Genomic DNA, 112627 nt, shown 5'->3' on the forward strand with positions numbered 1-112627 from the left:
CAGAGCGACGACCAGCCAGTGCAGGATGCGTTGGGAAACAGAATAGGAAACAGTGTTGGAAGCCATTGTCTTGCCTTTCGTCAAAACGTTGCGCGGCAATTGCTTCCGGATGTTAAAGGCCGCAGCCTGCGTGGCAAGCTGCGGCCTCCAAGATGAAGAAGATTTAATCCTTGTCTTGCGTTTCTACATGTGGAGCGGCTTGAAGAAGGTGGCGAGGGCTGCCTCCTTCACCGCTTCCGACATGGTCGGATGCGCATGGCACGTCCGGCCGAGATCTTCCGACGATCCACCGAACTCCATCAGCACGGCGATCTCGTGGATCATCTCGCCGGCGCCGAAGCCGACGATGTGACCACCGAGCACGCGGTCCGTCTCCTTGTCGGCGAGGATCTTCACGAAGCCGTCCGTCACCTGCATCGCGCGGGCACGGCCGTTCGCCGTGAAGGGGAACTTTCCGACCTTGTAGGCCACTCCAGCCGCCTTCAGCTCTTCCTCTGTCTTGCCGACCGAAGCGACTTCCGGCTGCGTATAGACGACCCCAGGAATGACGTCGTAGTTCACATGGCCATGCTGACCGGCAAGGATTTCCGCGAGCGCCACGCCTTCGTCTTCTGCCTTGTGAGCAAGCATCGGACCCTTCACCACGTCGCCAATCGCATAGATGCCATCGACATTCGTCTTGTAGTGCCCGTCAATCTCGACCCGGCCGCGATTGTCGAGCGCCACGCCCGCCTCTTCGAGGCCAAGGCCTGCCGTATAGGGCTTGCGCCCGGTGGAAATCAGCACGACATCCGCCTCGATCGTCTGCGCCTCGCCGCCCTTCACAGGCTCGAACGTGACCTTGGCACCGGCGCCGGACTTTTCGACCCCGGTCACCTTTGCTCCCAGGTTGAAGGTCATTCCCTGCTTGGCCAGCATGCGCTGGAACTGCTTGGAGACCTCGCCGTCCATCCCGCCGAGGATGTTGTCCAGGTATTCGACGACCGTTACCTTGGCACCGAGGCGCATCCAGACCGAGCCGAGTTCGAGGCCGATGACGCCCCCGCCGACCACGACCAGATGCTGCGGCACCTTGTCCAGCGCGATCGCGCCGGTGGAGGAAACGATCACCTTCTCATCGATCTCGACATTGACGCCGGGAATGCCGGCAACGTCGGAACCAGTGGCGATGACGATGTTCTTCGTCTCCAGTTCCTGGGTGCTGCCGTCCTCGGCAGTCACCGCGACCTTGCCGGCCGCAACGATCTTGCCGGTTCCGATCAAGCCGTCGATCTTGTTCTTCTTGAACAGGAACGCGACGCCGTCGACGTTCGACTTCACGGTCGCATCCTTGTGCGCCATCATCTTCTCGAGGTTGAGCTTCGGAGCCGGTATCTCGACGCCAAGCGAATCCATGCCGTGGGCGGCATGATGGAACATCTCCGAAGCGTGAAGCAGGGCCTTGGAGGGAATGCAGCCGACATTCAGGCAGGTGCCGCCATAGGTGGCACGCTTCTCGACCACGGCAACCTTCAGCCCGAGTTGGGCCGCCTTGATGGCGCAGACATAACCACCGGGTCCGCTTCCGATTACGACGACATCATAAGCCATGTTCTAAATCCTGGTTCTGTTTCTGGCGGCGTCACCGCCGATCTTTCGAGAATGGCCCTCAGGCCGCTTTTTCAGTCGCAAGCTTGATACCGAGCGCGATGAACACCACGCCACTGGTCCGGTCGATCCATTTGCTGGCGCGCGAGAACGCCGAGCGCATGCGCGGCGTGGTCATGAACGCGCTCACGCCCACGAACCACAGAATGAGGCAGGTTGCCATCACCATGCCGTAGCCGAACTTGATCGCCATCGGCGTGTGGGCGCTGACGACGGTCGAGAAGATCGACAGGAAGAAGAAGACCGCCTTCGGATTGAGTGCGTTGGCGGCGAAGCCAAGCATGAACGCCTTGGAAGCAGTCTGACGTCGAACAGCGCCGAATTCGGTCTCCGCCGAGATGGTGATCTCGGTCCTGCCCGCCCTCAGTGCCTTCACGCCGATATAGATCAGATAGGCAACCCCCAGCCATTTGACGATATTGAACAGGTAAACCGACTGGGACACGATCAGCCCGAGCCCGAGGATGGTGTAGGTGACGTGGAGCATCAGCGACGCTCCTATGCCGAAGCTCGTGATGATCGCCTGCCGCCGGCCGTGCACCACCGCCTGCCGCATCACCATGGCGAGGTCAGCGCCGGGCGAAACGATGGCGAAGGAGAAAATGGCCATCAGCGAGATCAGTTCGATGAAGTAGGCGTGCATGACGCGATCTCTCAGAACAAAAGCGTTGCCATCATGACGACGAGACCAACAACGCTCATCAGCCATGCGAGCGAGCGGATGTAAGGCACGCCTGCCAGGTAGAGCGGGATGTAGACGATGCGGGCGAGGAGCCAGGTCCATGCGCCGGCGACGCCGATACCCGACGGATCACCCATGAATGCAAGCGCGAGGAGAAGCCCGATGAATGCAGGATAGGTTTCCTGGAAGTTCTTCGACGCGCGGGCGGCCCGCCCGGGAAGAACACCCTGCGGCTGCCGCTCCTCGTCGCGCGGTCCGGCATTCCAGGCCGATCCAAGCTCCCGCGTCGCCAGCATGCCCTGCAGCAGGACATGGAAGAACAACAGGGCAACGCTCAGGCAAAGCAAGATCACCAGATGGGTGGCGTTTGCCGAGGCGGGGTCCATGCTGCTCTTCCCTCTTCTTCAGACCTTACAGGTCGAGAACCAGGCGCTCCGGATCTTCCAGGCTTTCCTTGACGCGCACAAGGAAGGTCACGGCCTCCTTGCCGTCGACGATCCGGTGGTCATAGGAGAGCGCGAGATACATCATCGGACGGATGACGACCTGGCCGCCGATGGCGACCGGACGCTCCTGGATCTTGTGCATGCCGAGAATGCCGGACTGCGGCGCGTTGAGGATTGGCGAGGACATAAGTGAACCGTAGACGCCACCGTTCGAGATGGTGAACGTACCCCCCTGCATGTCGGCCATGCCAAGCTGTCCGTCACGCGCCGCCTTGCCGAGGCGGCCGATTTCCTTCTCGATCTCTGCGATCGACATCTGGTCCGCATCCCGCACGACCGGGACGACAAGGCCCTTGTCGGTTCCGACGGCGACGCCGATGTGGCAGTAATTCTTGTAGATGATGTCGGTGCCGTCGATCTCTGCATTGACCGCCGGCAGCTCCTTCAGCGCGTGCGTGACGGCCTTGGTGAAGAAGCCCATGAAGCCGAGCTTCACGCCGTGCTTCTTCTCGAAGATGTCCTTGTAGCGGTTGCGCAGGTCCATCACCGCCTTCATGTCCACCTCGTTATAGGTGGTCAGCATGGCAGCAGTGTTCTGTGCGTCCTTGAGGCGGCGTGCGATCGTCTGGCGCAGGCGCGTCATTTTCACACGCTCCTCGCGTCCCGCATCTTCGGTCGTCGACGGCGCGCGTGCGGCCTTCGGAGCCTCGGTGGATGCGGCGGGAGCCGAAACGCCCTTGGCGACGGCGGCGATCACATCGCCCTTCAGAACCTGCCCGCGCTTGCCGGATCCTTCCACCTGATCGGCAGACAGATTGTTTTCGGAAAGCATCTTGGCGGCGGCGGGTGCTGCCGGCATGTCGGAGCTGCCCTTGGCGGCTGGTGCCGGCTCGGCGGTCTTGGCAGGAGCCGCTTCGGCGGCCTTGGCAGGAGCTTCGGCCTTGGCAGGAGCAGCAGGTGCCGCACCGGCGGCACCTTCGGCGATCTGGCCGAGAAGTGCGTCGAGCCCGACGGTCTCGCCGTTCTGTGCGACAATTTCCGTGAGCACGCCCGAAGCCGGTGCCGGAACCTCGACGGTAACCTTGTCCGTCTCGAGCTCGACCAGCGGCTCGTCCGCTTTCACGGTATCGCCGACTTTCTTGAACCAGGTGCCGACTGTTGCCTCACTGACGGACTCGCCGAGGGTAGGGACGCGGATTTCGGTGGCCATGGAGTGTTTCCGTTTCTCTAGAATGTCGATCTTGTCGCTGGCGGCCAGATCAGCCGCCAAGCGCGTCTTCGAGGAATGCTTCGAGCTGGGCGAGGTGCTTCGACATCAGGCCCGTCGCGGGCGATGCCGCGGCAGGGCGGCCGGTGTAGCGGACGCGCTGGTACTTGGCATCGATATGCGCCAGCACCCACTCCAGATAGGGGTCGATGAACGCCCAGGCGCCCATGTTCTTGGGTTCTTCCTGGCACCAGACCATCTCCGCATTGCGGAAGCGGGACAGCTCGTTGATCAGCGCCTTCGCGGGGAACGGGTAAAGCTGCTCGATGCGAAGCAGGTAGACGTCGTCGATGCCACGCTTCTCGCGCTCTTCCAGCAGATCGTAGTAGACCTTGCCGGTGCACATGACGACACGACGGATCTTGGCATCCTTCTGCAGCTTGATCGGACCGTCCTTGATGACCTCCGCATCGTCCCATAGCAGGCGATGGAAGGCAGATTCACCGGCCATCTCCGCGAGGGTTGACGTCGCCCGCTTGTGACGCAGCAGCGACTTCGGCGTCATCAGGATCAGCGGCTTGCGGAAGTCGCGCTTCACCTGCCGGCGCAGGATGTGGAAGTAGTTCGCCGGCGTCGTGCAGTTGGCGACCTGCATGTTGTCCTCGGCGCACATCTGCAGCCAGCGCTCTAGGCGGGCAGACGAATGCTCGGGGCCCTGACCTTCGTAACCGTGCGGCAGCAGGCAGACGAGGCCCGACATGCGCAGCCATTTGCGCTCACCCGACGAGATGAACTGGTCGAAGACGACCTGCGCGCCGTTGGCGAAGTCGCCGAACTGCGCTTCCCAGAGCGTCAGCGCGTTCGGGCGCGCCAGCGAATAGCCATACTCGAATCCGAGCACCGCCTCTTCGGAGAGCATCGAGTTGATGACCTCGTAGCGCGCCTGTGTCGGCGCGAGGTTGGAAAGCGGGATGTAACGCTCTTCCGTCTCCTGATCATAGAGCACGGAGTGACGCTGCGAGAAGGTACCGCGCTCGCAGTCCTGGCCCGAGAGGCGGATCTTGGTGCCCTCCACGGCCAGCGAGCCGAAGGCCAGCGCTTCCGCCATCGCCCAGTCGATCCCCTCGCCCGTTTCAACCATCTGGGCGCGGTTTTCCATGAAGCGCTTGATCGTGCGGTGCGCGTTGAAGCCGTCCGGGATTGTCGACAGCTTGCGGCCGATCTCCTTTAGCTGCTTCATCGGCACGGAGGTCTTGCCGCGGCGCTGCTCGTCGGCATTGTCGGCAGAGCGCAGCCCGGACCAGACGCCATCGAGCCAATCAGCCTTGTTCGGCTTGTAGGTCTGGCCGGCCTCGAATTCCTGTTCCAGGTGAGCGCGCCAGTCGGCCTTCATCTTCTCGAATTCGCCATCGGTGATCAGCCCTTCGGCGATCAGTCGTTCGGCGTAGAGCTGGGCTACGGTCTTGTGCGCGCGGATGACCTTGTACATCTTCGGCTGCGTGAACGCCGGCTCGTCGCCTTCGTTGTGGCCGAAGCGGCGGTAGCAGAACATGTCCACGACAACCGGCTTGTGGAACTTCATCCGGTATTCGGTAGCCACCTTGGCGGCATAGACGACGGACTCCGGATCGTCGCCGTTGACGTGGAAGATCGGCGCTTCGATCATCTTGGCCACGTCGGACGGATAAGGCGACGAGCGCGAGAACGCGGGGTTCGTCGTAAAGCCGATCTGGTTGTTGATGATGAAGTGGATCATCCCCGCGACGCGGTGACCGCGCAGACCGGACAAGCCGAGGATTTCGGCCACGACGCCCTGGCCCGCAAAGGCAGCATCGCCATGCAGCAGCAGCGGCAGAACCTTGGCCCGTTCGTTGAGCGGGATGATGCCGTCCTTGTCGAAGGTCTTGGCCAGCATGTCCTGCTTGGCTCGCGCCTTGCCCATGACGACCGGGTTGACGATCTCCAGGTGCGAGGGGTTCGCGGTCAGCGACAGGTGCACCTTGTTGCCGTCGAACTCGCGGTCGGAGGAAGCGCCGAGGTGATACTTGACGTCGCCCGAGCCTTCGACGTCGTCCGGCTTGAACGATCCGCCCTTGAACTCGTGGAACACCGCGCGATGCGGCTTGCCCATGACGTTCGTCAGCACGTTCAGGCGGCCACGGTGGGCCATGCCCAGCACGATCTCCTCCAGCCCTTCCTGACCGCCGCGCTTGATGATCTGCTCGAGCGCCGGGATGAGCGATTCACCGCCATCGAGACCGAAGCGCTTGGTGCCCTTGAAGCGCACGTCGAGGAACTGCTCGTAGCCCTCGGCCTCGACCAGTTTCTGAAGGATCGCCTTCTTGCCGTTCGGCGTGAACTCGACGCCCTTGTCGGGCCCTTCGATCCGCTCCTGGATCCACTGCTTCTCCTCGGGATTGGAGATGTGCATGAACTCGACGCCCATGGTCGAACAGTAGGTCCGCTTCAGGATGTCGAGCATTTCCGGGATGGTCGCGTATTCCAGCCCGAGCACGTTGTCGATGAAGATCCTGCGATCATAGTCGGCTTCCGTGAAACCGTAGGAGGTCGGCGAAAGCTCGTTGTAATCTTCGACCGGGATGGCCAACCCGAGCGGATCGAGCTTGGCGTGCAGGTGGCCGCGCATGCGATAGGCGCGGATCATCATGATGGCACGTACGGAATCGCGGGTGGCCTGCAGCACTTCGGCCTCATTGACGACCGTGCCGGATGCGGCAGCGGCGGCCTCGGCTTTCGCCTTGACCTTGCCCTCGACCGCCTTCTCCACCATCGGCCAGTTGCCGTCCAGCGCGGCAACCAGGTCACCACCCGGGGTGACCGGCCAGTTCCGGCGCTGCCAGGACGCACCGGCTGCGGCCTTCTTCACGTCCTCCGGGTTGTCGGCGAGCGCCTTGAAGAAAGACTGCCATTCCGGCCCAACCGAATTGGGGTTCTCCTCGTACCGGGCATAGAGCTGCTCGATATAGGAGGCATTGGCGCCGTCCAGGAAGGAGGTGATGAGAAACTGCTCGTTGGCTTCTTGCCGTGCCATGGTTCTACTGCGGACGCCGCGTCCGCCTCCTGACATAATTGAAGGCCGGAGACTGGGCGCCGGCCACCGCCATCAAACTGCAATCGCCGGCGCAAGGCCGGCATACCGCGTCTACCGACGCTGAACCCGGGCCGGCGACGCATGTTCCTCGTCGCCGGCCCGAAGCGTTATCCGATGCGGTCAACGCATCGCTATGTGGCCTCAGCCCTTGAGAACTTCAACCAGCGTCTTGCCGAGGCGCGCCGGGGATGGCGAAACCTTGATGCCGGCCGCTTCCATGGCGGCGATCTTCGATTCCGCGTCACCCTTGCCGCCGGAAACGACAGCGCCGGCGTGACCCATCGTGCGGCCCTTCGGAGCCGTACGGCCGGCAATGAAGCCTGCCATCGGCTTCTTGCGGCCCTTCTTGGCTTCATCAATCAGGAACTGGGCCGCGTCTTCCTCAGCCGAGCCTCCGATCTCGCCGATCATGATGATCGACTGCGTCGCTTCGTCGGCAAGGAACATTTCCAGCACGTCGATGAACTCGGTGCCCTTGACCGGATCGCCGCCGATGCCGACGGCCGTCGTCTGGCCGAGGCCTTCGTTGGAGGTCTGGAACACGGCCTCATAGGTCAGCGTGCCGGAGCGGGACACGATGCCGACGGAACCCTTGCGGAAGATCGAGCCCGGCATGATGCCGATCTTGCATTCTTCCGGCGTCAGGATGCCCGGGCAGTTCGGGCCGAGCAGGCGCGACTCCGACTTGTCGAGCTTGGCCTTCACCCGCACCATGTCCATGACCGGGATGCCCTCGGTGATGCAGGTGATGAACGGGACTTCAGCCTCGATCGCCTCGATGATCGCGTCCGCGGCACCCGCCGGCGGAACGTAGATCACGGTCGCGTCGGCGCCGGTCCGCTCCTTGGCTTCGGCAACGGAGGTGAAGATCGGCAGCGAAGTGCCATCGACGCCCGACGACCAGGATTCGCCACCCTTCTTCGGGTGCACGCCACCAACCATCTTGGTGCCGTAGTAGGCGAGCGCCTGCTCCGTGTGGAAGGTACCGGTCTTGCCGGTCAGGCCCTGGACGATGACCTTGGTGTCTTTGTTGACGAGAATAGACATTTTGCGGTCCTTCCAGGTTAGGCTTCGATCGCCGCGACGATCTTCTTCGCCGCATCGTCAAGGTCGTCAGCCGCAGTAATCGCGAGGCCGGATTCGTTCAGGATCTTCTTGCCGAGCTCGACATTGGTGCCCTCGAGACGCACGACGAGCGGAACCTTCAGGCCGACTTCCTGCACCGCAGCAACCACGCCTTCCGCAATCACGTCGCAGCGCATGATGCCGCCGAAGATGTTGACGAGGATGCCCTCGACCTTCGGGTCGGCCGTGATGATCTTGAAGGCGGCCGCCACCTTCTCCTTGCCGGCGCCACCGCCAACGTCGCAGAAGTTTGCCGGCTCCTTGCCGTAGAGCTTGATGATGTCCATCGTCGCCATGGCGAGACCGGCGCCGTTGACCATGCAGCCGATGTTGCCGTCGAGGGCCACATAGGCGAGGTCCCACTTGGACGCTTCGATCTCCTTGGCGTCTTCCTCGGTCTCGTCACGCAGCGCCCGCACATCGTCGTGACGGAAAAGCGCATTGCCGTCGAAGGAAACCTTGGCATCGAGAACGCGCAGATGACCGTTCTGCATGACGATCAGCGGGTTGATCTCGAGCAGTGACATGTCCTTCTCGGAGAAGGCCTTGTAGAGGATCGGGAAGAGGGTCTTCGCATCTTCGGCAGCAGCGCCCGTCAGTTCGAGCGCCTTGGAGATCTTCGACACGTCGTCCGCCGTCACGCCCGTTTCCGGATCGATGGCGATCGTGTAGATCTTCTCCGGCGTGTCATGCGCGACCGCCTCGATGTCCATGCCACCCTCGGTAGAAACGACGAAGGCGACGCGGCCAACGGAGCGATCGACCAGCAGCGAGCAGTAGAGTTCGCGAGCGATGTCCGCACCATCCTCGATGTAGAGGCGGTTGACCTGCTTGCCGGCGTCGCCGGTCTGGGCGGTCACCAGCGTGTTGCCGAGCATGTCCTTGACGTTGGCTATGACTTCGTCGACCGACTTGGCGAGACGGACGCCGCCCTTCGCGTCTGGACCCAGTTCCTTGAACTTGCCCTTGCCGCGGCCGCCGGCATGGATCTGGCTCTTGACCACGTAGAGCGGGCCGGGCAGCGACTTCGCTGCAGCTTCCGCCTCTTCGGCCTTCATAATGGCCACGCCTTCCGCGACCGGCGCACCGTAGCTCTTCAGGAGAGCCTTGGCCTGATATTCATGGATGTTCATCAGCTTGTCCTTGGATGGTTGGCTGGTGCGATTACTTGAGTGCCGGAGCGATGTTGATGCAGGCCTCGCAGAGGCCGGCGACCGCGCCGACGGACTTCTGGAAGGCCGCTTCTTCGTCCTTGTTGAATTCGACTTCGATGACGCGTTCGACGCCGCCGGCACCGATCACGGTCGGCACGCCGACATACATGTCCTTGACGCCGTATTGGCCGGTCAGGTGAGCAGCGACAGGCAGGACGCGCTTCTTGTCCTTGAGGTAGGATTCAGCCATCTCGATTGCCGAGGCAGCCGGGGCATAATAGGCGGAACCGGTCTTCAGCAGGCCGACGATCTCGGCGCCTCCGTCGCGGGTGCGCTGGATGATCTGCTCGAGACGCTCCTGCGTCGTCCAGCCCATCTTCACGAGATCCGTCAGCGGAATGCCGGCGACGGTCGAGTAACGGGCGAGCGGCACCATGGTGTCGCCATGGCCGCCCAGCACGAATGCGGTAACGTCCTGGACCGAGACGTTGAATTCTTCGGCGATGAACAGGCGGAAGCGCGCGGAGTCGAGGACGCCCGCCATGCCGACCACCATGTTCTTCGGCAGGCCGGAGAACTTCTGCAGCGCCCAGACCATGGCGTCGAGGGGGTTGGTAATGCAGATCACGAAGGCGTTCGGTGCATACTTCTTGATGCCCGCGCCGACCTGTTCCATGACCTTGAGATTGATGCCGAGAAGATCGTCGCGGCTCATGCCTGGCTTGCGGGCCACACCGGCTGTGACGATGCAGACATCAGCGCCTTCGATGGCGGCATAGTCACTGGCACCGGTCAGCTTGGCATTGAAACCGTCGACCGGCGATGACTGCGCGATGTCCAGCCCCTTACCCTGCGGGATACCGTCGGCAATATCGAACAGGACGATGTCGCCCAGTTCCTTGAGGCCGGCCAGATGCGCCAGCGTACCGCCGATCATGCCGGAACCAATAAGTGCGATCTTCTTGCGCGCCATAAATAGCTTCCTCTCGCGATCAAAACCTGTTGGCTGAGACGGCTCGCGGCCCGCCAATATGCCCACCGCCATACCGACAACCGCTGAAATTGGCAACCGGTTCTTTTGGCTGCAGCATTTTCAATCGGTTAGATCATCATTATCTTACGTAAACGTAAGAATTTAAGGCTGTCCAGTGGCGTGGTTGCGGTGCCGCCGGCGATGAAGCGCGGCGTAATCGGCACTGCGCATCTCGAAGAGACGGGAAACTGTCCGGTCGAACTCAAAACCCTCCGTGCCGCGTTTCTCCGCGAGCAGCTGTTCCGGTTGGGCGGCCGCGGAGACGTAGAGACGTATGGCATTGTCGTAGAGCGTATCGACGAGATTGATGAAGCGCTTCGTCTCGTTGCGCTTTTCCGGGCCGAGCTGCGGCACGCGCTCAAGGAAAACGGAGTCGTAGCGCTCAGCAATGGCGAGATAGTCGGCAGCACCCAGCGGGCGTTCACAGAGGTCCGCAAAGGAAAACCGGGCGGTCCGTCCGGCTGCCGCGGGGACCGGGATGGAGCGCCCCTTGCGTGGCACTTCGGACGGCGCCGTCTTCGCCCCGTCCGTTACCTGGTGCCAGGTCGCCTCCATCGTCGCATCCGCCTGGGGACCAAGCGGCGTGACATAGACGGGCAGGTTTGCCAGCTTCTGCATCCGGTAGTCGGTCTCGGAGTCCAGCGTCGTGACCTCGACATGCCTGCGAAGGAGATCGATGAAGGGCAGGAACAACCCTCGGTTCAAACCATCCTTGTAGAGGTTTTCGGGCGCGACATTGGATGTGGCAACCAGCACGCAGCCGAGCGAGAAAAGCTCCGTGAACAGACGCGCGAGGATCATCGCGTCGGTAATGTCGGTGACGGAGAACTCGTCAAAGCAGAGCAGCTCCGCTTCCGCATAGATCGACGCGGCGACGGGCGGGATGGGATCAGGATCCCGCACCTCGCCGTTCTTCACCTTCATGCGATGCTCATGGACCCGGCCATGCACATCCGCCATGAACTCGTGGAAATGGGCGCGCCGCTTCCGGTCCGTCGCTGCCTGCTTGAAGAACATTTCCATAAGCATGGTCTTGCCGCGGCCGACGCTGCCGTGGATGTAGAGCCCGCGGATCGGCTTGGGCCGTCCGCTGCCCTTGGCAAACAACCAGCCGAGCGCACTCTTCTTCTTGGCAGGCCGAGCATCACGGAGGTCGCCCAGAACCCGGTCCAGCTTGGCCGCCACGTCCAGCTGGGCACGGTCCGGCGTCAGCTTCCCGGCCTCCGACAGGGCCTTCAGCTCCTCTACGACGCTGTGCGTGTAGTCGGGGATTACGTCCATGAAGTGCTGCGGCGTTCCCTGCGCCGCTTAGCGGCTCAGGCTGACCGGTTGGCCCGAATTGGTGGTGCCGTCGAAGCGGTTCTCGGCCGACTTGTAGACGCGACCGATCGTATTGCCGGAACGATCCTTGAACTGCACCATCTTGCCCGACACTTCCCAGGATCCCATGGTCGTGAGCTCTCCCGCACAACCGCGAGTGCCGCCGCGCGAACCGCTGCCGAGATTGGTGAGCGTCAGGAACATGTCGCAGGAGGAACCGGCATAGGAGACGCGCCAGTTGCCGACCATCTGCTCCTTGGTGACATCGAGCGCGGTCGCCGGAGCGGCCGAGGCATTCGGGTCAAGCGCGGCGGTTTCCTGCTGCGGAGCCGTCGGGAACTGGCTTGCACCACCCGGCGGCGGCAGCTGGTTGGACTGTACCGAGGGGACGGGCTGCGCCTGCAGGGGAGCGGGCTGTGACGGCAGATTATCGTAAGGGCTATAGGAAGTACGCTGGCAACCCGCCAGGGCGACGGCGACTACCAAGCCGGTTGCGACATATCTGAACTTCATCATTCACTCCGATCTTTGCCTGCTGCCGTTGCTATGGATGAAAGACGGCGGAATTATCGCGAAGAGCTGTCTCAAATCAAGACAGGGCGGAACTCTCCGCCCTGAGATGCCCTTGATGCGGAACATGGGCCAGCGCTGCTCAACATCAAGCAATGACCCCGCATTTCCCTAGAGGCGGCGCTCGACCATCATCTTCTTGATCTCTGCGATCGCCTTGGCCGGGTTCAATCCCTTCGGACAGGTCTGTGCGCAGTTCATGATCGTATGGCAGCGGTAGAGCCGGAACGGATCCTCGAGGTTGTCCAGACGCTCGCCCTTCGCCTCATCGCGCGAGTCGATGAGCCAGCGATAGGCCTGCAGCAGGACAGCCGGGCCGAGATAGCGGTCGCCGTTCCACCAGTAGCTCGGACAGGAGGTGGAGCAGCAGGCGCAGAGAATGCACTCGTAGAGCCCGTCGAGCTTCAGCCGGTCCTCATGGCTTTGCTTCCACTCCTTTGCCGGCGGCGGCGAAACCGTCTTCAGCCAAGGCTCGATCGAGCGGTGCTGGGCGTAGAAGTTCGTCAGGTCCGGCACGAGGTCTTTTACCACCGGCATGTGCGGCAGCGGGTAGACCTTCACCGTGCCGTTGATGTCGTCCATGCCCTTGGTGCAGGCCAGCGTGTTCGAGCCGTCGATGTTCATCGCGCAGGAACCACAGATACCCTCACGGCAGGAGCGGCGGAGCGTCAGGGTCGGATCAATGTTGTTCTTGATGTAGAGAAGGCCATCGAGCACCATCGGCCCGCAGTCGTCGATGTCGACATAGTAGGTGTCGATCCGCGGGTTCTGGCCGTCGTCCGGATTCCAGCGATAGATCCGGTACTCGCGAAGATTGGTGGCGCCGTCCGGCTTCGGCCAGACCTTGCCTTCGGTCATCTGCGAGTTCTTCGGTAGAGCGAGTTCAACCATGTCCGGGTCCTCTCGGGATCAGTAGACGCGGGCCTTGGGCTCGATCTTCGCAGGATCGATGCCATCGGCAATGAGTTCCGTATGAACAGGGCGATAGTCCAGCTTCACGTCGCCGGCTTCGTTGACCCAGGCAAGCGTATGCTTGCGCCAGTTCACGTCGTCGCGACCGCCGAACGGGCCCTCCGTAAAGTCCTCGCGGGCGTGGCTGCCACGGCTTTCCTTGCGCGCTTCGGCGCCGTAGACTGTGGTGATGGCGTTCGCCATCAGATTCTCCAGTTCCAGCGTCTCCACGAGGTCGGAATTCCAGATCATCGAGCGGTCGGTGACCTTGACGTCCTTCAGCTCTCCCCAGATCGCCGACATGCGGCGGCAGCCTGATTCCAGCGACTCCTGCGTGCGGAAGACGGCAGCGTCTTCCTGCATGGTTCGCTGCATCTTGTCGCGCAGCACCGCCGTCGGCGTCCCGCCATTGGCGTTCCGCAGCCGGTCGAAGCGGTCCATGATCTTGTCGCAGGCGGCAGTGTTGAGCGCCGGCACGGGTGCTGCCCGGTCGATCACCTCGCCTGCCCGGATTGCTGCGGCACGGCCGAAGACGACAAGGTCGATCAGCGAGTTCGAGCCAAGACGGTTCGCGCCATGGACCGACGCGCAGCCGGCCTCGCCGACAGCCATCAGGCCGGGAGCGATCCGCTCCGGATTGGCGCTGTCCGCGTTCAGGACCTCGCCCCAGAAGTTCGTCGGGATGCCGCCCATGTTGTAGTGCACGGTCGGCAGGACGGGGATGGGCTCGCGGGTGACGTCGACGCCGGCGAAGATCTTGGCGCTCTCGGAGATGCCCGGCAGGCGTTCGTGCAGAACGGCCGGATCCAGGTGATCGAGATGCAGGAAGATGTGGTCCTTGTTCTTGCCGACGCCGCGCCCCTCGCGGATCTCCAGCGTCATGCAGCGGGACACGACGTCGCGCGAGGCCAGGTCCTTGGCGGAGGGCGCATAGCGCTCCATGAAACGCTCGCCTTCGGAGTTGACGAGGTATCCACCCTCGCCGCGCGCGCCCTCGGTGATCAGACAGCCGGAACCGTAGATGCCCGTCGGGTGGAACTGGACGAACTCCATGTCCTGCAGCGGCAGCCCGGCGCGCGCGATCATGCCGCCGCCGTCGCCAGTGCAGGTATGCGCGGAAGTCGCCGAGAAGTAGGCGCGGCCATAACCACCGGTTGCCAGCACCACCATCTTGGCGGCGAAGCGATGGATCGTGCCGTCGTCCAGATTCCAGGCGACGACCCCTGTGCAGCGGCCGTCGTCCGACATGATCAGGTCGAGCGCGAAGTACTCGATAAAGAATTCGGCATTGTTGCGCAGCGACTGGCCGTAGAGCGTGTGCAGGATCGCGTGTCCTGTACGGTCTGCGGCAGCGCAGGTGCGCTGCACCGGCGGACCGGCACCGTAGTTCTGCATGTGGCCGCCGAATGGCCGCTGATAGATCTTGCCTTCCTCGTTCCGAGAGAAGGGAACGCCGTAGTGTTCCAACTCATAGACGGCCTTGGGCGCTTCCATGGCGAGATATTGCATGGCATCGACATCGCCCAGCCAGTCGGAGCCCTTGACGGTATCGTAGAGGTGCCACTGCCAGCAGTCCGGCGTCATGTTGGTCAGCGAGGCGGCGATGCCACCCTGTGCAGCCACGGTGTGGGAACGCGTCGGGAAGACCTTGGTGATGCAGGCCGTTTTAAAGCCCTGCTCGGCCATGCCGAGCGTCGCCCTGAGGCCCGCGCCGCCGGCGCCCACGACAATCACGTCATAGGAGTGGTCGACATAGGTATAGGCCTTGCCGGTCTGGGATGTCCCCTGCGCAATGGGAGTGATCGATGCCATGGCGGATTATCCTGCAAATGCGATTTTCAGGACGGCGATAAGACAGAGACCGCCGATCAGAAGCGAGAACGAAGCGTTGAGGATGAGAAGCATGACCTTCATACCCTCGTTATGGACATAGTCCTGAATCACCTCTTCCATGCCGAGACGCATGTGGATCACCGTCGCCAGCACCGTCAGCGCGTTGATCGCGGCAACGAAGGGGTTGGCCAGAGCGCCCACGACCTCTGCATAGGGACGACCCACATACATGATCAAGAAGACGATGTAGAAAAGGACGAGCGGAACAAGCGCGACCGATGTGGTGCGAACTTTCCAGAAGTGATCAGTGCCGCTTTTGGCAGAGCCAAGGCCGCGGACCTTGCCGAGGGGCGTACGCATATCCATGAACTTCTCCTCAGCGAACCATGACGACGACGATCCAGACGAGGATCGTGAGCGCGATCGAAGCGGCGAGATTGGCCTTGGCGAGCTTCGTGGAGAATTCCTTCTCGAAACCGTAGCCGAGATCCCACATGATGTGGCGCAGGCCGCCGAGCAGGTGGTGCAGCAAGGCCCATGTAAAGCCGAAGAGGATGATCTGGCCGACCAGCGATCCAAACAGCGCGTTCGCCTGGTTGAAGCTCTCCTCACCGGAAGCAGCGGCGACGAGCCAGGCTGCGATGAGTATCATGCCGAAGTAGAGAGCAGCACCGGTGATGCGGTGCATGATCGACATCGCCATGGTTGGAATGAACCTGTAAACCTGCAGATGCGGCGACAGGGGCCGGTTTTTCGTCACATTCGCCATCAGGACCTCGCGGCGTTGAAGCGGCATGCGGGCGTTGCACCCGCCAATGCACCATGCCGAAGAAATGTGCATTGCATCATTGAGCGTGGTTTAATGCCCGATATACCCTACGACAAGCGAATTCAAACGGATTTCAAATTTAAATCGATTGGGGTCGAAACCCTTCAATCCCCGCCTCTTCCGCCCCGCGGATTAACCAAATCCGGCAATAGCCCCACAGCCATGGCGACTTCCCTAGGACAACTGTGTTAACCTTCCGTTAACGCTTGAACCGGAGGTCATGATGACCGGAAAACCTTTCACGGTGGCCGCGCTCGCATGCGCCCTCGCCATATCCGCGACCTATCCCGCTTTTGCCGGAAACGGCTGGAACAGCTCCTCGCGCGGCTTCGGCCATCACCACTATCACAAGGCCGGTCCGTCCGTAGGCTATTCCAGCCCTGTTACGGATCTTCGACGCATCGGGACGTTCAGCCGATCCGTCTGGGTCATCAATCGCAACGGGTCAGCAACGCCCGCACCGATTCTCGCACCCAAGGCAACTATCATCCACATCGACAGCGGCCTGAGGCTCGGTGGATCGGCGAATGCATGTTCCTACGAAGCCGGCGTCTGCGTCATCCGCGGCAACTAGGTGAACCGCCAGACCGTTGTCTTCTTCACCTCGCTGTCTTCCAGCGCCCGCGTGACCGACACCTCATAGGTCGCAAGCCCCTCGAGGCAGTCCTTCGGCAGGTAGCTCCGGCCCGGATCGCCGACCAGCACGACAACACCCTGCCCGGCCAGCCGCTTGAACCAGGGCAGGAGGCGATCCGCAAAGCTCTTGTCGTAGAACACGTCGCCTGCCAGAACCACGTCGGCATCGACAGCGCAGCCGACCACGTCTTCACCGGTAAAGTTCAGGGCCACCCCGTTAGCCGCGGCATTCAACGCAACGGCGCCAGAGCTCCACGGGTCAATGTCGGCTGCGAGGACGTCCGCCGCCCCCGCAAGGCCGGCCGCTATGGCGACGAGACCGGAGCCCGTCGCAACATCCAGCACGCGTTTTCCCCTCACAGTCTCCGGATGATCGAGGATGTAGCGCGCCAGTCCCTGACCGCCGGCCCAGGCAAAGGCCCAGAAGGGAGGAGGAAGGCCGATCTCTTCCAGTTCTTCCTCCGTCTTCTGCCAGAGGTCATGCGCTTCGTCCGCAAGATGCAGCCGGATCTCCGGCACATGCGGCGGCGCCTGCAGCGCCGTGTTGGCAAGAATGAAGCTGCGCGGATCGGTCTTCACGCCAAGGTCATTCCGGCGAGCGAGGCGGATTCTCCAACCCGCCGAGGCGGCAAATCTCCAAGTATTCTTCATTCGTCACGGGCTGCACGGATAGCCGCATGGAGGTCACCAGCGACATCGTCTCGAACTTCGGGTTCGCCTTGATGTCCTTCAGCGTCACCGGCTTCGGCATGTCGCACACGGCACGGATGTCGACGCAGTCCCAGCGCGCGTCATCCCCTGCCGTGGAATCGGGATGGCTGAGTGCACAGACCTCGACGACCCCGACGATCTCCAGCCCCTCGTTGGAATGATAGAAGAAGCCCTTATCACCGAGCTTCATCGCCCGCATGTTGTTGCGGGCCTGGTAGTTGCGGACGCCTGTCCATTCCTCGCCGGCCTGTCCCTTGGCCTTCTGCATTTCCCAGGACCAGACATTCGGCTCGGACTTGAAAAGCCAGTACGCCATTGTCTCAGGCCTCCGGCTTGTTGAAGACCCAGTTATAGGGCTTCACCTCGACCTTCTCAAAGAGGCCCGCCTGGTAATACGGATCGGCTTCGGCAAGCGCTCTCGCTGCCGCCATGTCTTCCGCCTCGACGATCACGAGGCTGCCGTTCGGCTTGCCGTCGTCGTCAAGGAAAGGACCTGCCATCTTCAGCGTGCCGTCGGCATTCAGCTTGTTGAGGTGCTCGAGATGCGCCGGGCGGGTGTCCATCCGCACATTGAGGTGGCCGGGCTTGTCGGTGCAGAGGAAGGCGAAAAGCATCAGGAATTCTCTCCGTTGGTCATTCGGTGGTGATCGGACGGGTCATCAGCCGCTCGACCGCTTCGGGTATGGCAAGTTTTTCGGCGATGATGTCGGCAACGGCATTGGTGATAGGCAGGTCTACGCCTTGCCTTCTGCCCAGGTCAGCGGCGACGGCCGCCGCGAACGCACCTTCGACCAGTTCGCTGCTCCCGCCATTATGCGTCTGCTGGCCGAGCGCGATTCCGTAGCGAAGGTTGCGGGACTGGTGGCTGGTCCCCGTCAGGACGAGATCGCCCAATCCCGACAGTCCACGCACCGTCTCCGCTTTCCCGCCCATGCGGTCCACCAGACGCGACATCTCGGCAAGTCCGCGGGAGATGAGGGCGGCACGCGCGGATTCACCGAGCCCCGCGCCTTCCACGATCCCGCAGGCAATCGCCAGGACATTCTTGAGCGCACCGCCCAACTGGACACCGACACGGTCTGCCGACGCATAGAGCCGGAATGTCGGGGTTGAAAGGGACTGGGCAAGCCTTTCGGCAAGATCGTTATCACGCGCCGCGATGGTCATCGCCGTCGGCAGGCCGCGGACGATATCCGCCGCGAAGCCGGGCCCACTCAGGGCAGCGGCTTGCCTTCCACTCAATTCCCGTTCCAGCACATCGGTCAGCAGCGCTCCGGATGCGCGCTCCAGCCCCTTCGCACAGGTGACAACGGCAGCATCATGTTTGAGATAGGGAGCATAATGGCAAGCGGCATCGGCCTGTGTCTGCGACGGCATTGCAAAGAGGACGATGTCCGCCTCTGAAATCGCGTCCGGCTCCGCCGAAAACTCCAGCGCATCCGGAAGCGGAACACCCGGCAAGGCACCGTCATGGATCCGCAAGTCGCGCAGGTCAATCATCAGGGCCGGATTGCGGCCGACCAGCGTCACCTTGAGGCGGTCCTGCAGGGCCATGACCGCGGCGAGCGCCGTACCGAAGGCTCCGGCTCCAATGACGACCACGTTCTCGGATGGCGTCATGCCTTTGCTCCCCGCTTGCCGGACCCGAGCACCGACTGTGCGCTCATGTCGAGTGGCCAGCGCGACCGCGGCTGGACATCGAGCGGATCGGAGGGAAGGTCCACTGCCATACGCTCCAGACCCGCCCAGGCGATCATCGCGGCATTGTCGGTGCAAAGTCGCATCGGCGGCGCCACGAAGCGAAAGCCGTGTTCGATGCAGAGAGCCTGCAAGGTACGCCGGATCTCCTGGTTAGCAGCCACCCCGCCTGCGACCACCAAGGCCGGCTGAATGCGGTTGTCGGCATATTCGGTGCGGAATCGCGCGAGGCCACGGCCGATACGGTCCTGCAGCGTCCGCGAGATCGCCTTCTGGAACGAGGCGCAGATATCGGCGACATCCTTGTCGCTGAGCGGGGCGATCGCTGTCGCTGCCTGCCGGACCGCAGTCTTCAACCCGGAGAACGAGAAGTCGAGCCGCGCTTCCCCGACCAGCGGCCGCGGCAGCTTGAAGCGATCCGGATCCCCTTCCTGCGCCGCCCGCTCGACGGCCGGTCCGCCGGGATAGGGTAGGCCCAGGAGCTTGGCGGTCTTGTCGAACGCTTCGCCCAGCGCATCGTCGATCGTCGTGCCCCAGCGTTCATACTCTCCGACACCGCGCACCAGGACGAGCTGCGTGTGGCCTCCGGAGACGAGCAGCATCAGGTAGGGAAATGCGAGGCCGTCCGTCAGTCGGGCGGTCAGCGCATGGCCCTCGAGATGGTTGATCGCGAAGAGAGGCTTGCCGGTGACCCGGGCGATCGCCTTGCCGGTCATCAGCCCGACGATCAGCCCGCCGATCAGGCCGGGCCCGGCCGTGGCGGCCACGGCATCGATCTCCGAGAGGGAAACCTTCGCCTGCACCAGCGCCTCTTCGACCAGCCCATCCAGCGCCTCGACATGGGCACGGGCGGCAATCTCCGGCACCACGCCGCCATAGGCACTATGCTCGTCGAGCTGCGACAAAACGACATCTGAGAGTATCTCGCCCCGCCCGTCTTCATGCCGGCACACCACGGCGGCCGCGGTTTCGTCGCAGCTTGTTTCGATGCCGAGGATGCGCAGAAAGGGCGTCATGGGCCTATCGTTGATTGCGGGACAAGGCGAAGCCGGGTACCAAGGCCTCCGGTTAACAACGGACGATAGCGGATGCAAACAAAACCTTTCCGGATCGGCACGCGCGGCAGCCCGCTCGCGCTGGCGCAGGCAGCGGAAACACGGGCCCGGCTGATGGCCGCGCATGACCTGCCCGAGGAGATGTTCGAGATCGTGGTCCTGTCCACCACGGGCGACCGCGTCACCGACCGGCCGCTGAGCGAGATCGGCGGCAAGGGCCTGTTCACGCTGGAATTGGAAGAGCAGCTTTCCTCCGGCGAGCTCGATTTCGCCGTTCATTCCTCCAAGGACATGCCGACCGTCCTGCCGGACGGGCTGCATATCTCGGCCTACCTGCCGCGCGAGGATATTCGTGATGCATTGATCGGCCGCACGGCCCCGAGCCTGACTGCTCTGCCCGATGGCGCAACCGTCGGCACGGCCTCACTTCGCCGGCAGGCCCTCGTCCGCCGCACCCGGCCGGACATACAGGTCACCATCTTCCGGGGCTCCGTCGGCACGCGGCTGCGCAAGCTCGATGAGGGCCATGTCGATGCCACCCTGCTTGCGTTCGCCGGTCTGAAACGGCTGGCAAGGGAGGAGGTCGTCACGGAACTGCTGGATCCGGAACGCTTCCCCCCGGCGCCGGCCCAAGGCGCGATCTGCATCGAAAGCCGCATCGGCGACAAGCGGGTGGATACACTGCTGGAAGCCGTCAACGACCGGCCCACCTATGATGCCGTCAGCTGCGAGCGCGCCTTCCTGATGGCGCTCGACGGCTCATGTCGCACGCCGATCGCCGGCTATGCCCTCTGCGACGGCGATCACCTTCGCTTCTCCGGCCTCATCCTGACGCCGGACGGCCAGAAGGAGTATTCCGTGGAGGTCGACGGGACGCGGGCGGAGGCCGAAGCGCTTGGCCGAAGAGCGGGCGAGACCGTACGGACCGCCGCAGGGCCCGGTTTCTTCGAGACCTGGAGCTAGCATCTTGCGCGTCCTCGTCACACGTCCCGAACGAGCCGCGGCCAGGACCCTGGAGCGGCTGAGGGCTCTGGGGCACGATCCCGTCCCCTTCCCGGTCACTGCGGCCGAGCAGCATCCGGAGCCGGTACGCGAGGCACTCGAGAAGCCGCACAGTGCGATCCTGTTGACCAGCGCCGAGGCCGTTCGCGTCCTGTCGTCTCTTGGCGATGCGATCTCCGGCCACCTCGGCGAAACCGTCTTTGCGGTCGGGGAAGCCACGGCCACGGCGCTGCGTGATACCGGTTTTTCCGATCTCCGCATTGCCGAGGGGACCGGTGCCAGCATGATACGCCTTTTCGGCGGAGAGTTCGCTCAACTGGCTGCGATCTCGCCGCTGCTTTATCTCGCGGGCTACCCTCGCTCGCCCGCCCTGGAAGCAGGACTGGCCGATCTCGGGGCGGCCGTAAACGTGGTAGAAGCCTATCGAATGCACCGACTCCCGCTAGCGTCCGGGGCGGTGGAAGCAGTTCTCTGCCATCGGCCGGTCCACGCCGTCCTGTTCTACTCGCGGGAGACCGCCAGGCAGTTTTTCAAGGTGACGAACGGTGACGCCCTCGGCGCCCTCCTTGGGGTGCCCCTGCTGTGCCTGAGCGCGAATGTCAGCGAGGCCATTCCGGATAGCCTGCACTCCAACATTCGGGTTGCGGCGGGTCCGGACGAGGAGAGCCTCCTCGCCCTCCTTTAGTCTGTCACACGGCCCAAAATCGGCTTGGCCCCTTTCCTTCGCACGCCCTCCTTACTAGTTTCAGAAGGAAGTTGCAGAACGAGGTCTTGATGGAACCGGAAAAGCCGAACCGCCGCCCGAAGGCTAAGAAAGAACCGACCACGATCGACCTGACGGCGGAGGAGGCATCGGTCGCCGAGCCCGTGCGCAGCAACGATTCGGACAACGGCACAGACACTTCACCTGAGACTTCCTTCGAGGAGAAGCAGGCGGCAGAAACCGCAGCGAGCTCCCCTCCACCAACGCCGGAGAGTGCTGACGCTGAGACCTCGCCTGAGCCAATGCCGACGGAACCCCAGCCGGAGCCGATAGCGGCGCCGGAGGATACAGGGGCCCAGGAGGAAGAGCCCGCACCGCAGGCGCGATCCTCAGGCCCATCGGCTTCAACCCTCGTCGCAGCCGGTATTTTCGGTGGCATCGTCGCGCTCGCCCTCGCCGGCAGCATGCAGTATGCCGGCTACCTTCCCGCGGCTGCACCGTCGCAGGATTCGAGCGCGGATATTCAGGCACTGCGGCAGGAAGTCGAAGCCCTTCGTCAGGCGCCGGCTTCAGCTCCTGCTCCCGATCCGGAAATTACTTCTCGTCTGGACGCCCTCGAAACCGCAGTCGCGCAACGCGCCGACGACAGCGGAATTGAGGAAAGACTTGCCTCGCTGGAGCAGCAGTTGCAGTCGGTCCAGAGCGCTTCCCAGGGGACTGCATCGGAGAATTCCGCGCGGCTGGATGAGTTGCAGGGTCGTCTCGACACAGCCGAGGCAAAGCTGAATGAACCGGGAGCGGAGGAAGCCGCGGCACGCGCCATTGCTGCTGCCGCCCTCAAGGCTGCGATCGACCGCGGCGGCGCGTTCGCGGGCGAACTCGAAACCTTCGCCGCCGTCTCGCCCGATCCCCAGGTCGCAGACCAACTCCGCCCCTATGCCGAGGATGGCGTTCCCACCCACGCTCAGTTGGTGGAACGGTTCGCCTCGGCAAGAGAGGCGATCCTTGATGCGGTTTCCACGCCACAGGAAGACCAGGGCATAACCAGCCGGCTGATGTCGAGTGCGCTGTCCGTCGTCAAGGTCCGCCGGACGGGCGATACACAGGGTGACAGCCCGGAGGCTATCGTCTCCAGGATGGAAAATGCGCTTCAGTCGGGTGACCTTTCCGCTGCGGCAACCGAATGGAATGCCCTGCCGCAAGAGGCCAAGGATGCGTCGGGCGACTTCAAGCAGGCGCTGGATGCACGCATTGCCGTGAACGGGCTTATTGGCGATGCTCTGACCCGCGCCGTCAGCGAAACCGGCGCACAGAACTGAGGAATGGCAGAATGATCAGATTGTTAGCGTTCATCATTGTCGTCCTCGCCCTCGGCTGGGGCTTCGCCTGGCTCGCGGACCGCCCTGGCCTGATTGCGATCACCTGGCAGGATTACCTGATCGAAACGAGCCTGATGGTCGCCGCGACCGCCGTCGCCGCCTTGATTGCGGCCGTCATGATTCTCTGGTGGCTGGTTCAACTCATCTGGACTTCTCCCCATTCCGTGCGTCGTTTTTTCCGCGCCCGCAAGCGTGACCGCGGCTACCAGGCCCTCTCCACCGGCCTGATCGCCGCCGGCGCCGGCAATGCCATCCTCGCCCGCAAGATGAGCCTGCGGGCCCAGGGCTTGCTGCGCGCCGACCAGGAGCCGCTGCTCCACCTCCTCGATGCCCAGGCAGCCCTGATCGAGGGGCGCCATGACGATGCGCGCCGGCGCTTCGAACGTATGGCCGAAGACCCCGAGACGCGCGAGCTCGGCCTCCGGGGACTGTACGTCGAAGCGCGCCGAGACGGAGCCGACGAAGCGGCAAGGCAATATGCTGAACGCGCCGCCGAACACGCGCCCTATCTCCCATGGGCGGCAGAGGCCACTCTGGAAGCCCGCTGTCGGGAAGGTCGCTGGGATGAAGCCATACGCCTGCTGGAACAGCAGCGCATCGCCAATGTGATTGACCGGAAGCAGGCGGATCGCTGGAAGGCCGTTCTCCTGACGGCAAAGGCCGGCGAGCGGCTGGAAGCCGACCCCAAGGGCGCCCGCGACGACGCTCTGGCGGCGCTGAAACTGGCCAAGGATCTGGTCCCCGCCGCCATCATCGCGGCCAAGGCCTATCTGCGCGAAGACAATATCCGTCGCGCCGCATCCGTGCTTGAAGGGGTGTGGAAGGTATCGCCGCATCCGGAGATTGCCAGGACCTATGTCCGGGCCAGAAGCGGTGACAGCGCGGTCGACCGCCTGAAGCGGGCCGAGAAGCTGGAAGCGGCGCGTCCCAACAATGTCGAATCCCTGGTCGCCGTCGCCGAAGCGGCCCTCGATGCGCGGGAGCTGAAGCGGGCCCGGGAGAAAGCCGAAGCGGCTTCCCGCATGAGCCCCCGGGAAAGCATCTATCTGCTGCTGGCCGACATCGAGGAAGCCGACACCGGAGACCAGGGCCGCATCCGCCACTGGATGGCACAGGCGCTCCGGGCCCCGCGCGATCCAGCCTGGGTGGCCGACGGTCTCGTTTCCGAGCACTGGCTGCCGATGTCGCCCGTTTCCGGCCGCATCGACGCTTTCGAATGGAAAGTGCCCTTTGGGCAACTCGAGGGTCCTGTCGAGGAAGGCGACCTCGCGGGCAAGGCAATTGCGGAACTGCCGCCGGTGACCTCGGAGCCCGAGCCGGAACCCGAGCAGAAGCAATCGGACACGATGCTGGACGTGACACCCGCAGCGCCTGCAGAGCCTGAAACGGCGCCCGCGCCTGCCAATACCGCGACGGACAACAGGCGCGACGAGAACCGCGTCATCCCGCTTGCTGCAGGCGCGGAACAGAAGGCGCCGCCGGCAAGGAAGGAAGAGGCGGAGCCCGACCCGTTCTTCGGCCGACCGCCGGATGATCCGGGCGTCAAGGATCCGTCCGCATCATCCCACCCCGCCAATCGCCTCCGGCTGTTCTGAGAGGCTGGCCGATGTTCGAACGCTTCCAGGCCTTCATCCAGAATCTTGCCGCCCGTGAACCGGAGCGCGCATTCGCGCCGGGGGACCCGCGCGTCGCGTTTGCGGGCCTCTGTTTCCAGGTCATGGAAGCAGACGGAACCGTCTCAGACGAGGAGCAACGGCACCTCCGCGACCTGCTCCGGGAGCGCTACGACCTCACCGAAGAGCAACTGACCGAACTGATGCATGCCGGGCGTGACGCAGGGCAGGAGGCGGTGGACTACTACCGCTTCACCTCCGACCTCGGCCGGCACCTCGACCCCGACCAGCGCGTCGAGCTCCTGGGTGTGCTTTGGGACCTCGTTCACGCCGATGGCAAGCGAAGCGAGATGGAGGACCACGTGATCTGGCGGATTGCCGACCTGCTCGGCGTCTCCCCCCGCGATCGCGTTCTGCAGCGCCAGGGGGCCGAGGCGCGATCCGAGCCTGAGGCATGATGCCCAAGAGCAGGCCGTCCATCCCCAGCGAGCCACCCGGTGCGCAGCGGAAGCTTCCCGTACTGGTCGTGTTGCACCAGGAGAATTCCTCGTCAGGTCGCGTGGGGCAGATGCTGGTCGAGAAGGGCTTTCCGCTCGACATCCGCCGGCCCGTCCTCGGTGATCCGCTGCCGGAGACACTTGCCGGGCATTCCGGCGCCGTCATCTTCGGCGGCCCGATGAGTGCCAATGATCCCGAACCATACATCCGCAAGGAAACGGACTGGATCGGAGTGCCGCTGAAGGAAAACAAGCCTTTCCTCGGCATCTGCCTCGGCGCGCAGATGATGGTTCGCCATCTCGGGGGAACGGTCGCGGCACACAAGGACGACTTGGCCGAAATCGGCTGGTATCCTCTCCGGGCAACGGAGCATGGCAGGCTGCTCATGCCGCACTGGCCGCAGATGGTCTATCATTTCCATAGGGAAGGTTTCAGCCTGCCCCACGGTGCCCAGCGCCTTGCGGAAGGCGATGCCTATCCCAACCAGGCGATCCGCTATGGCGACAATGCATGGGGCGTGCAGTTCCACGCCGAGCTGACGCGCGCCATGATGCAGCGCTGGGTGGTGCGCGGCGAGCACCGCTTCATCATGCCGAATGCGCAGAAAGGAAGCGAGCATCTCGAGGGGCGGATGATCTTTGATGCGCCGCTCAGGCAGTGGCTCTGGCACTTCCTCGATCTGATCTTTGAACGCGATGCAGCGTCGACCTCCGGAGCGAGGCCGGTTTCGGATGGTCCTCGAGCCGCCTCATAGCAGAATGAACAGCTGAAGCCCTAGCGATCCGGTGCGTCCAGGCTGTCGATCCGGCGCAACTGGGGGAACTTCATAGCCCAGATCCACGCCACGGCAAGCGTACCGGCACCGCCGATGACGACGGCGGGCACGGCCCCGATGATGGACGCCATGGTGCCGGCACGGAACTCGCCGAGTTCGTTCGATGCGCCGACGAACACCATGTTCACGGCATTGACCCGCCCTCGGACCTCGTCCGGCGTCCAGAGCACGATCAGCGTTTCGCGGACGTAGACCGAGATCATGTCGGACGCGCCCATCAGCATGAGTGCCGCGATTGACAGCCATGCCGTCTGCGACAGGCCGAACACGATCGTCCCGGCACCGAACAGGGCAACGCCGATGAACATTGCCGTGCCGGCATGGCTCCGGATGGGGTAGAAGGCAAGCCAGAGGGCGACGGCGACGGCTCCGATACCCGGTGCCGCACGCAGCAGTCCCAGCCCCCAGGGACCGAGCACCAGGATGTCACGCGCGAAGATCGGCATCAGTGCCACGGCCCCCCCGAGCAGCACCGCGAAGAGGTCGAGCGAGATGGCGCCGAGTACCACCTTCTCGCGGCTGATGAAGTGGAAGCCGGCGAGGATCTCGCTCCAGCTCACCGTCTTCGATCCCGTCCGCTGCGCCGGCTTCGGGATCAGGATCACGAGGATCACCGCCAGAACCATCATTCCGAATGCGATAGAATAGGCGACGGTCGCACTGAGACCGTAGAGCAGACCACCGGCCACCGGCCCGACGATCGAGGCGGTCTGCCAGGAGGACGAGTTCCAGGCGATGGCGTTGGCGAGATCACGCTCCGGCACAAGGTTAGGCGCCAGCGACTGCACCGCCGGACCCATGAAGGCGCGCTCGATGCCGAAGACCGTAAGGATCAGGAAGACCACCCACGGGATGAAGAGACCGGCATTGGTGAGAAAGAGAAGGGCAAGGGCACAGGCAGCTCCCACCGCGAGACAGATGGCGACAATGGCGCGTCGGTTGTAACGATCTGCGACGGAGCCCGTCACCAGGATCAACAGCAGCGAAGGCAGGAACTGGAACAGGCCGATCAGGCCGAGGTAGAGTGCACTGCCGGTCTCGTCATACATTTGCCAGCCGACCGAGACACTGATGATCTGGATCGCGAAGGCAGCAAGGAAACGGGCGGTGAAGAAGCGGGCATAGGATGCATGCCGAAAGGCTGCGAACCGGTCACCAGGTATTGAAGCGGACATTGCGATGAGGCTTTCCAGAGGTGAGCACTGTCCGGACACCCGTTAAACATGATTCGGATGCCCCGCCGGCGCGGCACTTGCTCGTTAGTCCCCCAATGTCTACATGTCTGTCAACTCGAAATGGAGACCTGAATGCTCGCGCTGTTTCAGACGATTGACCTGGCCTTGAACCTCTATACCTGGATCTTGATTGGCAGCGCCATCTTCTCCTGGCTCTATGCCTTCAACGTCATCAATTCCAGCAACCAGTTCGTCAACGCCATCGGCACCTTCCTTTATAACGTGACGGAACCGGTGCTGCGTCCGATCCGCCGCGTCATGCCGGATTTGGGTGGTATAGACATCTCGCCGATCATCGTCCTGCTGCTCATCTTCTTCCTGCGTTCGCTGCTATGGACGAGCATCTACCCAATGGTGGCTTGAACCTGCCCTACAGCCGGCGTGGCGACCATCTCCGCCTCTCGGTCAGGCTGACGCCGGCCGGTGGACGCAACAGCATAGACGGCGCAGAAACAGCCGATGACGGAACGGTCTTCCTCAAGGCTCGCGTATCCGCTGTTGCCGAAGGCGGCAAGGCCAACAGGGCGCTGGTCGAACTGCTCGCCAAATCGCTTCGTCTGCCGAAAAGTTCCTTCTCAATCCTCAGTGGCGAAACCGCCCGAAAGAAAATCCTCCGGATCGATGGCGACCCGGAGGATTTGGCATCACGGTTGAAGACCCTGATCGGGTCCTGATTATTTCTTGGCCTGGTAGCGCTCGATCGCCTCTACGATCAGCTGCTTGGCGACCGAAACGTCATGCCAGCCACCGATCTTGACCCACTTGCCGGGCTCCAGATCCTTGTAGTGTTCGAAGAAGTGTTCGATCTGCTTGAGGGTGATGTCCGGCAGGTCGCTGTAGTTTTCGATCTTGTCGTAGCGGCGGGTCAGCTTCGGCACGGGGACGGCGATGATCTTCTCGTCCTTGCCGCCATCGTCTTCCATGATCATCACGCCGACGGGGCGAACGTTGATGACGCACCCGGGAACGAGCGGACGCGTGTTGCAGATGAGAACGTCGATCGGGTCACCGTCTTCGGACAGCGTATGGGGCACGAAGCCGTAGTTCCCCGGATAGGTCATCGGGGTATAGAGGAAGCGATCGACGACCAGTGCGCCGGCGTCCTTGTCCATTTCATACTTGATGGGATGGCCGCCCACTGGCACTTCGACGATGACATTGACGTCATCAGGCGGGTTCTTCCCTACGGAAATTGCATCGATACGCATTCTTCTCCCCGGGTGAGGTATGACGATGCGCCTCGATACTGGGTATTATGTTGCAAGGCAACAAGGCTTTGGTCGTGAGGAAACGCTTGCGCGCGCCTCGTCAGCGCGGCCAGACGAACCCGATCTTGCGCAATGAGGTCCCACCGAAGTCCTCCATGCCCTCCACCATGTCGAGCCCACCATGACGGCGGAAGAAGCGCGCGGCGTGTTCGCTGTCTTCAAGGCACCAGACCACCAGACCGTCGCAGCCCAGCGATTTGAGGAGCCGCCGGCTTTCACCGAACAGGCGGCGACCGAGGCCTATTCCCTGGAATTCCGGGCGCAGGTAGATCTCGTAGACCTCGCCGTCGTAGGGGAGCGCTTTTGCTCGGTTCAGCCCGATTGTAGCGTACCCCGCGATGGTTCCGGCGACTTCGAGCACGAGAAGTGTCGCAGGCCCGCGTGTCGCCTTGCGCCACCAGGCCTCGCCCCGGCGCTCCAGCATCTGGATCAGCGGCTTGTGCGGAATGAGGCCAGCATAGGCCTGGTTCCACGAGACGCGGTGCGTGTCCGCTATCGCGCACGCATCTTGCGGCTCCGCTCGCCGCACATCGATCGACAACGTCTTCATAACGCCACTCTGGACCCGATCATCGGGCTTCGCGAGATATGATAAAGCGTCAGCACGGCTGTCCCCAGCATTGGTTCTGGCGCCTTCGAGACGAAGTTAACGCTTTTTTTACGATGGGAACAAGGGTGTGCGGGATTAAGACACAAAAAGAAAACCCGGCGGATCGCCGGGTTCTCGAAGGTCGATGTCTTAGCCGGCCAGTTTGGCCTTCTCGAAACGCTTGCGATCGTTCGGATCGAGATAGAGCTTGCGAAGCCGGATGGACTTCGGCGTCACCTCCACCAACTCGTCGTCCTGAATCCACGAAAGAGCGCGCTCCAGCGTGAACTTGATCGGCGGCGTGAGCTTCACCGCGTCGTCCTTGCCGGCGGCGCGGATGTTGGTGAGCTTCTTGCCCTTCAGCACGTTCACGTCGAGATCATTATCACGGCTGTGGATGCCGATGATCATGCCTTCGTAGACCTTCTCGCCGGCATCGATGATCATCGGGCCGCGGTCCTCGAGGTTGAACAGCGCATAGGCAACGGCTTCGCCGGATTCATTGGAGAGCAGCACGCCGTTCACACGACCACCGATCTCGCCCTTGTACGGCTGGTACTCGTGGAACAGCCGGTTCATGACGGCGGTGCCACGGGTGTCGGTCAGGAGTTCCGACTGGTAGCCGATCAGGCCGCGGGTCGGGGCATAGAAGCGCAGGCGAACGCGGTTGCCGCCCGACGGACGAAGCTCGACCATCTCGGCCTTGCGCTCCGACATTTTCTGGACGACGACGCCGGAATGCTCCTCGTCCACGTCGATGACGACTTCCTCGACCGGCTCCATCATCTGGCCAGTCGCTTCGTCCTTGTGCATGACGACGCGCGGACGCGACACGGCAAGCTCGAAGCCCTCGCGGCGCATGTTTTCGATCAGCACCGCAAGCTGAAGCTCACCACGTCCGGAGACATAGAAGGAGTCCTTATCGGCCGACTCCTCGATCTTCAGCGCGACATTGCCTTCCGCTTCCTTGTACAGGCGATCACGGATGACGCGGCTCGTCACCTTGTCGCCTTCGGTGCCAGCAAGCGGGCTGTCGTTCACGATGAAGGACATCGTCACGGTCGGCGGGTCGATCGGCTGTGCAGCCATCGGCTCCGTAACGGACGGATCGCAGAAGGTATCGGCGACGGTGCCCTTGGAGAGGCCAGCGATCGCGACGATATCGCCGGCATGGGCTTCCTCGATCGGCTGGCGCTCGATGCCGCGGAAGGCCAGGATTTTTGAGATACGGCCGCTTTCGATCAGCCTGCCGTCCTGGCCGAGAACCTTCACCGCCTGGTTCGGCTTGATGGAACCGGAAGCGATACGGCCGGTAATGATGCGGCCCAGGAAGTTGTTGGCTTCCAGGATGGTACCGATCATCCGGAACGGGCCTTCCTCGACGGTCGGCTCGGGAACATGCTTCAACACGAGGTCGAGCAGCGGCGCCATGCCTTCGTCCTGCGGACCTTCCGGATTGACGTTCATCCAGCCGTTGCGGCCCGAGCCGTAGAGGATCGGGAAGTCGAGTTGCTCGTCAGTCGCGTCAAGATTGGCGAAGAGATCGAAGACTTCGTTCAGCACTTCCTCGTGACGACCATCCGGGCGGTCGATCTTGTTGATGGCCACGATCGGCTTCAGGCCGACCTTGAGCGCCTTGCCGACGACGAACTTCGTCTGCGGCATCGGGCCTTCGGACGCGTCGACGAGAACGATCGCGCCATCCACCATCGAAAGGATACGCTCGACCTCCCCGCCAAAGTCGGCGTGGCCGGGGGTGTCGACGATGTTGATGCGGTGACCCTTCCAGTCGATGGAAGTTGCCTTCGCAAGGATCGTGATACCGCGCTCTTTCTCGATGTCGTTGGAATCCATGACGCGTTCCATGACGCGCTGGTTCTCTCGGAAGGTGCCCGACTGCTTCAGGAGCTCGTCAACAAGCGTCGTCTTTCCATGGTCAACGTGCGCGATAATCGCGATGTTGCGGATTGCCATATAGTATATCTCTGAGTTGGGGGGCGCTACTTATGGGAGGAGAGCGCCAATTTCGTTGGCGCCTCATACCTCGTTTTTCGCAAATGCGAAAGAGGGGAGCCCCTATTCTTCCGGAACAGCAGTCATGCACTTGCGTCAGGCGTCGCTGCCGGAGAGTTCCTCCACCATCGCCAGCCCTTTCTTGCGAAGCATGGCTTGCGGGTCCGGCAGCTTGCCGCGGAAGGCCTTGTAGGCATCTTCGGGATCGACGGATCCGCCGACCGAGTAGATGTTGTTCTTCAGCTTGCGCGCCATGACCGGATCGAAGGCATCGCCCGCTTCCTCGAACGCGGCAAACGCATCAGCATCAAGCACTTCCGACCACATGTAGGAATAGTATCCGGCCGAATAGCCGTCCCCCGAGAAGACGTGCTGGAAATGCGGCGTGGCATGGCGCATCACGATGGACTGCGGCATGCCGATCTTGTCCAGAACCTCGGCCTGGACCTGCATGGGATCGCCTACATCGCCGCGCGTGTGGAAGGCCATGTCGACCAGCGCCGAAGACGTGAATTCGACAGTCGCAAAACCGGCATTGAAGGTGCGCGCCGCCAGAACCTTCTCGAGCAGTTCCTTCGGCATCGGTTCGCCGGTCTCGTAGTGGACCGCATACTTCTCCAGAATTTCCGGCACCGTCAGCCAGTGCTCGTAGAGCTGTGACGGCAGTTCAACAAAGTCTCGGGCCACGCCGGTTCCGGCGACCGAAGGATAGGTCACGTTCGAAAGCATGCCGTGCAGCGCATGGCCGAACTCGTGGAACAGCGTGCGCGCGTCGTCCAGCGACAGGAGCGCCGGCCTGCCGGCTGCGGGCTTCGCAAAGTTGCAGACATTGTAGATGATCGGGATCTCGCCCTTCTTGCCATTCTTCAGCGGCAGCCTGTGCTGCGACTGGAAGGAGCTCATCCAGGCGCCGGACCGCTTGGACGACCGGGCAAAGTAGTCGCCGAGGAACAGAGCCTTCAGCGCACCCTCCTCGTCTCGGATCTCGAACACACGCACGTCCGGATGATAGGCCGGCACGCCCTTCACCTCGGCTGCGAGAATGCCGAACAGCCGCTCGGCCACATCGAAGCAGGCCTCAATGATCTGTTCGAGCTGGAGGTAGGGTTTGAGCTCGGATTCGGAGAAATTAAACGTGCGGTGGCGCAGCTTCTCGGCGTAAAACCGCCAGTCCCAGGGCATCACCTCGTGGTTGCCGCCCTCTTCCGCGATAAGACCGGCAAGGCTCGCTTCCTCTTCCAGTGCACGGTTCCGGGCCTTTTCCCAGACAGCCATCAGCAGGTCGTTCACCGCCTCCGGCGTCTTCGCCATGGTATTGTCGAGCTTGAACGCGGCGAAGCTGTCATAGCCCAACAGCTTGGCGCGCTCGACCCGCAGGGCAAGCGTCTCCTTGACGATCGCAAGGTTGTCCGTCTCACCGCCATTCGCACCGCGCGCGGTCCATGCCTTGAACGCCTGCTCACGCAGATCCCTGCATTCCGAAAAGGTCAGGAAGGGCTCGATGATCGAGCGCGACAGCGTCACGACGTAGCCGTCCTCGTGGCCACGGTCACGCGCAGCCGAGGCCATGGCATCGCGGAGGAAGGCCGGAAGGCCGGCGAATTCGGCTTCGCCGGAAAGATGAAGTTGCCAGCTCTTCTCATCCGCCAGCACGTTCTGCCCGAACCTCGCTCCAAGACCCGCGAGCTTCTCGTTGATCGCCGCAAGCCGCTCCTGTTCCGGCTTGGGCAACCTGGCACCCGTACGGACAAAACCCTTCCAGTGCCGCTCGAGAACCCGCTCCTCCTCGACAGTCAGGCCGAGGCTTTCCCGCTTCTCCCAAAGGGTATCAACGCGTTTGAACAGCGCCTCATTCATCGCGATCTTCGAATAATGCCGCGACATCTTCGGCGCGATCTCCCGCTCCAGCGCCTGGATCACATCGTTGGTATGGGCGCCGGCCTTGTTCCAGAACAGCGCCGAGATACGCGACAACTCATCACCGGCGATCTCAAGCGCAACGATGGTATTCTCCATCGTCGGCTCACGCGGATCGGAAGCGATGTCGTTGATTTCGGCATCATGCTTCGCCATCGCCGCATTGAACGCGCCTGCGAAATCCTCGTCCTTCACAAGGTCGAAGCGCGGCAGGCCTTCGTGCCCGGTCCAGTCGATCAGGGCGGGATTGATGTGAAGCTGCGGCATGCGGAATTCCTTCATGATGATCTTCGGTCGCCTGGCGATAAGGCCGTCACCGATCTATCTGGGAAGCTAGACGATCCATGCAAGCTGCCAAGCGCAATTCTCACGCTAACTAATTTGCCCCTGCTCTTGCCTGAAGGGGGAAAGGGAGTATCTCTGCCCCCTTCCCCGGATGCCGCCCATGCGGCGGACCCTGGACCACATCACCCACCGGCAGCAACCTGTCTTGCCGAAACTGGCCCGCGATGAAAGCCGACAATCCCCAACCCGCCTCCACCATGACGCCGCGCCGGACTGCATTGCTCGGTGCCCTGCTGACAGCCCTTGGACCGGTTTCGATGGCGATCTACACCCCGGCCATGCCGGAACTGGTCGACGCTTTCTCCACCACGGAAGGCGCGATCAAGATGTCGCTCTCGCTCTATTTCGCGGGTTTTGCGGTGGCCCAACTGCTGGCAGGCCCGGCATCCGATGCATTCGGCCGCAAGGCGTCGACCATCAGTTTCCTGCTGATCTATCTGGCCGGGTCAGTACTTGCCGCCATGGCGCCAAGCATCGACCTGATCCTTGCAGGTCGCCTGATCCAGGGCATCGGCGCCTCTGTCGGCATTACGGTGGCCCGGGCAGTAGTGCGCGACCAGTTCGTCGGCAAGGAAGCGGCGAGCATCATGAACCTCATCGCCATCATGCTGACGGTGGCTCCGGCGCTCGGCCCGACGCTGGGCGGCCTGTCGCTCGCCGCCTTCGGCTGGAAATCGGTCTTCCTGCTGATGCTCGGCTTCGGGGTGATCTCGATCGGCAGCGTCGTTCTGTTCCTGCGCGAAACCACGATCCCCGATCGCACGCGACTCCGCCCCGCGCGGCTGTTCAAAGGCTACGCCGAGGTACTTTCGAACCCTCGTTTCACGCTCGCCTCCCTCGTCATCGGCGGCTCCATCGGTGCACTCTATGCGCAATCCACCATGCTGCCCTTCGTGCTGATCGGTGATGTCGGCCTGACGCCGACAGAGTTCGGGCTCGGCATGCTGGTGCAGACGGGCTCCTACCTCGCCGGCTCGATTGCGCTGCGCAAGGGGTCGCACCGCATCTCGGGCCATCGCGCCGTCGTCATCGGACTCTGCTTCTCGGCCATGGGCGGAATTGTCATGACCCTCTCTGTCGCGCTGCTCCCGCCGAGCTTCCTGTCCATAATGGTCCCGGTCGGCATCTGCACCTTCGGCATCGCCTTCGTCAGCCCGCATATCATCACCGTCGGCATGGCGCCCTTCCCGCATATTGCAGGCTCCGCCTCGGCAATGATGGGCTTCATTCAGATGAGCTGCGGATTCCTCGGCGGCCTGGCTGCGGCCATGATTGGCGCGCCTCTGCTTGCCTTTGGTACGGTCATCCCGTTCATGGAGTTCATGGCCGTCGGCAGCTATCTCGCATACCTGGCGCTCGACCGGCGGACGTGAAGAAACCGCCCTCGCGTCAGCGGGAGCGGCTTCAGCAAGCGGCGGTCTGAGATCTTAGCCCTCGAGGTTGCGCTTTGCGAGCGTGCGCAGGCGAAGCGCATTCAGCTTGATGAAGCCTGCCGCGTCCTTCTGGTCATAGGCGCCCTGGTCGTCCTCGAAGGTGACCAGCTTGTCGGAGTAGAGCGACTTGGGGGACTCGCGGCCGATGACCATGACATTGCCCTTGTAGAGCTTCAGCGTCACTTCGCCCTCGACATGCTCCTGGCTCTTGTCGATGGCTGCCTGCAGCATCTCGCGCTCCGGCGAGAACCAGAAGCCGTAATAGATCAGCTCCGCATAGCGCGGCATCAGCTCGTCCTTGAGGTGGGCAGCACCTCGGTCAAGCGTGATCGATTCGATTGCCCGGTGCGCGGCGAGCAGGATGGTGCCGCCGGGAGTTTCGTAGACGCCACGGCTCTTCATGCCTACAAATCGGTTCTCGACCAGGTCGAGGCGACCGATACCGTTGTCGCGGCCATAGTCGTTGAGTTTCGCGAGCAGCGTCGCGGGGGACAGGCGTTCGCCGTTGATCGAAACGGCATCGCCGCGCTCGAAGCCGATCTTGATGGTCGTCGCCTTGTCCGGTGCGGCTTCCGGCGAGATCGTGCGCATGTGCACGTATTCGGGCGCTTCCTGGCTTGGATCCTCCAGCACCTTACCCTCGGACGAGGAGTGCAGCAGGTTCGCGTCGACGGAGAAGGGTGCTTCTCCCTTCTTGTCCTTGGCGACCGGGATCTGGTTCTTCTCGGCGAAATCGAGCAGATCCGTCCGGCTCTTGAACGCCCAGTCGCGCCAGGGCGCGATGATCTTGATATCGGGGTTCAGCGCATAGGCCGAAAGCTCGAACCGAACCTGGTCGTTGCCCTTGCCGGTCGCACCGTGGGCGATCGCGTCGGCACCGGTCTTCCTGGCAATCTCGATGAGGTGCTTGGAAATCAGCGGACGGGCGATCGAGGTGCCGAGCAGGTAGACGCCTTCATAGACTGCATTGGCACGGAACATCGGGAAGACGAAGTCGCGGACGAATTCTTCGCGCACGTCCTCGATGAAGATCTCCTTGATCCCCAGCATCTCTGCCTTCTTGCGTGCGGGCTCGAGCTCCTCGCCTTGGCCAAGGTCGGCGGTGAAGGTGACGACTTCGGCGCCGAGTTCGGTCTGCAGCCACTTGAGGATGATGGAGGTATCAAGTCCGCCGGAATAGGCGAGAACGACTTTCTTCACGTCTTTGGGGAGTGCCATGATGTCCTGGTCCACTTAGGATGAGCGCGTGCGCCCGGGGGCGCTGGATGGCCGGCACTTTTAGCGAGTTTGCCTTCTGGTGCAAGATGTGACGGGTCCGACATGTTGACCGCGTAGTGTATGGCCCCAGATTAGCCGCCTGCATGACATTTCGAAGGAGCAAGCCATGGCCGACATTCATCCCGCCATAAAAAAGGGCAATGTTGCCGTTGTCACCGGAGCTGCCTCCGGCATCGGCCTTGCGACCGCCAAGCGCTTCGCCGAACTCGGGCTGTGCGTCGTGCTCGCAGATCTGGAGGGGGACACGCTCGCCAGTGCCTGCCGCGAAGTCGCAGCCCTGGCGGAAGGTGGCGAGGCTGACGTGACCGCCATCGGCACCGACGTCTCACAGCCCGCCGAACTGGAGTCCCTGGAGCGCGCCGTCATCCAGAAGTACGGTCGCGTGCACATCCTCATGAACAATGCGGGCATCCAGCCCGGAAGTTCGCTGTTCGGCCCGCAGGCCAACTGGGACAGGGTGCTTGCGGTCAACCTGATGGGTGTCGTCAACGGCAGCCGCATCTTCGGGCCCGGCATGATCGGTCACGGCGAGCCGGCGCTGATCATCAATACCGGCTCCAAGCAGGGCATTACCACGCCACCGGGCGATCCGGCCTACAACGTCTCGAAGGCGGGCGTGAAGGCATTCACCGAAGCGCTGCAGCACGAGCTGCGCAACACGGAGAACTGCCGTGTCAGCGCTCACCTGCTGATCCCCGGCTTCGTCTTCACTCCACTGACCGCCAACGGCCGTACGGAGAAGCCTGAAGGCGCGTGGACGCCCAATCAGACAGTCGAATACATGCTGGAGAGCCTTGGCCGCGGCGATTTCTACATCCTCTGCCCCGACAACGATGTGGACCGCAGGACGGATGAGCGGCGCATCCTCTGGGCAGCCGGTGACATCATCGAGAACCGACCGCCGTTGTCGCGCTGGCATCCGGATTTTGCGGAGGCGTCGAAGGCATTCATTGCGCAGCGGGAATGATTGGCAGCGGCGGGAAACGGGAGTAAGGAAGCACTGTTCATACTCCGCTTGCCGAGTTACCCATGGATTTCCTGCCGAGCCTGCCGACGTTACTTGCCTTCACAGCGGCCAGCCTCCTGCTGGCGGTGACGCCGGGCCCTGACATGACGCTGTCGATCAGCCGCGCGCTGGCGCAGGGCCGCGGGCCGGCGCTCTTCGTGGTCGTCGGCACGTCGACCGGCATCCTGATCCATACGCTGCTCGTTGCCTTCGGCATTTCGGCGCTGATCACGGCATCTCCCACGGCCTTCTTCATCCTGAAGACAGGCGGAGCCGGCTATCTGCTCTGGCTGGCGATCCAGGCCCTGCGCTCAGGCTCGAACCTGTCGGTCGAGAAGGTCGAAGGCGTAAAAGGATCCGTCCTTGCCAACGTCTCCACCGGGCTCTGGGTCAATCTGCTCAATCCAAAGGTCATCATCTTCTTCATGACCTTCCTGCCGCAGTTCGTCACCGCCAGCGATCCGGATGTTACGCAGAAGCTGATCTTCCTCGGCGTCTTCTTCATCCTCGTCGGCTCGCCGGTCAATGTGATCGTCATCCTGCTGGCGGACAAGCTGGCCGGCTGGCTGCAGGCGAACCCGAAGGTTCTGCGCGGCATCGACTACACCTTTGCCGGCGTCTTCTCCGTCTTCGCGTTCAAGATCTTCATGACGCAGGCACGCTGAGCCTCAGCCGATCAGCAGCGCGTCGTCGTCCAGTGTCTCGCCGCGCATCTTGCGGAACATGGCGATCAAATCCTCGACCTGCAGGTCCTTGCGGCTGTCGCCGCTGACGTCGAGGACAATCTCTCCGCCATGCAGCATGATCGTACGGTGACCGAAGTCCAGCGCCTGGCGCATGGAATGAGTCACCATCAAGGTCGTCAGCTTGCGCTCGGACACGACCCGCTGGGTGAGTTTCATGATGAATTCCGCCATGCCGGGGTCCAGCGCTGCGGTATGTTCGTCGAGAAGCAGGACTTCCGATCCGGCCAGGGTTGCCATTACCAGCGAGACGGCCTGCCGCTGCCCGCCCGACAGAAGGTCCATCCGGTCCTTCATCCGGTTTTCCAGGCCAAGGTTGAGCTCGGCGACGCGATCGCGAAAATGCGCGCGCCGGTTTGGTCCGAGAGCCGCCTTCAGTCCTCGCCGTTCGCCTCGCCGTGCGGCAAGAGCAAGATTCTCCTCGATCGACAAGGCGCCGCAACTGCCGGTCAGCGGATCCTGGAAGACCCGGGCAACGAGACCGGCCCGTGCAGCCGTCGGCTTCCGCGTCACGTCGGTCGTGCCGACCGTGACCTTGCCCTCGTTTGGCAGCACGTCGCCCGCCAGCACGCCGAGCAGCGTCGACTTGCCTGCACCGTTCGAGCCGATGACCGTGACGAAGGAGCCCTGCTGGATCGTCAGGCTCACCCCTTTCAGCGCTTCTTTCTGGAGAGGGGTTCCCTTGCCGAAGGTGACATGGATGTTTTTGAGATCGATCACGATCTGGCTCCTCCGCGACGCAGGTGCGGCAGGATGAGCGCCACTGCCACCAGGACGGCAGTCACCAGATTGAGGTCGGAGGCCTTCAGCCCCAGCGCATCCGTCGACAGCGCAAGCTGGATGGCGATGCGATAGAGGATCGAGCCGACGATGCAGCCGATGAGCGCAAGCAGGATGCCCCGGGCGCCGAACAGCGTCTCGCCGATGATCACCGCCGCCAGACCGACGACGATCGTTCCGACACCGGACGTGACGTCGGCAAATCCATTGGTCTGGGCAAACAGCGCGCCGCCGAGCGCCACGAGCGCATTCGACAGCGCCAGGCCGAGATAGACCTGCCTGCGCGTATCGACGCCCTGTGCGCGCGCCATCCGGGCATTGGCGCCGGTCGCCCGCATGGCCAACCCCGCATCACTCTCCAGGAAGCGCCAGACGAGGATCACCGCGATCACCACCAGCACGCCGACGAACAGCGGCCGCACGTAGACTTCTCGCAGGCCGAGGCCGAAGAAGGGGCTGAGCATGGTGTCGGCATTGATGAGGGCGACGTTCGGCTTGCCCATCACCCGCAGGTTGACCGAGAAGAGCGCGATCATTGTCAGGATGGAGGCAAGCAGATTGAGAATGCGGAAGCGCACGTTGAGGAAGGCGGTCACAAGGCCAGCCAGCGCGCCGGCAACCATGGCAATCGCTGCCGCAAACCAGGGGTTGAACCCGGTCGTGATGAGAACCGCGGCTACCGCTGCGCCCAGCGGGAATGAGCCGTCCACCGTCAGGTCGGGGAAATCGAGCACCCGGAAGGTAAGAAACACACCGATGGCAACGAAGGCAAAGACCAGCCCCAGTTCCACTGCGCCCCAAAAGGCGATCTGACTCAGCACCCTGGTGCTCTCCTGCTTTATCCGCCGCACGGCGGCGGATTGATGTGTCGGGGGTGTCGACGTTCGACGGTCGACACCCCCCGATATGCCGTAGCTTACTCGACGACGCGGGTTGCGCGCGACAGGACGGCGTCGGAGAAGGTGACGCCCATCTTCTCGGCGGCCTTCTTGTTGATCACGAGGTCCGTACCGGCGGCAACCTTTACCGGAATGTCGCCGGGAGCCTCGCCCTTCAGGACGCGGACCACCACTTCGCCCGTCTGCTTGCCGACGTCGAAGTAGTTGAAGCCGAGTGCTGCCAAGGCGCCGCGCGGAACCGAGTCCGTGTCACCGGCAAAGAGCGGCAGCTTTGCTTCCTCGGCGACCCCGACGGCTGCCTCGAATGCGGAAACAATAGTGTTATCGGTCGGGATGTAGAGGACATCTGCCCGCCCGACGAGAGCGCGGGTTGCGCCCTGCACCTCGGCAGACTTCGTCGCGACGGACTCGATCACCTCGAGGCCTGCCTTGGCAGCTTCTTCCTTGAGAGCCGCAAGGGTCGAGACGGAGTTGGCTTCCGCGGTATTGTACACGAAGCCCACCGACTTCGCGTCCGGGGTGATCTCCTTGATCAGGGCGATATGGTCAGCCACGGGTGACATGTCGGAGATACCGGTCACGTTCCCGCCGGGCTTGTCCATGTTCTTGACCAATTGTGCCCCGAGCGGATCGGAAACAGCCGTGAAGACGATGGCGATGTCGCGGGTTGCCGAAACCACGGCCTGCGCGGAAGGCGTCGAGATCGGTACGATGACCGTCGGCTCCTCGCCGACGAACTGGCGGGCGATCTGCGCGGCCGTGCCGGGGTTACCCTGAGCCGACTCGTAGAGGAAGGTCAGGTTCTCGCCTTCCTTGTAGCCGGCCTCGGAAAGTGCCTCCTTGATGCCGTCACGGGCGGCATCAAGGGCGGGATGCTCGACGATCGCGGTCACGGCAACAGTAACGTCCTGAGCCTTCGCAGGCATGACCAGAGCCGTCGCAGCGGCGAGGGCGAGAATGAGATTGCGCATGTTCTCCTCCAGAGATCGCTTCTTTCTGTCACGTCTCTTATGGAGCCATAGAACCGAAATCAACCGGGTGGTGATAACGAGAGCTGCGGATCAGTCATCCTCGCCGTGCCCCGCGATCATCATGGCCTCGAAAGCGAGGCGCTCGGTCTTGCGCATGCGCTCCGATTCCGACTTCAACTGTCCGCAGGCAGCCAGGATGTCGCGCCCGCGCGGCGTGCGGATCGGCGAAGCATAGCCCGCCTGGTTGATGAAGTCGGCGAACTTCTCAATCGTCGCCCAGTCGGAGCACTGGTAGTTGGTGCCTGGCCAGGGGTTAAACGGGATCAGGTTGATCTTTGCCGGAACGCCCTTCAGGAGCTTCACCAGTTCCTTGGCGTCCTCCAGGCTGTCGTTGACGTCCTTCAGCATCACATATTCGAAGGTGATGCGGCGGGCATTCGACAGGCCGGGATAGGCGCGGCAGGCTTCGATCAGTTCCTTCAGCGGATACTTCTTGTTGATCGGCACCAGCATGTCACGCAGCTCGTCGCGCACCGCATGCAGGGAGATCGCCAGCATGACGCCGATCTCCTCGCCGGTGCGGTAGATTTCCGGAACCACGCCGGAGGTCGAGAGAGTAATGCGTCGCTTGGAGAGCGAAAGCCCATCGCCATCGGATGCAATGAGAAGGGCCGTCTTCACCGCCTCGAAATTGTAGAGCGGCTCGCCCATGCCCATCATCACGATATTGGTGATCTTGCGATCGCTCGACGGGATCATCGCCCCCTGCGGCACGTCGCGATCGGGGAAGTCGCCGAGCCTGTCGCGCGCCAGCAGCAGCTGCGCCAGGATCTCTTCCGCCGTCAGGTTGCGCACCAGGCGCTGCGTGCCCGTGTGGCAAAAGGAACAGGTCAGCGAACAGCCCACCTGGCTGGAGATGCAGAGCGTGCCGCGGCCTTCCTCAGGGATGTAGACCGTCTCCACCTCGACCGGGCGACCGGCACCGCGCGGCGGAAAGCGCAGCAGCCATTTGCGCGTACCGTCATTGGAGACCTGCTCCTCGACAACCTCCGGACGAGCGATGGTGAAGTGCTCCTTCAGCATCTGCCGCATGTCCTTGGCGACGTTGGTCATTGCGTCGAAGTCCGAGACGCCGCGGATATAAAGCCAGTGCCAGAGCTGGCTGACGCGCATGCGCACCTGCTTGTCCGGAACACCCTTCTCCTTGAGGGCGTCCGCCATCTGCTCGCGCGTGAGCCCGATGAGCGAGGGCTTCGTACCCGCAAGTTCGGGGCGAACGACAAGCGGCGCTTTCACCGCGGGGTCGAGAACGGCTTCGGAGACTGACATTAACGGGTCCTGTTCAAACGCATGCGCCCGCCGCGGCGGAGTGGTCATCGGGCATGTTGTGCTTGAGATTGCCGCGCGGCATCTGTGGCCTACGGATACATTTGCGGCGGCACATAGCATCAAATCGTGGCTGCGTCACCATTCTTCAAGACGCAGTAAAGGCCGGTCCTGCGACCGGCCTTTACTCGAATGCCGTTATGGCAAGGGTGCTACTTGCAGGATTCGATCTGCTTCAGCGCCGCCGAAATGCCGGAGAGCGAATAGGAATAGGACGTGCTGGTGCCTCGGCCGGAGGTCGCCTTGACGGTCATGTTCGAACCGCCCTTCATGGCCGCGACCAGGGCGGGCTCCTCTGCCGCATTCTCGACCCAGGCTGCCTTGTCCTTGGTGAACATCACGAAGGTCTTGCCGTCGATGGTGACGTTAACCTTGGAATTCGACTGCAGCGGATAGCCCATCATCGCCTGCGGCTCGTAGGAGATGTTCTGGCCCGGGCGCTGCGAGACGATGAAGAAGATGTCTCCGTGATCGACATTAGCAGGTTCCTTGGCCGTCGGCACGGAAAGAACGTAGCAGACCGTGCCGCCGGAGGCCTTGTATGAATAGGCGCCCCATGCCTTGAACTGCTGGATGCGGGTGGGGGATTGGGCAGATGCGATGCCGGCGGCGGCCAGCATCAAAGTCACTGCAGTTGCTACGGTTTTAACAGACATGGTCTCCTGCCGCTTCTCTACTGGGGGCCGATAAGGCAAGCCTGGTCAGGCATCATCACGATTCAGTTCGATTTGACTTAATTGCGGTTACCAAACCGTCAACAGCGTCCGATGAAGTGCAGTCTACCTGTTCGCGGATGAACGGGAGCTTTACGACGACCGCGCCATTCGCCACTGACCGGGAGAATTGGGCAAGAATTTGTCTGGGCCGGCGCTTCATCAGCTCGCTCGACCTCATTAAAGCTAGGTCGGGTTTGTCCTGGCGTCCGGGTCCTGCGCCAGAGCCTTGTCAGCAGCATCGTAGTGACGGTCGGCGATATGGCCCTGGATCATCCTGAGTGCAGCGGCGATTACCGCCATGTCGTCCGTGAACCCTACCACGGCAAAGACGTCCGGCAGGAAGTCCAGGGGAAGGATGAAATAGGCCAACGCCGCGAACAGGATCCCCCGAACGCGGGTCGGCGTCCTTGGATCCATGGCGCAGTAATAGGCGGCAACCAGATCGCGGCTGAACGGGATGCTCGCAGCTACGCGCTTCAGCTTCGGCCAGAACTTGGCCCGCACCTGCTTCTCGCGCCGGTCCTGCGTTTCCTCGTCACCCGGCAGGAGGATTTCACCAATCTTCACGTCGTCCATAAACTCTAACCCGTGCGAAATCTGCTCCCTCATGTGGGGCGTGGTCCGATGGACGTCAATCGCCGCGGCTTGCAGCCCGGTTCATCGCTCGCGCGAGCTTGACGTCCTTTTCCGTCACCCCGCCGGCATCGTGGGTATTCAAAGTCACGTCGACCCGGGAATAGACGTTGAACCATTCCGGATGATGGTTCATCCGCTCCGCAACCAGCGCACATTCTGCCATGAAGCCGAAGGCCTGGCTGAAGTTCCGGAACCTGAAGCTTCGCGAGATAGCGGCGCCATCCTCACGCAGCGTCCAGCCCGGAAGTCCACTGAGGTCCTGTTCGATGGCCTCGGAAGAGAGCTTGTCCAGAGACATCGGACAGACGCTCCCGGCTCACACGAAGCTCTTGATCGGCTCCACCGACGACCGGTTCGTGCCGCTTCCGAAGTCCCGGAGCTCGAAAGCCTCTTCGGTCACGTAAGGTCCGCCGCCGATCGAGTCCTTGGACGACATCAGAACGAACCTGGACACCTTGAACGGCAGCGTGTGGAAGTCGCCCCGCCCGGAGAGATAGGTGACGACATCATCGAGCCTGCAGGCCTTCAGTCGTGCCAGCGTCACGTGCGGCATGAACTTGCGCGGATCCGGTGGCAGACCGATGCGCTGGCAGATCCGCTCGATCTCCGACTGGAGCGCCGCCATTTCTTGGGAAGGCGAAACGCCGGCCCAGATGGAATGGGGCTTCTTCGATCCAAAGGAGCCTATGCCGTTCAGGCTGATCTGGAACTCGGGCCGGTCGATGCGGTCCAGCCGGTCGACAATCTCGTCGGCCGTGCGTCCGTCCACGTCGCCAATGAAGCGCAGGGTGATGTGATAGTTTTCGACGTCGATCCAGCGTGCGCCGGGCAGACCGCCGCGAAGGAGCGACAGGCTCATGGCAATGTTGCGCGGGACTTCGAGGGCGGTGAAAAGTCTCGGCATTGCGAACCTCCTCGAATCTCTTGCGTCTGTTAACAGCGAATCATGGGTGCCGGTTCCTGGCAAGCTGTTATTTCCCCGACGTGCGGATGTCCCCTAGAAAGGCTTCAACGGCAGGCAAGGAGCGCTCCACCATGATCCCGACGCCTTTCGCGTTCGGGTGCATCCCATCCTCCAGCTGCGTCCCCGCAACCGCGACCACTCCGTCGAGGAAAAAGGGATAGAGCGGCACGTCGTGCTTTTCCGCCAGGCGCGGGTAGATCTCGTTGTAGCGCTCAGAATACGCGCTGCCCATGTTCGGCGGCGCCATCATTCCGGCGAGCAGCACCGGGATGTTCCGCTCCTTCAGGCGGGATATGATGGCATCCAGGTTCTTTTCGGTCTCGTCCGGGGAAATCCCCCGCAGCGCGTCGTTGGCGCCAAGCTCCAGGATGACGCCATCGGTGCCATCCGGTACGGACCAGTCGACCCGAGAGAGGCCACCCGATGTCGTGTCTCCGGAAACGCCGGCATTGGTAACGACGACATCATGCCCTTTGGCTTGCAGGGCGGTCTCGAGTTGCGCCGTATAGGACTCGCTCGGTGCGAGCTGGTAGCCCGCCATCAGGCTGTCGCCGAAACCGACCAGCTGTATGGGCTGTTGCGCAGCCGCCGGCCAGGCAGCCATGAACGACATGACGAGGAAGTGAAAGAGGATTGCTTTAAATCTCAAGGCCCGGTTCCTAAATTCGCGCTGCCGTGGCGCGGCTTCGGTTTTGCTGAAAGTCAATATAGGAAGCTTTGTTTTGACTGAAACCATCATCGAGCTGAGCCAGGCGGATCTTACACTCGGAAGCGCCGCGGCATCCGTCCATGTGTTGAAGCAGATCGATCTGCAGGTTCGCCGGGGCGAAGCCGTCGGCATCGTTGGTCCTTCGGGATCGGGCAAGTCGACCTTGCTGATGGTATTGGCTGGCCTCGAGCGCCTCGACAAGGGCGAGATACATATTGCCGGTGAGCCCCTGCACGCTCTCTCTGAGGATGCGCTCGCCGATTTTCGCGGCCGCAACATCGGCATCGTCTTCCAGTCCTTCCATCTGATCGCCAACATGACCGCGCTGGAAAACGTCGCTGTGCCCCTGGAACTCGCCAACGTGCGCAACCCGTTCGACATCGCCCGGCGGGAACTGGCCGCGGTCGGGCTCGGAGAGCGCCTCAGCCACTATCCCGGCCAGCTTTCCGGCGGCGAGCAGCAGCGCGTGGCGATCGCACGGGCTCTCGCGCCATCGCCCCTGGTCCTGATCGCCGACGAGCCGACCGGCAATCTCGATACCGAAACGGGACGTCAGATCGCCGATCTCCTCTTCGCCAAGCAGGCCGAACGCGGCATGACCATGCTGCTCGTCACCCACGACAATGCCCTTGCCGCCCGCTGCACCCGGCAGATCCGTGTCCGCTCCGGCGAAATCGTCGGGGATACGGCGGTCGATGCAGCACCGGAAGCGGTCCGCGCATGACCCGGTTTGGTCAAAGGCTGGGGACCGCATGGAGGCTGGCTCTTCGCGAAATGCGCGGAGGGCTTTCGGGCTTCTACATCTTCCTTGCCTGCATCGCCCTCGGCACCGGCGCAATCGCCGCCGTCAACTCGGTCTCGCGAGCCATCACCGGGGCCATAGCAACGCAGGGACAGGATATCCTCGCCGGAGATATCCGCTTCGAACTCGACAATCGCGAGGCGGCCCCCGAGGAACTTGCCTTCCTGCAACGCCTTGGCGAACTGTCGGTTTCAACCGGCCTGCGCTCGATGGCGCGTGTCCCGGATGGCTCCGAGCAGGGGCTGGTGGAAGTGAAGGCCGTTGACAGCGCTTATCCTCTCTACGGCGAGTTCGTGGCGGAGCCCAACCGCCCGCTCGGCGAACTGCTCCAGCAGGATGGCGAGGTATTCGGGGCAGTGGCCGCGCCGCTCCTACTCGACCGGCTCGGACTCCGTGTGGGAGACGAACTTCTGCTCGGGAATGCCCGCTTGCGCCTCGCTGCGACGGTTGCCAGCGAGCCTGATGCCATTTCCGACGGCTTCGGCTTTGCGCCGCGCCTGCTGGTGAGCCGCGAGGCATTGATGGCATCCGGCCTCGTCCAGACGGGCAGCCTGGTTGAACACGCCTACAAGATCCGCCTTGATGAGCCATCCATGCGCGGTGCGCTTCCCGCCCGCGCCACTGCGGAGTTCCCGAACGCCGGATGGTCCATCCGTACTGCCGATCGCGCGGCACCTTCGCTTACGGAAAATGTCGAGCGTTTCTCGCAGTTTCTGACGCTCGTCGGGCTGACGGCGCTGATCGTCGGTGGTGTCGGTGTCGCCAACGCGGTGCGTGCCTTTCTCGACGCGAAGCGGACCACAATCGCCACATTCAAATGCCTCGGCGCGCCCGCGGCCATCATCGCAGCCGTCTACCTCATCCAGATCCTGATGCTGGCTGCAATCGGCATCGCGATTGGCCTTGCGATTGGCGCCGTCGCACCGTTCATTGCGATGCGGTTCCTGGAAGGCGTGCTTCCCGTACCGGAGGAGATCGTTTTTTATCCGGGTGCGCTCGCGATGGCGGCTCTCTTCGGGCTCCTCATCACCTTCGCCTTCTCGGTGCTTCCCCTGGGGCACGCCCGCGAGGTGCCCGCGACAGCACTCTTCCGTGAACAGAGCTTCGACCAGGCAAGGTTTCCATCCTGGCCATACGTGCTCGCCGCAGCAGCCGCGCTGGCGGCGCTCGCTTTCCTGGCGATTGCGACCGCCGAGGAGCGTTTCATCGCCAGTGTCTTCCTCGCCGCTGTGGCTGGCGCATTCATCCTGCTTCGGCTCGTCGCCCTGCTGATTTCAGCCCTTGCCCGCCGCAGTCCGCGCGTCAATTCACCGGCCCTTCGACTGGCGATCGGCAATATTCACCGCCCGGGCGCGCTCACGTCATCCGTCGTGCTGTCCCTCGGCCTCGGGCTCGCGCTGCTCGTAACCCTCGCTTTGATCGACGGCAATCTGCGCCGGCAGTTGACGGGCAGAATGGCCGAGCAGGCGCCGAACTTCTTCTTCGTCGACATCCAGAGCGCCGAACGCGAGGGCTTCCTCGACATCCTGCAGAAGCACGCGCCGGAGGGCACGATCAACCAGGTGCCGATGCTGCGCGGCCGCATCATCGCCTTCAACGACCAGGACGTCGCCCAGATGAACGTTCCGCCTGGAGGCAGATGGGTCCTCAGGGGCGATCGCGGGATTACCTATGAAGAGATCCTTCCCACCAATTCCACGCTGACCGAAGGCGCCTGGTGGCCAAGGGACTATGACGGAGAACCGCTGGTCTCCTTCTCGGCGGAGGAAGCCGGGGAACTTGGCCTTGCGATCGGCGATACCGTCACCGTCAACGTCCTTGGCCGCAACATCACGGCGCGCATCGCCAACTTTCGGCAGGTGGAATGGGAATCGCTGTCGATCAACTTCGTGATGGTATTCTCGCCCAATACCTTCCGCGGTGCTCCGCATGCCTGGCTGGCAACGCTGACGGACCCCGATGCCACGGCCGCCGAAGAGGCCGCCATCCTGCGGGATGTGACGAGCGCCTATCCGACGATCACCAGTGTCCGGGTGAAGGACGCGATCGACATTGTCGACCAGCTCGTCGGTCAGTTGGCGACGGCCATCCGGGCCGCAGCTGCCGTCGCCCTCGTCGCATCCGTGCTGGTTCTCGCAGGCGCCCTGGCCGCAGGCAACCGCGCGCGGACCCATGACGCCGTCATCCTGAAGACGCTCGGCGGAACCCGAGCCCTGCTGATACGGGCCTTCAGCTACGAATACATGATCCTCGGAGCGGCGACGGCCGTTTTCGCACTCGTCGCCGGCGGCACGGCTTCCTGGTTCGTAGTCAGCCGCATCATGAACCTGCCGTCGATCTTCCTTCCGGACGTGGCCCTGGTGACGCTCATCGGGGCCCTCGTCCTCACGGTGGGGATCGGCCTGATCGGGACCTGGAGAGTGCTGGGGCAGAAGGCGGGTCCGGTGTTGCGGGAACTTTAGTCGCCGGCTTCCGGAGCATGGCCTGATCACATCCGCGTCAGCGGAGGCGTGTCAGCGCCTTCTGCACGGCGGATTCCTCGTATTTCGCCGTCCCAACCACTTGTAGAACAGGCGATCTGCCATCATATTCGGCGTAGGCATGCTGAGCTCCGCAGCGGCGCCTGGGATTGTTGGTCCCGACACCGTGACTAAACACGGAGCTTGAATGAGGAAACTATGGCTGACTTCAAAAACTACCAGAACCGTATGGTGCAGGGCCACGCGCAAGCGGGGGCGATGATCGACGAAGGTCTCCGCGCCTATATGCTCAAGGTCTACAACCTGATGGCGCTGGGCCTGGCGATCACCGGCGTTGCGGCTTTCCTGACATGGCAGATGGCGGTTGCCGATGGCCAGCTGACCGGCTTCGGGCAGATGCTCTACGCCAGCCCGCTGAAGTGGGTGATCATGCTGGCCCCGCTCGGCATGGTGTTCTTCCTGAGCTTCCGCATAAATTCGATGAGCGTCGCTGCAGCCCAGATGACCTTCTGGATCTATGCGGCAATGATGGGTCTCTCGTTGTCCTCGATCTTCCTGGTCTTTACCGGTGAGAGCATCGTCCAGACGTTCTTCGTGACCGCCGCCTCCTTCGGCGCGCTGTCGCTCTACGGCTACACGACAAAAAAGGACCTGTCGGGCTTCGGCACCTTCCTGATCATGGGCCTGTTCGGTCTGATCATCGCGTCGATCGTCAACATCTTCCTGCAGTCGTCCGCGATGGGCTTCGCCATCTCGGTGATCGGCGTGCTGGTCTTCGCCGGCCTGACCGCCTATGACACCCAGAAGATCAAGGAAATGTACTGGGATGGCGACGAGGCTGTGGTTGCCGGCCGCAAGGCAATCATGGGTGCCCTCACCCTTTACCTCGACTTCATCAACCTGTTCATGTTCCTCCTGCAGTTCCTCGGCAATCGCAACGAGTAACCGCATCGGAAACGGCAGACGAAAAGGCGGCCTCCGGGCCGCCTTTTCTGTTGCCCCGCGTGCGCTGCGGCAATAGGTTCGCTCAGACTCCTCCTCGGCATCACCCCATGACCTTCATCCTGCGCGACGCTTCACCTTCCGATCTCCCGGCAATCACGGCCATATATGAGGACTGCGTCCTGAACGGGACCGCGAGCTACGAGCTCGACCCACCCGACACGGTTGAAATGGAAGCCCGCTTCGCCGCAATCTGCGGCAAAGGCTATCCCTACATCGCCGCCGAAGATCCGCAGGGCAATCTCCTCGGCTATGCCTATGCATCCGCCTTCCGGACCCGACCTGCCTATCGCTGGCTCGTCGAGGACTCCATCTACCTTGCCCCCGAAGCCCGTGGCCGCGGGATCGGCAAGGCACTGCTGTCCGAACTGCTGACGCGCTGCACGAGCCTGGGTTTCCGGCAAATGGTGGCGGTAATCGGCGGCGCGAGCCCCGCATCCATTGCCGTCCACCAAACCCTCGGCTTCAGGACCACCGGCAGGCTGGAGGCAACCGGCTTCAAGCATGGCCGGTGGCTCGACACGGTACTCATGCAAATATCGCTCGGGGATGGCGCCATGACGGATCCGGACGCTCTTGCCTATCCCGGCACGCTCTATCCAGGCTAGTCGATCAGCTTCAGCACCTTGTCGAATACCCGCAGCACCTGCGGCAGCTCGTGTCCCCGCTTGAGGATCATCCCGTGCGTGCTGATGACAGAGTACTGACCCTGCTTGGCCGCCAGCTTCGGGTTCTTCTCGATCCGGTAGAGCGGCATTTCGCCGGAACGCTTGAAGATCGAGAAGACCGCACGGTCCTTCAAGTGGTCGATGGCATAGTCCTTCCACTCGCCCTCGCCGACCATGCGTCCGTAGATCCGCAGGATGGCGTCCAATTCTCGCCGGTGGAAGGTGATGGGGACCGGTTCTCGGCTCTGGCGGTATTCCGTCAGGCTTACGACGACGTCGTCTTCTTGGCTGCGGAGGCCCCGCAAATCCGGCTGATCCGTCATCACGACTCCATGAATGATGTCAGTCGCATGACAGTTTGCCTCAGCGGGGGCAAAAAGCAATCCGCTGCGCATCTTTTGACGAACAGCAGCGGGTTTTTAATCTTGCCGCATTTCGAACAAAACACTGCCGGATTCCCGGACAAAAGTCCCAGCGTTGGTTGGCTTTTTCAGCCCCAATAGATCCGGCCCGGTTTCATTGACCCTTACCCCCAGCCCCCCAATGTCTCCGGGTCGGATCGCCTCCCAAGCAGCGCTCCTAGTAGCGCTTGCGCCCGGCCATCAGGATCGTCGCCCCGAGGATGGAAGCTGGCTCCCCGCCGGAGCCTGAGCGTTGCAGCAGGATTGCGCACCCATCCTTCTTCCACTTGCCCATGAACTTGCCCGGAAGCGACAGCTTGAGCGGCTTTCCCTGCCACATCCCGACCGACTGCACGTCGTAGACGCTGTGCCAGTATTCCATGGTCTTGCCGGCATTCTCGCCCTTCGAGACCTCGACATCCTGGCGCTTTGTGAAATACGCGACGACCACTTCCGCCTCACCCTGGCCTTCGCCGATCTCGATCTCGATCTCCTTGCCCCGCATGCGGGCGACAACCGGCACCGTCAGGCCCTGGCCTTCGGCCTTGAGCCTGTCGACGGTGGCGTTGATCGCGCTGAGTTCCGTTCCCTTTACGTGATCCCGGCCATTGATGACCGCCTGGGGCGTGTAGACGCCGGTTCGGCCGAGCGATTCGGCATACCCGTATTGCCGTTCCGTATTGGCCTTGGAGCTGAGCGTATCGGTCCAGCCGAGATAGTTCCAGTAATCCACGTGATAGGAGAGGGCGACGACGTCGCCTTGATGCACGAGTTTCTTCAACACGGCGTCTGCGGGCGGGCAGGATGAGCATCCCTGCGACGTGAACAACTCAACCACGCCTTTTGGCGTCTTGCCCTCTTCTGCCGAGGCTGTGGCGGCAGCCAGGACACCGGCAAGGAATATCGCTCTGCGGACGATGGGCAGCATCAACGCAAACCTCTTGAACTGACATTTGTTAGCCACGGCTGACCGCGGGGATCAAGAGGCTAACGGAAGAACTCGGGCCAAAGTAAACGGGCAGACGGCTCAACAGGAAGTCACGATGGGGTGAGGAGCTTCCGCGTCAGCACCCGCGCAACCGTTACATCAACTGCTGGAGACCCTGCAGCAGGTAGACCCCTCCGACACCGGTAACGATCCAGCGGGTCCAGCTTCGGAAGGACAGGTCTGTCATCCGCTGCAGGATGATGTTGCCGGTCCGCGTCCCCAAGATGGCGATCGGTGCGGCCAGAAGGATCGCGAGCCAGTCTGATGCAGGCAGTGCGGCAGCAGCCTGCCAGTAGAAGACCACCTTCGTCGCATGCGAGACGAGCTGCATCGCTGCCTTGGTGGCAATGACCTTGCGGCGATCCATCATGGTGCGGATGAAAAAGATGTCGATCGTCGGTCCGGAAACACCGACCCCCATGGCAAGGGCACCGGCGATGAAGCCGCAGGCCAGGGCGTGAGACGGGCGGGAGGCGTCCAGCTGAAGGCGCTGGACCGGCAGCCAGACGAGAACCGGCATCAACCCTAAAACGATGGATACGACGATGAGGTTCGGCGTGTAGTTCACCACCGTCAGCACAGCCGCCGCGATCAGGAGGCCGAGACACAGGATCGTCAGAATCCGGTAATCGATATAATGCCGCGAGAACCAGGCGCGGGACCCGTTGGCGACCATCTGGATGACGCCGTGCACGGCGATCGCAGTGGCGACCGGCATCAGGAAAAGCAGGACCCAGAGAAGGATCAGCCCGCCGGCCATGCCGAACACGCCGGAAAGCAGCGATGTCAGGAAGACCGTCAGCGCCATGCCTGCGAGGATGGCTGGGCTCAAGGATAGGCTCCGCTGAACACGGCCTTAGGCCGCAGGAACACCCGCCGGATAGGTCCGGCGGGTGCAGGTTGACTGTCAGGCTGCCAGATCGCGGAGAACGGTCTGCAGGATGCCGCCATTGTTCATGTAGGTGACCTCATCGAGGGTATCGATGCGGCAGAGGATGTTCACTTCCTTCACCGAACCGTCACCGTAGGTGATCTTCGCCGTCTTCCATTCGCGCGGCTTGATCGGACCTTCCAGCCCCTCGATCGTCACCGTCTCGTCGCCCTTGAGGTTGAGGCTGGCCCAGCTGGTGCCTTCCTCGAGGACGAAGGGAACGACGCCCATGCCGACCAGGTTCGAGCGGTGGATACGCTCGAACGACTGCGCAATCACAGCCTTGACCCCGAGAAGATTGGTACCCTTCGCGGCCCAGTCACGGGACGAACCGTTGCCGTATTCGACGCCGGCGAAGATGACGAGCGGGACACCTTCTTCCTTGTACTTCATGGCCGCGTCGTAGATCGACATCTCTTCCTTCGACGGATAGTGGATTGTGTAGCCACCTTCCTTGCCGTTCGGGCCGAGCATGTGGTTGCGAAGGCGGATGTTGGCAAAGGTACCACGCATCATGACCTCATGGTTACCGCGGCGCGTGCCGTACTGGTTGAAGTCGGCAACACCGACCCCGTGATCCATGAGATAGGAGCCTGCCGGCGAGGCCGCCTTGATCGAACCGGCCGGAGAGATGTGGTCGGTGGTGATCTTGTCGCCAAGGAGACCGAGGACACGAGCGCCCTTGATGTCCTTGAGGCCGGTACCCGTCTTGCCCATGCCCACGAAGTAGGGCGGGTTCTGGACATAGGTGGAGTCGTCGTCCCAGGCGTAGGTCTGGCCCGGCGGCACCTGAACGGCCTGCCAGTTCCCGTCGCCCTTGAACACGTCCGCATACTTCGACTCGTAGAGTTCGCGCGTGACGTACTTCAGGATGAACTCCTGGATCTCGTGCGAGGTCGGCCAGATGTCCTTCAGGTAGACAGGGTTGCCGTTCTGGTCTTCACCGATCGGCTCCTTCGTCAGGTCCTTCTGCACCGTGCCGGCCAAGGCATAGGCGACGACGAGCGGCGGCGAGGCCAGGTAGTTCGCCTGGACATCCGGCGAAATGCGGCCCTCGAAGTTGCGGTTGCCGGAAAGAACGCCCGAAACGATCAGGCCCTTGTCGTTGATCGTCTTGGAGATCGGCGCCGGCAGCGGGCCGGAGTTGCCGATGCAGGTCGTGCAGCCGAAGCCGACGAGGTTGAAGCCGAGCTTGTCCAGATCCGTCTGCAGACCTGACTTTGCAAGGTACTCTCCGACCACCTGCGATCCAGGCGCCAGCGAAGTCTTCACCCACGGTTTGGTCTTCAGGCCCTTGGCAACGGCATTGCGGGCCAGCAGGCCTGCGGCAATGAGCACGCTCGGGTTGGACGTGTTGGTGCAGGACGTGATCGCGGCAATGGCGACGTCGCCGTGACCGAGATCGAAGTCCGTGCCCTCAACCGCATAGCGCGTGTCAAGCTGGCCCGGCTTCTTGTAGTCTGCCTCGAGGGCAGAGGCGAAGCCGGAGGCGATGTTCTCGAGCGCGATGCGGCCTTCCGGACGCTTCGGGCCGGCCATGGACGGCACGACGTCGCCGAGGTCCAGCTCAAGCGTATCGGTGAAGACGAGCTCGGAGCCATCGCCTTCGCGCCACATGCCCTGAGCCTTGGAATAGGCTTCCACCAGCGCGATCCGCTCGCGGGTACGGCCGGACATGGTGAGGTAGTTGATGGTTTCGCCGTCGACCGGGAAGAAGCCGCAGGTGGCTCCGTATTCCGGGCCCATGTTGCCGATGGTCGCGCGGTCGGCGAGCGGCATGTTGTCCATGCCCGGGCCGAAGAATTCAACGAACTTCGAGACAACGCCCTTCTTGCGCAGCATCTGCACCACGGTCAGCACGAGGTCAGTCGCGGTGACGCCTTCCTTCAGCTTGCCGGTGAGCTTGAAGCCGATGACTTCCGGCAGGAGCATGGAGACCGGCTGGCCAAGCATGGCGGCTTCCGCCTCGATGCCGCCAACACCCCAGCCGAGAACGCCAAGGCCGTTGATCATGGTTGTGTGGCTGTCGGTGCCGACGCAGGTGTCCGGATAGGCGATCGTCTCGCCGTCCTCATCCTTGGTCCAGACGGTCTGGCCGAGATATTCGAGGTTGACCTGGTGACAGATGCCCGTGCCCGGAGGGACCACGCGGAAGTTCTTGAACGCCTGCTGGCCCCATTTCAGGAAGCGGTAGCGCTCGCCGTTGCGCTGGTATTCCAGCTCGACGTTGCGGGCAAAGGCGGTCGGCGTGCCGAACTCGTCGACGATGACGGAGTGGTCGATCACGAGGTCGACCGGGACCAGGGGGTTGATCTTCTCCGGGTCGCCGCCGAGCGAAACCATGGCGTCGCGCATCGCAGCTAGGTCGACGACGGCCGGAACGCCGGTGAAGTCCTGCATCAGCACGCGAGCGGGACGGTAGGCAATCTCGCTCTCCACCATTCCCTTGTTGTTGAGCCATTCGGCGACGGCAAGGATGTGCTCCTTGGTCACGGACCGTCCGTCCTCGTGGCGCAGCAGGTTTTCGAGCAGCACCTTCATCGAGAAGGGAAGCTTCGAAACGCCGGGTAGACCGTTCGCTTCCGCCTTGGGCAGGCTGTAGTAGACATAGTCCTTGCCGCCCACGGTAAGGACGGAGCGACAATTGAAGCTGTCGAGAGATTTAGCCACGGACAATAACCCCGCTGATATGAGAGCCAACACGCGCGTGCGGACGCCTATGCACTTATGCACATCAGGATGCGGGTGCGACCATTTCCGCTGTCCGCACGAGAAGATTGAGGTCTTCAGGTTCGGCGCAAGATGATAATCACGCCGGCCGCTGGCGTGGTTGCGGAGCTTATAGATAATTTCTAAGAAGGGTTCCAGACTGCTAAAGTGTCATGGCGCAAATTTTTCCGTCAGGTGATCAAAATCCTAACAAAGGCATCGGACATGCGGCTGACGGCCGAGGGGCTTGCCGCGCGACGCGGCGAAGATCTGCTGTTTTCCAATATCTCCTTCGGCCTCGGCAGGGGTCAGGGCCTCATCCTCACCGGGCGCAACGGTTCGGGAAAGTCCACCCTCCTGCGCGTCGTTGCAGGGTTGCTCAGGGCGGAACGGGGCAAGGTGACATGGCATTCGGGCGAGGATGCCGTCCGCGCCAGCGAGGCCTGCCATTATCTGGGTCATCGCAATGCAATGAAGGCGGAGCTGTCGGTGCACGAGAACCTCGCCTTCTGGAAGGACTTCTGCGGTGATCTTCCAGGCGGCGAGGGCGTTCCGGTCGCCCAGGCCGCCGAACAGGTAGGCCTCGGCGGCATTGCTCATCTTCCCTTCGGCTATCTCTCTGCAGGACAGCAGCGCCGCATGGCCTTCGCCAAGCTTCTCGTCTCCTATCGCCCGGTCTGGATCCTCGATGAACCGACTGCCGCCCTCGACACCAGGGCGGAGGCGACCTTTGCGGATCTCATCCGCCAGCACCTGGGCCGTGGCGGCATTCTTCTCGCCGCAACCCACCAGCCACTCGGTATCGAGGGGATGCAGGAACTGCGGATGACCGGCTTTGCCGGTGTAGCCGAGGAGTTCGCAGCATGATGTCTTTGCTGCTCCGCGACCTGAAGCTGTCCGTGCGTGCCGGCGGCGGCGCCCTGATCGGCGTCCTCTTCTTCATGACCGTCGTCGCGGTCATTCCGTTCGGGGTTGGCCCCGACCTCAACCTGCTCTCCCGCGTCGGCCCGGCCATTGTCTGGATCGGCGCGCTCCTCGCGGCGCTGCTCGGCCTCGACCGCCTCTTCCAGACGGAGCGGGACGACGGCTCGCTCGACCTGATCCTGATGCAGGAGCACCCGCTGGTGCTCACCGTGCTGGTCAAGTGCCTCGCCCACTGGCTAGCCAACAGCCTGCCGCTGGTGATCGCCTCGCCGCTTCTCGGCCTGTTCATGAACATGAGTGAGGTCGCCATCGGCGCGGTCGCCGTGACTTTGCTCGTCGGCACGCCTGCCCTCACCTTTATCGGCGCCGTGGGAGCCGCGGTCGCGGTAAGCCTGCCGCGGGGCGGCCTGCTGGTATCGATCCTCGTTCTGCCGCTCGCCATACCGGTGCTGATCTTCGGCGTCAGTGCATCCTATGCGGCGGTCCAGGACCCTGCCCCGTTTATGCCGCCATTCCTGATATTATTGGCGATCACGATGTTTTTCGCAGTTATCGGCCCGCTCGGTGCATCGCTTGCTTTGCGCAACGCGAGCGATTGACTAGGATCAAGCCTGCAAGCGCCGTTTCTGCCTAGAAAGAACCCATGACCGAAAGCCTCGCCATCACCAAGTTCAGCGACCTCGCCAACCCGACCCGCTTCCTGAGTTTGTCGGGGCGGATCCTGCCGTGGCTGGGCTGTCTGACCGCCGGCCTCTTCGCGGTCGGCCTCTACCTCAGCTTCACGACGGAGGGCGATTACCAGCAGGGCGAGACCGTGCGCATCATGTACGTGCATGTCCCGGCGGCGTGGCTGTCGATGATGTGCTACACGGTGATGGCGCTTTCGGCGATCGGCACCCTTGTCTGGCGCCATCCGCTTGCCGATGTCAGCCACAAGGCCGCCGCACCGCTCGGCGCCGCTTTCACGCTCATCGCGCTCGCGACCGGTTCGCTCTGGGGTAAGCCGATGTGGGGGACCTGGTGGGTCTGGGATGCGCGGCTGACTTCGGTCTTCGTACTGTTCCTGATGTATCTCGGCCTGATCGCGCTGAACCGGGCGATGGACGATCCGTCGAAGGCCGCACGGGTCAGCGCCGTGCTCATTCTCGTCGGCTTCGTGAACATCCCGATCATCAAGTTCTCGGTTGAGTGGTGGAATACGCTGCACCAGCCGGCGAGCGTCGTGCGGCTCGATGGCCCGACGATCGATCCGGAATTCCTGATCCCGCTGCTGGTGATGGCGTTCGCCTTTACCTTCCTTTTCTTCACGCTGCATCTCATGGCGATGCGAAATGAGATCTGGCGCCGCCGGGTCACGGCGCAGCGACGCATGGCGGCGCGCATGGCGAGCCGGGAGAGCTGAGATGGGCCACGGATTCTACATCACGGTGTCCTATGGCGTCTCGGGCTTGATCATCGCGGTCGTGCTCGGCTGGATATGGCTCGATGGACGGGCGCGACAGCGGGAGCTTGCGGAACTGGAGGCATCGGGCATCCGGCGGCGCTCCTCTGCACCCGTCAAGGATGGCGCCGCATGACCAGCGAGATCGACAACGCCCCCACCCGCCGGCGCGGCATCGGCCGCTATTTCCTGGCGCTCATACCGCTGGCCGTCTTCGGCGGCTTCGCCCTCGTCGCGGGCAAGATGCTCTACGACCAGGACGTCAATGGCCGCGACATTTCCGCCATCCCCTCCGCGCTGATCGGGCAGAAGGCGCCTTCACTGGCCCTGCCTGCCCTCGAAGGGTCGAACACGCCACCGCTCACGGATGCGGCCGTCGACGGCAAGCTGACGCTAGTCAACGTCTTCGCCTCCTGGTGCGTCCCCTGCCGCCAGGAGCATCCGTTCCTCAAGGAACTGGCGAAGGACGAGCGGCTGACGGTGGTCGGCATCAACTACAAGGACCGCAACGACAACGCGCTGCGCTTCCTCGGTGAGCTCGGCAATCCCTATGACGCGATCGGCGTCGACCCGAACGGCAAGGCGGCGATCGACTGGGGCGTCTACGGCATCCCGGAGAGTTATCTCGTCGGCCCGGACGGCACCATCCTCTACAAGAAGGTCGGTCCGTTCGACGAGCGGACGCTGACCAAGGAACTGCTGCCGGCGATCGAGAAGGCCGCCGCCGGCGCCTGATCGGTCAGCCCAGCGCCGCCTGCCATTCCCTGATCGCGTCGACCGGCCAGAGCAGCATCAGCACGTTGAGTGTCAGGTTGTCGCGGATGATCCAGCCGGTCAGGAGTTCGAAGCCGATGGCGATCGCGACCGTCAGCCAGACCGGCAGGCGGGCGGCGGCCAGGAAGCCGAGCGCCATGAAAATCGTGTCCATCGCCGAGTTGAGGATGCTGTCGCCGGTATAGCCGAGGGCCATGGTCGCGGTCCGATACCGGTCGATCACCATCGGCGTGTTTTCCAGGACCTCCCAAGCTGCTTCGATGAGGACAGCAAAGGAGAGCCGTGCCGTCAGGGGCGCCCGGCGAAACAGCAGCCAGGCGAGGCCGTAGAACAGGAAGCCGTGGATGATGTGGGATGGCGTGTACCAGTCCGACAGGTGCTGGGAATTGCCGCTGGAGTTCACCCCGCCTTCCCAGAGCTTCACGTAGCCGCACTCGCAGATCGGAATTCGGCCCATGGCGTAGAGAACCACGAGCTGAAGCACGAAGAGCGTGACGGCCGCCAGAAACCACCGCCGCGACCACGGTGACCACGACGATGGAGAGGCCGTGACGCTCACTTATCGGCTTCCGCGATGGCGTCGGGGATGGTGTGGCGCATGATCAGCGGCAGCTGCGCGAAGGTGAAGGCGAGCGTGATCGGCATGGTGCCCCAGACCTTGAAGTTGACCCAGAAGTCGTCGGAGAAGTTGCGCCAGACGACTTCGTTGAGCACGGCGAGGAACAGGAAGAAGATCCCCCAGCGGAAGGTCAGTTTCTGCCAGCCCATCTCGTCGAGATTGAAGGCGGCGTTGAAGACGTAGCCGAGAAGCGACTTGCCGAACAGCAGCCCTCCGAGCAGGACCACGCCGAAGAGCGTGTTCACGATCGTCGGCTTCATCTTGATGAAGGTCTCGTCCTGCAGCCAGATGGACAGCGTCCCGAAAACCATGACGACGACACCGGAGACGAAGGGCATGACCGGCAGGTGCTTGAAGACGATCTTCGAGACGATGAGCGAGATCACCGTCGCGACCATGAAGAGCGCTGTCGCAATCAGGAGCGGACCGCCAACGACGCCCAAGGCCGGGAAGGTTTCCGCCAGCCATTCACCGCGGATATTGCCGAAGAAGAAGACCAGCAGTGGCCCGATCTCGAGCGCGAACTTCAGCATCGGGTGATGCTTTTCTTCCGGTGTGGCCTTGGTATCGCTTTCGATCTGCATCGATTCAACTTCTGCTGATGGGGTTCTGCGGCTGGAAACGCTGTTTCTGTGGCATCAATGCGTCAGACCGGCAATGGCCTTGGCGAAATCATCCGCCTCGAAAGGCTCCAGATCGTCGACGCCCTCTCCGACGCCGATGAAATAGACCGGCAGCTTATGCTTGGCCGCGATGCCCACGAGGATACCGCCCCGCGCCGTGCCGTCGAGCTTGGTCATGATCAGGCCGCTGACACCGGCAACATTGCGGAAGATCTCCACCTGCTGCAGGGCATTCTGGCCGGTGGTGGCATCGAGCGTCTGCAGGACCGTATGCGGCGCGTCAGGATCGAGTTTGGCAAGCACGCGGACGATCTTTTCGAGTTCCGCCATCAACTCGGCCTTGTTCTGCAGGCGACCGGCTGTGTCGATGATCAGCACGTCTGACTTCTTCGCCCGCGCCTGTTCGAAGGCGTCGTAGGCAAGGCCGGCGGCATCAGCGCCCAGCTTCGTGCCGATGAATTCCGAACCAGTGCGATCAGCCCAGATCTTCAACTGCTCGATGGCGGCAGCACGGAACGTATCTCCTGCGGCCAGCATGACCTTCAGCCCCGATCCCGAGAGCTTCGCGGCAAGCTTGCCGATGGTGGTGGTCTTGCCCGTGCCATTGACGCCGACCACCAGGATGACGTGCGGCTTGTGGTTGAGGTCGAGTTGCAGCGGCCTGGCGACCGGTGAGAGCACCTTGCTGATTTCCGCCGCCATGATGCGGGAGACATCCTCGCCGGTGACGTCCTTGCCGTAGCGTTCGGCCGACAACGCACCGGTGATGCGCATGGCGGTTTCGACGCCGAGGTCGGACTGGATCAGCAGGTCCTCCAGGTCTTCCAACGTTTCCTCATCCAGCTTGCGCTTGGTGAAGAGAGCGGTGATCTGCCCGGTAAGCTGGGAGGAGGTACGGGCAAGACCAGCCCGCAGGCGCTGGTACCAGGTCATCCGAGGTGCCACGACCTCCGGCTCCGGCACCTCATCGACCCGGGTGGTGAAACCCTTCGGCAGAACGGGTTCGGACACCGGCGAGCTTTCCGTACCGGCCTCGCTCTCCGCTTCAAGCAGCGACAGCGGCACGATGCCGATTTCCGTGTTCTCTTCGGCGCCGGGAAGAAGGGGCGGCAGTTCTTCCTCCGATGGCTCTTCATCTGCCGGCTCGGGTTCGACTGGCTCCACGACATCCCGTGCGTCATCGGCAGCCGGGCCGCCGGCCGTCTCCATCTCAACCGGCGCCACCGGGTCGACCGGCGAAACCGGCAGGTCCTCTTCGCTCGAATGCGGCTCAACTTCCGCTTCGATCGCAGCGGCTTCCGTCGGCGTCAGGTGGCCTTCCGGCGCCTGTTGCTCGATCGGCTTCTCCTTGCCGAAGGTGAAGAACTTTTTGATGAAGCCTAGTGCCATGAAATCCGCTCCGGTTACGCCGCCAGTGCCGGCGCAACCTCCATATCCAGATGTTTGCCGTTGTGGCCGGTAATGATAACGCGCCGGATCTTGCGGGGAACAAGCCCGGGCGCTGCGACCAGCGAAAAGTTTTCCGTATGCGCCATGCCGTTCATCTCGACGATGATCGTCTGGACGCTTCCGACCATGCGGTCGAGATGGGCCCGGTGCAGCAAACCGCCGCGGGCGCGCAGACGCGCAGCCCGTTCCTTGACCAGGGCTCGGTCGAGCTGCGGCATGCGCGCCGCGGACGTGCCGGGACGGGGGCTGTAGGGGAAGACGTGCAGGAAGGCGAGGTCGGCCTCCTCGGCAAGCGTCGCGGCATTCTCCGCCATCTCCGCCGTCTCCGTCGGAAAACCGGCGATCATGTCCGCCCCGAACGCAATGTCAGGGCGTAGGCGCCGCGCCTGCTCGACAAAGGACAGTGCATCGGCGCGGCTGTGGCGGCGCTTCATGCGCTTCAGGATCATGTCGTCGCCGTGCTGCAGCGACAGGTGCAGATGCGGCATGAAGCGCGGTTCGTCTGCGATCAGGTCCCACAGGTGCCGGTCCGCCTCGATGCTGTCGATCGACGAGAGGCGCAGCCGGAGGATTTCCGGGACCTGCCGCAGCAGCGTCTTGGCGAGGTAGCCAAGCGAGGGCTGGCCAGGCAGGTCCGCGCCATAGCTTGTGGCGTCGACGCCGGTCAAAACGATCTCCCGATAGCCGCCCTGCACCAGCTTGCGAGCCTGATCGACCACGGCCCCCATGGGCACGGAGCGGGAATTGCCGCGGCCATAGGGTATGATGCAGAAGGTGCAGCGGTGGTCGCAGCCGTTCTGCACCTGAATGAAGGCGCGTACATGCCCGTCGATGTGCTTCACCATCTGCGGCGCGGTTGCCTTGACGCTCATGATGTCGTTGACGCGGAGCTTCTCTTCGGCTGAGACGCCGAAATCCGGCAAGGAGCGGTAGGAGGCAGCGGTCAGCTTCTCCTCGTTGCCGAGAACCGCATCCACTTCGGCCATTTCGGCGAAGACCTGTTTCTCGGTCTGGGCAGCGCAGCCGGTGACGATGATGCGGGCATGGGGATTTTCGCGGCGGGCGCGGCGGATGGCCTGGCGCGCCTGGCGCACCGCCTCGCCGGTGACGGCGCAGGTATTGACCAGAACGGCATTGTTGAGCCCGGCCTTCTCGGCCTCGGCCCGCATCACTTCCGACTCATAGGTGTTGAGCCGGCAGCCGAAGGTGATGACCTCGACGCCGCTCAATTCGCCTGAGCCCCCGGCTCCAGATCGCGCGTGAAGGCACCGGTCCGCGGGTCAAGCCGGCCTGACCATTCCCACTCCGCCGGACCCGTCATGATGACGTGGTCGTCCTCGCGCCATTCGATCACCAGCGGCTGGCGGATCGGACTGGAGGCAACGTCGATCTCTACTCTCCGGCCAGTACGTCCGGTGCGTGCAGCGGACACCGCGGCGGCGCAGGCGGCCGAACCGCAGGCGAGCGTCAGGCCGGCACCACGCTCCCACGTGCGGGTGCGCAGAGACTCCTTCGAGATGACCTGGGCCAGCGTGATGTTTGCCTTCTCGGGGAACATCGGGTGGTTTTCGAGAAGCGGCCCGAAGCGTTCGAGATCGAACGCCATCGGGTCACGGTCGACCCAGAAGATCGCATGGGGGTTGCCCATCGACATGGCCGAGGGCGAATGCAGGACCGGCGCGTCGATCGGGCCGATCTGCAGTTCGATGCGGCTCGTGTCGAAGAATTCCTCCGACAGCGGGATCCGGTTCCAGGCGAAGACCGGCTTGCCCATGTCGACGGAAATCGACCCGTCCTCATGTTCGGCGGCGTTCAGGATGCCGGCAACTGTCTGGAAGGTGAAGGCCTTGCGCCCCGTTTCGGCGGCGAGCGCCTGCACGACGCAGCGCGTGCCGTTGCCGCAGGCCTGCGCCCTGGATCCGTCCGAATTCAGGATATCGATCCAGGCGTCGGTGCCGTGCGCCTTCGGATCGTGGATCGCCATGATCTGGTCGAACTGGGTCTGTGGATCGGCGTTCAACGCGATCGCCGCTTCCGGCGTCACCTTGTCCGGTCGGCCGCGCATGTCGACGACGAGGATCTTGTTGCCAAGCCCGTTCATCTTTGCGAATTCGACCAGTCCTGCCATTGCATTCAATCCCGTTGGGCCGTGCCGCTCCCGGCCGTATATGGCGGAAACGGCGTTTAATTACCAGAGCGCGGACATGCTTCGCCACCGCTACCGGGTGCCGGCGCGGTTGGAGTTATTGTCAGGGAGAGCCCACGCACATGCGAAACCTCTCAAAGTATGTAAGTGTGGCTCCGCATGTGCGTGGCCTTCGGCGTTCTTTCGGGACTTCTGGTCCCTACAGGTGATCGTCTCGCCTCGCTGCACGCAGGATCCCTCCTGCGCTTGGGCGGCTCAACCGAACCGGGCCTGGCGACCCGGGGGAGGCTTGATAGGCGGCAACATCCTGAAATGCTCCCGCCATGCCTTTCACCTCCCTGCCCTCACCGCACGTTACGGCATCGGGACAGGGCGCCGGCTCCCGCCTGCCCGCGAACGTCTCGCGAAACACTCCGGCGACGGAAGCAGGCCAAGTATCGACCACTTTCCGCTCACGTGAATCCTGAAGAGGCCAAGTCATTCATTCTGTTGAGGTGCACCCGCGGTTTCATCCCCCTCAACGGGATCAGACGGCAGCTGCCGGAACCTCGAAGACTTCGCCCGGCCGCATCGGACGGAACCGGCTTCGGGATATTCTCCGGGCATCGAGCGCCGCATGCAGCGCGTCCACGGGCTCCTCGATTCCTTCGTCGGTCAGCTTGAAGGTGCCCCAGTGGTGGCCGGCGACATGGGCGGCGTCACACAGGAGCATGCCCTCAACGGCCTCTTCGGGGTTCTGGTGCTGCGCCTTCATGAACCATTGCGGCTCATAGGCGCCGAAGGGCAGGTTGGCGAGACGGAAGCCGCCATGCTTTTCCCGTGCCGCGCGATAGAAGATCCCCCGATGGAACCCGGTGTCACCGATATGGTAGATCTTGCCGGCCGGTGTTTCGATGACGAAAGCAGCCCAAAGCGCCATGCGGCGGTCCCCCAGTCCACGCGCGGACCAGTGGTGGCAGGGCTCGCAATGAAGCGTGACGCCACGGCCGACCTCCAGCCGATCGCCCCAGTCCATGACGTCGAAGCGTCCATCCTCTACACGGGCGCGGATGATGTCGTCGTTGCCAAGCGGCGTGACGAAGCGCGGCTTGTCGCGCCCCTGGAGCACCCAGAGCGTTTCGAGATCCATGTGGTCGTAGTGGTTGTGGGTAACGATCACGAGGTCGATGGGCGGCAGGTCACCCATGTTGATGCCGGGCGGGTTGACCCGCTTGGGGCCGGCGAAGCGGACGGGGCTTGCACGCTCGTCCCAGACGGGATCGGTCAGGATGTTGAGTCCGGCGACCTGGATCAGGAACGATGCGTGACCGACCAGCGTAGCCACCATCCGGTCGCCTGTTATACGTTCTTCAGGCACGACCTGGGGAAACGGACTGGGGAAACTGTCGGGCCAGGCCTTGTTGCCATTGCCGAGCTTCCAGCGAACGAGGTTCAGGAGGCCGCTCGGCTCCTCTCCGTCGGGGTTGAAGAACAGCTCGCCATCAAAGTGATCGCTCACCGGCCCGGAATAATACTTGTTGCCGGCCATGGCGCTCCTTGCCGTGACGCCGCCGGCAAGCGCGGCAAGGGCCGCGAGACCGGACCATTTGAGGAAGTTGCGACGGTTCATTGCAGATGTATAGGGTCGGCGTCATGTGGCTTCAAGCGTAGCCGGCGAGGTTGCGGAGAAGTGACAGCACCGCCAAGCTTGACTTTCCTGCCCGTTTCCTGTTTATCCCCCGCATCTGCTGACAAGTGACAAGACTTGGAGCCGCCGACCGGGGCCGAATTCAATGAGCCCGGAGGTCAACACCCGACAGCGCGTGGCGCCCTCGGGTGCTTTTCGGCTTTGCCCGCGTCTGGGCGCCTTGTTTTCGTCGCGGAAAGACCCGACGTTTCCGGCACCCGGAAACGAAGAAGGAAGACACGGATGTTTGAAAACCTCCAGGACCGTCTTGGCTCCATCCTGAATGGACTGACCGGCCGTGGCGCGTTGAGCGAGGCGGATGTCTCCGCTGCGCTGCGCGAGGTTCGCCGTGCGCTGCTCGAGGCGGACGTGTCGCTCGAGGTCGTCCGCGCCTTTACCGACAAGGTGCGCGAGAAGGCAGTCGGGGCTGCGGTCCTGAAGTCGATCAAGCCCGGCCAGATGGTCGTCAAGATCGTCCATGACGAACTGATCGAGATGCTGGGCTCCGAAGGGGTCGGCATCGACCTGCATGCACCTGCCCCCGTCGTCATCATGATGGTCGGCCTCCAGGGCTCGGGCAAGACGACCACGACCGGCAAGATCGCCAAGCGGTTGACCGACCGCGAGAAGAAGAAGGTGCTGATGGCGTCGCTGGACACGCGACGTCCGGCAGCCCAGGAACAGCTTCGCCAGCTTGGGCAGCAGACAGGCGTCGACACGCTGCCGATCATAGCCGGCCAGTCGCCGACCGACATTGCCGCACGCGCCGTGCAGGCGGCAAGGCTCGGCGGCCATGACGTCGTCATCCTCGACACCGCCGGCCGTACCCATATCGACGAACCGCTGATGGTCGAGATGGCCGAGATCAAGCGGAAGTCGAACCCGCACGAAATCCTGCTCGTCGCCGACAGCCTGACCGGCCAGGACGCCGTCAACCTTGCCCGCAACTTCGACGAACGCGTCGGCATCACCGGCCTGGTGCTCACCCGCATGGACGGTGACGGGCGTGGCGGTGCCGCACTTTCCATGCGCGCCGTCACCGGCAAGCCGATCAAGCTGATCGGCACGGGCGAGAAGATGACGGAGATGGAGGAATTCCATCCCCGCCGCATCGCCGACCGCATCCTCGGCATGGGCGACATCGTCTCCCTCGTCGAAAAGGCCGCCGAGAACATCGACGCCGAGAAGGCGCGCGCCATGGCCGAGAAGATGGCCAAGGGCAAGTTCGACCTGAACGACCTCGCCGACCAGCTGCGCCAGATGAAGTCACTCGGCGGCATGGGCGGTATCATGGGAATGATGCCCGGCATGGCCGGCATGAAGGACAAGCTCGCCGCATCCGGCATGAGCGACAAGATGTTCGACCGCCAGATCGCCATCATCCAGTCGATGACCAAGGCCGAGCGTGCCAATCCGGATATCCTGAAGCATTCCCGCAAGAAGCGCATCGCCGCCGGCTCCGGAACGGACGCCGCCGAGATCAACAAGCTGCTCAAAATGCACCGCCAGATGGCCGACATGATGAAGGCCATGGGCGGCAAGGGCAAAGGCGGCGGCATGATTAAGCAGATGATGGGCGGCCTTGCTGGCAAGATGGAACTTGGCGGCATGGGCGGGCTTGGCGGTGGAATGGGCGGCATGCTGGATCTTTCCAAGCTCGATCCGAAGCAGCTCGAGGCACTGCAGAAGCAGGCGGAAGCCGCGGGCTTCAAGCCGGGCTCGATGCCGGGACTGCCGGGTGGAGGAATGCCGGGCATGGGCGGCCTGCCCGGCCTCGGCGGCGGCTTCCCCGGCCTGCCCGGGCTGCCGAAGAAGAAGTAGAGGGAACTCATGGCCGAGGACGTCAAGCAGAAGCTCGCAAGCTACCGCCAGTCGATCGACAATATCGATGCGGCACTGGTGCACATGCTCGCCGAGCGCTTCCGCTGCACCAAGGAAGTCGGCCTCTTGAAGGCCCAGTACGAATTGCCGCCGGCAGACCCGGCGCGCGAGGAATACCAGATCGAACGCCTGCGCCGCCTGGCAAAGGATGCTCATCTGGACCCGGATTTCGCCGAGAAGTTTCTCAACTTCGTCATCAAGGAAGTGATCCGGCATCATGAAGCCATCGCCGCCGAGCACGGCGGCACGAAACAACCCGCTTGAACCAGACAGCCCGCCGCATGGCGGCCTCAAGAAACACCAAGGAGTAAGAAAATGACCCTGAAGATTCGTCTCGCCCGCGGCGGCTCCAAGAAGCGCCCCTACTACCACGTCGTCGTTGCCGACGCCCGCGCTCCCCGCGACGGCCGTTTCCTTGAAAAGCTCGGTTCCTGGAACCCGATGCTGCCGAAGGACAACGAGAAGCGCGTCGAGCTGAACCTCGAGCGCATCCAGGAATGGATCGCCAAGGGCGCCCAGCCGACCGACCGCGTCCTGCGCTTCCTCGCCGAGGCCGGCGTTGCCCAGCGCGACGCCCGCAACAACCCGGAGAAGGCAAAGCCTGGCAAGAAGGCCCAGGAGCGTGCCGCCGAGCGCGCCCAGCGCGAAGAAGACGCCAAGGCTGCCGCAGCCGAAGCTGCTGCCGAATAAGGCCGATCCGCATCTTGCGGACGAACGGGCGGTGCGGAGACGCGCCGCCCGTTTTCTATTTCCATTTGTCCCGGCTGCCGGTACAAGCGCCTGAATCATCCGGAATATGCGCATGACGAAGCTCCACAACCCGATCCTCATGGCGACAATCGGCGCGGCGCAGGGCCTGCGCGGCGAGGTGCGCGTGCGCGCCTACACGGCCGACCCCCTGGCGCTTGGCGATTACGGGAACCTGCACAGCAAGGATGGCCGGATTTTCGAGATCCTGGAGATCCGCGAGGCGAAGAATGTCGCGATTGTCCGTTTCCGCGGCATCAACGACCGCAATGCGGCTGAAGCCCTGAATGGCCTCGAGCTCTTCATCGAGCGGGAGAACCTGCCGGACGACGAGCTGGACGACGACGAGTTCTACTATGCCGATCTCGAAGGGCTGGAAGCCGTTGATGAGAGCGGCAAGAGCTACGGGACGGTGACCGGCGTCTTCGATTTCGGCGCCGGCGACCTGCTCGAGCTCAAGGGTCCGGGCCGTCGGCCGGTGCTGATCCCGTTCTCCGAAGCCGCGGTGCTGGAGATCGACCTCGAAGGCGGCCGGATTCTGATCGATCCTCGTGCAGCCGGCCTCATCGAGGACCCGGAGGACCGTCCGCCCGGCAAGGGCCGACGTGGGGGCGAACCCGGCAACGCGCCATGACTTTTCGCGCCACGGTTCTTACCCTCTATCCTGAGATGTTTCCCGGCCATCTCGGCCATTCGCTTGCCGGAAAGGCGCTGGAGCGTGGCCAGTGGTCGATCGAGCCTGTGCAGATCCGCGACTTCGCCGAGGACCGGCATCGGACTGTGGACGACACGCCGGCCGGCGGCGGCGCCGGCATGGTGTTGAAGCCGGATATCCTCGCAAAAGCCATCGACCAGGTTTCTGGTGATGACAACCGGCCACGCCTGCTGATGAGCCCCCGCGGCCGCCCGCTGACGCAGAGACGCGTGCGCGAACTTGCCTGCGGCGAGGGCGTGGTCATCATCTGCGGTCGTTTCGAAGGTGTCGATCAGCGGGTGATCGAGGCGCGGCAGTTGGAGGAAGTCTCGGTCGGCGACTACATCCTCTCCGGCGGCGAACCCGCGGCGCTGACATTGCTCGACGCGGTGGTGCGCATCCTGCCCGGTGTGATGGGCAATGCCTTGTCCGGAACCCACGAAAGCTTCGAGGATGGGCTGCTGGAATATCCGCACTACACCCGGCCGCAGGTCTTCGAGGGCCGAGAGATTCCCTCCGTGCTGACCTCAGGCAACCATGCCGCGATCGACAAGTGGCGCCGCCAGCAGGCACTGAAGCTGACGCGCGAGCGGCGGCCGGATCTTCTACAGTCAGGGCAGGATTGACCGATGCGCCTGTTCCTGCGCCTTGAAAATGCGATCGTAGCGCTCGTGGCGCTTGGCGCCTACTGGCATCTCGGCGCCGGATGGTGGCTTTTCCTGATGCTCATCCTTGTGCCGGACCTCGTGATGGCAGGCTACCTGTGGGGTCCGCGAATGGGCGCCATCTGCTACAACGCGCTGCACAGCTACATCGGGGTCGGACTGCTCCTGATCCTCGCCTATCTCACCGCATGGGATCTTGCGGTGGCGATCGCCCTGATCTGGGCCATCCACATCGGCCTGGACAGAGCGCTCGGCTACGGCTTGAGGCACATGAGCGGCTTCCACGACACGCATCTGGGGCGGATCGGTCAGCCCGTCACGAAGTAATAGGTGGTGAGGGCAACGCCGACGGCGACGACTATCACGCGCATCACCGTCTGGGACACACGCCGCGCCATCCACACGCCGGCATAGCCGCCGAGCGCAACGCCCGGAATCATCACCAGCGCCTGCGGCCAGGCGACGACGCCGCCTGACACGAAGATGACGATGGCAACTGCCGCGATCAGGATCGACAGAAGGTTCTTGAGCGCGTTGAGGTGGTGATAGGTGCCGCCGGAGGTGATGCCGAGCACGGCGAGCATCATGATGCCCATGCCTGCCCCGAAGAAGCCGCCATAGATCGAGGTGAAGAACTGGGCCACGACGCTGGTCTTCGAATTGACCGGCTTCCCTGCACTCGCCTTGGGCTTGAGCCAGGGTCCGGCTGCGAAGATGATCGTCGCTGCCGCAAGCAGCCAGGGCACGATCTGGCGGAAGGAGGGGTTGTCGAGCGACAGGAGAAGCAGCGACCCGCCAAGGGCGCCGATGACCGAGACCACAGAGAGGGCGATCGCGCTGCGCCAGCTCCTGGCGATCTCGTCGCGATAGGCGAGCGTCGAGGTGATATAGCCGGGGAACTGGGTGATGGAGGACGTCGCATTGGCTGTGATCGGCGGCATGCCGACGAGAGTGAGCGCCCCGAAGGTCAGGAAGGTCCCGCCACCGGCAATGGCATTGACCGCGCCGGCGAGAAATGCCGACGTGAACAGCAGCAGGATGGTTGCGATTGTCATAAGGTGGAGTTCCTCGTCTTCGCCTCCGCACCGTCGGGCGCGTATCGTCTTCTATCGTCAAAATGCCGGGCACTGGTGCCCGGCATCCCTGTCTTGCGTGTATAGATAAATCCGACTCAGGCAAAGGCGGGTTTGTGACGGCTCCTCATCCTCAGTGCGAAATAGACCCCGCCGCCGACAGCCACCCCAAAGAACCATCCATAGGTTCCCCACCAGTCGGGGAGAATGGATGTGAAGGTGGGCAGGATGGAAGAGAAGAGGGCGCCTACGGCAAAGGCTATGAAGGCATTGCCGTGCCAGCCGTTCTGGAAGCGGAACTCCCCGTTCTCGTCGTAAAGGGCCGCGACGTCGAGCCGGCTCTTCCGGATCAGATAGTAGTCCACCATCATCACCCCGAAGATGGGCCCCATGGTTGATCCGATGAAGTTGACGAAGTTTGCGGCTCCCGTTTCCCATGGCGCGAACGGGTAGAGCACAAGGGCGATCAACGCGGCGATGTATCCGCCGCGCTTGAAGTTGATCCGCCGCGGGAAGACGTTCGCAAAGTCGAAGGCCGGGGATACGAAGTTTGCAACGACATTGATGCCGAGGGTCGCAACAGCAAAGGTGAGCGCTGCGAGCAGAGCGAGGAACCAGCTTTCGAACTTGGCGGAAATCTGGTCAGGGTGCAGAAGTACCTCGCCGTAGACGGTATAGGCCGCGGTCGTGGTGACGCCGGCCACAAGGCAGAAGGCGAGAAGGTTGATGGGCAGACCCCATAGATTGCCTTTTCGCAGGGTCTTCTCGTCCGTCGCATAGCGGGAGAAGTCACAGAAGTTCAGGTAAAGGGCCGCGAAGTATGTGATCCATGTCGCGGCAACGGCTGCAAGTGCAGCGAGCGTTCCCGGCTCGTAAGAAATTCCGGCGTCCTTCGTCTTCTCGATGAGGACGTCACGCGGGATCTCCGACCCGAAGGAGAATGTACCGGACTTGACAACGAGATAGACGGCAAGGATCAGCATCATGACCCAGACAGCCGGGCCGGCCCAATCCTGGAACTTGCGCACCGTCTCCATGCCGCGCTGGATAATCAGCAGTTGCAGCCCCCAGACGACGACATAGCAAATGACCTCGAGCGTCGAGTGTCCCAGCATGTGGCTGTTCTGGTGAAACGCGAGCATGCCTTCGTTGCGAATGAGAAGCGCCACTATGGCGCCGGAGGCGGCGGCGGTCTGTGCGCCGTACCAGAAGCAGGCGACAATCGCCCGCACGATGGCGGGCACGTTCGCCCCGAACGTACCGAACGAGGCGCGAGCCAGCACTGGGAAGGGGACGCCGGTCCGTACCCCGGCATTACCGACCAGGGTCATGAGAAAGAAGATCACCAGCGATCCGATGCCGATGGCGAAGACGAAATTGATAAAGCTCCCGCAAAGCAGGAAAAGACTTGCGGCGAGATAATAGCCCCAAAGGCTATGGACGTCGGAGGTCCAGACATTGAAAATGCTGAAGGCGCCCCACCGGCGTTCTTCGGCGGGCGCAAGATCCTCATTGTAGAGTGAAGGCGAGGGATTGCTGATGGTCATGGCAGTGTTCCCCTGTTACGGATCGAGTGATCCGATCACGATCCTGCGACCAAACTTGTGATTTGACAAATTCTTTGGCGCCTCCATGCACAGGTGATGTCAGCGGTGAGCTACCGAGATTCTCACCATCCAGGGATGACAAAGCAGTTTCTTTGGTGTATTGGCGCACCCGGACATGGGGAGATCCCCGTCGACCAGCAAGCAAAGAATGGCGAACCCGCTCTTGGCCCGATGGGTCTAATTCCAGAGGCATGACCGAAGGAAAGCACGAGCGCTCTGGCTGTTTGAGAAGAATATAGAGGTTTGACAATGAACATCATCCAGGAATTGGAAGCCGAACAGGCCGCCAAGATCGAAGCCCAGCGCAAGCTCCCCGAGTTCGAAGCCGGCGACACGGTCCGTGTCAACGTGCGCGTCCGTGAAGGCACCCGTACCCGCGTACAGGCCTATGAAGGCGTCTGCATCGCCCGTTCCGGCGGCGGCATCAACGAGAGCTTCACTGTCCGCAAGATCTCCTACGGCGAAGGCGTCGAGCGCGTATTCCCGGTTTACTCGCCGCTCGTCGAAGGCGTCGAAGTCATTCGCCGCGGTAAGGTCCGCCGCGCCAAGCTCTACTACCTGCGCGATCGTCGCGGCAAGTCGGCTCGTATCGTCGAGAACACCGGCACCCGCGCACGCAAGCTGAACGAAGCAGAGCGCGCCGCCATTGCTGAGGAAAAGGCACGTCTCGAGGCCGAGAAGGTAGCAGCCGCACAGGCGCTTGCCGCCGAGAAGGCCGCAGCAGAGGCTGCCGAAGCGAAGGCAGCGGAAGAAGCAAAGGCTGCCGAAGGTTCGGCAGAATAAGCTTCCTCCCACTGGAACAAAAAAGGCGGCTCTCGGGCCGCCTTTTTTGTTGCCGTCGGTGCCCTTCCGGCTTCGATTGCTACCAGACCAGCCAGCGCCGGCCGGCAAGATAGCCGGCACCGGTGACGATACCGATTGCAAGCGTGTACCAGAGCGCCACGAAGAGCGGGCTGTCGTCGGTACAATTCGCTGCGTAAAATGCGGCTGCAATGCCGCCTGCAGCCAGTCCGGCAACCGCGCCGGCCTTGCCCGGATCTGCCGGAGCGCCCTGGCGAAGCGCGAGCAGGAAGGCTGCGAGAGGGCCTATCGACAGAAGCGGTATCAGCGTCAGGCACTCGTAGGCGTTGCGACCGATCATGTTGAGCGCCCAGTCGGCCGGGCGAACCGCTGCCAGTTCCGCCAGCACCGCAAAGGCGAGCAGCAGGGGGACCACCAGAAGCCCAGCACGTGAGAAGAGGATCGGCACCCCCGGACGAGCCATCCGCCCCATCAGGTTGGCGGCAGCCAGGAACAGTGCCAGGGTGATCACGAACTTGAAGAGGAATCGCACGCTCTCCAGCGCCTCGTAGAAATCCGGCCGCGCGCCCATCGCGGCGAAGAAGAGCAGGCCGGCAAGCAGAACCGCCGCAACGAGTGCGCTCACCATGATGGTACCGAAGCGGAACCGGACATCGGAATCCTGGGACAGCATGTTGATCAGTTCATCAGTCTTCACGTCATTGGCTCCGATAGGTGAGACTTAGCGCCTTCAGCGCGCGGTGCAGTGCCACCCGCACTGCCCCCTCGCTCATATTGACCCTGCCCGCGGTTTCTCGGACGCTGTTGCCCTCGACCGAAATCGCCTGCACGATGGTCCGCTGGGGCTCCTTCAGCGTCTTCAATATCCGGTCCACGTCCAGCCGCTCCTGTGTTTCCACCTGCTCGTCGATCTGCAACACCGCGACGACGTCCTCGAGCGGCACGTCCACGTGGCGACCGCGGCGGCGCAGGCTGTCGATCAGCTTGTTGCGGATGATGGTCGATATCCATGGTGCGATCGGCCGCGACGGGTCCCAGGTTGCGCGCTTCAGGTGTATCGACAGCAGGACCTCCTGCACGACATCCTCCGCTTCGCTGGCAGGCGCCCCGAACTGGGCGCAACGGCGGCGGGCCATGACGCGCAGGTGCGGTGTCACCGACGTCAGGAAGCGGTGATATGCCTGGGCATCACCGCGGACTGCCGCCCGCATCCATGCAGACCATTGCTCTTCGCGCGCACCTTCACTCATTAATGAGCCCTACGCCGCCACAGAACCGAATGTTACACGGATATCTGCAGATTTGGAGGGCGGGATACTCCTTCCGTTCGGGGGAGCAGCCAAGAAGTTTCTCGGGCACTTGTAACGGTCGGACGACCCCGCCCGTAGGTCTTCATGCAAGCCACCAAGGCTTGCTCGAACGGGAGACCTGACATGAAGAACTCAATTCTTTCGCTTGCCGTCGCGGCATCCGTCACCTCGGCACTGGCGTCGATCGCATCGCCGGCCCTTGCCCAGGAAGGCAAGGAGAAATGCTACGGCGTGGCCTTGAAGGGCCAGAACGACTGCGCCGCAGGCCCCGGCACCACCTGTGCCGGAACCTCGAAGGTCGATTACCAGCAGAATGCCTTCAAGCTGGTTCCCGCCGGCACCTGCGAGGCGATGATGACGCCGAACGGCCACGGCATGCTGGAGCCCGGCCCAGCCCCAGCCTGAAATTAGGAAAAGCGCGGCGTCGCAGCGGGTGCGACGCCGGTCTCTTCAGGGAGAAAGACATGCAGCCTTCACAGCTTCCGGCCCGCGCCGGCGTCGGCTTCAAGCCGGAACACTTCACCAGCATCGACAGGTCGCGGCAACCCCTCGGCTTCTTTGAAATCCATGCCGAGAACTACATGGGGGATGGCGGCGTGCCGCATGCGCAGCTTTCGCGGCTGAGAGAGGACTACGCGCTGTCGATCCATGGAGTCGGGTTGTCGATCGGTTCCATGCAGCCGCTCGACCGGGATCACCTGCAGCGCCTGAAGCCGCTCTGTGATCGCTACCAGCCGGAGAGCTTTTCCGAGCACCTCGCTTGGTCGACGCATGATACGACCTTCCTGAACGACCTGCTGCCTCTGCCTTACACCGAGGAGACGCTTGCGCAGGTATGCCGGCATATCGACGAGGTGCAAATGACGCTGGGGCGTCAGATGCTGCTGGAAAACCCGGCGACCTACCTCTTCTTCACGGAAAGCACCTACGAGGAAACGGACTTCCTCGAGCAAGTCGTGGCGCGGACCGGCTGCGGGCTGTTGCTCGACGTCAACAACGTCTTCGTGGCGTCCACGAACCACAACACAGATCCTCGCAGCTACCTCGCCCGTTTTCCGGTGAGGCACGTTCGCGAGATCCATCTGGGCGGTCATTCGGTCACCGAGGATGATCTCGGCGCACCCCTTCTGATCGACTCTCACGATAATCCGGTGCGCGACCCGGTCTGGGCGCTCTACTCGGAGGTGATCGACCGTATGGGGCCGGTGGCGACGCTGATCGAATGGGACAATGACGTGCCAGACTGGCCGGTGCTGAGGGCGGAGGCCGAGGCCGCAGATGCAATCCTGCGCCGTTCCGCGCTCGCGGCATAGGAGCAGGCGATGTCGACGATGCATGACCGCTTCGCGCGCCCGCTGATGCACCCCGACAGGCCGCCTCCCGCCGGACTTGCGTCCTGGAATTCCAGCGACCCCGGCGTCCGGTACGATGTCTACCGCAACAACGTGATGATCAGCCTGCGACGTGCGCTGGCAAGCCGATTTGCGGTGACCGAAAGGATCGTCGGAGAAGCCTTCTTTGCGGCGATGGCGGACAGCTTCATCCGCCTCCAGCCGCCGCGCTCCCCCCTGCTCTTCCGCTATGGCGACGAACTGGCCGATTTCGCCGCAGGCTTTCCGCCGGCCGCGGCGCTGCCCTACCTGCCGGACGTCATTCGTCTGGAGAGCGCGAGGGGACGCGCCTATCATGCCGTCGACATGGCCCCGCTCGATCCCGTGCGCCTTTCGGAGGTTCCGCCGGGACGGCTGCCGGGGCTGCGGTTTGCGCTTCACCCCTCCGTCTCCGTCATTCGTTCCGCCTATCCGGTGGTGACCATCTGGGCGATGAATGCCGGCGAGGTGACGGTCGCGCCGGTCACCGACTGGGCAGGCCAGGACGCCCTTGTGGTTCGACCGCACTTGACGGTCGAAGTGCTGCAGTTGCCGCCAGGCGGTGGTGTCTTCCTCGACGCGCTCGCCGCCGGACGAGACCTGCAGTCCGCAGCCGAGGACGCGGCGGCTGCAAAGCATGGTTTCGATCTAGCCGCCAACATCGCCGGCGCTCTCCGTTCCGGCGCCTTCACTGCCATCCGCCACCAGGGAGAAGAGCCATGAGCAGTCCGGTTGCCGCATCCGCTGACTCACGCCCGGCCCGCCGCCTGCGGGCGGGCGCAAGCCTGCTCGAACGCATTCCCCATGACCTGATCGTCCTGGTCGCCAGGCTCTCCATTGCGGGGGTCTTCTGGCAGTCGGGGCAGACGAAGCTCGACGGCTGGCGAGTGTCGGAGAACGCCATCTATCTTTTCGAGCACGAATACGCGCTGCCGCTCCTCAATCCTTCGCTTGCAGCCCACATGGCGGCGCTGGCGGAGCATCTGCTACCGGTCCTGCTGGTCCTCGGTCTCGGCAGCCGCCTGGCGGCGCTTGGGCTTCTGGCCATGACGCTGGTGATCCAGATCTTCGTCTATCCCGGTGCCTGGCCGACCCACGGGACGTGGGCGGCCTGCCTGCTGCTGATAGCCGCACGTGGTCCGGGGCGCCTGTCGCTGGACCATGTGATCGCCTCTCGCCTCGGGCCCTGACGACGCCGGGCTCGCGGCATCGATATTGAATGGACCTCTCAAAACTGCTAATAAGGCCGCCATGGGATCGAAATTCGGATGCCTCGCGAACCAGTTCATCGTGCTGCAGGATCACAAGCGCCTGCCGGCAAGGTTCTTCGCGCGCGTCCGTGGCGCTCTGAACAGCCGACTTAGCTGAGCCGATCCATGCTCGCGCCGGCAGCGACACATGCCGGAACTCCCTTTTCGTGATAATCCCTGTAATGGATGGCAGCCATGAGCGCACCCCGTACCCTCTATGACAAGATCTGGGACGACCACGTCGTCAGCGACGACAACGGTACCTGTCTCCTCTACATCGACCGTCACCTCGTCCATGAGGTGACGAGCCCGCAAGCCTTCGAGGGGCTGCGCATGGCCGGCCGCAAGGTTCGTGCTCCTGAGAAGACGCTCGCCGTCGTCGACCACAACGTCCCGACGACGCCGGACCGGCACATCGGCATCAAGAACGAGGAAAGCCGAATCCAGGTCGAGGCGCTGGCGCAGAACGCCCACGACTTCGGCGTCGAGTACTATTCGGAGAAGGACAAGCGGCAGGGCATCGTGCACATCGTCGGCCCGGAGCAGGGCTTCACCCTGCCCGGCATGACGATCGTCTGCGGCGACAGCCATACCTCGACGCATGGCGCGTTCGGTGCACTGGCGCATGGCATCGGCACGTCCGAGGTGGAACATGTTCTGGCGACCCAGACGCTGGTGCAGAAGAAGGCGAAGAACATGCTGGTGCGCGTCGACGGGAAGCTCCCCGAAGGCGTGACCGCCAAGGACATCATCCTTGCCATCATCGGCGAGATCGGCACGGCTGGCGGCACCGGCCATGTCATCGAATTCGCGGGCGAGGCGATCCGCTCGCTGTCGATGGAAGGCCGCATGACGATCTGCAACATGACGATCGAAGGCGGCGCCCGCGCCGGCCTGATCGCGCCGGACGAGACGACCTTTGCCTACATCAAGGACAAGCCCCGCGCGCCCAAGGGTGCTGCCTGGGACATGGCGCTGGAATACTGGAAGACGCTGCACACGGATGAAGGCGCCCATTTCGACAAGGTGGTGGTGCTCGACGCTGCCAACCTGCCGCCGATTGTCTCCTGGGGCTCCTCGCCGGAAGATGTCGTTTCCGTACAGGGAGTCGTTCCCAATCCGGACGACATCCAGGACGAGACGAAGCGCGCCTCCAAGTGGCGGGCGCTGGACTACATGGGCCTGAAGCCGGGCACGAAGATCACCGATATTGCTATCGATCGCGTTTTCATCGGCTCCTGCACCAATGGCCGCATCGAGGATCTGCGAGCCGCTGCAAAGGTGCTCGAAGGCCGGCATGTGGCGCCGACCGTTTCGGCGATGGTTGTCCCGGGTTCCGGCCTCGTGAAGGAGCAAGCCGAGGCGGAAGGCCTGGACAAGATCTTCAAGGAAGCGGGCTTCGAATGGCGCGAGCCGGGCTGCTCCATGTGCCTGGCGATGAACGACGACCGGCTGAAGCCGGAAGAGCGCTGCGCCTCGACCTCGAACCGCAACTTCGAGGGTCGCCAGGGCTACAAGGGCCGTACGCACCTTGTCTCGCCGGCGATGGCGGCGGCTGCTGCGGTGGCGGGCCACTTCGTCGACATCCGCGAATGGAACTAGGGCCTCCTGTCTGATCATGTCGCCAGAAATGCCGTCGACGTCCCCGTTGGCGGCATTTTCCGTTTCGCTCCTGCTATAAGGGAGGGAACGGCTGGTCCCGCCGGCGCTTTGACGCCATATTGGCAGAGCGTGACAACGGACAGGTGACCTGTGGCCGACAAAACCGACAAGGAAGCGCCTCAGGGGCAGCGCCGTCTGCTTCTCCTGCGGCATGCGAAGTCTGCCTGGCCGGACGCAGTCGCCGATCACGAGCGCCCCCTTGCGGAGCGCGGGGAGAAGGCCGCACCTGCCATGGGCAATTACATGGCACGGGAACATCTCATTCCGGATCTCGCACTGGTTTCCGATGCGCGGCGCACGCGACAGACCTGGGAACTCGTGCAGCGCAGGCTGCCGGCCGAGGTCGCGACGCGCATCGACCCGACTATCTATGAAGCCCCGGCCGGACGGCTTCTCGATACGATCCGCGCCTTGGGCGATTCCGCTGCCACGCTGCTGTTGATCGGTCACAATCCCGGCCTTCAGGATCTGGCACTGATGCTGACCGGCGACGCGCTGGCAGCGAAGTATCCGACAGCTGCACTGGCGGTCATCGACTTCCCCGTGGCGGACTGGCGGCAGGTCGGACCGGGCTCCGGCCTTCTGACCCGCTTCGTGACACCACGTTCCTTGCCGTAGGTCTCATCGGCACCCAGTCCCGGGGACGCCCCGATATATGGTCGGTCGCATTGCCACCATAAATCATGTCCCTGCGAGGGATGGTGGACAACGTAGACCTAAAGGACGCGTATGATCGTCCCGCGGCGCAGGTGGGGAAGGAGCCGCTGCATGTCTCTGCGGCTGACGGCAACGCAGCCGGCGGTCGGCTGGTAGCCTGGCCTGATCAGGTGGAAGAAGATCGCCGACCCGCGATGGCGGCGGCGCGAGGTGACGTTCCAATCGAGCACCAGGCAGATGTCGTAAAGGCCATCCTGCCGCATCATCTCCTCATGACTTGGCCTGAAAGGTGCTCGTACCAGCCGGTTGTAGCTCGGATGGTCCGGCTGATCACACCAGAGCATGTCCTTCCTGATCCTCCGGATCGGCAGGGCCGATTTCAGCGACTTCATCCGGTCACCGCGGGTGAAGCCGTAGAGAAGCCGCATGTTCGCGATCGGCGTGGCGCCATCTCCTTCCCGCTTGAAGGCCTTGCGGCCGCTACGGCCTAGCGCGGCCGGGACAGTGACGCCAGAGAAGGAAACGAGCCCCCGGCGGGGATTGCCGGGGGCAGGCCGCACGGTCACGACACCTCGACAGGAGCGCCGCTGTCTGCACAAATTCGCCATCCTTCCTCACGAATTCTTGCTTTGAAGATGATTTGGTTTGAAATCATAGCACGATGCGACTTAGATCAAGTGCCTGATCTGATTACCCTCGGCCGCCGTAGGACCTTTGGGACGCGAAAAAGAGAGGCAGGAGCATATGGCAGTTCGCACGATATTGCTGGTGGATGACGATGACGACCTGCGCGAGACGCTGTCAGAACAGCTAGCGCTCTACGAGGAGTTTTCGCTCCTGCAGGAACCGAATGCCACCAGGGCGATGCAGGTGGCCAAGTCGAGCCAGGTCGACCTGCTGATCATGGATGTCGGCCTTCCGGACATGGATGGGCGCGAGGCGGTGAAGCTCCTGCGCAAGAACGGCTTCAAGGCTCCGATCATCATGCTGACCGGCCACGACACGGATTCCGACACGATCCTCGGTCTCGAGGCAGGGGCCAATGACTACATCACCAAGCCCTTCCGCTTCGCAGTCCTGCTCGCCCGGATCCGCGCACAGCTGCGCCAGTACGAGCAGAGCGAGGATGCGACCTTCACGGTTGGCCCCTACATCTTCAAGCCGAGCCAGAAGCTCCTGACCACTGAGGACGGCAAGAAGATCCGGCTGACGGAAAAGGAAGCGGCGATCATCCGCTACCTCTATCGCGCCGACCAGAAGGTCGTGACCCGCGACGTGCTGTTGGAGGAAGTCTGGGGCTACAATTCCGGGGTGACCACCCATACGCTCGAAACTCATGTCTACCGCCTCCGCCAGAAGATCGAGCGCGACCCCTCCAGCGCCGAGATTCTGGTGACGGAGAACGGCGGCTACAAGATCGTCCCGTAGCACCCATGGCGCTCAACGACGACATTCGCCTTCTTTCACAGGTCACCCTGTTTAGGGAACTGGACGAGGACCAGTTGCGGCTCCTGGCATTTGGGGCGGAACGTCGTGCCATTGCAGCAGGGCAGGAACTGTTCCGCGAGGGGTCACCGGCGGAATGCGCCTTCGTGGTCGCCAAGGGCGCCTTTGAACTCTACGCGTCCGATCGGGGTGCCGCCCGCCTCCAGGACGTTGCGGTACCGGGGACACTTCTGTCGGAGCTGGCGCTGGTCACGATGGTGGAACGGAAATTCACGGCCATTGCGGTTGAGGACGCCGAAGTGCTTCGCGTCACCCGCACCCTCTTCCACCGACTGCTTGAGGAATACCCGCAGGTAGGCCGCATGGTGGAAGCGCGCATCCGCGACAATATCGTCGCGATGGCCGGCGCCGTCGCGGGGCTACAGAGCCGGTTCAGCTAGGCGTCAGAACCTGAAGACGGCCGTGACCGGGACATGGTCGGACGGTTGGTTCCATCCGCGCGCCTCCTTCAGGACCTCTATCCGATCGAGGAAGGGGCCGAGATCCTGTGACGACCAGATGTGGTCGAGACGGCGGCCTCGATCGGCTGCTGCCCAGTCCTTGGCGCGGTAACTCCACCACGTGTAGAGCTTCTCGGTGTCCGGCACGTGCTGGCGCATCAGGTCCAGCCAGTTCCCCTTGCTCATCACCTCGAGCAGGCCTTCCGTCTCGACAGGCGTATGGCTGATGATCTTCAGCATCTTCTTGTGCGACCACACGTCGTGCTCGAGCGGGGCGATGTTGAGGTCCCCTACGAGAATCGAGGAGATGCCGGGGGTGGGATCTGCCCTAAGGCACTTCATCTCCTCGACGAAATCCAGCTTGTGGCCGAATTTCGGATTTACGGCACGGTCAGGCTCGTCGCCACCGGCCGGCACGTAGAAGTTATGCAGCCGGATGCGTCGCGAACCGCGCTCGAAGATCGCCGAGATGTGGCGGGCGTCACCGACGCCGCAATAGTTCTGTCTATGATCTTCGGTGAGGGGCACGCGCGAGGCGATGGCGACGCCATGATAACCCTTCTGGCCGTGGATGATGATGTGCTGGTAGCCGAGCTCCTTCAACGGCTGCAGCGGGAACTCGTGCTCCTGGCATTTGATCTCCTGCAGGCACAGGATGTCCGGCTGGTGACGCACGATGAACTGCTCGACGATGGGCATGCGCAGCCGCACCGAATTGATGTTCCAGGTGGTGATGGAGAATGTCATTCCTAAACCTCGGCGGGGATGCCGGAGGTTTAGGAGATTTCACGGAAGCGGTGAAGTGAAAAAGCCGCCTTTTCCGTTGAGCCAACAGCTAGAGCTTGCGGACCTCGTCATACGGGATGCGGAAAACCCGGTCGTCGAACCCGACCCCGTTCTTGACGTTGTAGATCATCACCGAGGTATCCTTGTTCTGTGCGTCGGTGATCGTCCACTGGCGAAGCTCGAACGTCTTGGAATCGAACATCATGGTGATGGTCGAGTCGCCGAAGACCGTCTTGTTGCCAAGCACGATCGTGGTGAGATCGGGCTCTTCGCGAACACCCCGCACCATCTCGTGCGACAGGTCGATCCGGTCGGAGAGAAGGAGGCTGAGCGGCGTCTTGGAGAGCGGATACAGGTCCCAGGTCTTGAGCTTCATGTTGCCGATGACGACATTCTTGCCGTCGGCTATGACGCGCACTGGAGACGGGTCCTCGAAATTGAAGCGCAGCTTGCCTGGCCGCTCGATGAAGAACTTGCCGCCCGTCTGCTCGCCGCGCGGGCCGAACTGGACGAATTCGCCCATCATCGTCTTCACCGAGGAAAAATGGTCGGCAATACGTTGGGCCGCCGCCGATCCGGCGGCACCCTGAGCCGCGCCGGTGGACGGTAGCATCGCGGACACCCCGATGCCGAGCAATCCGGTCGCAAAGGATCGACGGCTGATGGAGCCGAACTGACTGGAGCAAACGGTCTTTTTCTTCATTCTGTGTTCTCCTTCCGCCGCTTTCTGGGATCAAAACGCGGCGGCTTCATGACAACGCGGCGCAGAGCCTCAGCGTTCCAGAATGTCGCCTTCCGTGGGCACGAGGATCTCGCGTTTCCCCGCATGGTTGGCCGGGCCGATCAGCCCCTCCTGTTCCATACGCTCGATCAATGAGGCGGCCCGGTTGTAGCCGATCCCCAGACGCCGCTGGATATAGGAGGTCGAGGCCTTGCCGTCACGCAGTACGATCGCCACCGCCTGGTCGTAGGGATCGTCCGATTCCGACAGGTTGCCGGTCCCGGCTGGACCCATGCCGTCCACTTCCTCGTCCTCGTCCGCCGTGATGGCCTCGAGATATTGCGGCGCCCCTTGCGTCTTCAGGTAGGCGACGATTTCCTCCACCTCGGTATCGGATACGAAGGGGCCGTGGACGCGCTGGATGCGTCCGCCACCGGCCATGTAGAGCATGTCGCCCATGCCCAGAAGCTGCTCAGCCCCCTGCTCCCCGAGGATGGTACGGCTGTCGATCTTCGAAGTGACCTGGAAGGAGATGCGGGTGGGGAAGTTCGCCTTGATGGTACCAGTGATCACGTCCACCGACGGACGCTGCGTGGCCATGATGACGTGGATGCCGGCGGCACGCGCCATCTGCGCCAGGCGCTGTACGGCACCCTCGATATCCTTGCCGGCGACCATCATCAAGTCGGCCATCTCGTCGATGATCACGACGATATAGGGCATAGGCTGGAGGTCGAACTCCTCCGTCTCGTACATGGCCTCGCCTGTCTGGCGGTCGAAGCCCGTCTGCACGGTTCGCGTAAGAACCTCCCCCTTGGCCAACGCCTGCTCCACCCGGCTGTTGAAGCCGTCGATGTTGCGCACGCCGATCTTCGACATCTTCTTGTAGCGCTCTTCCATCTCCCGGACGGTCCATTTGAGCGCCACCACGGCCTTCTTCGGGTCGGTCACGACTGGTGACAGGAGATGCGGAATACCGTCGTAGACCGAAAGTTCGAGCATCTTCGGGTCGATCATGATCAGGCGGCACTTCTCCGGCGTATAGCGGTAGAGCAGCGACAGGATCATCGTGTTGATGGCGACAGACTTACCGGAACCGGTGGTACCTGCAACGAGCAGATGCGGCATCTTGGCAAGATCCGCCACGACCGGCTCGCCGCCGATCGTCTTGCCGAGCGCCATGGCGAGCTTCGCCTTGCTGGATTCGAAATCCTTCGACCCGATCATCTCCCGCAGGTAGACGGTCTCGCGGGTGCGGTTCGGCAGTTCGATACCAATTGCATTGCGGCCCGGCACGACGGCGACGCGCGCGGCGATCGCGCTCATCGATCGGGCGATGTCGTCTGCAAGGCCTATCACGCGCGAAGACTTGATGCCGGGCGCGGGCTCCAGTTCGTAAAGCGTGACGACCGGGCCCGGACGGACGTGAATGATCTCGCCCTTGACGCCGAAATCCTCCAGCACGCCTTCGAGCATGCGGGCATTCTGTTCGAGCGCATCGGCCGAGAGCGTCGCATCCCGTGCAACCGCCTTAGGTTCGGCAAGGAGGTGCACCGAAGGCAGCTGGAAACCGTCCGGGTCGATGAAGGACGCCTGTGCTTCCCGAGCCACGCGGGGACTGGGTTTCGGAGGTGCCGGCGGTGCGGCCACCCGCGGCTGAACGCGCGCGCCCGGAGCGGATGGCCGGCTCGTCGCGCTGAACGGCACGTCATCGTCGTCAGCAAGGATGCCGGCCGGCCGGACGAGGGGCTCATCATCGAAATCATCGTCGTCATGAGCCATGGGCGGTGTCACGATCGACCGACGGGCGGCACCATCCAGAGAGGGCTCAATACGAGCGACTCCGGGCGCCTGGACCTTCGCGCGAACCGGCTCGTTCAGCGTCCCGAACTCATCCTCGTTGAAATCATACGGCTGGTCAAAATTCGGGCTCGCATGCCTGATGCCTAAGAGACGCCGGAAGCGCGCCTGGGCAATGTACCAGTAATGCGCAAGGGCACCGAGGGCCAGTAAGCCAACAAAACCGCCTTCGTCCTCTTCATCGTCATCGTCCACCTGCGCACGCGCACGTGGATTTGACGGGACGGCAGGAGCATAAATCTCGTCGTCCGCTTCGAACGCTTCGCCCACAAGGCCCGACGCAAACAGCAGCAACCAGACGGCTGGCACGGCGAAGACGACACCCAGAGCAGTTGCCAGGACGCCGGTCGGGTAAGCGCCGACAAAGAGGGCGGGGAAGCGAAGGATCATGTCGCCGATCACGCCGCCGATGCCGTTCGGGATTGGCCACGTCAGCGGCGCGGGAAAGCAGCCGAGCGAAGCGGCGGCCAGAAGGGTGCCGCCGCCCCAGGCCGCAAGCCTTGCGGGATTGCGGTTGAACTCGCGGCCGGAAATCAGAGCAAGCGCAAAGGCCAGAACCGGCAGGAGCGCGACGAGGCTCGACAAGCCGAGGAACTGCATCATCAGGTCGGCGAAGGCGGCACCGCCATGGCCGAGGAGGTTCGTCGGCTCGTTGTCGGTGGCATAGGAGAAGCTGGGATCGGCAACGTTCCAGGTGGAAAGCGCCGCGATCGCCAGCGCAAGACCGAGGAAGATCGCGAAGCCGGCGAGCGCCTTCGCCTGTCGTATTACGAAGGCCAGCAGCATTGCCCGGGTCGTCCCGCTTCCCATCGCCGCTGATGTACTTCTGCCCATTACGATTCCGCCGTGCCAACACTCGTGGAAGATTGCGGTCGCATGAGGTCACACGCCGCCACATTGGGTCACAAGGTAGCCCGGCGGTGGTTAATGCGTCTTTAACCACGATCGCAAGACCCGGCAGCCTGCCAGAAACAAAAAGGCCCGGACCGAGGTCCGGGCAAGCGCGACAACCGGAGGCGGCCGCGACGGGAGGTTCTGCGGCGATCCTGAAGATCGCCGCAAGCTCTTGTGATCAGGAGTGGTAGGCAGCTTCACCGTGGGAGGCGAGATCAAGCCCCTCGCGCTCCGCTTCGACAGTCACCCGCAGTCCGACGATCAGGTCGACGATCTTGTAGAGGATGACCGAGCCGATACCGCACCAGACGATGGTGATGACGACGGCGGTCAGCTGGGTCATGAACTGGCCACCCATGGTGACGCCTTCGGCATAGCCAATGCCACCGAGCGACGACGAGGCGAAGATCCCGGTTGCCAGAGCACCGAAGAAACCCCCGACACCGTGGACCCCGAAGACATCCGCCGTGTCGTCATAGCCGAACTTGTTCTTGATCACGGCGATGAAGAAGTAGCAGATCGGCGAGACGAGGATCCCCATGACGATGGCACCCATCGGTCCAGCGATGCCGGCCGCCGGGGTGATGGCAACGAGACCGGCGATCATGCCGGAAGCGGCTCCGAGCATGGAAGCCTTGCCGCGGGCGAACGTCTCGACGACACACCAGGACAGAATGGCTGCGGCCGTGGCGACGAAGGTGTTGACTGCAGCCAGCATGGCGCCGCCGGAGGCTTCCAGGTTGGAGCCTGCGTTGAAGCCGAACCAGCCGATCCAGAGCATGGCTGCACCGACGAGCGTTAGCGTCATCGAATGCGGGGCCATCATGTCCTTGCCGAAGCCGATGCGCTTGCCGACCATAATTGCCCCGATGAGGCCCGCAACGCCGGCGTTGATGTGAACGACCGTGCCGCCTGCGAAGTCAAGCGCGCCCATGCCGAAGAGGAGACCGTTGGCATCCCAGACCATGTGCGCGACCGGGAAGTAGACCAAGGTTACCCACAGGATGCAGAAGAGGACGGACGCCGAAAATTTGATGCGCTCCGCAAACGCACCGACGATGAGCGCCGGCGTCAACGCCGCGAAGGTCATCTGGAACATCATGAACACAAATTCCGGGATGACTGCATCAGAGAAGGTTGCCGCCGTGGAATCCATGGTGACGCCCGACAGGAACATCTTCGCCGTGCCGCCGAAGAAGGCGCTTTCCGATCCGCCGAAGGCGAAGGAATAGCCGTAGAGCACCCAGACGATCATCATGCATGCGCCGACGACCGTGCACTGCATGAGGACGGACAGCATGTTCTTCGCCCGGACGAGGCCGCCGTAGAACAGGCCGATCCCGGGCATCAGCATGAAGAGCACGAGAAGCGTGCAGATGAACATGAACGCGGTGTCGCCCTTGTCTGGGACCGGAGCCGCGGCCGCAGCCTCGGCAGCGGGTGCAGCCGCCTCCTGGGCAAAGGCGACAACCGGCGCCATCAAGGCCGTAGACGCAGCACTCAGGCGGCCGAGCGCGGTGGTAAATCTGGAAAATTGCATTGTTAGCTCCCCAATCAGCCGTTCGTTAAAGCGCTTCTGTGCTGGTTTCGCCGGTCCGGATGCGCACGGCCTGTTCGATCGAATAGACAAAGATCTTGCCGTCGCCGATCTGGCCGGTCTTGGCAGCCGAAGCGATGGCGTCCACGGCCTTGTCGACGAGGTCCGAAGGCACGGCGACTTCGATCTTCAGCTTCGGCAGGAAGCTCACGGCGTATTCGGTACCGCGATAGATCTCTGTGTGTCCCTTCTGGCGGCCGTAACCTTTGACTTCGGTAACGGTCAGGCCCTGGATACCGACGGCTGTGAGAGCTTCGCGCACCTCGTCCAGCTTGAACGGCTTGATAATGGCCATCACGATTTTCATCTGGCTTTCCCATCCTCTGTTAGTCCGGCCGAAGCCGAATTCCCTCATCGCCGGCGGATCAAGCCGAGGCGACTGACAGAGGAGATACAAGGGTCATGCCAGATGGAGGTAATGGGCTATAAGCCTATGATTTCATTACTGTATAAATGAAACGCCCATTACGAAGGCACCAAGATCGAAGCGATAAGCACAAAAAATAGCCACAAGAGAAAAGGTGCCGATTATCTATTCATCTGCACGTTTGCGAATCAGGCCTTCCTGCGCGACCGAGGCCACCAGCACGCCTGAGCGGGTATAGAGGCCACCACGCGTCATGCCGCGGGCACCCGAGGAACTGGGGCTATCCTGGGTGTAGAGCAGCCAGTCGTCCATCGCGCAGGGCCTGTGGAACCACATGGCATGGTCAAGGCTCGCCACCTGCAACTTCGGATTGAAGATGGACGTGCCATGCGGATAGAGCGACGTGTCGAGAAGCGTCATGTCGGAGAGGTAGGCGAGGATGCAGGCCTGGTAGTGGCGGTCGGCAGGTACCGCGCCGACCGCGCGCACCCAGATGTCCTGCCGAGGCTCAAGCTTGTCCTTCGTGAGGTAATGCACGAGCGAGACGGGACGTATCTCGATCGGCCGGTCCTGGCTCCAGTACTTCCGCACGACCTCAGGCGCCTGGGCGAGGAACAGCTCCTTGAACTCCTTTTCACCCATCAGCTTCTCGGGCGGCGTGACCGGCGGCATCGGCACCTGGTGATCGAGACCACCCTCCTCCACCTGGAAGGACGCCGACATCGAGAAGATCGGATGCCCATGCTGGATAGCGACGATCCAGCGGGTGGCAAAACTCGAGCCGTCGCGTATCCGGTCCACCTGGTAGACGATCGGGACGGACGGGTCGCCGGGCCGGATGAAATACGCATGTAGCGAATGGACGAACCGGTCATCGCCGACTGTTCGTTGCGCGGCCATCAGCGCCTGTGCGATCACCTGCCCCCCGAAGACGCGCTGCCAGCCAACCTGCGGACTGCTGCCGCGGAAGAGGTTCTCCTCCAGCTTTTCGAGATCGAGCGTGGCCAGAAGCTGGTCCATGGCGGCTTGCGATTCAGGCGGACGCGACATTCTGGAGACTCCGATGGTAGGAAGCTGGTGCCGGATGATCTATATGGACCCTATCGTCTTCTCAAGTCTCTCGGGAGAGTGCACAAATGCTGGATATGCTGGTGGTCGGCGGAGGCTATGTCGGGCTTTCTGCGGCGGTCGCGGTGAAGCAGTCTGCTCCACACCTGAAGATCGAAGTGATCGAGGCCGCGCCCGAACATGTCTGGCAGAATGACCAGAGAGCATCCGCGATCATCGCCGCTGCAAGCCGCATGCTCGAGGTCCTCGGCGTTTGGCAGGACATCCTGCCGGAAGCGCAGCCGATCAACAGGATGGTCGTCACCGATTCGCGCACCGCCGATCCTGTGCGGCCAGTCTTCCTGACCTTCGACGGCGCCGTAGAGGAAGGCCGCCCATTCGCGCACATGGTGCCAAACGTGGAGATGGTACGAGCATTGCGGGGCGCTTGCGAGCGGCTCGGCATTGCGATCCGGCACGGATTGTCCGCGACCGGCTTCACAACCACGAGCACGAAGACAACCGTCACCCTCTCCGATGGCAGCACGGTGGACACACGCCTGCTCGTCGCCTGTGACGGCGTAAAGTCGAAGCTGCGCGATATGGCGGGGATCAAAACCGTCAGCTGGGACTACGGCCAGTCGGGAATCGTGACGACGGTGGAACATGAGCGGCCGCATGAGGGCGTTGCCGAAGAACACTTTCTCCCCTCGGGCCCCTTTGCCATCCTACCTCTCACCGGCAATCGGTCGTCGCTGGTCTGGACCGAGCGGCGCGAGGAAGCGGAGCAGCTCGTTCGCGCTGATGAACTGGTGTTCGAGGAAGAACTGCAGCGTCGGTTCGGCCACAAACTCGGCGCGATTACCGTCGCCGGTAGCAGAAAGGCATTCCCGCTCGGGTTGACCCTGGCACGCGCTTTCGTCGCTCCGCGTGTCGCACTTGCGGGGGATGCAGCGCACGGGATCCACCCGATCTCGGGGCAGGGCCTCAACCTGGGTTTCAAGGATGTTGCGGCGCTCGCGGAGACGGTCGTCGAAGCGGATCGGCTGGGTCTCGACATCGGCGCCCTGAACGTACTCGAGCGCTACCAGTCCTGGCGCCGTTTCGACACCTTCCGTATGGGGGTAACCACGGACGCGCTGAACCGCCTCTTCTCCAACGACATCACGCCGATCCGGATCGCCCGCGACTTCGGACTATCGCTGGTGGAACGGCTGCCCGGCCTGAAATCCTACTTCATCGGAGAGGCCGCCGGCACATCCGCACCCAATCAGTCAAAGCTCTTGGCGGGCCAGCCGATCTGAGTGCGACGGCTAGTCTTCCAGCCGTCTGGCCTCGGACACCAGCATGATCGGTACCCCATCGCGGATAGGATAGGCGAGCCGGGCCTTTTCGGAGACGAGTTCATTTGCCTCGCGGTCGAAGCGCAGTCTTGCCTTCGACAGCGGACAGACCAAAAGTTCGAGCAGTTTGGGGTCGACCTTGCTGACAATCTGATCCATGGCGCCCTACTGTAGCACGGTATCGGTATCGCCCGGTCCGCGGGCAAGCAGGATCTCCGTGATCGCGATCAGCGTCTCGGCCCGTGTCCTGAGGTCGGGAGCCTCGAGCAACGCCTGCTTCTCGGCCGGACCGAACGGCGACATCATCGAAAGCGAGTTCACCAGCGTCCGGTTGCCGGCCCGCTCCACGCTCTCCCAGTCAGCTTCGAGCTTGTTGGCATCGAGATAGGCACGAAAGACGCGCAGCAGTTCGGCGCGGTCGACCGCAGCCTCGTCGTCCTCGGCGGAGAGGTCCGCCATCAATGGAGCGATCCTGAAGCTGCGGAACGGATAACCCTCGCCGATCTCCTCCAGGAGGCGACAACGGCAAACACCACTGAGCGAGGTGATGTAGCGGCCGTCTCCCGTTTCGGCGAAGGAGGTAATGCGCCCGATGCACCCGACGCTGCTGAGCGCTGGCCTTGCGACGTCGTTTCCGCCCTGATCCGACAAGGCCGGCTGCACGATGCCGATCAGGCGGTCACCTGCCAATGCCGCATCGAACATGGCAAGATAGCGCGGCTCGAAAATATTGAGCGGCAACTGGCCACCAGGCAGAAGAAGCGCCCCGGTTAGGGGGAACACCCGCACCGTCTCCGGCAGGTCCTCCCGCTTCACATATCTTGCATTACCCACAATCATCAGGCCCAATCCTCCAGAGGACCACCGGGCATGGTGCCCACACCGCCATTGCCGGTAATGTGGGGCGCCAAGCGCGGAGCGCAAGGCCGCCTAACGGCAGCCCGGCTCAGGCAAACAGAATGGACGACATCCGGCGGCGTGCGGCGATCGTGTTCGGATCCTTAGGCCCCCAGGCCTCGAAGAACTCGACGAGTTGGCGGCGTGCGCCGTCGTCGTCGAAGCTGCGGTCCTTGCGCATGATGATCAGCAGGTGCTCCGCTGCCTCCTCGCGCTTGCCTTCGGCATTGCGGATCTTGGCGAGCTTCAGCCGCGTCTCGTGATCGTCCGGATGGAGCGACAACTCGTGTTCGAGCGCAGCCGGGTCGCCGAGCTTGCGCGCTTCCTCGAATTGCTCGAGCTTCTTCGCCACGGCCTGCACGGCAGAGTCGCCGGCAATCTGGGGGGGAAGCGAGTGCAGCATCTGGGAAGCGCGCGCCAAGTCACCCAGTTCGATCATGCAGCGCATCATCCCGGCAGCGGCCTTCGCGTTGTCCGGATCCGCCTGCAGGACAGCACCGTAGAGCTGGGCGGCCGACTGGACGTCGCCGGCTGCAAGCAGACCATCCGCCTCGCCAACGGCAGCCTCGATCTCGGCAGCCTGATCGGCACCCGCCGGACCGGCGACCTTGTCGATGAACTGCCGGATCTGGGTCTCCGGCACCGCCCCCATGAACCCGTCGACCGGCCGCCCGTCAACAAAGGCGACAACGGCCGGAATAGACTGGATTCCCATCTGGCCCGGTATGGCCGGGTGATCGTCGATGTTCAGCTTGACGAGCTTCACCCGCCCCTGCGCCTCGTTGACGACGCGCTCTAGGACCGGCGTGAGCTGCTTGCACGGGCCGCACCAGGGCGCCCAGAAATCCACCAGGACAGGCTGGCGGCGCGATTCCTCCATCACGTCGGCAGAAAAGGCCGCCGTGCTGGTATCCTTGACGAAGGATCCTGCGCCATTGCCGCCGCTCGTTGCGGCCGCACCGCCGAACTGCGCCTTGGCCGTCATCTGGCCACCATAGGAGCCGCCATAGGGGTTGTCTGTGCCGCTCATAAATGCTGTCTCCCGGTCTCGTCTTCGTGGCGTTATACGCCGCGAAACATCGTATGTCAGTCGGTGACTTTCAAGACAAGCGGCCTGTGGCCAGTCGCCTCCAGGAAGCGCAGCAGGTCGTCGCGGCTGACGGATGTAGTGGCGTCATTGGAGAGCGGATGACCGTTGATGACCTCGTGTTTCATCAGATCCTCGTCGAGAACGAAGGTGACATTTCCGGCCGTATCGTTGATCGCGCCGAACACCGTGACCGAGCCCGGCAAGACACCGAGATATTCCATCATCTTCTCGGGACGGCCGAAGGAGACGCGGCCCGACGCACCGATCACCTTGTGCACCGCCTTCAGGTCGACCGTCGCGTTCTCTTCCACCGTCAGGACGAAGTAGCGGTCCTTCTTGTCCTTGACGAAAAGATTCTTCGTGTGCCCGCCGGGGATCTCGTCGCGCAGGCTCACCGATTCCGCCACCGTGAAGACCGGGGCATGCGTCCTCGTCTTGTGGGCGATGCCGAGCTTGTCGAGAAAAGCGTAGAAAGCCTCGGGGGTCGTGGGCGCAGGCAGGATCGCGATATCGTTCATGTCAGCATTTTGTCCATTGTTCAGGTCGGTCGGCCGTGCCGCAGGCACCGGATTATCCTGCCCGCAGGAAGGCGGCAAGCAGAGGAGCCCTCATGGACGGCTTCCGTCCACCGCCGCCCGCCAGTCAGGGAGGCCAATCCGGGCACCCGGCGGCCACAAAAAATTTCTCGAGGCCATCGTCTTTTCCCTGTTGCATTCAAAAACGAGTTAGGCCATATACCGCCCGTCGCCGCGACACGGCGGCCCACGATCCACCTACTACCCCAGGATCGCGGATATGAGCGGGTGTAGCTCAGGGGTAGAGCACAACCTTGCCAAGGTTGGGGTCGAGCGTTCGAATCGCTTCACCCGCTCCAATTCTCTCTTCCAACGTCTATTTCGTATCAAGACACACAGTCTTCAGCAGTAGCGTGTTCGCACGGTTCCCCTGCTGTTTTGCCCCTCACCGGCCCGCAGGCGACCTGCCGCCGTGGTGGCAGCGGTTCCAGCCTGCCGGAAGCCGAGGGCGGCTTCAGTTCTTCATGAAGACGTAGTCCGTCTCTTGGCGCAGCACTTCGTCCGGCCTCAGGATCGCGCCGGGGAAGCCGGGATGGTTCACCGCATCCGGCCAACATTGCGTTTCGAGGCAGAAGCCTGCAAAGGCCGGATAGTGACGGCCCTCGAGGCCAGGGGTCGGCACCTTCAGCTTGTAGCCCGAATAAAACTGGATGCCGGGTTCCGTCGTGCGCACCTCCAGCGAGACGCCGGAATTGACGCTGCGGGCAAGCGCCACCGAGCGCTTCGCCACCCGCGCCTCCGAAAGGCAGAAGTTGTGGTCGAAGAGGAGGCGCTCGCCGTTGTGCGAACGGTCCATCGGGCCCATGACCCGCAGGTCGTACGGCGTGCCGTCGACAGCCGTCAAATTTCCCGTCGGACACTGCCGCTCGTCGACCTCCAGAATGTGGTCGGCTGCAATCATGATGTCGTGGCCGAGCGCCGTCTCCGCGCCGTCGAGATTGAAGTAGCTGTGCTGGCAGATGTTGCAGGGTGTCGGCTGGTCGGCCGAAGATTCGTAGAGCACGCGGAGCACACCATCGGCGGCAAGGTGATAGGTGGCGGTAATGGTGCAGTTGCCCGGATACCCCGCCCGGCCATCGGGATCGGTGATCCGCAACACGACCCGGTCTGCCGCAAGGTCTGCGATGTCCCAGAGCCGCTTCGCGATTCCGTCGCTGCCGCCGTGGAGATGGGTGACGCCATTCTCGTTGAGCTCCAACTGGTGAAGCTTGCCGTCCAGCCTGAAACGGCCCCCCGTAATGCGGTTGGCGACGCGACCGGGCGTTGCCCCGAAATAGGGGGAGTAGCGGGGATAGTCGTCGAAGTTCTCGAAGCCGAGCACCAGCGGCGGCTTGTGACCCTCCATGCGCAGGTCCTGGATCACCGCCCCCCACGTCAGGATGGAAGCCGTGAGACCACCGCCGGAAATCCGCATACGATGGACCGTCTCGCCCCGTGACGTTCTGCCGAAGACTTCCTGCTCTGCCATTGCACCCTCCCGGTCAGCGCCGCAGAACCTGATCGATTCAGGCGGATGATGCAACGACAAAGCTAGCGGCTGAGGACCCGCGTAACCTGTTCTAGGCCGCCGAGGGTGAGCGGGTACATCCGCTCCGACAGTATGTGGCGCATCATCGCGATAGACTGCAGGTAGCTCCAGTGCGCTTCCGGTACCGGATTGATCCAAGCGAAGCGGTGGAAGTGTGCGGTGATGCGGCGAAGCCAGGCTTCTCCCGGTTCCTTGTTCCAGTGCTCCACGGAACCACCCGGATGGCTGATCTCGTAGGGGCTCATCGATGCGTCCCCGACGAAGATCACCCGGTAGTCGCTGCCGAACCCGTTGATGATCGCTTCCGTGGGCAGTCGTTCCGACCGCCGGCCATTGTTCTTCCAGACGCTCTCGTAGAGGCAGTTGTGGAAATAGAAATGCTCCAGATGGCGAAATTCGCTGCGGACGGCGGAGAAAAGCTCCTCTACCTCCCGCACATGGTCGTCCATCGAGCCACCAACATCGAAGAACATCAAGAGCTTGACGGCATTGCGGCGTTCGGGTCGCGTCTGCACGTCGAGATATCCGTGTTCCGCTGTGGAGCGGATGGTCCCCTGCAGGTCGAACTCCTCCGCCGCACCTTCCCTCACCCATCGCCGCAGCCGGCGAAGGGCGATCTTGATGTTACGGGTGCCGAGTTCCACCGTGTCGTCGAGATCGGAAAATTCCCGCTTGTCCCAGACCTTGACCGCACGGCGATGCCGCGACCCTTCCTGCCCGATACGGACGCCCTCGGGGTTGTAGCCATAGGCGCCGAAGGGCGAGGTGCCGGCGGTGCCGATCCACTTCGACCCGCCCTGATGGCGGCCCTTCTGTTCCTCCAGCCGCTTGCGCAGAGTTTCCATCAGCTTCTCAAAACCGCCGAGCGTCTCGATGAGCCGCTTCTCTTCCTCCGTCAGGTGCTTTTCCGCGAGCCTGCGCAGCCACTCCTCGGGGAGCTCGCTCGCCTCCACCCCGGCCTCTCCCGATACCGCCTGCAGCCCGCGGAAGTGCGACGCGAAGACCCGATCGAACCGATCGATATGTCGCTCGTCCTTCACCAGGCAGGTTCGCGCGAGAAAATAGAAGGCGTCGATATCGAAATCCGCCAGGCCCTGCTTCATCCCCTCGATAAGGGTCAAGTATTCGCGCAGCGTGACGGGCACCTTTTCCGCCTTCAGCTGCAGGAAAAACGAAAGCAGCATTCTACTCGGTCCCGATCCGCTCCAGGTCGTAATGGGTGGTCTGGTAGATCTCGTTGATCCAGTTGCCAAACAGGAGATGCGCGTGGCTGCGCCAGCGGTTCTGCGGCGGCAGCGTCACGTCGTTATGCGGAAAGTAGTCGTGTGGCATCTTGATCGGCACGCCCGCATTGACGTCGCGGAAGTACTCCTCCGCCAGCGACGTGGAATCATACTCCACGTGATTGAACATGTAGAGTCGTCGGCCTTTCGCTTCCTCGACGAGGCAGACCCCCATCTCGTCCGATTCCATCAGGATCCTGAGGTCCGGGATCTTGTCGATGTCCTCGCGCCGAACCTCCGTCCAGCGCGACACCGGCACCTGAAAGTCGTCCGAGAAGCCGGTCAGGTAGACGGACGAGGGGCAGAGATTGCGGTGGCGGTAGACCCCGAACGCCTTCTCCTTCAACTCGTGCTTCGGCACGCCATGGAAGTGGTAGATCGCCGCCATTGCGCCCCAGCAGACATTCATCGTCGAATGGACATTGGTGGTTGTCCAGTCGAGGATCTGCTGCATCTCGTCCCAGTAGGTCACGCTCTCGAAGGGCAGCGTCTCTACTGGCGCACCGGTGATGATGAAGCCGTCGAACTTCCGATGCTTCACCTCGTCCCAGGTATCGTAGAAGGAGAGCAGGTGCTCCTCCGACGTGTTCTTCGCCTTGTGGCCACCGATCCTTACCAGCGACAGCTCCACCTGAAGCGGAGTCGCGCCGACGAGGCGCGCCATCTGCAGCTCGGTCTTGATCTTGTTCGGCATGAGGTTGAGGAGCCCGATCTGCAGCGGCCGGATGTCCTGCCGCACCGCAACCGTCTCGGTCATCACCCGCACGCCCTCCTGCACGAGGGTTTCGAAGGCGGGCAGCGTATCGGGGATCTTGATCGGCATCGCACACTCACAAAACAAAAAGCCGGCGGCGACAAATCGCAACCGGCGCGTCAAAGTGAACTTCGCGCGGCCCTTTAGCGACTTGTTTAACGTGGCTGCAAGCCGGCCGGCCAAATCACCACGAAGTGCAGTCTAAATAGGCTCTTCTTCCCCTCAGGTCAATTGCAGCCGCCGATGCCGGGGGGCTACCGTTCCCGCCGGGCCATGAAGGCCAGCCGCTCGAACAGGTGGACGTCCTGCTCGTTCTTCAGCAATGCCCCGTGCAGCCGGGGCAGGATCGTCTTGACGTCGGCACGCAGGTCGGCTGGGTCAATGTCGTCCGAGACCAGCAACCGGATCCAGTCGAGCGCCTCGGAGGTGGACGGCTTCTTGCGCAGGCCCGGCACCTCCCTGATCTGGTAGAACTGCGCCAGAGCGTTTCGAACCAGTTCCTGCTTGATGCCCGGGTAGTGCACCTCGACGATGCGCGCGAGGGTCGCGGCATCCGGAAACCGGATGTAATGGAAGAAACAGCGGCGAAGGAAGGCATCCGGCAGTTCCTTCTCATTGTTCGAGGTGATGATGACGATCGGCCTCTGCTGCGCCTTCACCGTCTCGCCTGTCTCGTAGACATGGAACTCCATCCGGTCGAGTTCCTGCAGGAGGTCGTTCGGAAACTCGATATCCGCCTTGTCGATCTCGTCGATCAGCAGAACGGTCTTCTGCGGCGCGGCAAAGGCCTGCCAGAGCTTCCCCTGCCGGATATAGTTGCGAACGTCATTCACGCGCGCGTCACCGAGTTGGCTGTCGCGCAGGCGCGAGACCGCATCGTATTCGTAAAGGCCTTGCTGCGCCTTGGTGGTCGACTTGACGTTCCATTCGATGAGATCGAGACCGAGCGCCGAGGCGATCTGCCGGGCCAGTTCCGTCTTGCCGGTCCCCGGCTCGCCCTTGACCAGGAGCGGTCGCTCGAGGCGGATGGCGGCGTTGACCGCGACCATCAGGTCGCTATCGGCGATATAGTCGGATGTACCATGAAATTGCATGAGGAGACCTGTAGGGAATTTTTGGCGGCAACCTAAAAGCTCGGCAGAACCGGTGCAAGCCGCTTTCCCTTGCCTGTCGGTCTGGGCTATGGACATCGCCAATGACCAAGTCCACGTTCACGATCCTCCTCGGAGGCGAGCTCACCCTCACAGAACGGCTGCGCGAAGCGCTCGAAGGAAGCCGCTTCATCGCGGCCGACGGCGGCATGCGACATGCCGCAACCCTCAACATCGAGCCCGAGCTCTGGGTCGGTGACTTCGACTCGACGCCGCCGGGACTAATCGCGGCGCAGTCCGGAGTTCCGCGGCAGCCCTACCCCGCTGCAAAAAACGAGACGGACGGAGAGATCGCAACCGCGGAGGCCATCGATCGGGGTGCCGAGCGTCTGGTGCTTGCCGGCGCGCTCGGCGGCGAGCGAAGCGACCATGCCCTGCAGCATGTCTTCCACGCCCTCAGCCTGGCGGAACGCGGGATTGAAGTGCTTCTGACCTCCGGCGCCGAAGAAGCCGTCCCCCTGCTTCCCGGACGCCGCCTTCTGGATCTGCCGGCAGGCTCCCTGTTCTCCGTCATCGGGTTTTCCAAGCTGGAAGGCCTCGACATCCTCAACGCCCGTTATCCGCTCGAAGACTTTTCCTTGCCCTTCGGCTCGTCGCGGACAGTTTCCAATGTGGCCGAGGGTCCGGTTGCCTTCGCGCTTAGGCGCGGGAAGGCAATGATCTTCGCCCGCCCCTACGATCTGACAGGAGCCTGAACCGTGGCACCTCCCATCCTCAAACTCGACGACATCTTCCTGAGCTTCGGGGGCACGCCCCTTCTCGCCGGCGCGGGACTGCAGGTGGAGCCGGGCGACCGCATCTGCCTCGTCGGCCGCAACGGATCCGGCAAGTCAACCCTGATGAAGATCGCGGCCGGTCTGGTCGAGCCGCAGTCCGGGGAGGTATTCCGCCATCCGGGCGCCACCATACGATACCTGGAGCAGGCGCCGGATTTTGGGGATTACCGGACGGTACAGGCCTATGCCGAAGCGGGTCTCGGTCCAGGGGACGATCGCTATCGCGTCACCTACCTCCTGGAGCATCTCGGCCTGAGCGGCGAAGAGGATCCGAACCGGCTGTCGGGAGGCGAGGCCCGGCGGGCGGCGCTCGCCCGCGTCATGGCGCCGGAACCAGACATCCTGATGCTGGACGAGCCGACGAACCATCTCGACCTGCCAACAATCGAATGGCTGGAGGAGGAACTGAGGAAGACGCGGAGCGCCCTCGTCCTCATCTCGCACGACCGACGATTCCTTGAGAAAGTATCGACGGCGACGGTTTGGCTCGATCGCGGCACGTCGCGACGTCTCGATCGCGGATTTTCTCATTTCGAGGCCTGGCGCGACGAGGTCCTGGCGGCAGAGGAACTGGAGCAGCACAAGCTGGGCAAGGCGATCGAGCGCGAGGAGCACTGGCTGCGCTACGGCGTGACGGCCCGGCGCAAGCGCAACATGCGCCGGCTGGGAGAACTGCAGACGATGCGCGCCGCCTATCGCGGTCACAAAGGTCCGCAAGGGTCAGTCCAGGCGGCGGCATCGGAAGGTCGGGAATCCGGAAAGCTGGTGATCGAGGCAGAAGCGATCACCAAGAGTTATGGAGACCGGCTTATCGTCGCGCCCTTCTCCATCCGCGTACACCGGGGCGACAGGATAGGCCTTGTGGGACCCAACGGTGCCGGAAAGACGACGCTATTGAAGATGCTGACGGGGCAGCTCGATCCGGATACGGGAACGGTGCGGCTCGGGACAAATCTCGAAATCGCCACGCTGGACCAGAAGCGGGAGGATCTCGACCCCGAGGACACGCTTTCCCACTACCTCACCGACGGGCGCGGCGAAACGCTTCTCGTCAATGGTGAGCAGCGTCACGTCGCGGGCTATATGAAGGATTTCCTGTTCCAGCCCGAGCAGATCCGCACTCCGATCAAGAACCTTTCCGGCGGCGAGCGGGCACGGTTGATCCTGGCGCGGATCATGGCCAGGCCGTCCAACCTGCTGATCCTCGACGAGCCGACAAACGATCTCGACATCGAGACACTGGATCTGCTGCAGGAGATCGTCGCCGGCTACAACGGCACTGTCATTCTGGTCAGCCACGACCGCGACTTCCTCGACCGGACGGTCACCTCGACCATAGCACCCGCGGATCCGGAAGCGCCGGACGGGCGCTGGATCGAATATGCCGGCGGGTACTCCGACATGCTGGCACAACGCCGCGGCGTCCAGGAGGAAAGGCGGCGTTCCGAACGCCAGGCAAGGGAGAAGACGGAGACGTCGACGCCGGCCGATGAGGCGCCGAAAAACCGCGGCAAGCTGTCCTTCAAGCAGAAGTTCGCGCTGGAAAACCTGCCGAAGGACATCGCCAAGGCTGAGGCCGAGGTTGCCGCCCGGGAGAAGCGAATGGCGGATCCCGACCTTTTCACGAAAGATCCGGCAGCCTTCACCGCGCTCGCATCTGAACTGGAGGCGCTACGCAAGCGGCTCGCAGAGATGGAAGAGGAATGGCTCGAGCTTGAAATGCTGCGCGAGGAGTTGGAGGGGTGACGTTAACCATCTGTTATCCATGAAACGCACTTGAAACCCGTCAACCTGTCACAATGCGGAACAATGACGGCAGGTGGTCGTTCGGGTGGCAGTATCGATGCGGCACGGCCGGGATCGGTACGAAGCGGCACCGAACCATCAGGAGCATCCGATGCTGACAAGTGTAACGAGTGGTTGGCAGACCCCGGTCTCTGAGGAACATCGCGTCCTGATCGTGGAAGACGAGTTTCTCATCGCCTTGGACGTGGCTGATACGGTCGAAGCCATGGGCTTGAAGGTCGCGGGCCTCGCCAATGGCCGCAACCCCGCACTCGCACTCGCCCAGTCTGCCGACATTGCCCTTGTCGATGTCAATCTAGCTGACGGCAAGACTGGACCGTCGATCGGCCGCGAACTTGCCGAGAAATATGGCGTTGCCGTCATCTTCATGACTGCCAATCCTGAAGAGATCGAAGCCGGAAGCTATGGACCGCTCGGGGTGCTGACGAAGCCGGTAATGCCGCATGTGATCGAGCAGACGATCGGCTATATCCTTGCAGGCCGAACGGGAGGTCATGCTGAACTCCCGCGCGAGCTTCGCGTCCTTCAAAGCGCCCACTGACGCTCATTGAGCAACCATGGACGGCGCTTGCCAAGCGCCGGATCGATCGCTACATCTCTGGCCGATCTAACGGGGTGCCACTTCGTGGCTGAGAGGCTCTCGCCAACCCGCAGAACCTGATCCGGTTAACACCGGCGGAGGGATTAGACGGCGTCGATCAGCCCCTCGTCCTTTCTGCCAAAGAGGAGGCATTGATGCGGCTCTCGGCACTTTCGCTTATCATAGCGGCGATGACCGCTTCGACGCCGGCCATGGCTCAGGAGCGCAGCCTGACCGTCTACACCTATGAGAGCTTCACCGCCGAATGGGGGCCGGGGCCAAGGGTCAAGGAAGAGTTCGAGAAATCTTGTGCCTGCCGCGTCAACTTCGTGGCGGTCGCGGATGGCGTCGCACTTCTTTCGCGGTTGAAGCTCGAAGGCGAGAATAACGAGGCCGACGTCGTTCTCGGTCTCGACACCAATCTTGCCGATGAAGCCAAGGCCACTGGCCTGTTCGAAAGGCATGCACTGGATACAAGTCCCATCAGCGTGCCGGGCGGGTACGGGGACGACGTCTTCATCCCCTACGACTACGGACATTTCGCCGTCATTTATGACACTCAATCGATCGCCCCGCCGGCCAGCCTGAAGGAGCTGGTCGAGGGCGACCCTTCGGAAAAGATCGTCATCCAGGATCCGAGAACCTCCACCCCAGGCCTCGGTCTGCTTTTGTGGATGAAGTCGGTTTACGGCGAGGAGGCCGAGGCGGCGTGGGCAAAGCTTCGTCGACGCATCCTGACGGTCACGCCGGGCTGGTCTGAGGCCTATGGATTGTTCACCAAGGGAGAGGTCCCGATGGTTCTCTCCTATACTACTTCCCCTGCCTATCACATGGTGGCCGAGGACATTGATCGGTACCAGGCAGCGCCCTTCTCGGAAGGCCACTATATCCAGATCGAGGTCGCAGGTCTGTTGCGGACATCGGAGAACAAGGACCTGGCGCGCCAGTTTCTCAAATTCATGATGTCGCCGGCCTTCCAGAACATCATACCGACCACCAACTGGATGATGCCGGCCGGCCAGACGAGCGAGCCCTTGCCGGAAGCGTTCGACCGCCTCGTCCAGCCGGAAAAGACCTTCCTCATGGACTCCGCGGACGTGGCGAGAAACCGGCAGGCCTGGATCAATGAGTGGCTGGTGGCGATGAGCGGACGCTAAAGCTCTATGCTGACGAGACGGGAGCAGCAAACTGCAATCGGGGCAGGTATCGTCACCTTCGCAAGCGTCGCTGCCTTCATCGGTCTTGCCACCTATTCCCTCCTTGCCGCGGCGCCAGACGCTGGCGGCAAGGCGCTCTGGACAGCTTACACGGCGCGCGTGCTGCGGTTCACGCTTCTTCAGGCAGGGCTCTCCACTTTGCTGTCTATCGGTCTGGCGATTCCGGTCGCACTGGCGCTGGCGCGGCGGCCGCAACTTCCGGGCAGGCTCTGGATCCTGCGGCTGATGGCGCTGCCGATGGGTCTGCCCGCACTCGTCGCTGCCCTCGGCCTCATTACGATCTGGGGGAGGCAAGGACTGGTCAATTCACTTCTCCTGCGTGGCGGACTCGACGAGCCGGTCACCATCTACGGTCTTGGCGGCATCCTGCTCGCACACGTCTTCTTCAACCTGCCTCTCGCATGCCGCCTGATGGTGGCCTCGCTCGATCGGCTGCCCGGAGAATACTGGATGCTGGCCGCGCAGCTGGGCATGCGGCCCGTTGCCATCTTCCGGTTCGTCGAATGGCCTGTCCTCTTGCGGGTCCTGCCAGGCATAGCCGGTCTAATCTTCATGCTTTGCGCAACCAGCTTCACGCTCGTTCTGGTACTGGGCGGAGGTCCGGCTGCGACAACCCTTGAAGTTGCGATCTACCAGTCACTGCGCTTCGATTTTGATCCTGCCCGTGCAGTTGGACTGTCACTGCTGCAGATCGGGCTGACGGCCATGCTCCTGATCATCCTGTCCCGGCTGCCTGTGACTGATGACCGATTGCCGACCAGCGGCCACCGCGTTCGACGCTTCGACGGCAAAGGAGCCGCGGCGCAGGCATGGGACACTCTGGTCATCGCCGTCGCCACAGCTTTCGTCCTGATGCCACTGCTCGCCGTTCTCCGGGCGGGGATCCAGGCAGACCTCCCGCGCCTCGTGGCGAGCGACGCCTTCCAGCGGGCGCTGGCAACGAGCATGCTGATCGCGCTGTCCTCAGGCCTGCTGGCGGTGATGGCATCGGCCACACTCATCGATGCGCGCCTGGCGATTGCCGACCGAAGGAATGCCAGCGTCCTGCTGCGGGGTTTCTCTGCCATTCTGGATGCCACTTCCTTTCTTGTTCTCCTAGTCCCCCCCGTCGTGCTTGGGACGGGCTGGTTCCTGCTTCTGAGGCTTTCGGGCTCAGCATCGCTATGGGTTGCGTGGATGGTCATTGCAATCAACGCGCTGATGGCAATCCCCTTCGTCATCAGGGTGTTGGAGCCGGCAATGAAGGAGCACCGCGACAGTTCCGTGCGACTGGCAGCAAGTCTGGGAATCGGTGGCTGGCCCCGCGTCTGGCGCATCGACCGACCGGTTCTGACGCGGCCGGCGCTCCTGGCGTTCTCGTTTGCAATGTCGCTCTCCCTTGGAGATCTGGGAGCCGTTGCGCTCTTTGCCTCCAACGACTTCGTAACCCTGCCCTGGCTCCTCTACAGCAGCCTGTCCAGCTATCGTACGCAGGATGCCGATGGTTTGGCGCTTCTGCTTGCCGCGGCATGCCTTCTGCTGACGATCATCGGCACTTCAGGCTGGCGAATGAACGGAAAACATCATGCCCGCTGATGACGATGCGCCGGATATCCGCCTGGACCGCGTTGATTTGACCCTGGGAAACACACGATTCCACCTGGACTGCGACATTCCATCCGGAGCGATCACAGCGGTTGCCGGACCGTCCGGCGCAGGCAAATCTACCCTTCTGAACCTGGTCGCGGGCTTTGAGGTCCCCGACAGCGGTCGCGTCCTCTTTAACGGCCAAGATCTGACGTCCCGGCATCCATCGGAACGACCCGTGTCGCTGATCTTCCAGAACAACAATCTCTTCGGGCACCTGGACGTCTTTACCAACGTGGCGCTCGGGATCAATCCGTCCCTTCGCAGACTGACCCTAGGGGAGAGACAGGCCGTCGTCTCCGCACTCGATCGGGTCGGGCTCAGCGGGATGGACCGCCGGCTGCCACCGACGCTTTCCGGAGGCGAGCAGCAACGCGTGGCGTTTGCCCGCGCTCTTGTTCGCGAGAAACCGGTCCTGCTGATGGATGAACCCTTCGCAGCGCTTGATCCGGGGCTGCGGCAGACCATGGCAAGCCTTCTATCGGAACTGCACCGAGAAACGAAGAGCACGATCATCCTGGTGACGCACGACCGGGAGGAACTGCGACGCCTTGCGACCCATGTGATCTTCATGGAGGGCGGGAATGTGCTCGTGAACGCTCCGGTAGAAGATTTTCTCCGGCGACGCGACATCCCCGCCGTCGTTCAATTCCTCGCCAGCTGAAGCCTGTGCCACAATTTGGTCGTGGCACGGTGGCATCGCAGCAACAGCGTCTTTCTGCTTTGGCCGCCACAGGCTATCTGAACAAGAAGCACTATATTGGCTGAAGGAAAATCGCTAAGCCGGCGACAGGAGCGGCCGGCCTTGTTTACGGTGGGGCATACCCGATGGATGATCGGGAAGCGGGTCTGGATAATGACGAAGCCGAAATTGCTGACGATGATGCGTGAAGGGACGACGCCCCGCCGAGCCGGTACTGCGCGTGCGGCGAGGCATCTCGCTCTTCTGCTCGCAGGGGCTACCGCGCTCTCCGGCTGCCAGTCGATCCTCGACCAGGCCTACCAGCCGAATGTCGCCCCCTCGGAAAATCCGCAGATTGTCGATGAGGTCCAGAAGAACGACCCGCGGGCGCAGATGGGTGCGCGGGAACATCCACGGATTGTCGCGAGCTATGGCGGAGAATATCACGATGCGAAAACGGAGAAGTTGGTCGCCCGCATCGCCGGAGCGCTGACTGCCGTCTCGGAAAACCCCTCGCAGTCCTATCGCATCACCATCCTGAACTCCCCTGCGATCAATGCGTTCGCCCTCCCGGGCGGCTATCTTTACGTGACGCGCGGACTGCTCGCACTCGCCAATGATGCCTCGGAAGTGGCGGCCGTTCTTTCTCACGAAATGGCTCACGTGACCGCCAATCACGGAATCGAGCGTCAGAAGCGTGAGGAAGCGGAGGTGATTGCCAGCCGCGTGGTGGCGGAAGTTCTGTCCAGCGACCTGGCGGGCAAGCAGGCGCTGGCACGCGGGAAACTTCGCCTCGCGGCCTTTTCGCGGCAGCAGGAGTTGCAAGCCGATGTCATCGGTGTCCGGATGCTGGGGGAAGCGGGTTATGACCCTTACGCTGCACCCCGGTTCCTCGACTCCATGGCGGCCTATGCGCGCTTCTCTTCGGTCGATCCGGACAGCGATCAGAGCCTGGACTTCCTGTCGAGCCACCCGAATGCGCCGCAGCGCGTCGACCTCGCCCGTCGTCACGCTCGCGCACAAGGCATGGAAGGCACCGTCGGCGACCGCGGCCGGGACTACTATCTCGCGGGAATCGACGGGCTTCTCTTCGGTGACAGCCCGGAAGAGGGCTTCGTTCGCGGACAGACATTCCTGCACGGGAGCCTCGGCATACGCTTTGAGGTGCCGAAGGATTTCCAGATCGACAACAAGGTGGATGCCGTCCTTGCGACCGGCCCCGGCGAGACCGCGATCCGTTTCGATGGCGTCGACGCCGGTGAAACGACCAGCCTGACCAACTACCTCACCAGCGGCTGGGTCGCCGGTCTCAAGCCGGAAACGGTGCGGATGGCCAGCGTTAACGGACTTCCGGCAGCCACGGCCCGCGCTTCGGCGGAGCGTTGGGATTTTGACGTCACCGTCATACGGATCGATGACCAGATCTTTCGCTTCCTCACCGCCGTTCCGAAGGGTAGCCCGGCACTGGAAACGGTTTCCACCGTGCTGAAGTCAAGCTTCAGGAAGATGACGCCCCAGGAAATTGCCTCCCTCAAACCATTGCGTGTGAGGGTGGTAACTGCAGGCCCACAGGATACGCTTGCGACCATGGCGGCGCGAATGATGGGAACCAACCGGAAGCTGGACCTTTTCCGGGTGATCAACGCGCTCCCGGCTGGCACTGCAGTCTCGCCGGGTCAGCGGTTCAAGATCGTTGCGGAATAATCCCTTGGCAGCTTAGCAGGCTGCCATCTGGGGGTTCGCGGAGACCAGCGCCGACTTCAGCTTTTCCATGGCGCGGCTTTCGATTTGACGCACTCGTTCCTTGGAAATGCCGAGTTCAGCACCAAGCGCCTCAAGCGTCGCTCCCTCGTCCGTCAGCCGGCGAGCCCGGATGATCTTCTTCTCGCGGTCATTCAGCTTGGTGAGAGCTCCGTGTAGCCAGCGCATGCGCCGCTCCCCGTCAATCAGGCCGGAGACTTGTTCGTCGGGAAGGGGCTCGCCGCTTGCGAGCATGTCCAGCCGCTCGCCGCTGTCTGCATCGCCGGCTATGGAAGGTGCTTGAAGTGAGGCGTCATTGCCCGACAGACGGGCGTCCATGGTCTGAACGTCCGCGACACTTACGCCAAGTGCAGCAGCAATTTCCTCGTGGATAGCCCGCGATGTAAGGTTGCTGTCGCCCCGCGCGAGCTTCGCACGCAGCCGGCGAAGGTTGAAGAACAGCGCCTTTTGGGCCGAGCTCGTTCCACCGCGGACGATTGACCAGTTGCGAAGGATGTAATCCTGCATCGAGGCGCGAATCCACCAGCTGGCATAGGTAGAGAACCGGACATCGCGGGCCGGTTCGAAGCGGGCTGCCGCCTCCAGAAGCCCGACATAACCTTCCTGAACGAGATCACTCATCGGCAGGCCGAAGCCGCGGAATTTGGATGCCATGGCGATAACGAGCCGCATATGGGCAAGAGCGATCTGATTGCGGGCATCCTGGTCCTGGTCATCCTTCCACCGGACCGCGAGACTGCGCTCCTCGTCTCTGGCCAGATAGGGAGCTGACATTGCAATCTTAATCATATTGCGGTCGGCAGACATGGCTTTCATCGTGTCTTCTCCGTGACGTTGGCTGGCTTCGACAAGAATGACAGTCAGATGGTGCCGCGGCCGCCGCCACGATTTACCCACTCCGCCTTCCTCGTCCCCTCTTCGTTCCCAAGGGGCCTTGCCATCTCGCGGCTGGCCCCTATTTCCTGTTTTGAGGAGCGGTTCTTGAAGCGTCTGCAGACGCCACAATTGTCGCCGTTCCGGCGGGTTAACGTCCTGCGCGAGAAAAAGTTCCAATAAAAAACCCGGCGCAATGGCCGGGTTTTTTACAGCTGCGATGCAGCCGAAGCTTATGCGGCTTCGTCCTGGGACTCTTCTTCCTCAACGACCTTGCCGCGCTTCGGGCCCTTGGCGAGGTTTACCTCGACCAGACGTACGGCTTCCGTGTCGGACATCTTGTTGACCGCTGCAATCTCCCGCGCCATCCGATCGAGGGCAGCTTCGTAGAGTTGGCGCTCAGAATAGGATTGTTCCGGCTGGTTTTCCGCACGGTAAAGGTCCCGAACAACCTCCGCGATGGAGATAAGGTCGCCGGAGTTGATCTTGGCGTCATACTCCTGGGCGCGGCGCGACCACATGGTGCGCTTTACGCGGGCCTTGCCCTGGACCACCTTGAGCGCGCGCTCGACAAAGTCGGTCTCGGAGAGCTTGCGCATGCCGATGCTGACGGCCTTAGCCACTGGCACCTTGAGCCGCATCTTGTCCTTCTCGAAATCGATCACGAAAAGCTCGAGCTTCATGCCCGCCACTTCCTGCTCTTCGATGGCGGTAATCATACCTACGCCATGTGCCGGGTAAACGATCGCTTCACCGGTCTTGAAGCCCTGGCGTGCCGAAGATTTTTTCTGCTGGGTCGTCATACGTTTCACAAACTCCCTGTTACGCACCCGGTGTACGACCGGGGCCGGGTCAGGCAGGCCCGGATGAGACGGGGGAAACCGTCGGGTCACTCGATACTGGTCCGACCAACGTGCGCGAAAAGAACCTCCTCCGCGATAAACGACGACAAACACATTAGGGGAATGTCACGGAAACCGCGTCGGATGATCTGTAACTTTCGTGATGTTTTTTGGGCACACTTGTGCCGCTTGTGGAACAGTAATCCCTGTCTACCACAAAAAAGTGCGGAAATCAATTATTTGCTTTTATGCGCGCCATGACGGCACGCTGACCTAGCTGCACAAATGGAAGGCACACCCACTGCGCAGCACCAGCTTCAGTCGCCCTTTCCAGGCTCCGGCGAGAAATACTGATCGAACTTGCCAGGAACTCCATCCATTTCCTTGGCCTCTGGCATCGGCTCGCGCTTCACCGTGATGTTGGGCCAGATCTGGGCGTATTCGGCATTCACCTTCAGCCACTTATCCAGACCCGGCTCGGTGTCGGGTTTGATGGCCTCAGCCGGGCATTCCGGTTCGCAGACGCCGCAATCGATGCATTCATCCGGATGAATGACAAGGAAGTTCTCGCCCTCATAGAAACAGTCGACGGGGCAAACCTCCACGCAATCGGTATATTTGCAGCGAACACAGTTGTCAGTCACCACGTAGGTCATGCAGCACTCCAGAATTGCGGTCTGGCGGGCTCGGCCTCGGGAGATTGGCCGCTCGCCGGCACAGACGAGAGGCCATCGCGGCCTTTGCGGCCACCCCGGCGCAACCCCTGCGCGTCGGTCTGTGAGGTAAGACCTTTCCCGACGCTTAGCAAGGATAAACCTTCTCCGGAAAGGGATCAGGGAGGAGCATTATTCTCCTTGGTGTGCGGCCGCTCGCGCAATGCCGATACGCCCGATACTCACGGTCGAGGACGCCTCTGGGCGCGCTCGAAAGGCGTCAGCGGCCTCTGTGGGCCGAGGGTCTCGGAAATGTCGGAATAGAGGAGCCGCGCCTCCGCGAACGGCCCGCGACGATCGCCGCCGTCGCGAACGAGCAGCAGGACGTCGCGCCGCTCCAGCGCAAGCCCGACCCTGTCTCCGGGACGAACGAGGCAGCCAGGCTGGACAACCGTTTCGCCGTTCAGGGTCACTGCGCCTGCGGCGATCAGCGACTGGGCGAGCGAGCGCGACTTCACCATGCGCGCAAAGAAGAGCCACTTGTCGATACGCTGGCGCGAACCTTCCCGCGGGCCTTCTTCGTCCATGGCAGCCTACTTCTTCATCTGTTCCTTCAGCGCGGCCAGCTTGGCGAAGGGTGAATCCGGGTCCACCGGCTTCTCCTTGCGTGGCGGCTTCGCCTCAAACCGTGCGGGCTGCGGCCCTTTGCCGCGGTCGGGGCGCTCACCCCGCTCAGGGCGGTTACCGCGGCCAGGCTTGCCATCCGGACGACGATTGGAGCGTCCCGGCCCCTTGGCCTCCCGCTCACCCTGTCCGCGGCCCTCGCCACGCTGCTCATCGCGGCCGTGACGACGTTCTCCCTGTTGCGGGCGGCCTGGACGCTGGTTCTCGTTGCGTCCCGCTGGACGCCATAGCAGTACAGGCTTCGGAGCCTCGGGCTCGGCTGCAGCAGCCGCTTCGCCTTCGTTAGCCTCGGCAGCGGCGGCTTCAGGCTCCGCCACGGCACCCTCGACCGGCGCTTCGGTGACTGGTTCATTACCGGGAGACGCGCTTTCATCGGCAGCATCCTCGGTCTTTTCAGCAGTTTCCGCCTGCGCCTCTGCCGTAGCTTCCGATGCCGGAGCGGGATCCTGTGCCGCCAGGAACGATGCCGCCTCTTCTGCGGTCACGGTATCGGCGCGATAGCCGAGACCCTTGAGGATTTCCTCCATGTCGTCGGGAGTGGCTCCCAGGATGGAGAGCATCGATGTTGTCGTCATGAAGCGGCGCCCGTCATAGGCGCCCTCTGGACGGGGCGATGAGCCGGGCTTCCACTGCAGGAGCGGACGAATGAGATCCGCCAGACGCTCCAGAATGTCCACGCGCACCGCACGCTTGCCGAGGAAGCGGAAGCCGGCGAGCTTGTAGAAGGTGCGCTCAAAGCCTGGATCGGCAACAACGGACGTCCGGCCGGCGGCCAGTGCCGGAATGAGTTCGCCGTAACCCGGCTTGTCCAGACCATCGTTCTTGAGCGCCCAGAGCAGGGTAATGAGTTCTGCCGGGGCTGGCTTCAGGAGCGCCGGCATGAAGATGTGATACGCGCCGAAGCGGATGCCGTAGCGGCGCATGGAAGCGCGCGCGTCCTGGTCGAGCGACTTCACGTCGTCCGCGACATCGCGGCGGAACATGACACCGAGGTTTTCAACCAGTTGGAACGCCAGTCCCTTGGCAAGGCCTTGGAGGTCTTCAGCACGGGAGAGATCATCGAGAGGCTTAAGCACAGTCGCGATATGATGGTTCACGAACCGCTCGATTCGAGCGAGGACATGATCGCGTGCATTGCCCGTCAGTTGCTCATCGGAAAGCAGGATGACGCGCGGCCGCATCACATGGTCGCTCGCCGCAAGGCGCGCAACCGGATCACCCAGCCAGCGGACGAAGCCATCCGAGCCGATCGCAAGATCGCTGTTGCCGGACGCGAAAAGGCGTGCCGCCCGCGCCTCGAACTCGAGCGCCAGAGCCTTCTGTGCCGCCGCCTGGACAGCCCTCGCATCGGGACCTTCAGCGCCCGATACCGGCGTAAACCGGAATCCGGCCAACTGCCCGACGTGATGTCCTTCTACGAAGACATCGCCATTCACACTGATTTCTGCTTCCAGCATCGAATTCTCTCTCAGGCGCCTCATGAGCACAGATGTCCTGCGGTCAACAAAGCGTTTCGTCAACCGTTCATGTAGCGCGTCCGACAGCCTGTCCTCAATTTCCCTGGTCTTTTCTTGCCAGTGTGTCGGATCAGTCAGCCAGCCCGGGCGGTTCGAGACGTAAGTCCACGTGCGGATCTGTGCGATCCGCGCCGACAAGGTATCGATTTCACCATCCGTGCGGTCAGCGCGCTTGACCTGCTCGGCCATGAATTCCTCATTAACGGTTCCGCGACGCACAAGATCGAAGAAAAGAGTCGAAATGAGGTCCGCATGCTGCGCCGGCGCAATTCGACGGTAGTCCGGGAGCGCGCAAGCCTCCCACAGCTTTTCGACCCGCGCCGGCGTGGTGGAGATATCCACGATCTCGGGATAGCGGCAGAGGTGCTCCAGAGCCCGGCTGTCGGTGGCGGGCAGGGCGCGGGTAAGGCCAGGAACAGTGGGAGCCACTTCCAGGCTTTCGCGCAGATCCCGGAGCGACGAGAAGTCGAGCGCCTTCGACCGCCACTGCAGGACTTTGACCTCTTGGAACTCATGACTCTCGATCCGCTCGACAAGCTCATCGTCGAGCGGCGGGACCTGACCTGTTACGCCGAACGTGCCATCGCGGAGATGGCGGCCGGCACGGCCGGCTATCTGGCCCATCTCACCGGGCGTGAGATGCCTGAACTGAAAACCGTCGAACTTGCGGTCCTGAGCGAAGGCAACATGATCGACATCCAGATTGAGGCCCATGCCGATGGCGTCGGTCGCCACCAGATATTCGACATCACCTTCCTGGTAGAGCCCGACCTGGGCGTTGCGGGTGCGGGGGCTGAGCGCGCCAAGAACGACCGCGGCGCCACCCCGCTGACGGCGTATGAGTTCGGCAATCGCGTAAACCTCATCGGCCGAGAACGCCACGATGGCCGAACGTTGCGGGAGCCGGGTGATCTTTTTCTGGCCCGCATAGAAAAGTTGCGACATCCGTGGCCGCTCGACGATGGTAATGCCGGGCAGGATGCGTTCCAGGATCGGCCGCATCGTGCCGGCACCGAGAAGCAGCGTCTCCTCGCGACCTCGCAGATGCAGGATGCGATCGGTGAAGATGTGTCCGCGCTCGAGATCGGCAGCCAGCTGCACCTCATCGATCGCGACGAATGCAGCGTTTGTTTCCCGCGGCATCGCTTCGACAGTACAGACAGAAAACCGGGCATTCGGCGGGCTGATCTTTTCCTCGCCGGTCACCAGGGCGACCGCGTTCGTCCCGACCTTCTCCACCACGCGGGTGTAGACTTCGCGGGCGAGAAGTCTCAGCGGCAGACCGATCACGCCGCTGCCGTGGGCCACCATCCGCTCGATCGCATAGTGGGTCTTGCCGGTATTGGTGGGGCCGAGGACGGCGGTAACACCGCGGCCGCTGAGGATCATGGGATGGAAATTCAAATCCGTATCCGTACATGGTGAGTGCCGGAGCACGCGTCACCAGCGCCCCAGACATGGCAATCGCGAGCCGGCATGGCAAGACGCCAGCGTGCCGGTCCCGCTGTTTTGCAAGGTCGTCATGAACAAAGCGGAACAAATTGGCGACGAATCGCTGACCCGCTCGGATGCTGTTTTGTTCTCACGCGGCCTATGGCCGTGTGAGCATTCCTCGCGCCGGTCCTGGAACAAATTGCTTTCCCGCCCATTGATGCCGCGGAACAAAACGGTAGAAGATGCGTTTGTTCCCGCATCCTGAATGTTGGATCGGAGAATAGCATGCTCGGTACGGTGTTGCTGGTAATCCTGATACTGCTCCTGATTGGCGCTTTGCCGAATTGGGGTTACAGCCGCGGCTGGGGCTACGGACCGTCAGGAGGTCTCGGGCTCATCCTGGTCATCGTCATAATCCTCCTGCTCATGGGCAGGATCTAGTAAAGCGTCGTCAAATCGGGAAGGAAAAATCATGAAGAAGATCTTGCTCGCCGCCGCCCTCATCGGCTCTCTCGCATCCTGCACGTCCACGGAACGCGGCACGGCCATCGGTGCCGGTACGGGCGCTGTTGTCGGCGGCCTTGCAACGAACAGCTGGGGTGGCGCAGCGGTCGGCGCGGTCGCCGGCGGTGCTGTCGGCGCGCTGGTGGGCGCATCACAGGAGCGTTCGGGCTACTGCGTCTATCGGGATCGCTACGGCCGGACCTACGAAGCACGCTGCCGCTAACTGGCACCTTCTGGAACAAGAAAGCGGCGCCGGTAACCCCGGCGCCGCTTTTCGTTTTGTCTTCCGAATGGAGATCAGGCGAAGTACTGCCCCCCATTCACGGTCAGGGTCGATCCCGTGATGAAACCTGCGTCGTCTGATGCAAGGAAGACCACGCAACGGGCAATTTCCTCTGGTTCGCCCAGTCGGCCCACCGGAATCTGCGGGATGATCCGCTCGTTCAGAACCTTTTCCGGTACCGCTTTTACCATGTCAGTCCCGATATAGCCTGGGCAGATGGCGTTGACGGTGATGTTCTTGGCCGCCCCTTCCTGCGCGAGCGCCTTCGTGAAGCCGAGATCGCCGGCCTTCGCGGCGGAATAGTTGACCTGGCCCATCTGCCCCTTCTGGCCGTTGATGGACGAGATGTTGATGATGCGGCCGAACCCGCGATCACGCATGCCGCCCCAGACCTGGTGGGTCATGTTAAAGAGGCCAGTGAGGTTCGTGCCGATGACCTCATTCCACTGTTCGGGCGTCATCTTGTGGAACATCCCGTCGCGGGTAATCCCTGCATTGTTGACGAGGACTTCGACCGGACCGATCTCAGCCTCGATGCGGGCGACACCGTCTGCACATTCCTGATAGTTGGAGACGTCCCATTTGAAGACGGGGATGCCGGTCTCTTCCCCGAAGGCCTTCGCCTTCTCCTCGTTTCCCGCAAAACTGGCGGCGACGCGAAATCCGGCGGCGGCAAGCGCGACCGATATGGCTGCTCCTATCCCGCGCGTCCCCCCCGTAACCAATGCAACCCTACTCATGCAGCTCTCCTCCGTTGCACCTTCAAGCAGCCCTCGCGAGCTCGCGCAGACTTAATCAGGCCGGCCGCCGCATCGGTTGCGGCAACGTCGCCCGTCACATCGCCTCCAGGCACATGGCAACACCCATGCCGCCTCCGATGCACAGCGTGGCCAAGCCCTTGCGTGCGCCACGCCGCTTCATCTCGAACACAAGCGTATTGAGAATGCGCGCACCCGAGGCGCCGATCGGATGACCGATCGCGATGGCGCCGCCGTTGACATTGACGATGGCCGTATCCCAGCCGAGTTCCTTGTTGACGGCACAGGCCTGGGCAGCGAAAGCCTCGTTCGCCTCGACCAGATCCAGGTCCTGCGGCTTCCACCCTGCCTTCTCCAGCGCCCTCCTGGAGGAGGGAATGGGTCCCGTCCCCATGATCTGCGGATCGACGCCGGCCGTCGCCCAGGAGACGATCCGCACGAGCGGCTGGATCCCTCTGCGGCTCGCCTCCTCTTCCGTCATCAGGACGGCAGCGGCGGCACCATCATTGATACCGGAGGCATTGC

At 62.8% G+C, this 112627-nt stretch carries 117 protein-coding genes, 1 tRNA gene and 2 riboswitches (2 of these 120 only partly in view); of the genes, 47 read left to right on the plus strand and 71 right to left on the minus strand.

Annotation, left to right across the window (positions count from 1 at the left end; all coding sequences use genetic code 11):
* From FN060_RS00560 to sdhC, 15 genes are all read right to left on the minus strand, one after another.
* Positions 1-66, minus strand: partial view of a cytochrome b gene (locus tag FN060_RS00560; RefSeq protein ID WP_142586426.1) — the start only. 432 nt of this gene lie to the left of the window's left edge; only the first 66 of its 498 coding nucleotides appear in the window; it begins with the start codon at positions 64-66; its stop codon lies off the left edge, out of view.
* 117 nt (positions 67-183) lie between these two features.
* Positions 184-1590 carry a dihydrolipoyl dehydrogenase gene (gene lpdA / locus FN060_RS00565; protein ID WP_142586427.1) on the minus strand — a complete coding sequence of 469 codons (1407 nt, stop codon included), beginning with the start codon at positions 1588-1590 and terminating at the stop codon, positions 184-186.
* Between the two features lie 58 nt (positions 1591-1648).
* Positions 1649-2290, minus strand: a complete 642-nt coding sequence (locus tag FN060_RS00570) for a LysE family translocator (protein ID WP_142586428.1) — start codon at positions 2288-2290, stop codon at positions 1649-1651.
* A gap of 11 nt (positions 2291-2301) precedes the next feature.
* Positions 2302-2715, minus strand: coding sequence for an MAPEG family protein (locus FN060_RS00575; protein ID WP_142586429.1), 414 nt, complete (start codon positions 2713-2715; stop codon positions 2302-2304).
* A gap of 25 nt (positions 2716-2740) precedes the next feature.
* Positions 2741-3985 (minus strand): 2-oxoglutarate dehydrogenase complex dihydrolipoyllysine-residue succinyltransferase, encoded by a 1245-nt coding sequence (gene odhB / locus FN060_RS00580; RefSeq protein WP_142586430.1) that lies wholly within the window; start codon positions 3983-3985, stop codon positions 2741-2743.
* Between the two features lie 49 nt (positions 3986-4034).
* The gene (locus FN060_RS00585; RefSeq protein ID WP_142586431.1) at positions 4035-7034 is read right to left on the minus strand and encodes a 2-oxoglutarate dehydrogenase E1 component; all 3000 of its coding nucleotides are present in this window, start codon (positions 7032-7034) and stop codon (positions 4035-4037) included.
* 201 nt (positions 7035-7235) lie between these two features.
* Entirely contained in the window at positions 7236-8141 is a 906-nt protein-coding gene (gene sucD, locus FN060_RS00590) for a succinate--CoA ligase subunit alpha (protein WP_142586432.1), read from the minus strand.
* 17 nt (positions 8142-8158) lie between these two features.
* Positions 8159-9352, minus strand: a complete 1194-nt coding sequence (gene sucC / locus FN060_RS00595; RefSeq protein WP_142586433.1) for an ADP-forming succinate--CoA ligase subunit beta — start codon at positions 9350-9352, stop codon at positions 8159-8161.
* A 31-nt stretch (positions 9353-9383) separates the two neighbouring features.
* Positions 9384-10346 carry a malate dehydrogenase gene (gene mdh, locus FN060_RS00600; protein WP_052640373.1) on the minus strand — a complete coding sequence of 321 codons (963 nt, stop codon included), beginning with the start codon at positions 10344-10346 and terminating at the stop codon, positions 9384-9386.
* Between the two features lie 162 nt (positions 10347-10508).
* Entirely contained in the window at positions 10509-11687 is a 1179-nt protein-coding gene (gene zapE / locus FN060_RS00605) for a cell division protein ZapE (RefSeq protein WP_142586434.1), read from the minus strand.
* A gap of 27 nt (positions 11688-11714) precedes the next feature.
* Complete coding sequence (locus FN060_RS00610; RefSeq protein ID WP_142586744.1) at positions 11715-12239, minus strand: protease inhibitor Inh/omp19 family protein; 525 nt, start codon at positions 12237-12239, stop codon at positions 11715-11717.
* A 168-nt stretch (positions 12240-12407) separates the two neighbouring features.
* Complete coding sequence (locus FN060_RS00615) at positions 12408-13187, minus strand: succinate dehydrogenase iron-sulfur subunit (protein WP_077549344.1); 780 nt, start codon at positions 13185-13187, stop codon at positions 12408-12410.
* Positions 13188-13205: 18 nt separating this feature from the next.
* Entirely contained in the window at positions 13206-15059 is a 1854-nt protein-coding gene (gene sdhA, locus FN060_RS00620) for a succinate dehydrogenase flavoprotein subunit (RefSeq protein ID WP_142586435.1), read from the minus strand.
* A 6-nt stretch (positions 15060-15065) separates the two neighbouring features.
* Positions 15066-15446, minus strand: coding sequence for a succinate dehydrogenase, hydrophobic membrane anchor protein (gene sdhD, locus FN060_RS00625; protein ID WP_142586436.1), 381 nt, complete (start codon positions 15444-15446; stop codon positions 15066-15068).
* Between the two features lie 10 nt (positions 15447-15456).
* Entirely contained in the window at positions 15457-15849 is a 393-nt protein-coding gene (sdhC, locus tag FN060_RS00630; RefSeq protein ID WP_052642298.1) for a succinate dehydrogenase, cytochrome b556 subunit, read from the minus strand.
* A 283-nt stretch (positions 15850-16132) separates the two neighbouring features.
* Between sdhC and FN060_RS00635 the strand changes: the two genes are divergently transcribed.
* Positions 16133-16483 carry a hypothetical protein gene (locus FN060_RS00635; RefSeq protein ID WP_142586437.1) on the plus strand — a complete coding sequence of 117 codons (351 nt, stop codon included), beginning with the start codon at positions 16133-16135 and terminating at the stop codon, positions 16481-16483.
* Here the strand turns inward: FN060_RS00635 and FN060_RS00640 are convergent.
* From FN060_RS00640 to tsaD, 5 genes are read right to left on the minus strand one after another with little or no spacing between them, the layout of a single operon-like run.
* Entirely contained in the window at positions 16480-17124 is a 645-nt protein-coding gene (locus FN060_RS00640) for a class I SAM-dependent methyltransferase (RefSeq protein ID WP_142586438.1), read from the minus strand. The genes FN060_RS00635 and FN060_RS00640 overlap by 4 nt on opposite strands.
* Before the next feature lie 7 nt (positions 17125-17131).
* A complete protein-coding gene (locus tag FN060_RS00645) occupies positions 17132-17572 on the minus strand; it encodes an EVE domain-containing protein (RefSeq protein ID WP_142586439.1) in 441 nt (146 codons plus the stop codon).
* A 4-nt stretch (positions 17573-17576) separates the two neighbouring features.
* Complete coding sequence (locus FN060_RS00650; RefSeq protein ID WP_077549338.1) at positions 17577-17870, minus strand: YciI-like protein; 294 nt, start codon at positions 17868-17870, stop codon at positions 17577-17579.
* A 19-nt stretch (positions 17871-17889) separates the two neighbouring features.
* Positions 17890-18876 (minus strand): NAD(P)H-dependent glycerol-3-phosphate dehydrogenase, encoded by a 987-nt coding sequence (locus tag FN060_RS00655; protein ID WP_142586440.1) that lies wholly within the window; start codon positions 18874-18876, stop codon positions 17890-17892.
* The gene (gene tsaD, locus FN060_RS00660) at positions 18873-19970 is read right to left on the minus strand and encodes a tRNA (adenosine(37)-N6)-threonylcarbamoyltransferase complex transferase subunit TsaD (protein ID WP_142586441.1); all 1098 of its coding nucleotides are present in this window, start codon (positions 19968-19970) and stop codon (positions 18873-18875) included. The genes FN060_RS00655 and tsaD overlap by 4 nt, the downstream gene beginning before the upstream one ends.
* Before the next feature lie 72 nt (positions 19971-20042).
* On the opposite strand from tsaD, the gene hemC reads away from it, so the two are divergent.
* From hemC to FN060_RS00690, 6 genes are all read left to right on the plus strand, one after another.
* The gene (gene hemC / locus FN060_RS00665; RefSeq protein WP_142586442.1) at positions 20043-20972 is read left to right on the plus strand and encodes a hydroxymethylbilane synthase; all 930 of its coding nucleotides are present in this window, start codon (positions 20043-20045) and stop codon (positions 20970-20972) included.
* Between the two features lie 4 nt (positions 20973-20976).
* On the plus strand, positions 20977-21696 hold the full coding sequence (locus FN060_RS00670; RefSeq protein WP_183949739.1) for a uroporphyrinogen-III synthase: 720 nt from the start codon (positions 20977-20979) through the stop codon (positions 21694-21696).
* 89 nt (positions 21697-21785) lie between these two features.
* Positions 21786-23033, plus strand: coding sequence for a COG4223 family protein (locus FN060_RS00675; protein WP_142586444.1), 1248 nt, complete (start codon positions 21786-21788; stop codon positions 23031-23033).
* A gap of 11 nt (positions 23034-23044) precedes the next feature.
* Entirely contained in the window at positions 23045-24688 is a 1644-nt protein-coding gene (locus FN060_RS00680; protein WP_142586445.1) for a heme biosynthesis protein HemY, read from the plus strand.
* A gap of 11 nt (positions 24689-24699) precedes the next feature.
* Entirely contained in the window at positions 24700-25164 is a 465-nt protein-coding gene (locus tag FN060_RS00685; protein ID WP_077549332.1) for a tellurite resistance TerB family protein, read from the plus strand.
* Positions 25164-25958, plus strand: coding sequence for a glutamine amidotransferase (locus tag FN060_RS00690; RefSeq protein ID WP_142586745.1), 795 nt, complete (start codon positions 25164-25166; stop codon positions 25956-25958). Before FN060_RS00685 ends, FN060_RS00690 begins: the two co-directional genes overlap by 1 nt.
* 20 nt (positions 25959-25978) lie before the next feature.
* On the opposite strand, the gene FN060_RS00695 is transcribed toward FN060_RS00690, so the two are convergent.
* Complete coding sequence (locus tag FN060_RS00695) at positions 25979-27214, minus strand: MFS transporter (RefSeq protein ID WP_142586446.1); 1236 nt, start codon at positions 27212-27214, stop codon at positions 25979-25981.
* Positions 27215-27346: 132 nt separating this feature from the next.
* On the opposite strand from FN060_RS00695, the gene FN060_RS00700 reads away from it, so the two are divergent.
* Both FN060_RS00700 and FN060_RS00705 read left to right on the plus strand, forming a co-directional pair.
* Complete coding sequence (locus FN060_RS00700; RefSeq protein ID WP_052640392.1) at positions 27347-27637, plus strand: YggT family protein; 291 nt, start codon at positions 27347-27349, stop codon at positions 27635-27637.
* Positions 27607-27948, plus strand: a complete 342-nt coding sequence (locus tag FN060_RS00705) for a DUF167 domain-containing protein (protein WP_425312126.1) — start codon at positions 27607-27609, stop codon at positions 27946-27948. The genes FN060_RS00700 and FN060_RS00705 overlap by 31 nt, the downstream gene beginning before the upstream one ends.
* Here FN060_RS00705 and ppa read toward each other — a convergent pair whose 3' ends face one another.
* The 4 genes from ppa to FN060_RS00725 form a co-directional block, all read right to left on the minus strand.
* Positions 27949-28482 (minus strand): inorganic diphosphatase, encoded by a 534-nt coding sequence (gene ppa, locus FN060_RS00710; RefSeq protein WP_077549328.1) that lies wholly within the window; start codon positions 28480-28482, stop codon positions 27949-27951.
* 100 nt (positions 28483-28582) lie between these two features.
* Positions 28583-29092 (minus strand): GNAT family N-acetyltransferase, encoded by a 510-nt coding sequence (locus FN060_RS00715; protein WP_077549327.1) that lies wholly within the window; start codon positions 29090-29092, stop codon positions 28583-28585.
* A gap of 189 nt (positions 29093-29281) precedes the next feature.
* On the minus strand, positions 29282-31105 hold the full coding sequence (gene typA / locus FN060_RS00720; RefSeq protein WP_052640396.1) for a translational GTPase TypA: 1824 nt from the start codon (positions 31103-31105) through the stop codon (positions 29282-29284).
* A gap of 135 nt (positions 31106-31240) precedes the next feature.
* A complete protein-coding gene (locus tag FN060_RS00725; protein WP_425312127.1) occupies positions 31241-33343 on the minus strand; it encodes a M3 family metallopeptidase in 2103 nt (700 codons plus the stop codon).
* A gap of 260 nt (positions 33344-33603) precedes the next feature.
* Here FN060_RS00725 and FN060_RS00730 point away from each other — a divergent pair, with 260 nt between their 5' ends.
* Positions 33604-34779, plus strand: coding sequence for a multidrug effflux MFS transporter (locus tag FN060_RS00730; RefSeq protein ID WP_142586748.1), 1176 nt, complete (start codon positions 33604-33606; stop codon positions 34777-34779).
* 54 nt (positions 34780-34833) lie between these two features.
* Here FN060_RS00730 and FN060_RS00735 read toward each other — a convergent pair whose 3' ends face one another.
* Positions 34834-36057, minus strand: coding sequence for an argininosuccinate synthase (locus FN060_RS00735; RefSeq protein WP_142586447.1), 1224 nt, complete (start codon positions 36055-36057; stop codon positions 34834-34836).
* A 166-nt stretch (positions 36058-36223) separates the two neighbouring features.
* Here FN060_RS00735 and FN060_RS00740 point away from each other — a divergent pair, with 166 nt between their 5' ends.
* Together FN060_RS00740 and FN060_RS00745 are read left to right on the plus strand one after the other, a co-directional pair.
* A complete protein-coding gene (locus tag FN060_RS00740; protein WP_077549325.1) occupies positions 36224-37084 on the plus strand; it encodes an SDR family NAD(P)-dependent oxidoreductase in 861 nt (286 codons plus the stop codon).
* Positions 37085-37146: 62 nt separating this feature from the next.
* The gene (locus FN060_RS00745; RefSeq protein ID WP_052640401.1) at positions 37147-37788 is read left to right on the plus strand and encodes a LysE family translocator; all 642 of its coding nucleotides are present in this window, start codon (positions 37147-37149) and stop codon (positions 37786-37788) included.
* Between the two features lie 3 nt (positions 37789-37791).
* On the opposite strand, the gene FN060_RS00750 is transcribed toward FN060_RS00745, so the two are convergent.
* The 9 genes from FN060_RS00750 to FN060_RS00790 all read right to left on the minus strand — a co-directional run bounded on the left by FN060_RS00750 (position 37792) and on the right by FN060_RS00790 (position 44867).
* On the minus strand, positions 37792-38586 hold the full coding sequence (locus FN060_RS00750; protein ID WP_142586448.1) for an ABC transporter ATP-binding protein: 795 nt from the start codon (positions 38584-38586) through the stop codon (positions 37792-37794).
* The gene (locus FN060_RS00755) at positions 38583-39464 is read right to left on the minus strand and encodes an ABC transporter permease (RefSeq protein WP_077549425.1); all 882 of its coding nucleotides are present in this window, start codon (positions 39462-39464) and stop codon (positions 38583-38585) included. The genes FN060_RS00750 and FN060_RS00755 overlap by 4 nt, the downstream gene beginning before the upstream one ends.
* Positions 39465-39562: 98 nt before the next feature.
* The gene (locus FN060_RS00760; protein WP_077549322.1) at positions 39563-40516 is read right to left on the minus strand and encodes an ABC transporter substrate-binding protein; all 954 of its coding nucleotides are present in this window, start codon (positions 40514-40516) and stop codon (positions 39563-39565) included.
* Positions 40517-40606: 90 nt separating this feature from the next.
* A complete protein-coding gene (rlmN, locus tag FN060_RS00765) occupies positions 40607-41845 on the minus strand; it encodes a dual-specificity RNA methyltransferase RlmN (RefSeq protein ID WP_142586449.1) in 1239 nt (412 codons plus the stop codon).
* A 209-nt stretch (positions 41846-42054) separates the two neighbouring features.
* Positions 42055-42558 (minus strand): invasion associated locus B family protein, encoded by a 504-nt coding sequence (locus tag FN060_RS00770; RefSeq protein WP_052640410.1) that lies wholly within the window; start codon positions 42556-42558, stop codon positions 42055-42057.
* Positions 42559-42801: 243 nt separating this feature from the next.
* Positions 42802-43194, minus strand: a complete 393-nt coding sequence (locus FN060_RS00775; RefSeq protein WP_142586450.1) for a YkvA family protein — start codon at positions 43192-43194, stop codon at positions 42802-42804.
* Positions 43195-43249: 55 nt separating this feature from the next.
* Positions 43250-43552: a 4a-hydroxytetrahydrobiopterin dehydratase gene (locus FN060_RS00780; RefSeq protein WP_142586451.1), complete on the minus strand. Its 303-nt coding sequence runs from the start codon at positions 43550-43552 to the stop codon at positions 43250-43252.
* 18 nt (positions 43553-43570) lie between these two features.
* Complete coding sequence (gene thpR, locus FN060_RS00785) at positions 43571-44158, minus strand: RNA 2',3'-cyclic phosphodiesterase (RefSeq protein WP_142586452.1); 588 nt, start codon at positions 44156-44158, stop codon at positions 43571-43573.
* Positions 44159-44225: 67 nt separating this feature from the next.
* A complete protein-coding gene (locus tag FN060_RS00790; protein WP_142586453.1) occupies positions 44226-44867 on the minus strand; it encodes an arylesterase in 642 nt (213 codons plus the stop codon).
* A 73-nt stretch (positions 44868-44940) separates the two neighbouring features.
* Between FN060_RS00790 and FN060_RS00795 the strand changes: the two genes are divergently transcribed.
* The 4 genes from FN060_RS00795 to FN060_RS00810 all read left to right on the plus strand — a co-directional run bounded on the left by FN060_RS00795 (position 44941) and on the right by FN060_RS00810 (position 49819).
* Entirely contained in the window at positions 44941-45651 is a 711-nt protein-coding gene (locus tag FN060_RS00795; RefSeq protein WP_142586454.1) for an ABC transporter ATP-binding protein, read from the plus strand.
* The gene (locus FN060_RS00800; protein WP_142586455.1) at positions 45648-48191 is read left to right on the plus strand and encodes an ABC transporter permease; all 2544 of its coding nucleotides are present in this window, start codon (positions 45648-45650) and stop codon (positions 48189-48191) included. Before FN060_RS00795 ends, FN060_RS00800 begins: the two co-directional genes overlap by 4 nt.
* 216 nt (positions 48192-48407) lie before the next feature.
* Positions 48408-49154, plus strand: coding sequence for a Bax inhibitor-1/YccA family protein (locus FN060_RS00805; RefSeq protein ID WP_142586456.1), 747 nt, complete (start codon positions 48408-48410; stop codon positions 49152-49154).
* 107 nt (positions 49155-49261) lie between these two features.
* Positions 49262-49819 carry a GNAT family N-acetyltransferase gene (locus FN060_RS00810; RefSeq protein ID WP_142586457.1) on the plus strand — a complete coding sequence of 186 codons (558 nt, stop codon included), beginning with the start codon at positions 49262-49264 and terminating at the stop codon, positions 49817-49819.
* Here the strand turns inward: FN060_RS00810 and FN060_RS00815 are convergent.
* The 4 genes from FN060_RS00815 to acnA all read right to left on the minus strand — a co-directional run bounded on the left by FN060_RS00815 (position 49816) and on the right by acnA (position 54869).
* Positions 49816-50202, minus strand: coding sequence for a DUF2794 domain-containing protein (locus FN060_RS00815; RefSeq protein WP_142586458.1), 387 nt, complete (start codon positions 50200-50202; stop codon positions 49816-49818). The genes FN060_RS00810 and FN060_RS00815 overlap by 4 nt on opposite strands.
* A gap of 256 nt (positions 50203-50458) precedes the next feature.
* Positions 50459-51208 carry a DUF1223 domain-containing protein gene (locus FN060_RS00820; protein ID WP_142586459.1) on the minus strand — a complete coding sequence of 250 codons (750 nt, stop codon included), beginning with the start codon at positions 51206-51208 and terminating at the stop codon, positions 50459-50461.
* 154 nt (positions 51209-51362) lie between these two features.
* On the minus strand, positions 51363-52100 hold the full coding sequence (locus FN060_RS00825) for a sulfite exporter TauE/SafE family protein (protein ID WP_210310672.1): 738 nt from the start codon (positions 52098-52100) through the stop codon (positions 51363-51365).
* A 75-nt stretch (positions 52101-52175) separates the two neighbouring features.
* Positions 52176-54869: an aconitate hydratase AcnA gene (acnA, locus tag FN060_RS00830; RefSeq protein ID WP_142586460.1), complete on the minus strand. Its 2694-nt coding sequence runs from the start codon at positions 54867-54869 to the stop codon at positions 52176-52178.
* 264 nt (positions 54870-55133) lie between these two features.
* Here acnA and ccmA point away from each other — a divergent pair, with 264 nt between their 5' ends.
* The 5 genes from ccmA to FN060_RS00855 are packed head-to-tail and all read left to right on the plus strand — an operon-like array spanning position 55134 to position 58008.
* Positions 55134-55775, plus strand: coding sequence for a heme ABC exporter ATP-binding protein CcmA (gene ccmA, locus FN060_RS00835; protein ID WP_142586461.1), 642 nt, complete (start codon positions 55134-55136; stop codon positions 55773-55775).
* Entirely contained in the window at positions 55772-56431 is a 660-nt protein-coding gene (gene ccmB / locus FN060_RS00840) for a heme exporter protein CcmB (protein ID WP_142586462.1), read from the plus strand. Before ccmA ends, ccmB begins: the two co-directional genes overlap by 4 nt.
* A 44-nt stretch (positions 56432-56475) precedes the next feature.
* Entirely contained in the window at positions 56476-57234 is a 759-nt protein-coding gene (locus tag FN060_RS00845; RefSeq protein ID WP_142586463.1) for a heme ABC transporter permease, read from the plus strand.
* A 1-nt stretch (position 57235) separates the two neighbouring features.
* On the plus strand, positions 57236-57409 hold the full coding sequence (gene ccmD, locus FN060_RS00850; protein ID WP_142586464.1) for a heme exporter protein CcmD: 174 nt from the start codon (positions 57236-57238) through the stop codon (positions 57407-57409).
* On the plus strand, positions 57406-58008 hold the full coding sequence (locus FN060_RS00855) for a DsbE family thiol:disulfide interchange protein (protein ID WP_142586465.1): 603 nt from the start codon (positions 57406-57408) through the stop codon (positions 58006-58008). Before ccmD ends, FN060_RS00855 begins: the two co-directional genes overlap by 4 nt.
* 4 nt (positions 58009-58012) lie before the next feature.
* On the opposite strand, the gene FN060_RS00860 is transcribed toward FN060_RS00855, so the two are convergent.
* The 6 genes from FN060_RS00860 to FN060_RS00885 form a co-directional block, all read right to left on the minus strand.
* The gene (locus FN060_RS00860) at positions 58013-58606 is read right to left on the minus strand and encodes a DUF2585 domain-containing protein (protein WP_142586466.1); all 594 of its coding nucleotides are present in this window, start codon (positions 58604-58606) and stop codon (positions 58013-58015) included.
* Positions 58603-59250 carry a septation protein A gene (locus FN060_RS00865; protein WP_077549303.1) on the minus strand — a complete coding sequence of 216 codons (648 nt, stop codon included), beginning with the start codon at positions 59248-59250 and terminating at the stop codon, positions 58603-58605. Before FN060_RS00865 ends, FN060_RS00860 begins: the two co-directional genes overlap by 4 nt.
* 54 nt (positions 59251-59304) lie before the next feature.
* On the minus strand, positions 59305-60678 hold the full coding sequence (gene ftsY / locus FN060_RS00870) for a signal recognition particle-docking protein FtsY (protein ID WP_142586467.1): 1374 nt from the start codon (positions 60676-60678) through the stop codon (positions 59305-59307).
* Between the two features lie 14 nt (positions 60679-60692).
* The gene (gene mtaB / locus FN060_RS00875; RefSeq protein WP_142586468.1) at positions 60693-61967 is read right to left on the minus strand and encodes a tRNA (N(6)-L-threonylcarbamoyladenosine(37)-C(2))-methylthiotransferase MtaB; all 1275 of its coding nucleotides are present in this window, start codon (positions 61965-61967) and stop codon (positions 60693-60695) included.
* Positions 61964-62866, minus strand: coding sequence for a diaminopimelate epimerase (gene dapF, locus FN060_RS00880; protein WP_142586469.1), 903 nt, complete (start codon positions 62864-62866; stop codon positions 61964-61966). The genes mtaB and dapF overlap by 4 nt, the downstream gene beginning before the upstream one ends.
* Positions 62867-63410: 544 nt before the next feature.
* A complete protein-coding gene (locus FN060_RS00885; protein ID WP_142586470.1) occupies positions 63411-64493 on the minus strand; it encodes an MBL fold metallo-hydrolase in 1083 nt (360 codons plus the stop codon).
* Positions 64494-64793: 300 nt separating this feature from the next.
* On the opposite strand from FN060_RS00885, the gene ffh reads away from it, so the two are divergent.
* The 6 genes from ffh to FN060_RS00915 all read left to right on the plus strand — a co-directional run bounded on the left by ffh (position 64794) and on the right by FN060_RS00915 (position 68864).
* Positions 64794-66371, plus strand: a complete 1578-nt coding sequence (ffh, locus tag FN060_RS00890) for a signal recognition particle protein (RefSeq protein ID WP_142586471.1) — start codon at positions 64794-64796, stop codon at positions 66369-66371.
* A gap of 9 nt (positions 66372-66380) precedes the next feature.
* On the plus strand, positions 66381-66695 hold the full coding sequence (locus FN060_RS00895) for a chorismate mutase (protein ID WP_077549295.1): 315 nt from the start codon (positions 66381-66383) through the stop codon (positions 66693-66695).
* A gap of 51 nt (positions 66696-66746) precedes the next feature.
* Positions 66747-67121 carry a 30S ribosomal protein S16 gene (gene rpsP / locus FN060_RS00900; protein WP_052640459.1) on the plus strand — a complete coding sequence of 125 codons (375 nt, stop codon included), beginning with the start codon at positions 66747-66749 and terminating at the stop codon, positions 67119-67121.
* A 112-nt stretch (positions 67122-67233) separates the two neighbouring features.
* The gene (gene rimM / locus FN060_RS00905; RefSeq protein ID WP_142586472.1) at positions 67234-67812 is read left to right on the plus strand and encodes a ribosome maturation factor RimM; all 579 of its coding nucleotides are present in this window, start codon (positions 67234-67236) and stop codon (positions 67810-67812) included.
* Complete coding sequence (gene trmD / locus FN060_RS00910) at positions 67809-68498, plus strand: tRNA (guanosine(37)-N1)-methyltransferase TrmD (RefSeq protein WP_142586473.1); 690 nt, start codon at positions 67809-67811, stop codon at positions 68496-68498. The genes rimM and trmD overlap by 4 nt, the downstream gene beginning before the upstream one ends.
* Before the next feature lie 3 nt (positions 68499-68501).
* Positions 68502-68864, plus strand: coding sequence for a DUF4260 domain-containing protein (locus FN060_RS00915; RefSeq protein ID WP_142586474.1), 363 nt, complete (start codon positions 68502-68504; stop codon positions 68862-68864).
* Here the strand turns inward: FN060_RS00915 and FN060_RS00920 are convergent.
* Together FN060_RS00920 and FN060_RS00925 are read right to left on the minus strand one after the other, a co-directional pair.
* The gene (locus FN060_RS00920) at positions 68846-69592 is read right to left on the minus strand and encodes a sulfite exporter TauE/SafE family protein (RefSeq protein ID WP_142586475.1); all 747 of its coding nucleotides are present in this window, start codon (positions 69590-69592) and stop codon (positions 68846-68848) included. The two genes, FN060_RS00915 and FN060_RS00920, sit on opposite strands and share 19 nt — an antisense overlap.
* A 116-nt stretch (positions 69593-69708) precedes the next feature.
* Complete coding sequence (locus FN060_RS00925; protein WP_142586476.1) at positions 69709-71157, minus strand: NCS1 family nucleobase:cation symporter-1; 1449 nt, start codon at positions 71155-71157, stop codon at positions 69709-69711.
* Positions 71158-71466: 309 nt separating this feature from the next.
* Between FN060_RS00925 and rplS the strand changes: the two genes are divergently transcribed.
* Positions 71467-72000: a 50S ribosomal protein L19 gene (rplS, locus tag FN060_RS00930; protein WP_052640465.1), complete on the plus strand. Its 534-nt coding sequence runs from the start codon at positions 71467-71469 to the stop codon at positions 71998-72000.
* 79 nt (positions 72001-72079) lie between these two features.
* Here rplS and FN060_RS00935 read toward each other — a convergent pair whose 3' ends face one another.
* On the minus strand, positions 72080-72715 hold the full coding sequence (locus FN060_RS00935) for an NrsF family protein (RefSeq protein ID WP_142586477.1): 636 nt from the start codon (positions 72713-72715) through the stop codon (positions 72080-72082).
* 1 nt (position 72716) lies between these two features.
* Positions 72717-73268: a sigma-70 family RNA polymerase sigma factor gene (locus FN060_RS00940; protein WP_142586478.1), complete on the minus strand. Its 552-nt coding sequence runs from the start codon at positions 73266-73268 to the stop codon at positions 72717-72719.
* A gap of 183 nt (positions 73269-73451) precedes the next feature.
* On the opposite strand from FN060_RS00940, the gene FN060_RS00945 reads away from it, so the two are divergent.
* The 6 genes from FN060_RS00945 (at position 73452) to FN060_RS00970 (ending at position 78228) form a co-directional block, all read left to right on the plus strand.
* Entirely contained in the window at positions 73452-73733 is a 282-nt protein-coding gene (locus tag FN060_RS00945) for a BufA1 family periplasmic bufferin-type metallophore (RefSeq protein WP_052640470.1), read from the plus strand.
* A 59-nt stretch (positions 73734-73792) separates the two neighbouring features.
* Positions 73793-74641 (plus strand): MNIO family bufferin maturase, encoded by an 849-nt coding sequence (gene bufB, locus FN060_RS00950; RefSeq protein WP_142586479.1) that lies wholly within the window; start codon positions 73793-73795, stop codon positions 74639-74641.
* Positions 74642-74650: 9 nt separating this feature from the next.
* A complete protein-coding gene (locus FN060_RS00955; protein ID WP_142586480.1) occupies positions 74651-75421 on the plus strand; it encodes an HvfC/BufC N-terminal domain-containing protein in 771 nt (256 codons plus the stop codon).
* Positions 75418-75888, plus strand: a complete 471-nt coding sequence (locus tag FN060_RS00960; RefSeq protein WP_142586481.1) for a DoxX family protein — start codon at positions 75418-75420, stop codon at positions 75886-75888. The genes FN060_RS00955 and FN060_RS00960 overlap by 4 nt, the downstream gene beginning before the upstream one ends.
* A 255-nt stretch (positions 75889-76143) precedes the next feature.
* Positions 76144-77550 (plus strand): 3-isopropylmalate dehydratase large subunit, encoded by a 1407-nt coding sequence (leuC, locus tag FN060_RS00965; protein WP_142586483.1) that lies wholly within the window; start codon positions 76144-76146, stop codon positions 77548-77550.
* A 150-nt stretch (positions 77551-77700) separates the two neighbouring features.
* Positions 77701-78228 (plus strand): SixA phosphatase family protein, encoded by a 528-nt coding sequence (locus tag FN060_RS00970; protein ID WP_142586484.1) that lies wholly within the window; start codon positions 77701-77703, stop codon positions 78226-78228.
* A 98-nt stretch (positions 78229-78326) separates the two neighbouring features.
* Here the strand turns inward: FN060_RS00970 and FN060_RS00975 are convergent, their stop codons facing one another.
* A complete protein-coding gene (locus FN060_RS00975; protein WP_142586485.1) occupies positions 78327-78875 on the minus strand; it encodes a L,D-transpeptidase family protein in 549 nt (182 codons plus the stop codon).
* A 136-nt stretch (positions 78876-79011) separates the two neighbouring features.
* Here FN060_RS00975 and FN060_RS00980 point away from each other — a divergent pair, with 136 nt between their 5' ends.
* Both FN060_RS00980 and FN060_RS00985 read left to right on the plus strand, forming a co-directional pair.
* Entirely contained in the window at positions 79012-79695 is a 684-nt protein-coding gene (locus tag FN060_RS00980) for a response regulator transcription factor (protein ID WP_077549283.1), read from the plus strand.
* Between the two features lie 5 nt (positions 79696-79700).
* Positions 79701-80153, plus strand: coding sequence for a cyclic nucleotide-binding domain-containing protein (locus FN060_RS00985; RefSeq protein WP_142586486.1), 453 nt, complete (start codon positions 79701-79703; stop codon positions 80151-80153).
* A 3-nt stretch (positions 80154-80156) separates the two neighbouring features.
* Here the strand turns inward: FN060_RS00985 and FN060_RS00990 are convergent, their stop codons facing one another.
* The 6 genes from FN060_RS00990 to tesB form a co-directional block, all read right to left on the minus strand.
* Positions 80157-80960, minus strand: coding sequence for an exodeoxyribonuclease III (locus tag FN060_RS00990; protein WP_142586487.1), 804 nt, complete (start codon positions 80958-80960; stop codon positions 80157-80159).
* Between the two features lie 88 nt (positions 80961-81048).
* Entirely contained in the window at positions 81049-81702 is a 654-nt protein-coding gene (locus FN060_RS00995) for an outer membrane lipoprotein carrier protein LolA (RefSeq protein ID WP_142586488.1), read from the minus strand.
* Positions 81703-81771: 69 nt separating this feature from the next.
* Positions 81772-84414 (minus strand): FtsK/SpoIIIE family DNA translocase, encoded by a 2643-nt coding sequence (locus FN060_RS01000; RefSeq protein WP_142586489.1) that lies wholly within the window; start codon positions 84412-84414, stop codon positions 81772-81774.
* Between the two features lie 238 nt (positions 84415-84652).
* Positions 84653-86014, minus strand: a complete 1362-nt coding sequence (locus FN060_RS01005; protein WP_142586490.1) for an ammonium transporter — start codon at positions 86012-86014, stop codon at positions 84653-84655.
* A 25-nt stretch (positions 86015-86039) separates the two neighbouring features.
* Complete coding sequence (locus FN060_RS01010; RefSeq protein WP_052640493.1) at positions 86040-86378, minus strand: P-II family nitrogen regulator; 339 nt, start codon at positions 86376-86378, stop codon at positions 86040-86042.
* Between the two features lie 225 nt (positions 86379-86603).
* Positions 86604-87488: an acyl-CoA thioesterase II gene (gene tesB, locus FN060_RS01015; protein WP_183949726.1), complete on the minus strand. Its 885-nt coding sequence runs from the start codon at positions 87486-87488 to the stop codon at positions 86604-86606.
* A 41-nt stretch (positions 87489-87529) separates the two neighbouring features.
* On the opposite strand from tesB, the gene FN060_RS01020 reads away from it, so the two are divergent.
* Positions 87530-88789 (plus strand): ubiquinone biosynthesis hydroxylase, encoded by a 1260-nt coding sequence (locus tag FN060_RS01020; RefSeq protein ID WP_425312131.1) that lies wholly within the window; start codon positions 87530-87532, stop codon positions 88787-88789.
* A 9-nt stretch (positions 88790-88798) separates the two neighbouring features.
* Here the strand turns inward: FN060_RS01020 and FN060_RS01025 are convergent, their stop codons facing one another.
* The 4 genes from FN060_RS01025 to FN060_RS01040 form a co-directional block, all read right to left on the minus strand.
* Positions 88799-88987, minus strand: coding sequence for a Trm112 family protein (locus FN060_RS01025; RefSeq protein WP_077549275.1), 189 nt, complete (start codon positions 88985-88987; stop codon positions 88799-88801).
* Between the two features lie 6 nt (positions 88988-88993).
* The gene (locus FN060_RS01030) at positions 88994-89668 is read right to left on the minus strand and encodes an LON peptidase substrate-binding domain-containing protein (RefSeq protein ID WP_142586492.1); all 675 of its coding nucleotides are present in this window, start codon (positions 89666-89668) and stop codon (positions 88994-88996) included.
* 106 nt (positions 89669-89774) lie between these two features.
* Positions 89775-90755 (minus strand): thioredoxin, encoded by a 981-nt coding sequence (gene trxA, locus FN060_RS01035; RefSeq protein ID WP_142586493.1) that lies wholly within the window; start codon positions 90753-90755, stop codon positions 89775-89777.
* A gap of 56 nt (positions 90756-90811) precedes the next feature.
* A complete protein-coding gene (locus FN060_RS01040) occupies positions 90812-91333 on the minus strand; it encodes a prolyl-tRNA synthetase associated domain-containing protein (protein ID WP_142586494.1) in 522 nt (173 codons plus the stop codon).
* Between the two features lie 281 nt (positions 91334-91614).
* Between FN060_RS01040 and FN060_RS01045 the strand changes: the two genes are divergently transcribed.
* Positions 91615-91689: transfer RNA gene (locus FN060_RS01045), tRNA-Gly, on the plus strand.
* A gap of 155 nt (positions 91690-91844) precedes the next feature.
* Here the strand turns inward: FN060_RS01045 and FN060_RS01050 are convergent.
* The 4 genes from FN060_RS01050 to FN060_RS01065 all read right to left on the minus strand — a co-directional run bounded on the left by FN060_RS01050 (position 91845) and on the right by FN060_RS01065 (position 96049).
* Entirely contained in the window at positions 91845-92858 is a 1014-nt protein-coding gene (locus FN060_RS01050; protein ID WP_142586495.1) for an aldose epimerase family protein, read from the minus strand.
* Positions 92859-92920: 62 nt separating this feature from the next.
* Complete coding sequence (locus FN060_RS01055) at positions 92921-94102, minus strand: vWA domain-containing protein (protein ID WP_142586496.1); 1182 nt, start codon at positions 94100-94102, stop codon at positions 92921-92923.
* Between the two features lies 1 nt (position 94103).
* Entirely contained in the window at positions 94104-95024 is a 921-nt protein-coding gene (gene metA / locus FN060_RS01060; RefSeq protein ID WP_142586497.1) for a homoserine O-acetyltransferase MetA, read from the minus strand.
* A gap of 54 nt (positions 95025-95078) precedes the next feature.
* A riboswitch (SAM riboswitch) is annotated at positions 95079-95156 on the minus strand.
* A gap of 53 nt (positions 95157-95209) precedes the next feature.
* Positions 95210-96049, minus strand: a complete 840-nt coding sequence (locus FN060_RS01065) for an AAA family ATPase (protein ID WP_142586498.1) — start codon at positions 96047-96049, stop codon at positions 95210-95212.
* 101 nt (positions 96050-96150) lie between these two features.
* On the opposite strand from FN060_RS01065, the gene FN060_RS01070 reads away from it, so the two are divergent.
* From FN060_RS01070 to FN060_RS01100, 7 genes are all read left to right on the plus strand, one after another.
* A complete protein-coding gene (locus FN060_RS01070) occupies positions 96151-96801 on the plus strand; it encodes a thiamine diphosphokinase (protein WP_142586499.1) in 651 nt (216 codons plus the stop codon).
* 3 nt (positions 96802-96804) lie between these two features.
* Positions 96805-98628 (plus strand): ABC-F family ATP-binding cassette domain-containing protein, encoded by a 1824-nt coding sequence (locus FN060_RS01075; protein ID WP_142586500.1) that lies wholly within the window; start codon positions 96805-96807, stop codon positions 98626-98628.
* A 151-nt stretch (positions 98629-98779) separates the two neighbouring features.
* Complete coding sequence (locus FN060_RS01080) at positions 98780-99229, plus strand: response regulator (protein WP_142586501.1); 450 nt, start codon at positions 98780-98782, stop codon at positions 99227-99229.
* Positions 99230-99289: 60 nt separating this feature from the next.
* Positions 99290-99389, plus strand: a riboswitch (TPP riboswitch).
* A gap of 34 nt (positions 99390-99423) precedes the next feature.
* Positions 99424-100425, plus strand: coding sequence for a thiamine ABC transporter substrate binding subunit (thiB, locus tag FN060_RS01085; RefSeq protein WP_142586502.1), 1002 nt, complete (start codon positions 99424-99426; stop codon positions 100423-100425).
* A 6-nt stretch (positions 100426-100431) separates the two neighbouring features.
* Positions 100432-102060 carry a thiamine/thiamine pyrophosphate ABC transporter permease gene (gene thiP / locus FN060_RS01090; RefSeq protein ID WP_142586503.1) on the plus strand — a complete coding sequence of 543 codons (1629 nt, stop codon included), beginning with the start codon at positions 100432-100434 and terminating at the stop codon, positions 102058-102060.
* Positions 102050-102775, plus strand: coding sequence for a thiamine ABC transporter ATP-binding protein (locus FN060_RS01095; RefSeq protein WP_142586504.1), 726 nt, complete (start codon positions 102050-102052; stop codon positions 102773-102775). The genes thiP and FN060_RS01095 overlap by 11 nt, the downstream gene beginning before the upstream one ends.
* Before the next feature lie 219 nt (positions 102776-102994).
* Entirely contained in the window at positions 102995-104497 is a 1503-nt protein-coding gene (locus FN060_RS01100; RefSeq protein WP_483314342.1) for a M48 family metalloprotease, read from the plus strand.
* Positions 104498-104509: 12 nt separating this feature from the next.
* On the opposite strand, the gene FN060_RS01105 is transcribed toward FN060_RS01100, so the two are convergent.
* From FN060_RS01105 to FN060_RS01125, 5 genes are all read right to left on the minus strand, one after another.
* Complete coding sequence (locus FN060_RS01105) at positions 104510-105370, minus strand: RNA polymerase factor sigma-32 (protein ID WP_142586505.1); 861 nt, start codon at positions 105368-105370, stop codon at positions 104510-104512.
* Between the two features lie 290 nt (positions 105371-105660).
* Positions 105661-106230, minus strand: a complete 570-nt coding sequence (locus tag FN060_RS01110) for a CarD family transcriptional regulator (RefSeq protein WP_077549260.1) — start codon at positions 106228-106230, stop codon at positions 105661-105663.
* A gap of 356 nt (positions 106231-106586) precedes the next feature.
* Positions 106587-106925: a ferredoxin FdxA gene (gene fdxA / locus FN060_RS01115; RefSeq protein ID WP_052640530.1), complete on the minus strand. Its 339-nt coding sequence runs from the start codon at positions 106923-106925 to the stop codon at positions 106587-106589.
* A 239-nt stretch (positions 106926-107164) separates the two neighbouring features.
* Complete coding sequence (locus FN060_RS01120; protein ID WP_142586506.1) at positions 107165-107509, minus strand: RNA-binding S4 domain-containing protein; 345 nt, start codon at positions 107507-107509, stop codon at positions 107165-107167.
* Positions 107510-107515: 6 nt separating this feature from the next.
* Complete coding sequence (locus FN060_RS01125; RefSeq protein ID WP_142586752.1) at positions 107516-110512, minus strand: helicase-related protein; 2997 nt, start codon at positions 110510-110512, stop codon at positions 107516-107518.
* Between the two features lie 330 nt (positions 110513-110842).
* Here FN060_RS01125 and FN060_RS01130 point away from each other — a divergent pair, with 330 nt between their 5' ends.
* Positions 110843-110998, plus strand: a complete 156-nt coding sequence (locus tag FN060_RS01130) for a DUF3309 family protein (protein WP_065814554.1) — start codon at positions 110843-110845, stop codon at positions 110996-110998.
* A gap of 28 nt (positions 110999-111026) precedes the next feature.
* Positions 111027-111284: a YMGG-like glycine zipper-containing protein gene (locus tag FN060_RS01135; protein ID WP_172972469.1), complete on the plus strand. Its 258-nt coding sequence runs from the start codon at positions 111027-111029 to the stop codon at positions 111282-111284.
* 74 nt (positions 111285-111358) lie between these two features.
* On the opposite strand, the gene phbB is transcribed toward FN060_RS01135, so the two are convergent.
* Positions 111359-112084 carry a beta-ketoacyl-ACP reductase gene (gene phbB, locus FN060_RS01140; protein ID WP_142586507.1) on the minus strand — a complete coding sequence of 242 codons (726 nt, stop codon included), beginning with the start codon at positions 112082-112084 and terminating at the stop codon, positions 111359-111361.
* Between the two features lie 94 nt (positions 112085-112178).
* Positions 112179-112627 carry the final stretch of an acetyl-CoA C-acetyltransferase gene (locus FN060_RS01145; RefSeq protein WP_142586508.1) on the minus strand. Its footprint extends 733 nt past the window's final position, so 449 of the gene's 1182 nt are visible here — the last part of the coding sequence; its start codon lies off the right edge, out of view; it ends in the stop codon at positions 112179-112181.

Origin of the sequence: Pseudorhizobium halotolerans, assembly GCF_902153235.2 — a bacterium.
Lineage (GTDB): Bacteria > Pseudomonadota > Alphaproteobacteria > Rhizobiales > Rhizobiaceae > Neorhizobium > Neorhizobium flavum.

Bases quoted from the DNA above. Each gene is read 5' to 3' on its own strand.
- ftsY (WP_142586467.1), bottom strand. From the start codon at position 60,678: ATGGCACTAGGCTTCATCAAAAAGTTCTTCACCTTCGGCAAGGAGAAG.
- FN060_RS00855 (WP_142586465.1), top strand. From the start codon at position 57,406: ATGACCAGCGAGATCGACAACGCCCCCACCCGCCGGCGCGGCATCGGC.
- FN060_RS00995 (WP_142586488.1), bottom strand. From the start codon at position 81,702: ATGAAGAAAAAGACCGTTTGCTCCAGTCAGTTCGGCTCCATCAGCCGT.
- FN060_RS00690 (WP_142586745.1), top strand. From the start codon at position 25,164: ATGCCCAAGAGCAGGCCGTCCATCCCCAGCGAGCCACCCGGTGCGCAG.
- FN060_RS00865 (WP_077549303.1), bottom strand. From the start codon at position 59,250: ATGCAGATCGAAAGCGATACCAAGGCCACACCGGAAGAAAAGCATCAC.
- FN060_RS00915 (WP_142586474.1), top strand. From the start codon at position 68,502: ATGCGCCTGTTCCTGCGCCTTGAAAATGCGATCGTAGCGCTCGTGGCG.
- FN060_RS00805 (WP_142586456.1), top strand. From the start codon at position 48,408: ATGGCTGACTTCAAAAACTACCAGAACCGTATGGTGCAGGGCCACGCG.
- zapE (WP_142586434.1), bottom strand. From the start codon at position 11,687: ATGGACGTAATCCCCGACTACACGCACAGCGTCGTAGAGGAGCTGAAG.
- FN060_RS01125 (WP_142586752.1), bottom strand. From the start codon at position 110,512: ATGATCCTCAGCGGCCGCGGTGTTACCGCCGTCCTCGGCCCCACCAAT.
- FN060_RS01040 (WP_142586494.1), bottom strand. From the start codon at position 91,333: ATGAACGATATCGCGATCCTGCCTGCGCCCACGACCCCCGAGGCTTTC.
- leuC (WP_142586483.1), top strand. From the start codon at position 76,144: ATGAGCGCACCCCGTACCCTCTATGACAAGATCTGGGACGACCACGTC.
- thpR (WP_142586452.1), bottom strand. From the start codon at position 44,158: ATGCCGAGACTTTTCACCGCCCTCGAAGTCCCGCGCAACATTGCCATG.
- FN060_RS00725 (WP_425312127.1), bottom strand. From the start codon at position 33,343: ATGAAGGAATTCCGCATGCCGCAGCTTCACATCAATCCCGCCCTGATC.
- FN060_RS00585 (WP_142586431.1), bottom strand. From the start codon at position 7,034: ATGGCACGGCAAGAAGCCAACGAGCAGTTTCTCATCACCTCCTTCCTG.
- FN060_RS00940 (WP_142586478.1), bottom strand. From the start codon at position 73,268: ATGAGTGAAGGTGCGCGCGAAGAGCAATGGTCTGCATGGATGCGGGCG.
- trmD (WP_142586473.1), top strand. From the start codon at position 67,809: ATGACTTTTCGCGCCACGGTTCTTACCCTCTATCCTGAGATGTTTCCC.
- FN060_RS00685 (WP_077549332.1), top strand. From the start codon at position 24,700: ATGTTCGAACGCTTCCAGGCCTTCATCCAGAATCTTGCCGCCCGTGAA.
- FN060_RS00715 (WP_077549327.1), bottom strand. From the start codon at position 29,092: ATGAAGACGTTGTCGATCGATGTGCGGCGAGCGGAGCCGCAAGATGCG.
- FN060_RS01080 (WP_142586501.1), top strand. From the start codon at position 98,780: ATGCTGACAAGTGTAACGAGTGGTTGGCAGACCCCGGTCTCTGAGGAA.
- FN060_RS00655 (WP_142586440.1), bottom strand. From the start codon at position 18,876: ATGACGCCATCCGAGAACGTGGTCGTCATTGGAGCCGGAGCCTTCGGT.
- hemC (WP_142586442.1), top strand. From the start codon at position 20,043: ATGCAAACAAAACCTTTCCGGATCGGCACGCGCGGCAGCCCGCTCGCG.
- FN060_RS01050 (WP_142586495.1), bottom strand. From the start codon at position 92,858: ATGGCAGAGCAGGAAGTCTTCGGCAGAACGTCACGGGGCGAGACGGTC.
- FN060_RS01105 (WP_142586505.1), bottom strand. From the start codon at position 105,370: ATGAAAGCCATGTCTGCCGACCGCAATATGATTAAGATTGCAATGTCA.
- rplS (WP_052640465.1), top strand. From the start codon at position 71,467: ATGAACATCATCCAGGAATTGGAAGCCGAACAGGCCGCCAAGATCGAA.
- ccmA (WP_142586461.1), top strand. From the start codon at position 55,134: ATGCGGCTGACGGCCGAGGGGCTTGCCGCGCGACGCGGCGAAGATCTG.
- FN060_RS00700 (WP_052640392.1), top strand. From the start codon at position 27,347: ATGCTCGCGCTGTTTCAGACGATTGACCTGGCCTTGAACCTCTATACC.
- FN060_RS00885 (WP_142586470.1), bottom strand. From the start codon at position 64,493: ATGAACCGTCGCAACTTCCTCAAATGGTCCGGTCTCGCGGCCCTTGCC.
- FN060_RS01070 (WP_142586499.1), top strand. From the start codon at position 96,151: ATGACCAAGTCCACGTTCACGATCCTCCTCGGAGGCGAGCTCACCCTC.
- FN060_RS01120 (WP_142586506.1), bottom strand. From the start codon at position 107,509: ATGGACGAAGAAGGCCCGCGGGAAGGTTCGCGCCAGCGTATCGACAAG.
- FN060_RS01055 (WP_142586496.1), bottom strand. From the start codon at position 94,102: ATGCTGCTTTCGTTTTTCCTGCAGCTGAAGGCGGAAAAGGTGCCCGTC.
- dapF (WP_142586469.1), bottom strand. From the start codon at position 62,866: ATGGCAGGACTGGTCGAATTCGCAAAGATGAACGGGCTTGGCAACAAG.
- rimM (WP_142586472.1), top strand. From the start codon at position 67,234: ATGACGAAGCTCCACAACCCGATCCTCATGGCGACAATCGGCGCGGCG.
- FN060_RS01030 (WP_142586492.1), bottom strand. From the start codon at position 89,668: ATGATTGTGGGTAATGCAAGATATGTGAAGCGGGAGGACCTGCCGGAG.
- rlmN (WP_142586449.1), bottom strand. From the start codon at position 41,845: ATGTCAGTCTCCGAAGCCGTTCTCGACCCCGCGGTGAAAGCGCCGCTT.
- FN060_RS01025 (WP_077549275.1), bottom strand. From the start codon at position 88,987: ATGGATCAGATTGTCAGCAAGGTCGACCCCAAACTGCTCGAACTTTTG.
- trxA (WP_142586493.1), bottom strand. From the start codon at position 90,755: ATGAGCGGCACAGACAACCCCTATGGCGGCTCCTATGGTGGCCAGATG.
- metA (WP_142586497.1), bottom strand. From the start codon at position 95,024: ATGCCGATCAAGATCCCCGATACGCTGCCCGCCTTCGAAACCCTCGTG.
- sdhD (WP_142586436.1), bottom strand. From the start codon at position 15,446: ATGGATATGCGTACGCCCCTCGGCAAGGTCCGCGGCCTTGGCTCTGCC.
- FN060_RS00740 (WP_077549325.1), top strand. From the start codon at position 36,224: ATGGCCGACATTCATCCCGCCATAAAAAAGGGCAATGTTGCCGTTGTC.
- FN060_RS01110 (WP_077549260.1), bottom strand. From the start codon at position 106,230: ATGACGACCCAGCAGAAAAAATCTTCGGCACGCCAGGGCTTCAAGACC.
- FN060_RS00695 (WP_142586446.1), bottom strand. From the start codon at position 27,214: ATGTCCGCTTCAATACCTGGTGACCGGTTCGCAGCCTTTCGGCATGCA.
- FN060_RS01095 (WP_142586504.1), top strand. From the start codon at position 102,050: ATGCCCGCTGATGACGATGCGCCGGATATCCGCCTGGACCGCGTTGAT.
- fdxA (WP_052640530.1), bottom strand. From the start codon at position 106,925: ATGACCTACGTGGTGACTGACAACTGTGTTCGCTGCAAATATACCGAT.
- FN060_RS01005 (WP_142586490.1), bottom strand. From the start codon at position 86,014: ATGCAATTTTCCAGATTTACCACCGCGCTCGGCCGCCTGAGTGCTGCG.
- sdhC (WP_052642298.1), bottom strand. From the start codon at position 15,849: ATGGCGAATGTGACGAAAAACCGGCCCCTGTCGCCGCATCTGCAGGTT.
- FN060_RS00895 (WP_077549295.1), top strand. From the start codon at position 66,381: ATGGCCGAGGACGTCAAGCAGAAGCTCGCAAGCTACCGCCAGTCGATC.
- FN060_RS00675 (WP_142586444.1), top strand. From the start codon at position 21,786: ATGGAACCGGAAAAGCCGAACCGCCGCCCGAAGGCTAAGAAAGAACCG.
- FN060_RS00610 (WP_142586744.1), bottom strand. From the start codon at position 12,239: ATGAAGTTCAGATATGTCGCAACCGGCTTGGTAGTCGCCGTCGCCCTG.
- FN060_RS00745 (WP_052640401.1), top strand. From the start codon at position 37,147: ATGGATTTCCTGCCGAGCCTGCCGACGTTACTTGCCTTCACAGCGGCC.
- thiB (WP_142586502.1), top strand. From the start codon at position 99,424: ATGCGGCTCTCGGCACTTTCGCTTATCATAGCGGCGATGACCGCTTCG.
- FN060_RS00820 (WP_142586459.1), bottom strand. From the start codon at position 51,208: ATGCTGCCCATCGTCCGCAGAGCGATATTCCTTGCCGGTGTCCTGGCT.
- FN060_RS01100 (WP_483314342.1), top strand. From the start codon at position 102,995: ATGCGTGAAGGGACGACGCCCCGCCGAGCCGGTACTGCGCGTGCGGCG.
- ccmB (WP_142586462.1), top strand. From the start codon at position 55,772: ATGATGTCTTTGCTGCTCCGCGACCTGAAGCTGTCCGTGCGTGCCGGC.
- FN060_RS00775 (WP_142586450.1), bottom strand. From the start codon at position 43,194: ATGGACGACGTGAAGATTGGTGAAATCCTCCTGCCGGGTGACGAGGAA.
- FN060_RS00945 (WP_052640470.1), top strand. From the start codon at position 73,452: ATGAAGAACTCAATTCTTTCGCTTGCCGTCGCGGCATCCGTCACCTCG.
- FN060_RS00960 (WP_142586481.1), top strand. From the start codon at position 75,418: ATGAGCAGTCCGGTTGCCGCATCCGCTGACTCACGCCCGGCCCGCCGC.
- FN060_RS01000 (WP_142586489.1), bottom strand. From the start codon at position 84,414: ATGGGCAGAAGTACATCAGCGGCGATGGGAAGCGGGACGACCCGGGCA.
- lpdA (WP_142586427.1), bottom strand. From the start codon at position 1,590: ATGGCTTATGATGTCGTCGTAATCGGAAGCGGACCCGGTGGTTATGTC.
- FN060_RS00985 (WP_142586486.1), top strand. From the start codon at position 79,701: ATGGCGCTCAACGACGACATTCGCCTTCTTTCACAGGTCACCCTGTTT.
- FN060_RS00760 (WP_077549322.1), bottom strand. From the start codon at position 40,516: ATGCGCAATCTCATTCTCGCCCTCGCCGCTGCGACGGCTCTGGTCATG.
- FN060_RS00635 (WP_142586437.1), top strand. From the start codon at position 16,133: ATGACCGGAAAACCTTTCACGGTGGCCGCGCTCGCATGCGCCCTCGCC.
- FN060_RS00990 (WP_142586487.1), bottom strand. From the start codon at position 80,960: ATGACATTCTCCATCACCACCTGGAACATCAATTCGGTGCGGCTGCGC.
- rpsP (WP_052640459.1), top strand. From the start codon at position 66,747: ATGACCCTGAAGATTCGTCTCGCCCGCGGCGGCTCCAAGAAGCGCCCC.
- ccmD (WP_142586464.1), top strand. From the start codon at position 57,236: ATGGGCCACGGATTCTACATCACGGTGTCCTATGGCGTCTCGGGCTTG.
- FN060_RS00925 (WP_142586476.1), bottom strand. From the start codon at position 71,157: ATGACCATCAGCAATCCCTCGCCTTCACTCTACAATGAGGATCTTGCG.
- FN060_RS00735 (WP_142586447.1), bottom strand. From the start codon at position 36,057: ATGGCACTCCCCAAAGACGTGAAGAAAGTCGTTCTCGCCTATTCCGGC.
- phbB (WP_142586507.1), bottom strand. From the start codon at position 112,084: ATGAGTAGGGTTGCATTGGTTACGGGGGGGACGCGCGGGATAGGAGCA.
- thiP (WP_142586503.1), top strand. From the start codon at position 100,432: ATGCTGACGAGACGGGAGCAGCAAACTGCAATCGGGGCAGGTATCGTC.
- FN060_RS00845 (WP_142586463.1), top strand. From the start codon at position 56,476: ATGACCGAAAGCCTCGCCATCACCAAGTTCAGCGACCTCGCCAACCCG.
- FN060_RS00770 (WP_052640410.1), bottom strand. From the start codon at position 42,558: ATGTCTGTTAAAACCGTAGCAACTGCAGTGACTTTGATGCTGGCCGCC.
- FN060_RS01065 (WP_142586498.1), bottom strand. From the start codon at position 96,049: ATGCAATTTCATGGTACATCCGACTATATCGCCGATAGCGACCTGATG.
- tesB (WP_183949726.1), bottom strand. From the start codon at position 87,488: ATGTCGCGTCCGCCTGAATCGCAAGCCGCCATGGACCAGCTTCTGGCC.
- FN060_RS00920 (WP_142586475.1), bottom strand. From the start codon at position 69,592: ATGACAATCGCAACCATCCTGCTGCTGTTCACGTCGGCATTTCTCGCC.
- FN060_RS00810 (WP_142586457.1), top strand. From the start codon at position 49,262: ATGACCTTCATCCTGCGCGACGCTTCACCTTCCGATCTCCCGGCAATC.
- ppa (WP_077549328.1), bottom strand. From the start codon at position 28,482: ATGCGTATCGATGCAATTTCCGTAGGGAAGAACCCGCCTGATGACGTC.
- FN060_RS00615 (WP_077549344.1), bottom strand. From the start codon at position 13,187: ATGGTTGAACTCGCTCTACCGAAGAACTCGCAGATGACCGAAGGCAAG.
- sdhA (WP_142586435.1), bottom strand. From the start codon at position 15,059: ATGGCATCGATCACTCCCATTGCGCAGGGGACATCCCAGACCGGCAAG.
- FN060_RS00780 (WP_142586451.1), bottom strand. From the start codon at position 43,552: ATGTCTCTGGACAAGCTCTCTTCCGAGGCCATCGAACAGGACCTCAGT.
- bufB (WP_142586479.1), top strand. From the start codon at position 73,793: ATGCAGCCTTCACAGCTTCCGGCCCGCGCCGGCGTCGGCTTCAAGCCG.
- FN060_RS01130 (WP_065814554.1), top strand. From the start codon at position 110,843: ATGCTCGGTACGGTGTTGCTGGTAATCCTGATACTGCTCCTGATTGGC.
- FN060_RS00730 (WP_142586748.1), top strand. From the start codon at position 33,604: ATGACGCCGCGCCGGACTGCATTGCTCGGTGCCCTGCTGACAGCCCTT.
- FN060_RS00705 (WP_425312126.1), top strand. From the start codon at position 27,607: ATGGACGAGCATCTACCCAATGGTGGCTTGAACCTGCCCTACAGCCGG.
- FN060_RS00800 (WP_142586455.1), top strand. From the start codon at position 45,648: ATGACCCGGTTTGGTCAAAGGCTGGGGACCGCATGGAGGCTGGCTCTT.
- FN060_RS00680 (WP_142586445.1), top strand. From the start codon at position 23,045: ATGATCAGATTGTTAGCGTTCATCATTGTCGTCCTCGCCCTCGGCTGG.
- sucD (WP_142586432.1), bottom strand. From the start codon at position 8,141: ATGTCTATTCTCGTCAACAAAGACACCAAGGTCATCGTCCAGGGCCTG.
- FN060_RS01010 (WP_052640493.1), bottom strand. From the start codon at position 86,378: ATGAAAATCGTGATGGCCATTATCAAGCCGTTCAAGCTGGACGAGGTG.
- odhB (WP_142586430.1), bottom strand. From the start codon at position 3,985: ATGGCCACCGAAATCCGCGTCCCTACCCTCGGCGAGTCCGTCAGTGAG.
- mdh (WP_052640373.1), bottom strand. From the start codon at position 10,346: ATGGCGCGCAAGAAGATCGCACTTATTGGTTCCGGCATGATCGGCGGT.
- FN060_RS00645 (WP_142586439.1), bottom strand. From the start codon at position 17,572: ATGGCGTACTGGCTTTTCAAGTCCGAGCCGAATGTCTGGTCCTGGGAA.
- tsaD (WP_142586441.1), bottom strand. From the start codon at position 19,970: ATGACGCCCTTTCTGCGCATCCTCGGCATCGAAACAAGCTGCGACGAA.
- FN060_RS00955 (WP_142586480.1), top strand. From the start codon at position 74,651: ATGTCGACGATGCATGACCGCTTCGCGCGCCCGCTGATGCACCCCGAC.
- FN060_RS00650 (WP_077549338.1), bottom strand. From the start codon at position 17,870: ATGCTTTTCGCCTTCCTCTGCACCGACAAGCCCGGCCACCTCAATGTG.
- FN060_RS00975 (WP_142586485.1), bottom strand. From the start codon at position 78,875: ATGGCGAATTTGTGCAGACAGCGGCGCTCCTGTCGAGGTGTCGTGACC.
- typA (WP_052640396.1), bottom strand. From the start codon at position 31,105: ATGGCAATCCGCAACATCGCGATTATCGCGCACGTTGACCATGGAAAG.
- FN060_RS00980 (WP_077549283.1), top strand. From the start codon at position 79,012: ATGGCAGTTCGCACGATATTGCTGGTGGATGACGATGACGACCTGCGC.
- FN060_RS00575 (WP_142586429.1), bottom strand. From the start codon at position 2,715: ATGGACCCCGCCTCGGCAAACGCCACCCATCTGGTGATCTTGCTTTGC.
- sucC (WP_142586433.1), bottom strand. From the start codon at position 9,352: ATGAACATCCATGAATATCAGGCCAAGGCTCTCCTGAAGAGCTACGGT.
- ffh (WP_142586471.1), top strand. From the start codon at position 64,794: ATGTTTGAAAACCTCCAGGACCGTCTTGGCTCCATCCTGAATGGACTG.
- FN060_RS00570 (WP_142586428.1), bottom strand. From the start codon at position 2,290: ATGCACGCCTACTTCATCGAACTGATCTCGCTGATGGCCATTTTCTCC.
- FN060_RS00815 (WP_142586458.1), bottom strand. From the start codon at position 50,202: ATGACGGATCAGCCGGATTTGCGGGGCCTCCGCAGCCAAGAAGACGAC.